Origin of the sequence: Maribacter sp. HS, from assembly GCF_048059195.1 — a bacterium.
GTDB lineage: Bacteria > Bacteroidota > Bacteroidia > Flavobacteriales > Flavobacteriaceae > Maribacter > Maribacter dokdonensis.
Genome location: NZ_JAYLVV010000002.1, coordinates 403,700 through 519,042, shown reverse-complemented (window position 1 = coordinate 519,042; position 115,343 = coordinate 403,700). Strand labels below are relative to the sequence as shown.

Sequence of the window (115,343 nt, the reverse complement as noted above, 5' to 3'; positions counted from 1 at the left end):
GAGGTCAGGGTTCTGGTAAGGGAGGAACTGCTGCTAGAGGGCATAAAGGAGCGAAATCAAGATCTGGTTATTCTAAGAAAATCGGTTTTGAAGGTGGTCAAATGCCTTTGCAACGTCGTGTACCTAAATTTGGTTTTACGAATATTAACCGTAAGAATTACCAAGGTATCAACTTAGAAAAGTTACAAGAACTTGTAAATAATAAAGTTATTACCAATGAGGTGTCTTTAGACATTTTAATTGAGAATGGTTTAGTTGGTAAAAATGATTTAGTGAAAATTTTAGGAAATGGCGAGTTAAAAGCTTCTCTTAAAGTTTCAGTACATAAATTTACAGCATCTGCCAAAGCAGCAATTGAAGCAGCAGGTGGTGAAGCAATAAGTTTGTAAGCATAGACGAGAGCATGAAGAATTTTATTGATACAATATCCAATATTTGGAAAATAGAAGAGCTAAGAAATAGAATTCTTATTACACTAGGTCTTTTGTTGGTTTATCGTTTTGGTTGTCAAATCGTACTTCCAGGTATAGATTCAACGCAATTAGGTGGGTTAACAGATGGTACTGACCAAGGAATATTTGGTCTTTTAAATGCATTTACAGGAGGGGCGTTTGCTAATGCTTCTGTTTTTGCATTAGGTATTATGCCATATATCTCTGCTTCTATTGTAGTTCAGTTAATGGGTATTGCAATTCCTTATCTTCAGAAATTACAAAAAGAAGGAGAAAGTGGTCGTAAGACCATCAATCAAATCACCAGATGGTTAACTATCGGTATTTGTATTGTTCAAGCTCCTGCTTATTTGTATGGATTAGAAGCCTTTGGTGTTAGGGATAGTGCTTTCTTATTGGGAAAGGGACTTGATTTTATGGTGCCAGCTGTTATTATATTGGTAACAGGTACGGTTTTTGCAATGTGGTTAGGTGAAAAAATTACCGATAAAGGTATTGGTAACGGTATTTCGTTATTGATAATGATTGGTATTATAGCTACTATGCCACAGTCTTTTGTTCAAGAATTTATTTCAAGAACAACAAATAATAATGGTGGACTAATGTTCATTTTAATTGAAGTTATTATATGGTTCTTGGTTATTTTGGCTTGTATTCTTTTAGTAATGGCTACAAGACAGATTCCTGTACAATATGCAAGACGAACTGCTTCTGGTGGTTATGAAAAGAACATCATGGGATCTAGACAATATATACCATTGAAGTTAAATGCTTCTGGTGTAATGCCTATAATATTTGCTCAGGCAATTATGTTCGTACCTGGTATGATAGGTGGTGCTTTTGATGATACATCTTTTGGACAGTGGATGCAAGTTCAGTTCAGTGATATATTCGGTTGGGCTTATAATTTACTTTTTGCAATATTGATTATAATCTTCACATATTTTTATACTGCTATTACGGTTCCTACCAATAAGATGGCAGATGACTTAAAAAGAAGTGGTGGTTTTATACCTGGAATTCGTCCTGGGAAAGAAACTGGAGATTATTTAGATAAGATTATGTCTTTAATAACGTTACCTGGATCTATTTTCTTAGCTTTGCTGGCTATTTTACCAGCGGTTGTGGTAAAGTTGATGGATGTTCAAGCTGGATGGGCGTTATTTTATGGTGGTACCTCCCTGTTAATTATGGTTGGTGTTGCTATCGATACGGTACAACAGGTAAATTCATATTTGTTGAACAGACATTATGATGGTTTAATGAAAACCGGTAAAAATAGAAAAGTAGCATAATTTATGGCTAAACAGGCAGCAATAGAACAAGATGGATCTATCATTGAAGCATTGTCAAATGCAATGTTTCGTGTAGAATTGGAGAACGGACATGTGGTAACAGCGCATATATCAGGTAAGATGCGTATGCACTATATTAAACTATTACCTGGAGATAAGGTTAAATTGGAGATGAGTCCGTATGACCTTACAAAAGCAAGAATTACATATAGATACTAAGATACAAGATGAAAGTAAGAGCATCAGTTAAAAAGAGAAGTGCCGACTGCAAGATTGTTCGCAGAAAAGGCAGGTTGTACGTAATCAACAAAAAGAATCCTAGATTTAAACAAAGACAAGGGTAATTATGGCAAGAATCGCAGGTATAGATATACCAAAACAAAAGAGAGGTGTTATCGCCTTAACCTACATTTTTGGAATTGGAAGAAGTAGGTCACAAGAAATATTGAGTAAAGCCCAAGTTAGCGAAGATACTAAGGTTTCTGATTGGAATGATGATGAAATAGGACGTATCAGGGAAGCTGTTTCTGAATTTACAATTGAAGGTGAATTACGTTCTGAAACTCAATTGAACATTAAGCGTTTAATGGATATTGGGTGTTATAGAGGAATTCGTCATAGATCAGGTTTACCTTTAAGAGGTCAGCGAACTAAGAACAACTCTAGAACTAGAAAAGGAAAGCGTAAAACAGTTGCTAACAAGAAGAAAGCAACTAAATAATAATTAGGTATGGCAAAGGCAAGTACTAAAGTTACCAAGAAACGTAAAGTTATAGTTGATTCTGTTGGTGAAGCACACATAAGCGCTTCTTTCAATAATATCATTATCTCTTTGACAAATAAAAAAGGAGATGTTATTTCTTGGTCATCTGCTGGTAAGTTAGGTTTTAGAGGGTCTAAGAAAAATACTCCTTATGCTGCTCAAGTAGCTGCTGAGGATTGTTCAAAAGTTGCTCATGAAGCAGGTTTGAGAAAAGTGAAGGTTTATGTAAAAGGTCCAGGTAATGGTAGAGAATCTGCTATTAGATCTTTACATAATGCAGGTATCGAAGTAACTGAAATCATTGATGTTACTCCAATGCCTCACAACGGGTGTAGACCTCCAAAAAGAAGAAGAGTTTAATTAATTACAAATAATTTCACCGAAAGTGTAATTACGATTATCGAAGGATAAGCCTTAATTCATAATCTCACTTTCAAATTTTTAGAAAATGGCAAGATATACAGGACCAAAATCAAAGATCGCTCGTAAATTCGGCGAAGCAATTTTCGGAGACGACAAATCTTTCGAAAAGAAAAATTACCCTCCAGGACAACACGGTAATAACAGAAGAAGAGGTAAAAAATCTGAGTACTCTGTTCAATTGATGGAGAAACAAAAAGCTAAATATACTTACGGTATTTTAGAAAAACAATTTAGAAACTTATTCCAGACTGCTAAGAGAAAAGAAGGTGTTGCTGGTGAGATTTTACTTCAATTATGTGAGTCACGTTTAGATAACGTAGTTTATAGAATGGGTATATCTCCAACTAGAAGCGGTGCAAGACAATTAGTATCTCATAGACACATTACGGTTAATGGTGAGTTGGTAAACATACCTTCTTATTCATTAAAAGCGGGAGATGTTGTTGGTGTTAGAGAGAAATCTAAATCATTACAAAGTATTCAAGATTCATTAGCTGCTAGTAGTGCAGTATATGAGTGGATTTCTTGGAATAGCGAAAAGAAGGAAGGGACTTACGTTTCTATTCCTGAAAGAATGCAAATTCCAGAAAATATCAAAGAACAATTAATCGTGGAGTTATACTCTAAATAAACAACAACGATCCAATTATGGCATTATTTAATTTTCAGAAACCCGATAAAGTAATAATGATCGATTCCTCTGATTTCGAAGGGAAGTTTGAATTTCGCCCTTTGGAACCTGGTTATGGATTAACTGTTGGGAATGCATTAAGACGAGTATTGCTGTCTTCGTTAGAAGGTCATGCAATTACTTCGGTTAGGATAGATAAGGTAGAGCATGAGTTCTCTATGATTCCTGGCGTTGTTGAAGATGTAACAGAGATTATATTAAATTTGAAACAAGTTCGTTTCAAGAAGCAAATAGAAGATTCTGAAGCTGAAGTTGTTTCGATTTCTGTAAGTGGAAAGAATCAATTGACTGCAGGTGATTTTCAAAAATTTATTTCTGGTTATCAAGTATTAAATCCAGATTTGGTTATCTGTAATATGGATGCAAAAGTTAGCATCAATATGGAGATTACTATTGAAAAGGGTAGAGGATATGTTCCTGCAGAAGAAAATAGAAAGTCTGGTGCTCCATTAGGTACTATTGCTGTTGATTCTATTTTTACACCTATCAAAAATGTAAAATATAGTATTGAAAACTTTCGTGTAGAGCAAAAAACCGATTACGAAAAATTAGTTTTTGAAATTTCTTCGGATGGTTCTATTCATCCTAAGGATGCTTTAACAGAAGCCGCAAAAGTTCTTATTCATCACTTCATGTTATTCTCTGATGAGCGTATTACTTTAGAAGCGGATGAAATTGCTCAAACGGAGACTTATGATGAAGAGTCTTTACACATGAGACAATTGTTGAAAACTAAATTAGTAGACATGGATCTTTCTGTTCGTGCTTTAAACTGTTTAAAAGCAGCTGAAGTTGATACTTTAGGAGATTTAGTTTCTTTTAATAAGAACGATTTAATGAAGTTCAGAAACTTCGGTAAAAAATCTTTAACAGAACTTGAAGAACTTGTGATCAACAAGGGATTAAGTTTTGGTATGGATTTATCAAAATATAAATTAGACAAAGATTAAATAATCATATTTTGCTCCTCGTTCTATCGAGTTTGGTAGCAAGATGATAAAACAAAAACATGAGACACGGTAAAAAAGTTAATCACTTAGGTAGAAAAACAGCGCATAGAAAAGCTATGTTGGCAAACATGGCTTGTTCATTGATTGAACACAAAAGAATCAATACTACTGTAGCGAAAGCGAAAGCTTTAAAACAGTTTGTTGAGCCTTTGATTACTAAATCAAAGGCGGAGAACAATGTAAGTGCTGAAAAGGGTACCCATAACAGACGTATAGTTTTCAAAAACTTACGTGATAAGAATGCTGTTACTGAATTATTCAGTGTGGTTTCTGAGAAGGTAGCCGACAGACCAGGTGGTTATACAAGAATCATTAAACTGGGTAATCGTTTAGGTGATAATGCTGATATGGCAATGATAGAATTGGTTGATTTCAACGAATTATACAATGCTGGTAAGCCTAAGAAAAAATCTACTAGAAGAAGTAGAAGATCTGGCTCTGCTGCTACTGAAGCTCCTGCAGCTGAAAAGGAAGCTAAGGTAGTTGAAGAGACTAAGCCTGAAGCTGAAGCACAAACCGATACAGAAGCTAAGACAGATGATTCAAAGGAATAACATTGTCAATAAATATTAATAATGAAAAAGGATAAGCTATCTAGCTTATCCTTTTTTTTATGTTTTTTTGTTAACGAATAAATTATAAGTACAAGATGAAATATCAAGCAAAAAGAAAAGCATTAATACTACTTGCAGACGGAACTATTTTTTACGGTAAATCTGTTGGTGATAAAGAGGGTACTGCTTTTGGTGAGGTATGTTTTAATACGGGCATGACCGGATATCAAGAAATTTTCACAGATCCTTCATATTTTGGGCAAATAATGGTAACTACTAATGCTCATATTGGTAACTATGGTGTTAATAAAGACGAAATTGAATCTGAATCAATAAAAATCTCTGGATTAGTTTGTAGAAATTTCAGTTATGAATATTCTAGACCTTTAGCAGATGATAGCCTTCAAGGATTTCTAGAACAGAATAATTTATTTGCAATTTCAGATGTCGATACTCGTGCATTGGTAAGTTATATACGTGATAACGGAGCTATGAATGCGGTTATATCTACAGATGTTGATAATATTGAAGATCTTAAGAAACGTTTAAGTGAGGTCCCAAGTATGGAGGGTCTTGAACTTGCATCAAAAGTATCTACAAAAGAAGCATATTTTGTTGGTGATGAAAATGCAACTTTTAAAATTGCAGCTTTAGATATTGGGATAAAGAAGAATATTTTAAGAAATCTGGTTAAAAGAGGGGCATATATAAAAGTCTTTCCATACAACAGTAGTTTTGAGGAAATGTCTTCGTGGAATCCTGATGCTTTCTTTATATCTAATGGACCTGGAGATCCAGAACCATTAGTAGATGCTATAGCAGCTGTAAAAAAGATGATTGAAACGGACAAGCCTCTTTTTGGGATTTGTTTAGGTCATCAAGTTTTGGCATTGGCAAACGGTGTTTCTACATACAAAATGCACAATGGTCATAGAGGAATTAATCATCCAATATTGAACTTGGTTACAGGTAAAGGTGAAATAACCTCTCAAAACCATGGTTTTGCAATTAATAGGGAAGAGACGGAAGCAAATTCTAATTTGGAAATCACCCATACGCATCTAAATGATAAAACAGTAGCTGGTATAAAAATGAAGGATAAGGATGTATTTTCTGTACAATATCATCCAGAAGCAAGTCCAGGACCACATGATGCAGATTACCTTTTTGATGATTTTTTCAAATTAATTGAGAAAAGTTCAAAACATAACGAAATAGTTTAAATAAACATTAAATTATTGGGAAATCAAGGGTGTAAACAAACTCATTGATTTCCCTGTTTTGTATCTTTACTTTTTAAAACAAACAACAAATAAAAAGATTAAAAATGAGTATTATATTAAATGTTCACGCAAGGCAGATATTAGATTCTAGAGGAAATCCAACTGTTGAAGTAGATGTAGTTACAGAAAATGGTGTAATGGGTAGAGCAGCGGTTCCTTCTGGTGCGTCTACAGGTGAGCATGAAGCTGTTGAGTTGCGTGATGGAGGGGAGACTTTCATGGGTAAAGGTGTAATGAAAGCTGTTGATAACGTAAATAGTGTTATTGCTGAAGAAATTTTAGGTATGAACGTGTTTGATCAAAATTTATTAGATCAAACAATGATAGATTTAGATGGTACTCCAAATAAATCTAAATTAGGAGCTAATGCTATTTTGGGTGTTTCTCTTGCTGCTGCTAAAGCTGCTGCCAATGAATTAGGTCTTTCACTTTTTAGATATATTGGTGGTGTTAGCGCTAATACATTACCGGTTCCAATGATGAATATTATTAATGGTGGGTCTCACTCAGATGCACCAATCGCATTTCAGGAATTTATGGTTATGCCTGTTAAAGCAAAAAGCTTTTCACACGCTATGCAGATGGGTACGGAGATATTCCATAATCTTAAAAAGGTGTTACATGACCGTGGACTTAGTACTGCAGTAGGTGATGAAGGTGGTTTTGCGCCAAACCTAGCAGGTGGTACTGAAGATGCTTTGGATACCATTGCAAAAGCGGTTAAAAACGCAGGTTATACCTTAGGTGATGATGTAATGATAGCATTGGATTGTGCTGCAGCGGAATTCTTTGTAGATGGAAAATATGACTACACTAAATTTGAAGGTGAATCTGGTGTCGTTAGAACTTCTGAAGAACAGGCTCAGTATTTAGCTGATCTAAGTGCAAAGTATCCTATTATCTCTATTGAGGACGGTATGGATGAAAACGATTGGGATGGTTGGAAATCTTTAACTGACAAAATTGGAGATAAAGTTCAATTAGTTGGTGATGATTTGTTTGTAACCAATGTTGAGCGTTTGTCTACAGGTATTGAAAAAGGAATCGCAAATTCCATCTTGATCAAAGTAAACCAGATTGGTACATTGACAGAAACTATAGCGGCGGTTAATATGGCTAAAAATGCAGGTTATACTTCAGTAATGTCTCACCGTTCCGGAGAGACTGAAGATAATACTATCGCTGATTTAGCGGTTGCATTGAATACAGGTCAAATTAAAACAGGATCAGCATCAAGGTCTGATCGTATGGCTAAATATAACCAACTACTTCGTATAGAAGAAGAATTGGGGAGCACAGCTTACTACCCTCAAGAAAAAGCCTTTAAATTAGGTTGATTTCTGTGTTAAAATTATAATTAAGCCTTTCTTATTAGAAAGGCTTTTTTTTTTGGCGTACTTCAAAACTTTAACTACCTTTTGAGAATAAACCACATTTAATACCATTTTATTGGCGTATGAATAATTTTCTTTTTGTTTCAGCAGAAAACGATGCTATTCCAGATTGTAAAGCTGGTGGAATGGGTGATGTTGTTAGAGATGTGCCTAGGGAAATTTCGAAACGAGAAGATAAAGTTCACGTTGTCGTACCAGCTTATTCTAGATTACATAAAAACGGAATTTTTAAGACCAAATTAGAATTTAGCTTACGTGGTGTTCCGTATACGGCAGAATTATATGAGGTAATTCCAAAAAGGGTAGATAAAAATATTACACATTATGTAATTCATCATCCAGAAATTTTAGAAGGTGGAATTGCTCATATTTATCATGATGATCCTACCGAGCCATTTTTTAATGATTTTGTAAAATTCATTATTTTTTGCACTGCTACCGCAGAGGCTATTAAAATTGGAGCTTTTGGTGATCTGGATATTGTGCATATGCATGATTGGCATTCAGCGGCACTTTTGTTTATAAAGACCTATCATCCAAGTTATAATGATCTAAAAAAGATGAGATACGTCTACACTATTCATAATTTGGCTATACAGGGTATTCGTCCCTTTTATAATAATTATGCTTCGGTTAACAATTGGTTTCCAGAAATACAATTGGATCATAATGCCTTAAAGGATTTAAGATATCAAGACTGTATAAATTTAATGGCTGTGGGCATACGCTTGGCGGATGCCGTTCATACAGTATCGCCTTCTTATAAAGAAGATGTTCTACTACCTAGTAGAAGACCAGAGTTTATTGGCGGTGAAAGTTTGGAAAATGATTTGTTGAAGGCAGATAATGAAGGTCGTTTATTTGGAATTTTGAATGCGAGTAATTACGGTAATATTAGAGTTGCGGAAAAAGGTCTTTTGTACAGGAATACGGTAAAAGCACTTTTTAGATGGTTGCAAGAAAACTCCAAGAAATACAAAGCTGATTTTTTAGCCCATACTGGTGAAAAAATAATGCAGTATGTAGGCAATAGGCCTAAATTTATTGTGTCTAGTGTTGCAAGGCTTACAGAGCAGAAATTTTATTTTTTAAAACGCTCACCAGAGGCGTTTGAAAAGATGCTGGTTAGGCTAAGTGAAGTGGATGGTATTTTTATGCTTTTGGGGACTGGTGATCCTGATTATGAGGAATTCTTTCGTCATATGAGCTATCATCATAAGAATTTTGTTTTTACGAACGGTCAATCAGAAGATTTAATAGATTCTATGTACTTGGAAACCGATCTTTATTTTATGCCAAGTTTGTTTGAGCCTTGTGGTATAAGTCAAATGTTAGCAATGAGAAATGGAAATCCTTGCCTAGTTCATCATACAGGCGGTCTAAAAGATACGGTAGAACATTTAAAAACTGGTTTTGCTTTTAGCGGAAATACCTATGATGAACAGATTAGTAATATGGTGAAGAGCTTTGATGAAGCATTGACTATTTGGGAGCATGATAAAGACACTTGGAAAAAAATTAAATCCAATGCTAAAAAGGTGAGATTTACTTGGGAGAAATCCTTAAATGAGTATTATGATAAACTATATCTGTTGTAATGAAAGCTATTCATAGTACTTATTGTTAATTTTACCCAAAACAGATTTATGAAATTGGTAGACCAATCCTGTTTTGTTAACTTTACGAGGAGTATTTAAAACGTAAAAATTAAAAATGTCAGACAAAGCTATTTTAGAATATAATGGTGAAAAATATGAGTTTCCGGTAATTAAGGGAACCGAAGATGAACTTGCAATAGATATCAAATCATTGCGTTCAGCAACCAAAGGAATGATAACCATTGATCCGGGTTTTAAAAATACAGGATCATGTGAAAGTGCTATTACTTTTTTAGATGGCGAAAAAGGTATTTTACGTTATAGAGGGTATTCAATTGAAGAATTAGCCGAGAAAGCTGATTTCTTAGAAGTTGCCTATGCTTTAATATTTGGAGACTTACCTAACAAGGAGGAACTGGCAAAGTTTCACAAGGATATTAAAGATGAATCTCACGTAGATGAAGAGATGAAGAAGATATTGGATGGTTTTCCAAAGTCCGCACATCCAATGGGTGTTCTATCATCTTTAACAAGTGCACTAATTGCATTTAATCCTTCTACTGTTGATGTAAGTTCAGATGAGGATATGTACCACGCAATTGTACGTATACTTGCAAAATTCCCAGTTCTTGTAGCTTGGACTTTACGTAAAAAGAAAGGTCTTCCATTAGATTATGGAGATGATAGTTTAGGGTATGTTGAGAACATTCATAAAATGATGTTCAAGCGTCCTAACCAAGATTATAAAAAGAATAAAGTTGTCATTGAAGCCTTAGATAAGTTGTTGATATTACATGCGGATCATGAGCAAAATTGTTCTACAAGTACTGTTCGTATCGTAGGTTCTTCACATGCTGGATTATTTGCATCGTTATCTGCTGGTATTTCAGCTCTTTGGGGACCACTACACGGTGGTGCGAACCAAGCTGTTTTAGAAATGCTTGAAGCAATTGAAGCGGATGGTGGTGACACCAAAAAATATATGGCCAAGGCTAAAGATAAATCTGATCCTTTCAGATTAATGGGCTTTGGACATAGAGTATATAAGAACTTTGACCCTCGTGCAAAAATCATTAAAGTTGCAGCTGACGAGGTATTGGCAGATTTAGGTATTAATGACCCTATTCTTGATATAGCCAAAGGCTTGGAAAAAGAGGCTTTGGAAGATCAGTACTTTGTGGATAGAAAATTATACCCTAATGTTGATTTCTACTCAGGTATTATTTATAGAGCTTTGGGTATACCAACAGAAATGTTTACAGTAATGTTCGCATTAGGTAGATTGCCAGGGTGGATTGCACAATGGAGAGAAATGAGATTAAATGGTGAGCCAATTGGTAGACCAAGACAAGTATATACTGGTGAAAATTTAAGATCTTTTGTCGAACTTGACAAAAGGTAGATTGCTACCGTTAATAAAAAAACAAAAGCTCTTTTATTTTTAAAGGAGCTTTTTTTTGTGCCAAATTTTAATTTTTATTTAAATAAACACATATGTTACAATTAAATATCAATGATGAGATTTCACCTTTAAAGGCAGTGGTATTAGGTATTGCTAAAAGCTCAGGACCTACACCCACTTTAGAGGAAGCTTATGATCCAAAATCCAAGGAGCATATAAAGGCTGGGACTTATCCGTTAGAAGCTGACATGATTAAAGAAATGGAAGCTTTTAGAGAAGTTTTTGAAAAATATGGTGTAAAGGTTTTTAGACCAGAGGTTCTAGAAGATTGTAATCAGATTTTTACTAGAGATATCGCTTTTGTAATAGAAAATAAGTTGATAAAAGCCAACATCTTACCTGATCGTGAACAAGAGGTTGAGGCTATTTTACATGTACTTGATAAAATAGAGGATGACAACATTCTTACACCGCCTGAGGACGTGCATGTTGAAGGTGGTGATGTAATGCCATGGAACGATTATATTTTTGTTGGTACCTATACAGCGGATGATTATCCATCATATATTACTGCAAGAACAAATAAGGCCGCGGTAGAATATTTAGCTAAACAGTTTCCGCATAAAACTATAAAGTCGTTTGAGCTTCGCAAGTCCAATACAGTAGCTAAAGACAACGCTTTGCATTTAGATTGTTGTTTTCAGCCTTTGGGTAAAGGGAAAGCTATTATTCATAAAAACGGATTTTTGGTTGAGGAAGAATACCAATGGTTAGTTGATTTTTTTGGAAAAGAAAATGTTTTTGAAATAGATGCCTTAGAAATGTACCATATGTATAGTAATGTATTTTCTATTTCACCAGATGTTGTAGTATCTGAACGCAACTTCACCCGTTTGAATAATTGGTTAAGAGAACAAGGCTTTACGGTAGAAGAGATTCCGTATGGCGAAATATCAAAACAAGAGGGTTTATTGCGCTGTAGTACTTTACCCTTAATTAGAGTATAATTTAAATAAATGTACCCCTATGCAAATTACTAACACTATACTAATGATTCGCCCTGTGTCATTTAGAATGAATGAGCAAACGGCTGTCAATAACTACTTTATGGAGGATATTGACTTGAAGAATCAAGAAATTAACAAGAAGGCCCAAGAGGAGTTTGATGCTTTTGTGGTAGAACTAAGAAATAAAGGAGTAAACGTAATCGTTATTCAAGATACTAAAGAGCCTGATACTCCAGACAGTATTTTTCCAAATAATTGGATATCATTTCACGCAAATGGTACCGTTGGTGTCTACCCAATGTTCGCAGAGAACAGAAGAAATGAAAGGCGCGATGATATTTTTGATATTCTAGAATCTAACGGTTTTAAGATCAATGATGTTGTTGATTATACTTCTGCTGAAGAGGAAGAGTTGTTTCTTGAAGGCACAGGTAGCATTCTTATAGATCGCGTAAACAAAAAAGCATACTGCGCATTGTCTGAACGTGCAGATGAAGAATTGTTTATTGAGTTCTGTGAAGATTTCGATTTTTTTCCGGTAATATTTACCGCAAACCAGTCTGTAGACGGTAAAAGATTACCAATTTACCATACTAACGTAATGATGGCATTGGCAGAAAATTTTGTAATAATCTGTGCAGATTCTATTGATGATAAGAAGGAAAAAAAGAACGTATTAGATCATCTAAAAAAAGATGGTAAAGAGATTATTACGATTACCGAGCAGCAAATGCATCATTTTGCTGGTAATATGTTGCAGGTTTTGGGTAGCGAAGATAAAAGATATATGGTGATGAGCTCAGCTGCATTTCATAGTTTGACCAAAGAGCAGATTACTAAAATAGAAAACCATTGTTCAATTTTACATAGTTCTTTACATACTATTGAAACCTGTGGTGGTGGTAGTGCCCGCTGCATGATGGCTGAAATTTTTCTTCCAAAAGAATAATGATACTTGTTACCCTATTAAAATAATTAAACTTAATGGGGTAACATTTTTAAACTGTATTCGCTATCTTCATAGAGATTGAAGCTATTTAGAATTCAAAGTCTTTATGAGGTTAAAAGCAATTTATATTTTATTGGCATTCTCTTTTGCAGGATTTATTTTTGTGTGGGCAAGCTCACCTATAATTACTGATTATGAAATTATAGAAGAAAAGGCTCTTTCTAATCAAAATGATGATGACTTCAATACAATGATGAATGTACTTACCCATCAACGTTGTGTAAACTGTCACCCAAATGATCATATTCCCAAACAAGGAGACGATAGTCATCCACATTATTTTGATATGGCAAGAGGTGAAGACGATCATGGTTTTGAGGCTACCAATTGCAATACTTGTCATCAGTCAGAAAATAATGTGAATTCAGGTGTGCCAGGTGCACCACATTGGGCGTTGGCTCCGGCATCAATGGCTTGGGAAGGACTCACTAGAACTGAACTAGCTGAGCGTTTGTTAGATAAAAACATTAATGGCAATAGAAGTCACGCAGCGCTTGTAAAGCATATGACAGAAGATGAGTTGGTACTGTGGGCTTGGGAACCCGGGGTAGATGCGGATGGTGATCCACGTACTTTGCCACCGGTTTCAAAAGAAGATTTTAAAAAAGCGGTAGAAAATTGGTTTGCCAACGGGGCGGTTATTCCTGTAAAATAATATATCTATATGAAAATTTCCTTAACTGTTAACGGAGCTGTAAGATCAATTGATATTGCAGATGATAATACGCCATTGCTTTGGGTCATAAGAGATACGTTAAATTTGAAAGGAACAAAATTTGGCTGTGGAAAAGCGGCTTGCGGTGCATGTACATTACATGTAGATGGAGAGGCAGTGCGTTCTTGTTCGTATCCGGTGAAATTTGCAAATGGTAAAAATGTAACTACCATAGAGGGTTTAGGAAATAGAGATCGTCCACACCCCGTACAGCAAGCTTGGATTGAAGAAATTGTTCCTCAATGTGGCTATTGTCAACCCGGTTTTATGATGGCAACGGCGGCACTTTTAAATAAGGTTCCCAATCCGTCAGATGAAGATATCGATAATAATATTATTAACGTATGCCGTTGCGGTACGTATTATAGAATGCGAAAAGCAATACATAAGGCAGCTAAGTTGCAAGCAAACATGGATATTGAATCAGTTAAAGAGGAGAAGTAAATGTCTGACAAAAAAAATGGTTCAAAAAAAGTATCTAGACGTAAATTTTTAATCAGGGGCGGTCTAGGTGCTATTGGAGTGGTTGCCATTGGTGCCTACATCTTTAGAAACCCGATAAGGCGACAAATTTTAGGTGTGGTAAATTCATTGGAAGCACCTTATACCGACAATACAGACCAGCCTATGGTTTGGTTTGAGGTAAATTCAGATAATACAATAGTATTACACTCTCCTAAAATGGAAATGGGCCAAGGAACTTTTACGGGTATTGCTCAAATGGCAGCGGAAGAACTTATGGTTGGTATTGAGCAAATACATGTGATTCACGCTGCTTCGGCGACAGGTAATGTAGATAGCTTTGCTACTGGCGGAAGTACTTCCATATCTGGATTGTGGCAACCGCTTAGAGAGTTGGCTGCAATGTTACGGGTAATGCTTTTAAATGAAGCTGCTCGCAAAATGAATATAATTGTTGAAGAACTTACCATAGATAAAGGAATCATTTCTGGTGCAGGTGATAAAATGACCTACGCCCAAGTTGCGGAGGGGGTTGTAGATTGGGAGATTCCCGATGTTCCCGTTTTAAAGGATGCTAAGGATTACAAGTATATTGGTAAGCCTATTTCTAGAGTGGATTTAGATGCTAAGGTATACGGAGATCCTATTTTTGGAATGGATGCAGAAATGCAGGGAATGCTCTATGGAGCGGTGGTAAGACCAACTAAAATAGGAGCAACATTTGTAAGTGCGGACATTAAAGAGGCAGAGGGTATGCCCGGTGTTGTTAAGATTATTGTTGAAAATGATTTTGTAGGTGTAATTGCAAATTCTATCATTGAAGCTGAACATGCGAAAGAGGCTATTAAGGTTGTTTGGGAAAGTTATGAGGATTTAAGCACGGCAGATATTATAGGAATGATGACCGTTGGTAATGGTAATTCCATGGTCATACAAAAGAACGGTCAATCACTTGTCGAAGATGATGATTTTGAAACTTTGGAGTTTAGAAGTCCGATCGGTGCTCACGCACAAATTGAACCAAACGGAGTTGTTGCCTATATAGAAGGAGATAAGGCTACCGTTAAAATTTCAACCCAAGTGGTAAGTATTACCAGAAAAGAGGTTGCCAAACGTTTAGATATAGATGTTGAAAACGTCAATATCATACCTACTTATTTAGGAGGTGGTTTTGGTAGAAGATTACATACTCCACATGCGGTGCAAGCTGCTTTAATGTCAAAAGCTGTAGGTAAACCTGTAAAATATTTTTTTAGCAGAAAAGAAGAGTTTCAGCATGATATGTTTCGCCCGCCCACGCACCATGTGATTAAGGGTAAGCTGAATGCGGAGGGTTTTTTAGAAGCTCTTGAACATGATTTCGTAAGTGGTGATGTTGCAACTGATTCTGCTTTAATTCCTAATGCACTAACTAATTTTTTAGGTGCCGATGTAGGTGCTATACGTGGTGGTTTTATACAATATACGGCTGTTCCAAATTTTAAGGCGGTTCATTGGCATGTTACCTTACCATTTGCGACCAGTTGGTGGCGCAGTCTTGGGTTGTTGGCGAATACCTTTGCCATGGAGAGTTTTATGGATGAAATGGCTATTAAGGCAAAGAAAAATGCAGTAGATTTTAGGTTGGTACTAATTGGGGATGATGCCATTGATGTTCGTTTAAAAAACGTTATTCAGGCGGCAGCTGAAAAATCGAATTATACAGAAGATATTATTGGTGGTAGGGCTATGGGTTTTGCAGCTTCTATAGATGCTAATACGCCTTGTGCACAGGTTGCTGAGATTTCAGTGGTTGGCAATGAAATAATTGTGCATAAAGTCACTGTGGCCATGGACCCTGGGTTAGCGGTTAATCCTGATCAGATTCGTGCTCAGTGTGAAGGTTCTGTAATTATGGGTATGAGTGCTGTTTTGTACGAGAAAATGGAAGTGGAAAATGGCGAATTAACACCTACGATCTATGGTCCTTATCAAATGGCTTTAATGAAAAATGCTCCAAAAGAAATAGATGTAGTTTTGTTGCAAGGAAAAGATACGCCGGGGGCAGTGGGCGAACCTCCATTAGGACCAATTGGTGCAGCTATAGCAAATGCGGTTAGAAGATTGACCGGAGAAAGGCTGACCGAATTGCCCCTTAAAATTTCTAAAAATAACCTGAGCTAATAGGTAATACCATCTCTTTTCCACCTTTTGTGGGTCCACAAATATAGTTCTGGATACTTTTGTATGACCTCTTCTAATTTATGGGCATAGGTATCTATAATATTTTGTTCGTCTAAGTTAGATGCGGAATTAACGATTGTTTCAAAGAATAGTTCATACGTGCCACGCTTTATTTTCTTCAAATAAGGGAGGAATATTATGGAATCTGTCTTTTTGGCAATTTTTGCGGCTCCAGTAAAAAAAGAAGTTTGCTGATTAAAAAATTGGGTTTGGGATTTACCGGATTTTCCTAAAGGACTTTGATCTCCAATTACACAATTCATAGAGACTACGTTATTGTTTTTTAAGTGTAATAAGTGTCGGTACCCTTTATCGCTTGGAATACAATGCACATTAAATCGTTCTCGCATTAAAATGAATAAGTCGTTGAAATATGTGTTTGATAAGGGTTTGTATAAAGTATTGCAGTTTACTTCTAGAAATAATGGAACCGTAGTAAGCCATTCCCAATTGCCTTGGTGAGCAGTGTACAGCATTATATTTTCATTATTTTTAAGATGATCGGTCAATTGGGATAAGTTATTGATCTTAAATCTGTTTTCAATCTCACTTGGTTTTATCGTTAATAATTTTATTGACTCGAAGAACATATCACAAAAATGCTTGTAGAATTTTTTTGCAATGCTGTTTATTTCTTTCTCTGATTTGTGAGGAAAAGCAAGATGCAAGTTTTTACACACTACTTTTTTTCTGTAGCCAAGTATATAATACGTTAAAAAGTAAGTAATGTCAGATATCATATATAACATCCAAAAAGGTAGAATGGACAATACATAAAAAGGGAAAAAACGTAAATATTTCATCTTCAAAATATTAAAAGCATTGATCAATACAGCTTAAATAGGTGTACAATACTAGTCGTAAAATGGAAATGAATATTACCTTAAAAAATAAAAAAATAACGCTTTAGCATGTGGAATTTAGTTGTGGTCCGTTTTAGCAATATTACTGATCATGCCGCCAAAAATAAAATAATGAAAGGGCACAATGCTGTACCAGTATAACCTGCCTCGTAATCCTCTAGGTCTAAAGGTTGCGGTTTGGTGCAATATGTTGTTCTCGTCAATTTTAAACTCTAGCCAAGCCTCTCCGGGCAGCTTCATTTCTGCAAACAATAGAAGTCTTTTTGCGTTTTTATCGGCCAATAGAACTCTCCAGAAATCCAATGCGTCTCCAGCGAATATTTTGTCTGGGTGTGTTCTTCCTCTTCGTAATCCTACGCCGCCCCAAAGCTTATCTAAAAAACCCCTGATTTTCCATAGCCAATTTCCGTAATACCAACCGGTTTCGCCACCAATTCTCCAAATACGTTCCAAGACTTCTTCTGAATTTTTTACCTTAATCTGTTTGTAATCTTTGAGTACGCCATATTTTGGAACTTGAATATGTTTTTCAAGGTTTTCTAAAAAACGACCACTGATCATACTGTCTTTCCAACTGCTGATCACTAAATTTTGTTCGATCTTTTTAAAGGCAAGGTCAATGGCCTCTTTGTAGGTATGTGGTTCAATACCAAGTATTTCTTGCAATCTAGTGTCTTTTGCTATGACTTCAATTTTCATGCTATCTACTAGGTTTAACGCTAATTTGTATGAAGTTGAGGTTACAAAATAGAGCCAATATGATGACAATTTTGGAGTCATCACAGGTACTGTCCAAATCCAGTTTTTGAATCCTCGTACTTCGGCATATTTATGCAACATATCTTTATAGGTAAGTACATTTGGACCCGCTATATCAAATGAGTCGTTATAGGTTTTTTCGTGTCCTAGTACGCCGGTTAAAAAGGCTATAACATCTCTTATGGCAATGGGTTGCGTTTTTGTCAACACCCATTTTGGCGTTATCATAACGGGCAGTTTTTCACATAGGTCACGTATAATTTCGAAAGAAGAACTTCCTGATCCTACAATGATACCTGCCCTTAAAACCGTTAAATTATATTTTCCTTGATACAGAATGTCCTCCACATTTTTGCGTGATTGTAAATGTTTTGAGAGTTTTTCATCATTGACAATACCGCTTAAATAAATAACTTGCTTAATATTTGTGTTGTTTACATACTTATTGAAGTTAATTGCGGTTTTTGCTTCCATGTCATCAAAATCTTGGGTAGATGAGCTCATGGAGTGTATAAGGAAGTACGCGGCGTCTATATCCTTTGGTACAATATTTTCTTTAGGTTCTTCTAAAAAATCAATCTCTATGATTTGAATATTACTTCTAATTTCTTTGTCTACAGATAGTCTGCTTTCATCACGAACCGCACAAACAATTTCATATTCCATTTCTAAGAGCTGCGGTAGTAAGCGCATGCCTATATAACCATTGGCACCTGTGAGCAGTATTTTCATTTCTTAGGAGTTTTATACATTTTAAATATGTAAAAAAATGGTATTATAGTTATACTGATTACCGTAACTATGGATAAACTTGAGAATTTAAAACCTAAGTTAATGTCATGTGCTTGTAAAATGATCTCTATGATTATTGGGGTAGCTATAATTGCTATCAATACGTTAATGTAGACCAACATTTTTAAAGATGTTTTATAAATTTCTGGAGCATTTTCATCCGTTACTTTTATAGGGTAGTTCATATTCCATAGATTTATATTTTTAATTACCAGATAAAAAATAAAATAAATTATTGAACTTAAGATTGGAAATGTCCAAATAGTACTTTTGGTACCAAATCCGTCCACCTCTCCTTTATAATTAAAATGAGCGGGAATTATATCAGGTAAATTGGTATAGGATATGCCCACGATAATAAAGTTCATAGCTATAATAAGCCATCCTAAAGTAATTAGCCTTTGTTGGTATTTGGTTAGTTTTATTTTTAGTTTGGGTAAATTTGATGACATATTACAAATCTTCAATTGATGTAGGCGCGTTATCCGCTTTGTAGTCCATGATTTTTTTAAAGAATTTCTGTACCGCCTTGGTGTCAGAGGCCACTTTTATAAAATATTGATCGCGGTAAATGGAGTAAACCGAAGCTTGCCCTTTGTATATAGATAGTTTATAGTAAGGTATGATCAATGCATATGTTTCTAAAAGTGATCTAAACCCTATAATAATTCCATTTGGCCTCATCTCTATATTACAAACATCCCTATTGCTGTCTAATATGAGAAGATTTCTAATTTCAATGCTTGTCTCTGTAATGATCAGTTTTGGTGACCCAATGCCGTTCATGGCCCATCTTTCTTTTAAGGTAAAAGGCTTGCCTACTTCTTCCTCAATTTTTTTAGTGACGGCTTTATTATTGTATGATACGTTTAACAGCATGCAATTTTTTGTACAGTTTTACTAAAGTTAACGAAATACCGCATGAATGCCACATCTGTTTACCCTTAAAGCATAAAAAATCATTAATTTTGCAGGCTTAATTAAACGTTTTGATGAATATTCAAGAGGTACTATCAGTTAAAGTAAAAGAAGCGGTAAAATCTATTTTTGATAAGGATTTGCCAAATGTGGAATTTCAACCTACCCGTAAGGATTTTGAGGGAGATATTACTATTGTGGTTTTTCCAATGTTACGTGTAGTGAAAGGAAACCCAGTGCAAATTGGGGAGCAAATTGGTGCATATTTAGAAGAACACATAGATGAGGTTGCCGGCTTTAATGTGATTAAAGGATTCTTGAATATTGTTATAAACGATTCTTTCTACTTGAATTTTTTCAACTCGATCTCAACCATACCCAATTATGGTTATGTGCAAGATTCGGATGATGCCGTTATGGTAGAGTACTCTTCACCAAACACTAATAAGCCATTACACCTGGGTCATATTAGAAATAACTTATTAGGATATTCCGTTGCGGAAATCTTAAAGGCATCGGGTAAAAAAGTATATAAAACTCAAATTATCAATGACCGTGGTATTCATATCTGTAAAAGTATGGTGGCTTGGCAAAAGTTCGGAAATGGGGAGACACCCGTATCAACCGGATTAAAAGGCGATAAGCTGGTTGGTAATTACTATGTGGCTTTTGATAAAGCTTATAAAGAACAAATAGCGGATTTAGTTGCTAAGGGAATTGATAAAAAGGTTGCTGAAAAAGAAGCTCCTATTTTGTTAGAAGCTCAAGAAATGCTTTTAAAATGGGAAGCTGGTGATCCTGAAACCGTAACCTTATGGAAAACCATGAACGGTTGGGTATATAAAGGTTTTGAAGTTACCTATAAGAATTTAGGAGTAGATTTTGATACGCTATATTATGAAAGTGATACCTACCTTTTAGGTAAAGATGTTGTTGCGGAAGGATTAAAGAAAGGAATATTCTTTAAGAAAGAAGATGGTAGTGTTTGGATCGATTTGACCGAAGATGGATTGGATGAGAAAATTGTTCTTCGTTCAGATGGCACTGCGGTCTATATGACCCAGGATATTGGTACCGCCATACAACGTGTTAAAGATCATCCAGATGTTAATGGTATGGTGTATACTGTTGGTAATGAGCAAGATTATCACTTTAAGGTTTTGTTTTTAATTCTGCAAAAACTTGGTTTTTCTTGGTCAAAAAAACTGCATCACCTAAGTTATGGTATGGTAGATTTGCCTAGTGGGAAAATGAAGAGTAGGGAAGGCACCGTTGTAGATGCCGATGATCTTATGGCAGATATGACCCAGACCGCTGCTAACATTTCTGAGGAACTTGGTAAGTTAGAGGACTATAACGAAGTAGAAAAGCAGACGCTTTACCAAATGATAGGTTTGGGCGCTTTAAAGTACTATATTCTTAAAGTAGATCCTAAAAAGAGAATCTTGTTCGACCCAGAAGAGTCGGTAGATTTTCAAGGTAATACAGGACCTTTTATTCAGTATACCTATGCTCGTATTCAATCTATTTTGAGAAAGGCAGAAAGTATGGGTGTCAATATTTCTGAAGATGCCAAAGTTTCTGAGTTACATTCAAAAGAAAAGGAATTGATCAAACAGCTTCAACTATTTCCAGAGACCATTCAATTGGCTGCAGATAATTTTAGTCCGGCATTGATTGCTAATTTTACCTATGATCTGGTAAAAGAATTTAATTCTTTCTATCAACAGGTTTCCATATTGGGTGAGGTAGATGAAGCTAAGAAAGTATTACGAGTTCAATTATCTAAAAAGGTTGCCCAAGTTATACAAGATGCATTCAAATTATTAGGCGTAGAGGTTCCTGAGCGTATGTAATTTTAAAAATTGAATCGTACGCTGGCATTGGGAGTTATACCTAATGAGATACGCTCAATAGTTTCAATGGTATTATCGTCTAGTAGTCTGTAATAGGTGTTTAATGTATTGCGTCTATTGGTGAAATTTAATACGGATACTCCAAAGATTATATTCATTTTATCATCAAATTTTAGGGTATAATTTGCTGATGCATCTGTCCTAAAGTATTCTGATAGCCTACTGCTATTTGGTTCTTCATAATTTATTTCAGTAGGGAAAACAGTTTCATCTATTGGGTCGTTTTCGTCTGGTCGGGTAAAAGGTTTTCCTGATTTGTAATTAATGCCCATTCCTATTTTTAAATTACCAACGGTGTAGTTTCCTGCAAGTGTAATAGCGTGTCTAACATCTAAATTGTTGGGAAATGTTGCAGGATCTAAAACATTGAACGTGTAGTCGTTTTTGTTGAAAGTGTAACTAAGCCAAGCACTATAATCGTTATTCTTGGTGTTGATCAGAAATTCAGCTCCTTTAACTGTATAAGATCCAATTTCACCATTAAATTGATTCTGATTTTGAAAACCTTGTGTGTATACGTTGATACCATTTACTTCCTTGTAAAAAACATCTATGCCCACATATAATTTATTGATATCATAATTGAAACCAATAGACCCCTGTTTACTTCTTGTAATGGGCAGCGCATCGCCATCAGATAGTATCCACCTTCTTTTTTCAATACCTAAAAAATTTTGTTCTAAATCTATAATCTGATTGGTAACCTGACTTTTGTATTCCCCTAAGACTTCCGTTTTAAAATATGGTAGTAGCTCATAACTGATATTGATGCGAGGTTCAAAAATGAATTCTTGAAACGTATCTAGGTTTTCTATATAGTTCAAACGACCACCAATGAATCCGTTGAGTCTCTCATCTTTTGAACTATAGTTTATTTCAGTGAATATACCATGTTTACGGATAACCCCTTTTATGTTACTTGCAAATGGAGGCTGATTAACATTTGTAGTGTTTTCAATTCCTGTTTCGGTAAATTCATAACCGTTTGTCCATTTGAGACTTTGTCTTAATAGGTAATTGGTTACAAGTTTTATGTTAGATTCTTTTACTAAATTATTTTGGATCAGTCGTTGTGCGTCATTGTTTGATATAGATAGGGCATCCAGATCATATTGAGTGTAATAGGCACTTAATTGTGATGTAAGATTACCTGTCCATTCGCTTTGTAATTCACTACCAATTGAAAAATTATCTTGATTTAGATTACTGCGGTTTGGTGCAGTGCTGTTTTCAATCGATTCAAAATAGTTTAGATTATTACTCATAGTAATCATACTGGTGCTCACCTTGTGGTATGGGTTTATTTCATAGATGAATTTGGTGGTGAAATCATAAAAATAAAATTCACTCTCTTGATTTACTTCTGAATCTTGAAAGGCTTTTTCTGAGAAGGTAGTGTAGGTTGGAGTGTTAAGGAAATCGGTATATGATCTACGGGCAGAAACTTGTAATGCTGATTTTTTACTAATTGGAATTTCACCAAAAACATCACCCGAGATTAAATTTACACCTGCTCCGCCATTGAAATTTAAAGGTAATTTTCCCATAGATTTCATGCTTAAGGTACCACTTACGCCATCACTAAATATGGCTGAGGTTCCATTTTTTATTATAGTTACGTTTTCTGTAACATAAGGGTTGAATGCAGATATTAAGCCAAAGAAATGTCCGGTTTGATACATTTTTATCCCGTCCCACAGAATAAGGTTCTGGTCATTGGTACCTCCTCTTATATTAATATCTGAAACAGTTTCATCAACACTTTTAATACCTGGTAAAGCCTGTACCGTTTGTAAAATATCTGGTTCACTAACACCTGGTAGAATGCCAAATTTTGATGGATTAAGTTCAATACTGGAGTTGTCAAGCTTCTGTAAACCTGTAGTCAAAAATTGTGTCACAATGACTTCATCTAACTCTTGGTAACTCAGCGGCAAGGCAACAATGTTGCATTCTGCAGGGTTAATGAATTCTTTTGCTTTTAAGAAGGTAGGTTTGTAACCTAAATGTTTGATCTGAATTATTGCATTAATAGGAACATTATCAAAACTGAACGAGCCATTTTCTTTTGTGATACCAGATAAGTTGGTCCCATAAATTTCAATAGTGGCACCAGGTATGGTATTCTCTTCGAAATTATCGAAAACAAAACCGCATATAGAAACAGTGGTGGCTTTGGTTAAGGTATAATAGCGATCATTAAGTTTATTAATGGTGATCCCAGTTGTATTGTTAATTTCTTTTATGATGGCTTCAAGTGAATTAGAATCAGGTGGCGGTATTTGTACGGTATCAACATCACTGTCGGCAAAAGAGAATTTTACATCATAGGTCTTTTCTAGTTCAGTAAGCACATTGCGCAATTGCACCAATTTTTTTGGTGAATTCTGTGCATAGCTATTTAAGCCGAATATCAGCACAAAAAATAAATAAGAAAGAGTTTTAAGGTGCTTCTTCTGCATAGAACAGCACTTTGTTCCCATCTAAGTTAAACTTAATTTGTAAAGGAACACTTATACTTTGCAGGGCAAGTTCTAGATTTTTGTTGCTAAAAGTACCCGTAAAAAGTTGAGTGGTATCAATATGTTCTGTGCTAATCTCAATGTTATATTGTCTTTGAAGTTCATCTAAAACATAATGTAACGGTATACTTTGAAAAGAACTTTCCTTTGACAACCATGAAGGTTCGCCATTTACGGTAGCTTTAGATTTTCTGCTATTGCCGGCAATAGTCAAAATTGAATTGCCTGCAGGTAATTTTGTTTCATTACCATTAATGGTAACGCTAACCAAACCCTCAAAACAGGTTACTTCAAAATAATCTTTTCTATTTTCTACATTGAACTGGGTGCCTAAAACGGTAACCAGACCTTGGGAGGTATGAACAGTAAATTTTTCTCCCTTGGCAACTTTAAAATACGCTTCGCCATCAAGGTCTACGTTTCTGTTAGAGTCCCATTTTTTTTCGTTAAAAGATAGTTCAGAGGCTGCATTCAAAATAACCTCAGAATTATCTGGTAGGGTTATGAATTTGTTTTCTGCATATGTTGTCGTAAAAGACTCGTTCAAAGTACTAAGGTAAAAGAAAGACCCGGCCAATAATACCGCAATGACCGCAGCAACACGTAGAAATGTCTTGAACGGAGTTAAAACAAAAACTTTAGATGTTTCTGTAGTTTTACGTTGTTCAATAGTATTCCATGCTTTTTCTTTATCAAATTCAGGTGATTCTAATTTTGATGCGGACTCCTTTATTTTTCTATATGTTTCGTATGCTTCAGATTTCTTGAACTCTGCCAACTCGGCATCGGTCAGTTCATCATTAAGCCATTTTGCTAAGTAATTGTCTTGCATATTTTTAGCTTTGTTTTAGTATAACAACTAAGTTTTTGAAAACCCTACTTTTATGTTACGTATCAAGTAATAAGTAATAAGTAATAAGTAATAAGTACGAAGTACTTTATCTAATATTTTAAATTTTCACTTAATACTTTGTACTCCTTACTTAATACTATTTTTATCCTAACTCCTAACTCCTAACTCCTAACTCCTAACTCCTAACTCCTAACTCCTAACTCCTAACTCCTAACTCCTAACTACTAACTCCTAACTACTAACTCCTAACTACTAACTCCTAACTCCTAACCTATATCCCATCTATCTGCTCTCTTAAACTTTTTAGAGCCAAGTGCATTCTTTTTTCGATTGCCTTTACGCTCACTTTTTCCATTTCGGCAATTTCCGCATATTTTTTACCGTCTATTCTATTCAATAAAAAAGTAGTGCGTTGATTGTCTGGTAAGCTGTTCAACGCGTTGTCCAATTTTTCCTTAAATTGATTCTCCTCCATGATGAACTCCGGAGATTCATTAGTAGTCTTTAAGGTTTGGTCTGCGTACTTTAATCGTACTTTTTCAGCTTTAATAACATTTAAGTATAAGTTATTGGCTACAGTATATAAGTAAGATTTTGCTTTTTCTGGGGCAACTTTAGCACAATTTTCCCAAAGTTTCACAAATGCCTCTTGAACGGCATCATGAGCTTTTTCTTCATTGCCAAATTTGTAATAAATATAATTGAAGATGGTTTTAGACGTTTCATTAAAAACGCTCTTATATACCAACTCTTCGCAAACGTTCAAATGTTTTTCAGTGTTCAATTAATAACTTTTTATCAAAGATATCCGAAAAAAAACAAAAAAGAAGGTAGGGTATTTTTTAAGTCGGTTGTTTTAGAAACATAATAACAAACAATACCAAGTCATTATGAAAAAGATTTTTAATTATGCAATGTATGTTAGCCTACTAACTATTGCGCTTAGTTTTATTGCATGTCAAGATGAATTTGAAGAAATCAATACAGGTGAAGAGCCACAGGCAATAACCGCAAGTTCTTCCACTGCAGATTTAATACAACGTACCAGTTCTAATGATGGTTCTGGTGATAATATTGTAGATGGTACCAGTTGCTTTGAAATCAATTTTCCGTACGCTGTTGAGGTAAACGGAATTCAATTGACTATTGATTCTGAAGAAGATATAGAACAAATAGAAGATATATTCGATAGTATAGACGATGATGAAAATCTATTGGACATTATTTTTCCTATTACGGTAACATCAGGTGATTTTACCGAGATCACAATTAATGGTTTAGAAGATCTACGTGATTTAGCGGCCGACTGTAAAGAAGGTGGCGACGATGATGATATAGAATGTATAGATTTTGTGTATCCAATGACCATGTTCACTTTTAATGTCAACTTAGAACAAACAAGTACCGTAGTAGTATCTAGTGATCGTGAGTTACGTTTGTTCTTTAAAGATTTGGATGATGATAGTTTGGTAAGTTTTGATTTTCCTGTGACACTTAAGTTACATGATGAAACAACTATTGTTGTTGAAAGCAATCAAGAATTGGCTATTGCTATTGAAAATGCAAAAGACGATTGTGATGAAGACGACGATGATGATTACAATGACGATGACTTTGATGAAGATGAGTTTAAAGAAGAACTTGTTGAATGTGTTTGGTTCGTAACAGATTTTATACGAAACGATGTAGATCAGACGCCTCAATATGTAAATTATATATTAAACTTTAAAGAAGATGGTACCGTAGTAACCGGTTTTAGAGGAGCTACAACGGTAGAAGGTACTTGGAGCAGTACGGTGGGCGATGATGGCGCTAAATTAACCATAGATTTTGAGTCTAATACTGACTTTAATTTAGAGTGGACGGTATATGACTTAGGTGATGATCAAATTAAGTTATATAATGATGCCGGTAACAGAATTATAATGAAACAATTCTGTGAGGAAGACTTGCTGGAGATAACGGTTGAAGATCTTAGAGAGACTTTAAGAGATTGTTCTTGGGTTATTAAAAGAGTTAAAAATAACGGAGATCATATCAATAGGTTACTAGGTGGTGAATTTGAATTTCAAGCGGAAGGTGTAATTACGTTGACCAACAATGCAACCGTTACTGAGGGTACTTGGGAAATTACTACAAATGCAGAAGGTCGTTTTGTGGTTGCCATTACTATGAGTGATGAAGGTGCCGTGAGTTTTGAATGGTTGTTAACAGATTTAAAAGACCGAATAATTAAGTTCAACGTAGAAGAAACTTTTTATGAATTGGTCATCGTTAAAAAATGTTTGGTGGATGACGATGTGGAAGAAGATATCACTTTCATTAAGAACATTTTTGATAATGCTGCTTGGGAGGTAGCTTACTTCGCAGAAAATAACGATGAGTCCACAGCACTTTATGCAGATGTAAAGTTATATATGGAGAATGATGGTACCTTAGAAGTAAGAGACTTAAACGGAGACGTTTTAAGTACTGGAAACTGGTTTGTGTATAGAAACGCCTTTACCGGTAAACTAGAAATGATTATTTCTTTTGAAACAGACAGTAATTACTTGTCATTGTCAAATGATTATCAAATTCTTGAGATCGAGGAAACTAGGATTGAGCTGAAGCATGAAAATGAGACAGGTTTTTATGATCAACTGGTCTTAGAAAGAGAGTAAGATTAAAACATCCAGAAATATACCGTCAACAGTAAAGAGTTGGGCCTCGTTGGCGGTATTGATGGAGGTTTTATTACGGGAATTTTTGAAAATGTAATTCCTTTTTTGCCCCACAACTAAGTTAAGAGCATCCATTTTAGTATGGGTGCTCTTTTTGTTTTGTATATTTTGTGGTACTTGCTACCGAATTAGCATTGATATTATTAAATTTGTAGCCCCTTAAAAAAGAAAAGAATGTTCGATAATTTAAGCGATAAGCTAGATAAGGCTTTACATGTACTAAAAGGTCATGGTCAAATTACAGAAATAAATGTTGCGGAGACTACCAAAGAAGTACGCCGTGCCTTATTAGATGCCGATGTAAACTTTAAAATTGCCAAGGAATTTACCAATAGGGTAAAAGAGAAGGCATTGGGGCAAAACGTATTAACGACCTTACAGCCAGGTCAGTTAATGGTGAAAATTGTTAAAGATGAACTTACCCAGTTAATGGGTGGTGAGTCAGAGGGTATAAATTTATCGGGTAAACCGTCGGTAATATTGATGTCCGGTTTGCAGGGTTCCGGTAAAACTACGTTTTCTGGAAAGCTTGCAAATTTTCTTAAGACCAAAAAATCAAAGAACCCATTATTGGTGGCCTGTGATGTGTATCGCCCGGCGGCAATAGATCAATTGCATGTAGTAGGTGAGCAAATAGGGGTTCCGGTATATTCGGACAGGGATAATACCGATCCTGTAGCTATCGCAAAAGCTGGTATTGCAAAGGCAAAAGCAGATGGTAACAATGTTGTTATAATTGATACCGCAGGTCGTTTGGCGGTAGATGATAAAATGATGGCAGAGATATCTGACATACATAAAGCCATTGAACCTCAAGAAACATTGTTCGTTGTAGATTCTATGACAGGGCAAGATGCTGTGAATACGGCAAAAGCTTTCAACGATATCTTGAACTTTGATGGGGTTATATTAACAAAATTAGATGGTGATACCCGTGGTGGTGCGGCTATATCCATTAAGTCCGTAGTTGATAAACCAATAAAATTTATTGGTACTGGTGAGAAAATGGAAGCAATTGATGTTTTTCATCCATCACGTATGGCAGACCGTATTTTGGGTATGGGTGATGTAATATCACTTGTAGAAAGAGCTCAAGAACAGTTCGATGAAGAAGAGGCTCGAAAGATCCAAAAGAAAATTGCAAAGAATAAATTCGGTTTCGATGATTTCCTGAGCCAAATTCAGCAAATCAAGAAAATGGGTAATATGAAAGACCTTATGGGGATGATACCTGGTGCAGGTAAAGCCCTTAAAGGTTTGGATATTGATGATGATGCCTTTAAACATATTGAGGCGATTATATATTCAATGACGCCAGATGAACGTTCTACACCATCTAAATTAAATGCCAGTAGAAAAAAACGTATTGCAAAAGGTTCCGGTAGGGAAGTTCAAGAGATCAATCAATTGTTAAAGCAATTTGATCAAATGAGCAAGATGATGAAAATGATGCAAGGCGGTGGCGGTAAAAAGATGATGCAGATGATGGGCGCCATGAAAGGAATGAAATAATAAGCGAACAACACAACTAAAAAAGAGACGGATATGGAATTATTGGATGGTAAAAAAGTATCCAATCAAATAAAGGAAGAAATCAAGGCTGAGGTTGCCAAGATGAAAGAGCGTGGTGAAAAAGTACCACATTTAGCGGCAATAATTGTTGGTAGTGACGGTGCCAGTTTAACCTATGTGGGTAGTAAAGTGCGTTCTTGTGAGCGTATTGGTTTTGAATCTACGTTAATTCAAATGCCCAGTACCACTTCTGAACAAGAATTATTGAACAAGATCAAGGAATTGAACGTTGATGATGATATCGATGGTTTTATTGTTCAATTGCCTTTGCCGGAACAAATAGATACCCAAAAGGTAATTATGGCCGTTGATCCAGATAAGGATGTTGACGGATTTCACCCTACCAACTTCGGTAAAATGGCTTTGGATATGAGTACGTTCATACCTGCAACACCATTTGGTATTCTAGAATTATTGGAGCGTTATAAAGTTGATACCAAAGGTAAGCATACCGTAGTTATTGGTCGTAGCCATATTGTAGGTAGGCCAATGAGTATTTTAATGGGTAGAAAAGGTTGGCCCGGTAACTCTACAGTGACCTTAACTCATAGTCACACCAAAAATATTACCCAGATTATTTCTCAAGCGGATATTGTAATTTCAGCTCTAGGTGTACCTAATTTTTTAAAGGCGGAGATGGTAAAAGATGATGCCGTAGTTATAGACGTAGGTATTACAAGAGTGCCAGATGATACAAAAGAAAAAGGATACTATATAACCGGTGATGTTGATTTTGAAAACGTTAGTAAAAAAGCATCATATATTACACCTGTACCAGGTGGGGTTGGTCCTATGACGATTGCCATGTTGTTGAAAAACACTTTATTGGCTCGTGAGAGACATAGAAGTAGAAACTAGTATCTAATAAAATGATGAAATCAGCCTTGCGGAACAATCGCAGGGCTTTTTTTATGCAGGTAGTTTTTTAATCACTGCTCCGGTTTCTGTAGTGTCATTTGGGGTTAAAATATCAATATCGTTGCTGTCATCATAATCGCAGCTTGCCATGATGGTTATAGAACAACTTAATATAATCGCGTAAATTACTTTTTTCATAACAACTACGTTTAATGTTAACACCCAATGTTTAACTAAAACGTTCTTATCTTTAATATGGTATGTTTTCAAACCCAAATAATTAATTCATAAGAGACCGTTAGGTTGTTAAATTTTCATAAGTATGTATTAGGCTGACAGATATTTGTCTATGTTTAGCAGAGGTTTAGGTGATTAGCAATCGCTTAGGCTTCTTTTTTACACTTCTAGAATATGAAATTGAACCATTTTTTTGATGCATCCATAGATATGCTTTGTATAGCTAATTATGATGGATACTTTGAAGATGTAAATCCGGCATTTATCAAACTACTAGGGTATGATAAAGAAGAATTAATGTCCAGAAAAATTAATGATTTTGTCTTTGAAGAGGATAAAGAGGTAACGCAACAGACAAGGGCTAGCTTGCACGAAAACAAAAAATTAATCAGTTTTCAAAATAGGTATGTGACCAAGAGTGGCGGTGTGGTCTGGTTATCTTGGAGCGCAGTACCGGTAGATAGTGAAAAACTTGTTTATGCTATAGCCAAGGACATTACCCATGAAATGAATTTAAAGAATGCTAGAATTCTTGAATTTGCAAAAATGAAAACGGTCAATGATGATCTGGTAAGGCTTAATTATACTACTTCACATGATTTAAGGGCGCCATTAAATAACTTAATTTCCCTTTTTGATGTTCTCGATTACAATGTCCTAGATGATGATACGCTACAGATTTTGAGATACATGGAGATTTCCGCCAAGGGGGTGAAAGAGTCTTTGGAGAATTATTTAAAATTAATTGAAAATGCACGTAAAGGGCTAAACACATTAACGGAGATTTATTTTGATCATGTACTTGCCAAAACCCAAAACGTATTAAGTTCGATTATCAAGAATTCTAAAACCTCAATTTCTTATGATTTTACACTTTGCAAAAGTGTTTTGTTCGATAATTCTTATATGGAAAGTATATTCTTGAACTTGATTACCAATGCTATTAAATATACTATTCCTGGTGAAGTACCAAGAATTGAAATTAAAACGGAATTTGTAGATGGTAAGATAGTTCTATATTTCAAAGATTACGGTCAAGGCTTTGATATGATTAAAAATGGCAGCAAGATTTTTGGTTTAAATGAACGTTTTAATACCGAACAAGATGGCAAAGGCGTAGGTCTTTATTTAATACATAATCAAATTAATAGTCTAGGCGGTACGATCACGGTAAATAGTGAGCTAAATAAAGGGGCTTTGTTTACCATTGTTTTTCCTACGCACTAATTTTTACTGTCCGGTATTATTATCTTGGTAAATATGGCATAATAATGTTTATGAATATTCACTTGAGTGGTTTCATTAATTATCTTTAAGCATGTAAATTTATTTGCCATGATAAAACAAGTAATAGCAGTAGCATTGGTAATAGGTCTTTTTATAAGTTGTGAAAAGGTTGTAGAGCCTGTTCATACTATACAAGTATCTTTTAGTAATGATATTGGTCAAGAATCTATAGATGGTCGTTTATTGCTAATGTTATCGTCTGATGATAGTGATGAACCTCGATTTCAAATTAATGACGGACTTAATACTCAACTCATTTTCGGTATGAATGTAGAGAATTGGGTTCAAGATTCTATTTTGACCTTTGATGAATCTGTGTTTGGTTACCCTTATGAAAGTTTAAAAGATGTACCGCCAGGGGAGTATAATGTGCAGGCACTTCTTAATGTATATGAAACGTTTAACCTTTCTACCGGCCATACCGTAAAGTTGCCTATGGATAATGGCGAGGGACAACAATGGAATAAATCACCAGGTAATTTATATAGCAAGCCTTTTAAGATAAGGGTTGCGAGCAACGGGTTTGAGAATGTGTCTGTAGAACTAGATCAGGTGATTCCGCCCATTGAAGAACCAAAAGATACCGAGTGGATCAAGCATATAAAGGTGAAATCTGAAAAATTATCCGAGTTCTGGGGGAGGGATATCTATTTAGGAGCTCATGTATTGTTGCCTAAGGGATTTAACGAGCATCCGGAGGCCAAGTACCCACTGATGGTTTTTCACGGTCATTTTCCTTCGGATTTTGGCGGATTTAGAACTACACCACCAGACCCTAATTTAAAGCCAGAGTATTCTGAGCGTTTTAGTTTAGAAGGGTACAATATTATTCAACAGCAAGAAGCCTACGATTTTTACAAACGATGGAACGAGCCCGATTTTCCTCGCTTTTTAATTATTGAAATTCAACACCCAACTCCATATTATGATGATTCATATGCAGTAAATTCTGCTAGTCAAGGTCCTTATGGAGATGCTATTACCTATGAACTTATTCCTGAAATTGAAAAACAGTTCAGGGGCATGGGAGAGGGGTGGTCTCGTTTTCTTTACGGCGGATCAACCGGCGGTTGGGAAGCTTTGGCGGTACAGGTCAAATATCCGGAGGAATACAATGGTTGTTTTGCGGCATGCCCCGATCCTATAGATTTTAGGGCGTATACCTTGACCAATATTTATGAAGATGAAAATGCATATTACTATCCAAGCGCTCATAAAAAATTAGAAGTGCCCTCACATAGAAATTACTTAGGGCAAATTCAATCTACCTTAAGACAGGGAAATCACTTAGAGTTGGTGTTGGGAGATAAATCTAGATCAGGGCAACAATGGGATATTTGGGAAGCAACTTATTCCCCACAGGGCAAAGATGGCTATCCTGAAAGAATTTGGGATAAAATGACAGGAGATATAGACCATGAGGTTGCCGAGTATTGGAAAGAGAATTTTGATTTAAGACATATTCTTGAACGTGATTGGGATAAACTGGGCGATAACTTAAAAGGTAAAATTCATATCTATTGTGGTGATATGGATAATTACTACTTAAATAATGCTGTCTACCTAATGGAGGATTTTCTTGAAAGTACAACAGATCCTTATTATGAAGGCGAAGTAAAATACGGCGACCGTGATGAACATTGCTGGAACGGTGATCCTGATCAACCCAATGCCATAACACGCCTACGTTACAATAGTATGTATGTTCCAAAGATTATGGAGCGTATTGAGAAAAGTGCTCCAAAAGATGCCGATTTAACAAGTTGGAGGTATAAGTAGACCTAGTTGAAACTTAGTGTCTTTTTAAAGCTAAATCCATCTCGATTTGAAGAATAATTTGGCTGAGTAATTAATTGATTATGATTAAAAGTATAGTCGTAATTCTTGTAAAGGGTGCAGGTTAAGAATTTGCCTTGATCAGATGTTTCATTGACATTCATATTTATCCCTACATTTAATAATGTTTCATGTATTATTTCGGGTATTTCGATTGTTTTATGAAGTATGTCAATATTATCTTTTTCAGAAGTTATAATACTCCAGCTTACGGTATTTGATAAATCAGAGGTTGTAAGTATAAGATTTAGACCTAAATAATCATATTCTCCAGAAGTATTTAAGGTATTACCATCCTGTAATATGTTAGCATTAGGAGACTCAATTATTTTATTGGATATGTCTTGGTTTATGAAAATTTCAGAATTATTTTCTGAATATGATAATCTAGCTTGATTAATTTCAAATTCATCAATAAGTGGTATTTCAATAATGTTATTGTTTGCATTTCGCGATACAAATGCTTCGTAGAATTTATTGTTTTGGAAATCATTATTATCAATAAAACCATATAAATTTAATCTGAAATTTGACGAAACTGGTATTTCAAGTTCTTCAATGTTAGTAAGTGATTTGGAATCACCTAAGACATATTCGGTTTTGTTTATGTCATCTATAAAGAAATATTTAAAATTGTCTAAAGTATCTAGGTTATCAGTAGAGGTAGTTATTAGGAAATTTTTAGTCTGAGCCAAAGAATATAATAAAACGTAATCTGAGTTATCTTGACTTACGATGGTGCTATTGAAATTATTTGCAATTAGTGCCGGGGTTATTTCTGAGGTGAAATTTAGAGATTCGGTTTTTGGAAAAAAATATGGACTATTAAAGTTGTGATCAGCATTGACAACAGTACCTGGTTTTACATCAACAAAGGATAACAATTGATAAAACCCATTAAATAATGTAGGAAGTTCATATCTAGTAACTATTAAATCTTCTTTAATAAAATTATTGTCGGCGTAGAATTTACCATCATTTATACCTTCTATTTGTTTTATATCAATTAGAATTCCAGATTGATCATGAACAGAAATATATCTTAAACCCTGAAGTGGATTTTCTTTTTGGTAGAATGTCTGGTCTTCAAAAAGAAGTTTTTTTATTTCTATGTTAACATTGAATGATGTTTCTTGGTTTTGAGCATCTGTGGATTTGATTTTTAAAATATGATTTCCAATATTATATAGAAAGGGATCAATTGTAAATTCAAAAGATTTTTCAGTACTGGAAATTAATTCTTGATTATCGATAGACAATTCAGTTTGTACATTATAATCAGATTCAATTTTAATCAAGAAATTGGTTTCTATCTCAATATAACTAAGATCTTCCGAAATAGAAATAACTGGTTTACTAATCATTTCTTGTTCAATCATTCCTTCAGTTGAGTCATTATCGCAACTAATCCAAGTGCAAAATAAAAATGAAAATATTATTCTGTAGAAAACTCTTAATTTCAACATACAAGAAAAGTTAGATTTTAATAATAACGAAACCTTTAAATTATTATTTTCAATGGTTAAGTTTATCATATGAAATACAGAAGATTCGGAAGGACAGATTGGCAAGTAAGCGAAGTGGGATACGGAATGTGGGGAATGGCCGGTTGGACGGCAAGTGATGACGCGCAATCTGCAAAATCGTTGGATTTGGCAGTTGAAAAGGGCGTCAATTTCTTTGATACCGCTTGGGGATACGGGGAAGGTCATAGTGAGGAGCTGTTGGGCGAGTTGGTAAAAAGACACCCTTCCAAGAAGTTATACACGGCTAGTAAAATTCCACCTAAAAATTTTCAGTGGCCAGCAAAGCCAGAATATGCTTTTGAGGAATCTTATCCTACGGAGCATATTATGGAATACACCCATAAGACTTTAAAGAATTTAGGGTTGGAGCAAATAGACCTTATGCAATTTCATACCTGGGATGACGGTTGGAGCGACAGAGAAGAATGGCAACGTGCTATTGAAGATTTAAAAACCTCAGGTAAAGTTGCTGCAATGGGCATTAGTATGAATCGTTGGGAACCGGAAAATGGAATAAAAGCCTTAAAAACAGGAATGTTAGATGCCGTTCAGGTCATTTATAACATATTCGATCAAGCGCCAGTAGATAATTTATTTCCACTTTGTAAAGCGTTGGATATCGCAACCATTGCACGCGTACCTTTTGATGAAGGAACTTTGACAGGAACTATGACGAAGGAAACTACGTTCCCTGAAGGGGATTGGCGTGGTACCTACTTCGTGCCTGAGAATTTAATTTCTTCGGTAGAGCATGCCGATGCCTTAAGACCGCTAATTCCTGAAGGTATGACCATGGCCGAAATGGCACTGCGTTTTATTTTGATGAACGATAATGTTGGTACTACCATACCAGGTATGCGTAAACAACGTAATGTCTTGGCGAATACAGCAACAAGTGATGGTAAATTGTTATCTAACGAATTGTACAAAGAATTATTAAAGCATCGTTGGGATAGAGTGCCTACTTCTTGGTCGCAGTAGTTATTTTTTTAAAAGATATTCGCTACATCTAGAAAGCCATCAACATAATATATAGTTGATGGCTTTCTAAATATTGTTATGCTGTTAAATCACTTCGCAAACAACTGTCCCATATCTTTAAAAGCTTTAAATTCCAAAGCATTACCCGCTGGGTCATAAAAAAACATGGTAGCTTGCTCTCCTGTTTTACCTGCAAAACGCACATAAGGCTCAATGACGAATTGTACACCTTTGGATTTTAGCTCTTCTGAAAAGCTTTGAAATGTATCCCAAGGTAAAACAACTCCGTAATGCGGTACGGGTACATCATGACCGTCAACAGGGTTGTGATGTACGGTTTCGGTTTCAGATTTAGGCTTGTAGTGTATCACCAATTGATGTCCGAATAAATTAAAATCTACCCAGTGGTCGCTACTACGGCCTTCTTCGCAATTCAATATTTCTCTGTAAAAAGTTCTACATTCCGCTAAGTTGTGTACAGGAATGGCAATGTGAAAAGGTGTAACGTTTTGCATATTCAGTTGTTTCTTAATGCTGAAATTAACTCTTTTTTATTCATTTTAGAACGTCCTTCAATACCAATTTTCTTCGATTGTTCGTAAAGCTCATCTTTTGTTCTGTCTTCATAAGTAGATGCTTTACCACCTTTTTTTCCCGCATTTTCAGTATTGGCGATTCTAGCTGCTTTTTCTTTGCTATAGCCCTTGTCTACCAATGCTTCATATTGCTCTACGTTTTTAATTTGCGGTATGTTATTTGATTTTGCCATTTTTTATTTTAAAAATAAATAATTAATGGTCTGTGAACGTGCTGTATACAACAAGAAATTACTCCGCTAAAAAGGAAATGATTTTGTTGTTGACCTCATCTTGGTGCATGGAGTGTCCAAATCCCTCAGTGCTTATAAATTCACTCCCTTTCCAATGTTTATGTACATCAACAGATGCATGGTAAGGTGCAATTTTATCGAACCTATCATGAAAGAGCAATCCTTTTTTAGTATTGTTCTCAACAAATTTGGCACTTGAAAATTCATCTGTTGTAAAATTGAATTTTTTATGTACAAATTTTTTGAGAGCGTTAACGACCTTACTGTTTAGACCAAGAAGGTTTTTGTAATGCGTTAGTATTTCATGAAATTCAGAAGGTGAACCTATGGTTACCATTTTTTCTAAAACTAAATTTGGATTTTGATACTCATTGTACAAAATGGTCATACCTCCCATAGAATGCCCTATCGCAACTGTGGGCTTGTATTTTTGTAACATGACCTGTACAAATTCAGCGTATAAAGGGGCATGAAGTATTTTCCCTGTAGAATATCCATGGGCAGGGGCATCAAATGCAATGATATTATAATTTTCCTTTTGTAGTTTTTCAATAAGTTTATGCCATCGCCATGTATTGCTTTCCCAACCATGTACCAATAATACTGTTTCATTATTTCCAGGCCAGTTATAAACTTGTATTTTGTGATCACCCGTGGTAACGACTTCTAATTTGGCATTGTCCAAGTATTGTTTTTGATTTGGCAAGACCCTGCCTTTTCGTACGGTTGCAAATACTGTAAAAGCTTTGTAGGCAGTTTTCTTTGGAGCAAACCAAACAAGAATATTAAAGTATAGGCCGTATAGTTTAGGAATAAGTTTTTGAAGAAATAAGGGCACCTATGAGTTTTTTGAAATTAGTAAGTATTGATGTGGTAATCACTGTTTATTTGTAGGGTTTTCTGTTAGTCCCAGCCAATCATCATATATTTTACTTTTGCGTTATCAGGTATTTGTACTTCCTCAATATTGTTATTGGCATTATACCTAAGGCTTTCGGGCAACTCTTTTTTATCTATGGTAAAATAAAGGTCATTGTCTTTTAACAATACCACTACATTGTTAAGAGAAGTAATAATCTTTTTTATGGAATAGTTTTCACGAATCTCTTTAAATGTGCTCATTTTAGAGATGCCCTTGTCGGTTTCAAATCTTTCATCGTTAACAAGTACGTTTTGTATAGTGGCTATACTATCGTTATTAGGTGTTAAGGTTAATAGCAAAGCCCCACCTTTTTCATAGATTTTGATTTTACTGGCGCCATTGCCAAAATTTAGTTTAACGGTATCTTGAACTACAGAGTCTTTTTCAAAAATTAACTCTATATCTCTTGCCAAGCTTTCTTTTGATAATTTGCCAACTTGGTTGCCGGTAATTTTAAAATCATTGTTCTGTTGATCGGCACAACTAGTTGCTAGTATGCAACAAATAATCAATATAAGGGTATATCTAAACTTCATAGGTTATCTCATCACTTTTTTTAATACTCCAAGTACACCTCTTATAAATGTAGCGCTGGTTAACACCTTTATTACAGGGTTTTGTCTGGTACTGGCTCTTTTGGTGGTCTTGCGCGCAGCAGGTTTGTTTTTTTCTTTTTCCGCTAACTTTTCGGCAGTTTCAATTTTTTCGTTCAAAATTTCATAGGCACTTTCCCTATCGATTATTTCACCATATTTCTTAACCAATGAAGAGCTGTTGACTACTTCGTTCAATTCTTTTTTTGTTAAAACATCCATACGGCTCATTGGTGCACGTAGTAAGGTTGCGGCAAGTGGGGTAGGTCTACCTTTTTCATCTAAAGCTGAAATTAATGCTTCACCTATACCAAGGGAAGTCAACACTTCTTTAGTATCGTAATAGTCAGATTCCGGGTAGTTCTCTGCCGTTAGCTTGATAGCCTTTCTGTCCCTGGCGGTAAACGCTCTTAACGCATGCTGAACTTTTAGCCCTAATTGAGATAAGACATCATTTGGTACATCTGTAGGGTTTTGGGTTACAAAATATAAACCTATTCCTTTTGAACGAATTAGTTTTACAATACTCTCTATTTGATCTAACAGTGCTTTTGAAGCTTCCTTGAAAATAAGGTGGGCTTCATCTATGAACAAAATTAATTCTGGTTTGTCACTATCACCTTGTTCAGGGAAGGTATCGTAGATTTCTGCAAGTAAGCTCAACATAAAAGTAGAGAAAAGCTTAGGTCTATCTTGAATATCGGTCAGTCGTAATATATTGATATAGCCTCGTCCTTCATCATCTATTCGGGTAAGGTCGTTTACATCAAAAGATTTTTCACCAAAGAACAATTCAGCACCTTGCTGTTCCAGCTCAATGATTTTTCTAAGAATTGCACCGGTAGAGCTTGTGGATATTCTACCATATTCCTTGGTGAATTCTGCTTTGCCAGTACCCGTTGCGTATTGTAATACCTTTTTAAAATCTTTTAGGTCCAATAGGGGCATTTTTTGGTCATCGCAATATTTGAATACAACGGACACAATACCAGATTGCGTTTCGGAAAGGTCTAGTATTCTTGATAACAGCACAGGACCAAATTCGGAAACTGTGGCTCTCAATTTTACGCCATCTTGCTCTGACAACGAAAGTATTTCTACGGGAAAACTACTGGCCTCAAAAGGGAAGCCTATTTTTTCATGGCGCTCGTCTATTTTTGCATGACCGGGACTAGGTTGTGCCAATCCACTTAAATCACCTTTAAGGTCCATCAACATTACCGGAATACCCTTGTCAGATAAATTTTCTGCCAAAACCTGTAATGTTTTTGTTTTTCCTGTACCGGTAGCTCCGGCAATAAGCCCGTGCCTATTTAAGGTTTTTAAAGGTATTTTTACGAAGGCATTTTTTACGGCTTCACCATTTAACATGGCAGCGCCCATATTTATATAATCGCCCTTTGTGGCATATCCTTTTTCTATATGGTCAAAAAAATCTTCGGTACCGGCCATTTTCTATATTTTCGATAAAAATAGGGCATTTTTCACCAAACCAAAAAACAACATCACCCTTAAATATCACTACTTTTTAACATTGTACGCGCCTATAGTACTAGTCTAAGGCAGAATTAACCATCATGTTCTTCTTATATAAATTGTGAACTAAAGCGTATCTTTGCCGAATGAAAAATGAGGAGGTACTGGAGAAAGTGAATAAAGGGGTGTATTTACCCTTAATGGAAGAGTTTTATACCATACAGGGTGAAGGATTCCATAAGGGAACTGCAGCTTATTTTATTCGTGTTGGCGGATGCGATGTAGGCTGCCATTGGTGTGATGTGAAAGAAAGCTGGAATGCAGAAACACATCCGCCTACGGCTATTGAGCATATTGTGGATAATGCAGCCAAATATTCAGATACCATTGTCATTACCGGAGGAGAGCCATTAATGTGGGATATGAACCCCATTACCAAGGCCTTAAAGGAAAAGGGGCTAAAGACCCATATTGAAACTTCGGGTGCATATACCTTATCGGGTGAGTGGGATTGGATCTGCCTGTCACCAAAGAAAAACAAATTACCGGAAGGTCGTATCTATGACGAAGCGCATGAGCTTAAAGTAATTGTCTATAACAAACACGATTTAATTTTTGCCGAGGAGCAAGCAGCCAAAACCAATGCAAATTGTATTTTGTACTTACAGCCCGAATGGAGTGTTAGAGACAAGGTGGTTCCAATGATCGTAGATTATGTAATGAACAATCCCAAATGGAAAGTATCTTTACAGACCCATAAATACCTTAATATTCCTTAACTGATTTTTTGCTTATTGGCGACCGCCATTTGCTTGTATATCCAACAAACATTCTGGGTCTAAACCTACTGTGGCAACACCTTTTGCAGTGTTTTGCTGTAAAAGATGTAATACGGTGGCTCCAGATAAAGTACAACCGGATGTTATACCGGCCTCGTACTTGGCCGAAGCATTTGAGGATAAAGATTTTCCTGATGAACCTCCAAATTGTAATTCTGCTCGCATAAGGCATCCCTCTTGATTACAATGGTTATCACCCACTAATTGACCATCTTCGTTTTCAGATTGAGATTGGTGGTCATTGACCATTTCAGTACCTAAATCCACTAACCCGAATAAATGCCCAAATTCATGGTTTAGGGTAGTTGTCTCCACATCGCTCTCGTTGATCGACGAACTTAAACTTGCCAATTCCCTAACGGTTACCTCATGAATGATCATTGAAGTGTTTCTATATACCGAACCTAGAGTTACTAAACCTCCATCAAGATCATCACCTTCCGCAGGGGCATCGGCAAAATAAATATAAATTGCCAAAGTGCTGCCCGTATTGAATACGGTTCTGTTAGAAGTTTCTAAATCTGCAATTTCTTGAAGGGTAAGTTCGTCTTCTGACGGGCTGGATAGTTCATTGTAAATCAATTCAATATCTTCTTTGAACGTATGCTGTTTCAAGTAATCGGTGAATTGGGTCATAGCTGACTCCGTTGGTCTGAAACCACTTACGTAAGCTATCTCTATTAAAAGTTTGTCAAAATTGTCATTTGAAAGTATATCAAAGGCAGAATCTCCTGTTGCCAAAAGATTACCGCTCTTATCCACTTGTGTTGTAGCGTTAACATCTTCAGAATCAGAAGAGCTTTTAGAGCAAGAAAAGGTAAATAGTAGAATACCTAATAGCAATAAACCTTTGTATTTGGTCATAATAATATATGTATGCATAGGATAACGAAAAAAAAGTTGACCTATTACTTCATATGGGTCAATCTTGCTAAATAGTCGTAATGTTCGCCTTCCATTACAAGATTACATGTTAAATTGCTATAATTTGCAGCCCTTTGTAGCGTGTTGTAATCAACATAGAGCCAAGGGAAAGTAGTGCTTTTTTCGTTTTTATATTCCATACTAAAGTTCACTTCACCGTAGTAATTAACATTATCGGGTATCCAATAACCACCATCTTCGTCATTTTCGAACATGTAGATAATATCGCTGGAGTCTAAAAGAATTTGTCCGTTCTCATTAAGTAGTGACTTTAGCTTATTGAAAAAGGGTTCTAAGCCGTTTAGAGTACCTGCCAAACCAACGCCATTCATCAAAATGAGAATAGTATCGTACTTATCTCCTTCGTATTTTAAAAGTTCTGAATGTGCGGTGCTTTTAAGTCCACGTTGCTTGCTTACGGATATTGCACCTTCCGATGCATCTAAACCAGTGACCAATAGACCTTTTTTCTGTAAATATAGACTGTGGCTACCTGCGCCACAACCAACGTCCAAAACCTTACCCTTACATAATTTCAGAGCTTTTTGTTCAATCTTGGGCATTTCCCCAAAATTTCTGAACATATAGGGTAATGGTAATACATCTTCTTCTTCAAGCGAAGAATAGGTGATGATATCTTCTGAATAATTACCTTGTTGATAATCTAAGAGTGCTGTTCCTAAAATGTCCTTGTCCAAAATTCTAGTATTTCTATCTGCAAAAGTCTCGCTTTTTGGTACTACTTTCCTAGTTTTGAAGAATTAATTTGATACATGGAAGAGGTTTTACGTCTATTGCCCAAAAAGGCAAGGGAAAAACATAATGAAAATAAAAAGTTCTTTGCCAAACTAAGGAAAAAACCGCCAAAGGATTTGGACTATACCATGCAAGAACTACATGAGACGGAATTTGAACGTACCGATTGCCTAACCTGTGCCAATTGTTGCAAAACTACAGGACCGTTATTTACCAACGCAGATGTGGAGCGCATTTCAAAATCGTTCCGATTGAAGCCACAAAAATTCATTGAAACCTATTTAAGGGTAGATGAGGAGAACGATTATGTGTTACAGCAAGTACCATGTACTTTTTTAGGTGCTGATAATTACTGCTCCATTTATGATGTTCGCCCAAAAGCATGTCGAGAATTTCCGCATACCAACAGAAAGAAGTTTCAGCAAATTAGTAATCTTACCCTAAAAAATGTGTCTATTTGTCCTGCTGCTTATAATATTGTAGAGGAGATGAAGAAGTTGATTAGGTAAGTAGAATATTGAAAATAAATTAAGATTGCTAGTTGATATTAATAATCCAAGAGTAAAATGTTACCAGTGCATGAGACCTTCAAGTACCTGTATTTGTGAACATATTAGTGCCGTAAAAACTAAAACACGTTTCATTATTTTAATGCACCCTAAGGAGTATAAAAAGGAAAGGAACGGTACAGGCTACATGACGAATCTTCAACTGGAAAATTCTGAAATAATAGTGGGCGTAGATTTTAGTGATAATACTCGTGTAAATGAATTATTGGACAGTAATGAAAATTCATTTTTACTTTACCCGGGTAAAAACAGTTTTAACCTATCTCAAAGAAGTAGTGCTGAAATGCATAATTTTATAGGTAATGGTGCAAATATCTTCATTCTCGATGGTACCTGGCCCTGTGCCAGAAAGATGCTTAAATTGAGTAAGAACCTGCAAAAGTTAAATAGGGTTAGTTTTGATAATAGCATAGCATCAAAATTCATCATCAAACAACAACCAGAAGCACTTTGTCTTAGCACCATAGAATCGGTCTATACCGTTTTAAACTTGTTGAATAAAGGAACGATTGAACAATGTGATACGGCGGACTTCCTAGTCCCGTTTGAAAAAATGATTGAACATCAACTTGATTATATGCTAAACCCAAGTAGTAAAAATTATCGCTATGGTTCTAGTTTAGAGATTGCTCCCAAAATCAGGTATAAGACAAATACCGAAAGAAATGTTGTTTTTGAATTAGATTAGTTAATAGTTTTTTATTTACCTCAGATATACTATTCAACCAAAATTTTATTGATGAAACGTACCCTTTATTTTTCTTTATTGATGATTTCCTTATTGGTAACCTATACTTCCGTTGCGCAAGAAGATTTTAGAAATACTGAGGTTGTAAATTCTGTTTTTAATGCCCTGAAAACTCAGAGTGAAAAAGAATTTTTAAAAATCTTACCTACTAAAAACGAAGTGGAATATTTGATTCCAATGGTCAAAAATGCTCAGCCCAATGAAAATATTCCTTCAGTAGATACCATAATTTCAAATTTTGAGATTAAAGCTATCGAGAATTTTAAAGACATTAGTAAAAGAGGAAACTCTTTCGGGGTATTGTGGAAAGATATTATTTTAGAAAAAGTAAGTTATAAAAGTAACCCTGACCATAACGTACCTATTGAAAGAGGAAGTATTACCATGGAATGTTCAAGTAACGATAAGAAGTTTCTGATCGTTTTAAAAAAGTCATATAACATACAAGATACTTGGCGGGTAATGGACCCAATAAAGTTTACCCTGTTGTGAAATTCTATTTTTTTAGTGTCATTAATTCAAGGATGACATGGTTTACGTATCCTGTATCTGTAGCGGGTTAAATCAATAAAACTTTATTATATTACGTAATTAATTACAAAATCATTAGAATTTGAATATTTTACTGATGATACTATAATTGAGTTGCAGTTTGAATTCTGCAGTTTATAATTTAACTATTTACTTATTTAATGGAACAATTAATAACCTATTTTGAATCGATACCTGCTGCACACCGCTCTTTAATTTTGGTGGGTGGTATTACCTTTTTCTGGATACTGGAAGGTATTGTCCCCTTATTCAATGGTGCTTATAATAAGTGGAAGCATTCCGTACCCAATTTCTTTTTTACCTTGACCACCATAATCGTAAACTTTCCGTTGGCATTTTTTCTTTTGAAAACGTCTGACTGGACAGTTGCCAATGATTTCGGAATTATTAATTGGTTACCAGAAATGCCACTATGGGCTTATGTGTTTTTAGGTGTTGCCTTGCTTGACCTTATAGGGGCATATTTGGCCCACTTGGTAGAGCACCGTGTAAAACCCTTGTGGATGGTTCATTTGGTGCATCATACAGACCATAATGTGGATACTACTACAGCAAATAGACATCACCCTTTAGAAAGTTTGATCAGGTATATGTTTACCCTTGTTGGGGTTTTTATCGTTGGTGCGCCTATAGGCATAATAATGTTGTACCAAAGTTTATCTGTAGTATTGTCACAATTTAACCATGCGAACATAAAATTGCCAAAAAGTGTGGACAAAGCAATTAGCTGGGTGTTGATTTCGCCAGATATGCATAAAGTACATCACCACTACGTGTTACCATATACAGATTCTAATTACGGTAATATTTTTTCTTGGTGGGATCGTTTGTTCGGTACGTACATGCATTTAGATCGAGAGAAAATTATCTACGGCGTTGACACTTTTCCTGATGAGGTTGCCAATGGTAAAATTGGACCATTGCTAAAGTATCCTTTTGTTGGGTATAGAAAACCTACCACAGATGGTAGTAACCTAGCAGAAGTTGTAAATGAACAGCCTTTAGTAAAGTAGATACTTTGCCCTTATTTTTTTAAACTTTTCAATGTCTTCTTGCCAAGTCCCTTTAATTTCGGCATTGGTAGCACCGGCTTCAATTTGTTTTTGAAGTCTATTATTGCCTGCGTGTTTGGTAAATCCGCTCGTTAAAAAGAATTTACTTTTGTCCAAGGTATTGGTATAGGCGTCAATAATAAAATCCATCGTTACTTGGTTCATTCGTTCGGTTCTCGATAAATCTTTGCCATAACAAAGTTTTCCCTCTTCCTTTGGGTATTTAGAACCAAAATTTGGTTTGGGAGTATAGGTGAAATCATACACTTTTGAATCTAAAAATGACGCTCCATAACGTTGAAATTGAAACTCCGTTCCACGACCGGCATTGATATTGGTACCTTCAAACATTCCTAAACTCGGGTATAGGGTAATTGAAGTGTCGTTAGGCAAGTTTGGCGAAGGTCTAATAGGTAAACTGTAGAACATGTCATGCGCCCAGTTTTCTAGAGGAATTACTGTTAAATTTACTTTTTTATTTCCTTCAAGCCACATTTCTTCATTGATCATATTTGCATATTCACCAATGGTCATACCATACACTAAAGGTATTAGGGTCATGCCAAGAAAAGAAGTGTGTTCTGCTTCCATCGTTGGGCCATCTACATAATGTGCGTTCGGGTTTGGTCTATCCAATACCAAAACGGGAATACCTTTTTCTGCACAAGCCTCCATCACTAATTGCATGGTAGAAATATAAGTGTAAAAACGAACGCCCACATCTTGTATATCGAACAGCACTAAGTCTAAACCCTCTAATTGATCTTGGTTTGGTTTTCTATTTTTTCCATGTAAGGATATCAGTTCTAGCCCTGTCTTTATGTCTTTACTATTATTCACGTGCTCACCGGCATCAAAATTCCCCCTAAATCCATGTTCTGGGGCAAAAACGTGTTTGATGTCCACACCTAAAGATAGTAGGCTATCAACCAAATGGGTGTGACCTTTTGGTTTAAAAATGACACTGGTCTGGTTGGCGACAACGGCTATTTTTTTTCCTTTTAAAATTGGTAGATAGGCTTCCGTGCGGTTAGCGGCTACAACTATTTCTTTTTTCTCTTGTACTATTTGTGGCTCGGTTTGGCTTTGCGTGTGCTCGGCTACATTTTCGGAATCGTTTCCGCAAGTAGCCAATACCAAAAACCATAATAAAACTGTACTTTTGAAATTGGATAAAAATAACATCATTTGAATCTAGAATATTTTATCGCCAAACGGCTTATAAAGGGTAAGGAGCATAAAATTAGTATATCCGCACCAATAATAAAAATAGCTATTGCCGCAATTGCTATTGGGGTGGTTATGATGTTGATCGCTATTGCTACGGGGTTGGGTTTAAAAGAAAAAATCCGTGAAAAAGTGACCGCTTTTAACGGTCACGTACAAATCTATAATTACGACAATAATAATTCTGAGGTATCTGTGGTACCTGTGAGTACGGAACAAGAGTTCTATCCGGATTTTAAAATGGTAGATGGGGTGCAACATATTCAGGCGGTGGCCACCAAGGCGGGTATTATAAGAACGGAAGATACTTTTGAAGGTATTATTGCTAAAGGTGTTGGTAAGGATTATAATTGGAAACCGTTTGAAGAGTTTCTTATTGACGGGGTGTTGCCAGATTATTCTGGGGAGTTTAATTCAGATGTGCTGATTTCCAGGATAATGGCAAACCGACTCAATTTTAAAGTGGGCGACTCGTTTTTTACTTTTTTTTTACGGGATGATGCAGCGGATAAAATTCCCAATCAACGTAAGTTCACCATTACCGGTATTTTTGATAGCGGATTTGAAGAGATTGACGGACTCTATATATTTACCGACATTAGGCATATACAACGCATGAATAAGTGGGAAGATACCGAAGTTGGTAATTTTGAGATATTCTTGAACAGTTTTGATGATATTGATCAAAAAGCAAATGAGATTTACGGAGAAACGGTTGCTAGTTTAGATACCAAGACCATAAAAGATAAGTACTATAAAATCTTTGAATGGATCGGACTTTTTGATTTCAATATTGCCCTGATCATAGGCATTATGATCATAGTTGGCGGTATTAATATGATTACCGCATTATTGGTACTTATTTTAGAACGAACGCCCATGATCGGTATATTAAAGGCATTAGGTACCACAAATTGGAGTATTAGAAAGGTCTTTTTATATAATGCGGCTTATTTGATTGCGGTAGGTTTGTTTTGGGGCAACCTTATTGGTTTGGGTATTATCTTTATTCAGCATCAGTTTAGGGTGTTTAAATTTCCAAATCCAAAGGAGTATTATATTGAGTACATACCTGTAAGTATAGACCTGTGGACTATTCTTCTTTTAAATGCGGGTGTCTTGTTATTATGTTTATTGATGTTACTGATTCCATCATATATAATTACCAGAATTACACCGGTAAAAGCTATCCGATTTGAGTAGTAGAAGTTTGAATTATAGATGTTCTACAAAATTCATTCGTTTTCCTAGAACTCTTACCAAATAGATTTCATTCTTGCTTTCAAATTCGTAAAATATAACATGAGCTTTGAAATTATAGAACTTTAATCCATTTGCAATTGGTGATGCATTTTTGGCCAAGCTAGGTCTATCAGATAATTCCAATAGAAAATTTTCTAATTTCTGTAGGTAACTTGTTGCTGGCGATTGTCCAAAAAATTTAATACCATATTTATAAATAGCAATTAAATCTTGTTGTGCTTTTGTAGATAAATTATAGTTTGCCATTATCTACTTGCTCAATAATATCAATGATTTTTAGTGAGCTTCTTCCGCTCTGTAAACCTTCATCAATGGCATTTTTTAATTCTGCCATTTTCATATTTTCTTGTTGGTCTTTTCTAACCAAATCACGTATATATTCACTGTCATTAGTGTAATGGCCACTCTCTACTTTTAACTTTATCCAATTATCTTGCTGATCAGTAAAGGTTATAGATTTTCGTATTGTTGCCATAAAAAAGAGATTATGGTGCAATATAGTAATTATATGCACCACATTATACATTGGTCTAAACTTAACACAGTTAGTGGTTTATTCTAGCATTAACTTGAGCGTTTTTGGTAAATTTGGTGTAAAACAGACCACATGCATCAAAAGTTACTTTTTACACTATTTACATTGTTGTTATTGACCACTAGCAATGCGCAAAAGCTTTCTAAGAACGAAAAGAAGGTTGTAAAATCCATCGAAAAAAATAATGCGCAGGCAATTTCATTCTTGGAGAAAGTCGTCAATATCAATAGCGGAACTTTAAACCTTAAAGGCGTAGAAATGGTAGGAAAAGAGTTTGCTACTGCTTTTACTGAAATTGGTTTTGAAAGTACGTGGATTCCTATGCCCGAAGAAATGAATAGAGCGGGACACTTATTTGCGGAGGTCAAAGGGACCAAAGGAAAGAAATTATTATTAATAGGTCATTTAGATACGGTTTTTGAAGAAGATAGTCCGTTTCAAACATTTAAATTGGTGAACGATTCTATTGCCCATGCGCCAGGAGGTAATGATATGAAAGGTGGCAATGTCATTGTGCTCTATGCATTAAAAGCATTACGGGAAAACGGATTGCTGGATGATGCCCAGATTATAGTCGCATTTACCGGAGATGAAGAAAGTACTGGTAGCCCATTGGAAAAAAGTAGGCATGATTTAATTGAGGCAGCAAAAAGAAGTGATATTGGTCTGGGTTTTGAAACTTCTACGGGTTTCAATTATGCCACAGTTGCCCGTAGAGGTTCATCTGGTTGGAAAGTTGAGGTGGAAGGTAAAAGAGCTCATTCATCGGGTATTTTCAGTGAAGACACGGGTGCAGGTGCCATTTTTGAAATGTCAAGAATATTGAACGGTTTTTATACCGATGTTAAGGGAGAAGATTTATTGACCTTTAATCCTGGAACTTTAGTGGGAGGAACGTTTGTTGAATTTGATGAAATGACCAGTAAGGGTAGTGTGTTCGGTAAGACCAATGTAGTAGCGCAAAAAGCAGAGGTGCGTGGCGGATTGCGTTTTATATCCGAAGAACAAAAAGAACGTGCCCGTGAAAATATGAGAGCGGTTGTTGCCAACAATTTACCGCATACATCGGCAAAGGTGACTTTCAAAGATAGTTATCCGGCAATGCAGCCTACAGAAGGAAATAAGGCTTTGTTGGCAAAGCTAAATCAAGTAAGCCTTGATTTGAAGCAAGGTGAGGTAATTGCATATGATCCTGGTAAAAGAGGAGCGGCAGATACTTCTTTTGTAGCGGAATATGTAGATTGTTTGGACGGATTGGGTACTATGGGAAATGCTGCCCATACTCCTGAGGAAACCGTGAACTTGAATACGATAGAAGCATTAACAAAAAGAACGGCATTATTAATTTATAGATTGATAAATGAGTAATATAACAACAATAAAAGTAGGAGACCATCAGGTTAAAATTGAAGCTGGAGAATTGGTAGGCTACCAAGTTTCTGGTCATGAGTTTATGCATCAAAAAGGTAACCCTGGTTGGCGAAATGTAGATACTGAAATGTTTCCGTTGATCGGCCCTACCAATGAAGCGGACTTTAAGGTAAATACTCCAAAAGGATTTGCTACCCAAGATCAACATGGTCTATTACGTGAAATGGAATATGTACTTACGGATAGTACCGATAGTAAAGCCGTATTTTCTAAAAAATATAGCGCGAATACGGAAATTTTAAACTCTAAATATCCAGCAAAATCAACTGCAGAAAAGTTGAGTTGGCCTTATGATTTTGAGTTCGTAAAAACACTTGAATTGGTGAACAATACTTTAGAAGTTACATTTTCTATTTCTGGAGAAGAAGGTATGCCTTTTATGTTGGGTTATCATCCGGCATTTATGCTGCATTCAGAAAATGCCGTAATCTCAACGGGCAATCAAGACATTACTATTCCAGAAGTAATGGCGGTGGGTAGTAGGGCACTACAAGTGCCTAAAACGGATACCATTACCTTAAAAGATGAGAAATCCATTCAAATAACATCTGAAGGATTTAGCCATTTTATGCTTTGGACAGAGGTGCCAAATATGGTTTGTATAGAGCCGATTACCTTTTATCCGTATGCCGTGGCACAACAGAATTTAGCGGAAGGATTTATGGTGGTAAAAGATGAGCCTGCTATTTTTAAGGTAAGCTTAAAACCATTATAGTCAAAAATTACCGTTAAGAACAGACGTATGTGTTATGATGTGAAAACCAGTTTGGAAGCGCAGCTAAAAAGAGCGAAACGTAATCAAGATTTAAAGGCAATTGAAGAAATTGTTGAAAAATTAGGACCGTTGACCGATCTACCGCTTCATCATGCATCGGGGTTTTCGCATCCAGAAGTGTTGATCTACACTAATCAGGATCGTTTTTATCCCATAGTAGCTACTTGGGGTTTAATTCCGCATTGGGTAAATAATGTGGATCAACAAAAGAAAATTTGGAACAGTACATTAAATGCTCGGGTAGAAACCATTTTTGAAAAACCCGCCTTTAGGGATGCAGCCAATGAGAAACGTTGTATACTTTATGTGGACGGATTTTATGAGCATCATCATTTTAAAAATAACACCTATCCATTTTTCATCCACCGAAAAAATAATGAACCATTAGCTTTGGCTGCATTATGGTCTGAATGGATACACCCTGAACATGGTGGTGCTATCCATTCCTTTTCAATTGTAACCACTGTTGGTCATGGCATGATGGCTACAATCCACAATAATCCTAAATTGAAAGAACCCCGCATGCCATTAATACTATCCGATGATATGGAAGAGCAATGGCTTTCCTCACATTCGGATTTTGAAAAGGAGTTAAAAGAACTATTGAACAGAAATGACAAGGTGGAATTAGAGGCACATACCGTGGGTAAGCTTCGAGGTAAAAATTATGCAGGCAATACCGCTTCAATTGCCGATGAGGTAAAATACATGGAACTTGAAACTAACGGATTGGACTTTTAGAAAATGGCATACAGTGAATATTTGGCAGATAGGGTAAGAACAAGATTAAAGGGCAAGGGGTTTGTAGAGGAGAAGAAAATGATGGGCGGATTCATTTTTATGATCAATGGAAAAATGTGCATCGGTATTATGTTCGATAAAAAAACCGAAGAAGACAAGCTAATGGTAAGAGTAGGGAAACTCAATTATGAAGAACTGCTAAATAAACCGGGTAGTAGCCCAATGGATTTTACGGGTAAGCCTTCACGTGGTTTTTTGTTTGTTGGACCTGATGGGTTCGATAATGAAAATGACCTGGATTTTTGGGTGGCGAAAGCTTTGGAGTTTAATGCGCTTTTAAATACATGATCTTGGCTGTCAAATAGGCTTTCATGCCCTATGAAATGATTAAATTTACGGCGTGAAAAACATTTTTCCTTTTCTGGATTGGATTTCATCCTATAAAAAAACCGACTTTGTAAAAGATTTGTTGGCGGGTATTACCGTAGGTATTGTATTGGTGCCACAAGGTATGGCATATGCAATGATAGCAGGTTTGCCACCCGTACATGGTCTTTATGCCTCTTTATTTCCTGTCCTTGTTTACGCACTTTTAGGCACCTCAAGAAAAATAGCGGTTGGTCCTGTGGCCATGGATTCGCTTTTGGTGGCTGTAGGTTTGGGTACCTTGGCTATAACCGGGGTAGAAAACTATATAAAAATGGTGGTGGTACTTGCCTTAATGGTAGGTGTTATTCAGTTTTTATTGGGGGTTTTGCGAATGGGCTTCTTGGTCAATTTTCTTTCAAAACCGGTAATAAGTGGGTTTACATCTGCCGCGGCTATTATAATTGTTTTTAGCCAAATGAAACATTTGTTGGGTATTTCCGTAGTAGGCAGTAACAGAATCTACAAGACCGTAATTAATATTTTTTATAAGCTAGGAGAAATAAATTATGTGGATTTCTCAATCGGTCTTGTTGGTATAGCTTTGTTGCTAGGGTATAAAAAGTGGGCCAAGAATATTCCCGGTATATTAATTATCGTAGTGTTGGGGATTGTGGCGGTTTACTTTTTTCAGCTAGAAACTTACGGAATTAAATTGGTAGGAAACGTACCTAGTGGATTGCCATCTTTAATAATGCCTACATTGAATATTGAAGATGTAAAGCAACTTGCGCCAATTGCTATAGCATTGGCATTGGTGGGCTATTTAGAAGCTATTTCTATAGGTAAGGCCATTGAAGATAAAACAGGGGAAGATACCATAAAGGCAAATCAAGAATTAATTGCTTTAGGGTCATCAAATATTGTGGGTTCTTTTTTTCAAGGGTATCCAGTGACAGCAAGTTTTTCTAGATCTGCAATTAGTTTTGATGCTGGTACTAAAACCAATTTAAGTGCTGTTTTCAGTGTTATTTTGGTGGTGTTGACCTTACTTTTTTTAACACCTTTGTTTAAGTTTTTACCCAATGCTATTCTGGCTAGTATCATTATGGTATCCGTAGTAAAACTTATAGATATTAAGTACTTTAAATATTTATGGTCAAACAGAAAAGATGAATTTTTTGTGATGCTGGTGACTTTTTTAATCACTTTGTTCATCGGTATTACACAAGGTATATTAATAGGTGTTCTATGCTCTTTATTGCTAATGGTCTATAGGACTTCTAAACCTCATTTTGTAGAGATTGGTAATATTGGCAATTCCGACTATTATAAGAATGTAATTCGTTTTGCAGATGAGGTGGTGGTGCGTAACGATCTTTTGATCGTTAGGTTCGATTCTCAGTTGTATTTTGGTAATTCAGCTTATTTTAAAAAACAATTGCTTAAGCATATAAAGGCAAAAGGTCCGGCACTCAAAGGAATTATTTTGAATGCAGAATCCATAAATTACATTGATGCCACCGCTGCGGATATGTTGACTAAATTAATACACGATATTAGGGAACGTGAACTGCAATTTTACATTGCAGGCGCCATTGGACCAACAAGGGATATTATTTTTAGTACAGGTATTATCAAGGAATTACAGCGAGAATTTTTGTTCGTAAAAACAAAAGAAGCTGTCGATTTCTTCGATGACCCCAATGAGATATCCTTGTTGGCCGCGAAGGTAGCCTATGAAAATAGTAGAATGGCCAAGGCTAAAAGGAATATAAATTAAAAAAATCTTGTACCTTAAAGGTGAAGTGATTGTTATAATATAAAGTAGTTTAGTATGAATATAGAACAGATATATACAGGTTGTTTGGCTCAAGGAGCATATTACATTGAGAGTGATGGGGAAGTTGCTATTATTGATCCGTTACGTGAGGTAACACCTTATATTCAAAGGGCTGAAAATGACAATGCCAAGATCAAGTACATATTTGAAACCCATTTTCATGCAGATTTTGTCAGCGGGCACGTAACGCTTTCAAAAGAAACAGGAGCTCCTATTATTTACGGTCCCACCGCTAACCCTACTTTTGACGCTATCATTGCCGAAGACGGTCAAGAATTTAAGTTGGGCAAACTCACTTTTAAAGTGCTTCATACACCGGGGCATACTATGGAAAGTACTACTTATTTGTTGCGTGATGAAAATGGTAAAGATCATGCAATTTTCTCTGGTGACACCTTGTTCTTAGGTGATGTAGGTAGACCTGATCTAGCACAGAAATCTGCTGATATGACCCAAGAGCAATTGGCAGGTACGCTGTTTGATAGTTTGCGTACTAAAATAATGCCTTTGGCTGATGATGTTACCGTATATCCTGCACATGGTGCCGGCTCTGCATGTGGTAAGAACATGATGAAAGAAACGGTAGATACCTTGGGTAATCAGAAAAAAATGAATTACGCTCTTAGAGCGGATATGACCAAGGAAGAATTCATTAAAGAAGTAACCGATGGTCTTTTGCCTCCACCTAAATATTTTCCTTTAAACGTAAAAATGAATAAGGAGGGATATGAAGATATAGACGATGTGCTTAATCGTGGTAATGTTGAATTATCGCCGGATGCATTTGAAAAAGCAGCTAATGATACCGAGGCTTTGGTGTTAGATGTTAGACATCAAGATGAATTTGTAAAAGGTCATATACCAAGGTCCATATTTATAGGATTGAACGGTGATTTTGCTCCTTGGGTGGGCGATTTAATTGCGGATACCAAACAGCCATTACTATTGGTGATTCCTGAGGGTAAAGAAGAAGAGGCTATTACTAGATTGTCCCGTGTAGGATTTGATGCTGCCATTGGATATTTAAAAGGCGGAATAGAAGCTTGGAAAGCGGCAGGGAAGGAAGTAGATCAAATAACTTCTATTACGGCACCTGAAGCCAAAACTTTAATAGATAAAGGTAATGCCGTTTTTGATGTGCGTAAAGATGGTGAGTATTTAAGCGAGCATTTGGCAGGTGCAGTTCATACTCCATTAAGTGAATTGAACAAACATTTGTCCAAATTTCCTGAAAAGGGAGAATTTTTGGTGCATTGTGCAGGTGGTTACCGTTCTGTTATAGCATCTTCTATTTTAAAAAGTCGTGGTATTCATAATCTGATCGATGTTAAAGGTGGCTATGGAGCATTGAAGAAAGAAGATTTGGAGAAGACGGACTATGTGTGCCCTACTACGCTATAATTGAAAAATAGTGTTGGGGTGTTTTCTTAAATAGCTTTCTACGATACGCTGGGTTTCTAGCGTATTTTTTTGCGGTGTAATGAACATTTCTAGGTCTTCCATTTGTGAAATAGCCACTTCAGTAGGTGCAAAGCCGTAACCGGCGTAGTTATTTTCTTTAATGATTACAAAACCGTTTTCGTCCATAGTTCTGCCTTTGGTCTTAATAACCAAGGTGGAGGAAACATCTTTAATGTTTTGTATAGCATTATGAACGCGTTCGTTATACTCATCCACCATTTCTAGATCCGAGCAAATGCCAATGCACTGCTTAATTTTGTAATGGGAACAAACAGTCACGTTTTCTTGCAGATGGCAATATTTTGGGCAAAGCTCAAAAGTGCTACACAGGGTTTCTAAATATTGTCTGGCCTCCGTTGGGCTATAACAAACAGCAATAGGGTTGGGAGTCATTTTTATCTTATTGAACGCCAAGTGGTAAATACCATTGCGGTCAACGTAAGTGAAAATACCATATTGTTGTATAGACCTTTTCTGAGCACTATTGTACTTGGGGTAATAGTGTTTAATTTCGGCAGATTCCTTTAAAAGTGCAATAAGTTCATTACCTGTTTCCTCATAATCTAAAGAAGCGGTTTCAGCGCAAAGAACCAATTCTTTCGTCTTTTTATCATAAAAATGCCCAAGCACTCTTTTTTTGATGTTTTTTGCCTTACCAACATAAATAATCTTTCCCTTTTGATCTTTAAAATAATAAACACCAGGGGTCGTAGGTAATTTTAAAAATTCTTCTTTTGGTAAGCCGGGGGGTAGTGTAGCTTCTTGAGATTTGGCATTGAGAAATTGCTTGAAGACAATTTCAGCTTTTTCAGTTCTCAATAATTTATGAAATAAAAGTACGGTAGCATGAGCATCACCCCTGGCACGGTGCCTGTCAGTTAATGGTATGCCTAAGGCACTGGTTAATTTTCCTAAACTATAAGAATTGTAGCCGGGCAATAATTTTCTTGATAAGCGTACAGTGCACAATTTTTTTCTAGAAAAGTCATACCCAAGCAGTTTAAATTCATTTTTTATGACATTATAATCAAAATTGACGCTGTGCGCTACAAAAATGGTGTCTTTGGTAATGTCAATAATCTGTGGAATAATATCCTCTAACAGCGGAGCATTACGTACCATATCATTATCAATACCTGTAAGTCCGGTAATAAAAGCGGGAATCTCACATTCCGGATTTACTAGTGAAGTGAATTCGTCAACTACCTCATGACCATCATATTTGAAAATAGAAATTTCGGTAATTCTATTACCCTTAATACCGTTACCGGTAGTTTCTATGTCAATTATCGTGTACAAAAAAGTGAGGAATATCTAATCATTACAAAGTTAGTTGAAAATGAGTTAGAATGGTAATTTGTTTTATGGTAAAGGAAACGTAGTAGGTAGAAAACTAAATATTATTTAGTGGTATAAAAGTTAAAAAGCATTTAAGTACAGTGGCGCTTCTGACTAATATATACACTTAGATATAGATGTGAAGCCATCTAGTGAAAAATCGGAGTCTAGTAGGATGCAGAAACCTATTATTTACCCTTATTGTTTTGGGCATCTATTGAGGTTACACTAGAATTTTGGGAATTCATGTTATCCTCTAAAATATTGGTTTCAACATTCTCACGTACTACGTAATCTGAAACTAGGTCGTAGTCTTTACCGCAAGAAGATAAACTTAATAAGAAAACAATGGCTGCAACAGGGACGAAAAAGGCTTTGGTAAGGTGGAATTTCATGTAAATGTTGGTAAAATTTATCTCGCTAAAAAATTAACGCAATCCGAAAATATTTAAACTTTATCCATTAACGACGAAAAGTTGAATTTATTCGATGAAATGCACACTAAATGTTATTAACACTAATTGTTAATAATTTGTCAGGGTATGATATAAGGTGATTTGTTAATATAATGGGTGTAGGTTGCAGCTGTTTTATCCATTAAAAATATAAAAACCAAGCCCTTCATTTTCGTTGCTTCTCTAGTTCCCCCGATTTCGATAGGCAATTTCCATGAAGGGCTTGGTCTAAAATATATTCAAGGTTTTAGCAAAATCCAATTCCTTTCTATTTCTGTATTTATAATGTAGTTTAATAATCGTTAAAAGCTCAGTTTCGGTTAATTCATAGCTATTCTTTAACGATTTTATCTTTCGTTCTCCTATTCTGGCTAAAATTTGAAGTTCTTCTTTTTGTCTTTGCATTTCACTTAGGTTAAATCCGTCCTCTTGTGGGGAGAACGGATTTTTACAACTAACAACTACGCTCTATTGAATATGATTGATTACCTGGTAAAACTATTGGAAGTTAGGTATCTAAACAATACCCAGTTACGGGTATTTTTTCATGTATATAGTTTTGAGTTTTTAGAATTCAATAATATAAGAGGTACAAATTGGTTAGCGAAATATGAACTAGTGTAGCGGTGCAGTCGCTTTGAGTTAATAGGAAAGAGATTTGTTGTTCAATTTATTTCCATCGTAGAATACGTCAATGTAAAACGAATTTAAAGTTTCCTTGATGTTTAGTTAAACTTGATCATAATAAATGAATGCATCTTTGCAGCGAGTTTAGAATAAGTTTGAGTTAGTTGAAAAAACCGGCATATCCTCATAATGTGTCGGTTTTTTGTGTCTTGACTTTACCACAGAAACTAAAAAATTGGTAGTCTTAAATTATCGGTTTTTAATTATGGACCTATTATTTTTATTGATTTCATACTTCTATGTCAATTCTTATTTATTATATCGGTGTTGGGCTTAAGCTATCATAATTAATCTTAGCTTTAAGGTGAACGTTGATATCCACCACCTTACTCATACTTTAATGAAGATTACTGAAAAACCTGCTGTTTCTAAGAAAATTGGAGTTTTTGCCATTTGGGCAATTGGTGTTGGGATGGTGATTTCAGGTGAATCTTTCGGTTGGAATTTAGGTTGGGCCATTACCGGACCATTATGGTTTTTTGTTCCTGTGGCAGTTGCGGCTTTAATGTATTTTGGGCTAGTGCAAAATTTAATTGAATTGGCATGTGTACATCCTAATGCGAATGGTCCACATTCTTATGTAGAGAAAGCTTTTGGTCAGAAATGGGGTTATTTTGTAGGGTTGGCAATTTTGTTTGAATTTTTATTTGCTACTCCTGCTATTGCCAGTTCTCTCGGTGAATATTTAGGGTTTTTAATAGATGATTTAACGATGTCTCCCTGGATAGCTACACTTTTTATATTATTTTTCTCTATCATAAACCTCTTTGAAATGCATGTTGGGGTGCGTCTGTTAGTGATTTTAACCTTATTGGCCATTGCGGAATTGTTTTTGTACCAAGGTTCTGTCGTTAGTTCTTTTCAAGTGGAAAATCTCATGAATTCAGGAGTGGGGTCATTAGATGTTGAGCGTTTTGTTCAAGCCATACCATATGCTATTTGGTTGTTTTTAGCCATTGAAGGGATATCGCTTATGACCAAAACAATCGATAGAAAGGGGTTTAGAAAAACAATTACCAGGGGGTATAATCTCGCTTTTTTTACCTTATTGACTTTGGCGCTTTTGGTGTTATTCCTTGCCGCTGGAGGTATAAATTGGGAATTGCCAGAAAGTATGGATATACTGACTGAAAATCATCCCATGCCTGCATCTATGGCATTGATATTGGGGAAAGAGAATTTTTTAGTGCAACTATTTACATTTATTGGGCTATTTGGACTCATAGCTTCCTTACAAGGAATTGCTTTTGCGGCAACTACGCAGCTAGAGCCCTTGCTTCCAGATTTAAAAATCAAAGGGGTTTCTAAAAGAGCCGTTGCTTCTGCGTTGGTTTTTATTATTAGCCTCGTCGCTATTTGGAGTAGCCAAACCGGATTTTTAATTGAACTGTCGGTTTTTGGGGCGGTATGTATGTATTTGGCGGTAAGTGCATCTTTGTTGGTTTTAAGAAAAAGGGAAGACTTGATATCTTCGGTATCTGAGTTCGATTGGTATCGACATTCAGATTTTAACCCTATTTTCTCAACCGTTAGCGCTATGACTGCTGTAATTATTTCGCTAATTTGTGTATTGGCTTTTGCATACCTTCAATTTACGGCGTTTGTTATTTTTATTGCTTGTAGCTTGGTGTATGTATTTTTAATCCGGAAAAAGTAGCATGGCTTATCAATTTACATTGGGAAAACAGAATTATCTTTTTGATGATTTGAAAACTGTTTTGGCAAAAGCGAGTCCGTTACGATCGGGCGATGCTTTGGCTGGTTTTGCAGCCGCTAGTAATACGGAAAGAATTGCAGCTCAGTATGTGTTGAGTGAATTGCCCCTAAAAGTTTTTTTAAATGAAGCAGTAGTTCCTTATGAATTAGATGAGGTTACTCGGTTAATAATCGATACCCATGATGTCCAAGCTTTTGATAACATTTCTCATTTTACGGTAGGTGACCTTAGGGATTGGTTGCTGGAAAATACTACATCTGGGCAAAATATTTTAGAAGTTAGCAAAGCATTGACTCCAGAAATGGTAGCTGCCGTATGTAAGCTAATGCGTAATCAAGATTTGATTGCCGTCACTTCCAAAATTCAAGTAATTACCCGTTTTAGAAACACGGTCGGCTTAAAAGGTCATGTTTCGGTGCGCTTACAGCCCAATCATCCCACGGATGATATGAAAGGGATTTTAGCAAGTACGATAGACGGATTATTGTATGGTTGTGGAGATGCGGTTATTGGTATTAATCCCGCAACCGATAGTCCTAGTGTGACTATTAATCTATTGAAAATGCTTGATGATGTTCGTTTAAAATATGAAATACCTACCCAGAGTTGTGTGTTGTGCCATGTAACTACAGCTTTACAGATTATAGATAAAGCTCCGGTCGATTTAGTATTTCAATCCATTACCGGTTCGCAAAAGGCCAACAGTTCTTTTGGTATCGATCTACAAGTTTTAAAGGAAGCTCATGATGCTACTTTGGCTTTGGCGAGAGGTACGATTGGTAATCAGTGTATGTATTTTGAAACTGGTCAAGGGTCCGCTTTATCTGCAAATGCCCATCATGGTGTTGACCAGCAAACAATGGAGGCAAGGGCTTATGCGGTCGCTAGACACTTTGATCCTTTTTTAGTGAACTCTGTGGTTGGTTTTATTGGTCCGGAATATTTGTTCGATGGAAAACAGATTATCCGTGCGGGATTGGAAGATCACTTTTGTGCCAAAGTTATGGGCTTGCCTATGGGTATGGATGTATGTTATACCAACCATGCAGATGCCGATCAAGATGATATGGATAATTTATTGACTTTATTAGGAGTAGCCGGATGTAATTTTTTTATGGGTGTACCCGGTACAGATGATATAATGCTAAACTACCAATCTACCTCTTTTCATGATGCAATGTATTTACGTAAGGTTCTTGGTAAAAAGCCAGCACCGGAGTTTGAAGCTTGGTTGTTGAAAATGGGTATCATAGATGAAGCGGGTAATAAATGTAGCATAGATGACGCGAATAAATTGCTGTTGAAATTATGAGTAAGGATTTAACCATAGCCAATAAATGGCAGCAATTAAAAGAACACACTAAGGCGAGAGTAGCACTAGGCCATGTGGGTACTAGTTTGCCTTTGAGCGAAGTACTGGCATTAAAACATGCACATGCAATGGCAAAAGATGCTATTGTAACCAAGTTAGATGTAGAGGGGCTATCCCAAAAATGTAAAGCGCAGGAAATACCATATCAAACATTTAAAAGTAGAGCAAGCGACAGGCTTGAGTATTTAAAGAGACCTGATCTTGGTAGACAATTACTGTTTAATACTAATTTAATAAAGACTGAAAAAGTCGATATTGTTTTTGTCATTACTGACGGACTTTCGGCAAAAGCTGTAAATACTTATGCCTTTAAAGTTTTAAATCATCTTTTACCAAATCTGAACGACAGCTATACTTTCGCAATTACACTCGTGGAACATGGGAGAGTTGCAATTGGTGATGCTGTAGCGGAATTTTACCATGCAGATTTTGTAGTAGTATGTATTGGTGAAAGACCAGGTTTGTCATCACCTGAAAGTATGGGTATTTACACCACGTATCATCCAAAAATAGGCTTTACCGATGAGCGTAGAAATTGTATTTCAAATATTCATGCCAACGGATTAAGTGGTAAACAAGGTGCTCAACTTTTGCAGTATTTAATTGAAAAATCATTCGCTTTAAAAATAAGCGGAGTAGCATTAAAGCTTGAAGTTGGTGAAATATTAAAGAGCTAGTTTTTAGAGCTTCACTTTTATTTCCTTTATTCTAAAAGCTTGTGTTCTAAGTAGATTTTGAAAAATACGAACAATTCTTTCTTGGTTTTCCTCAGGTATACGCCCTCCTATAATCCAATTCTTCTTAGCGTATTTGGTACTTTCCAAGTTGAACTCGGCCATTAAGCATTCTAAAGCTTCTTCGCGAGTTTCGTCGTTCATTTTACTGAACATTTGTTTAATATTTTCGGTCATTGGTGGTTTTGGTAGTTTTCAAAAATAAATAAAAAAGTCTTTCAGCTGGCTAAAAAAAATAAATAGATATGAGCATTTTGATAACAACTTAATGTTTACTTGATATTAATTTAAAATAATTAAGAAATTTAGACCTCACTTTTGCAAACCATAGAAAATAGCTTAGGTATAATAATATCTAATGTTTGTTGACCAAATTTCTTCTTTATATAATTATTTATGAGACTTTTAAAATTACCAATAGTTTGCTTATTGTTCATTAGTGTATATGCGGGTTATACACAAGAATTTAAAGTGCATTCCCATAACGATTACAAGCAAAATATTCCTTTTTGGAAAGCTTTGGGAGCAGAGGTGCAATCTGTTGAAGTTGATGTGTTTTATAAGGACGGAAAACTGTTGGTAGCACATGAACAAAATGAAATTCAAGAAAACTCAACCTTAGCTCGACTTTATTTAAATCCCCTTCAAGAGGCTATAGCCTTAGGGTTGCTTAACAATAAATCTTTACAATTATTGATAGATGTAAAGTCAAACGCACATAAAACGTTAAATGCTATAGTTGCTGAATTGAAAGAATACCCAGCAATCATTAACGCCGATAATGTAAAAATTGTTATCTCGGGTAACCGCCCAGATTTGAAAGAATATATTGATTATCCTGATTTTATTTTCTTTGATTATCAGAGTTTGCAGCCTGTAAACAATACTGAAGTGCTTAAAAAAATTGCGTTGATAAGTTTAAGTTTTAAAAACTATTCTGAATGGAACGGTAAAGGTAGACTTACTTCTCAAGACTTTATAAGTGTTACTGAAGCTATTAACAAGGCACATGCTTTAAATAAGCCTTTTCGTTTTTGGGCAACACCAGATTCAAAATCTGCTTGGAAGACTTTTGTTGATATGGGTGTAGATTATATAAATACGGATATGCCCAATGAATGTGTTACATATGTTACTTCCTTAAAAGATAGAGTAGTGCAAAATTCTGTTTTTTCTAAAGTGTATTATCCAAATTTTAAAGTAGATCAAGCAAAAAGGGTTCCAAAGAATATTATTCTAATGATAGGTGACGGTAATGGGTTAACGCAGATATCGTCTACTGTTTTAGCAAATAATGGAGAATTGTCCTTAACGCAATTAAAAAGTATAGGTTTTATTAAAACACAATCTGCAGATGATTTTACCACAGATTCTGCGGGTGCGGGTACAGCGATAGCTACAGGGCAAAAAACAAATAATAGGGCAATAGGTACTAGTAAGAAAGGTGTGCCTATTCTCAATCTTACAGAAATATTATCTGAAAAAGGTTTTTATACAGGGGTCATTACTACTGATGAAATTACTGGGGCAACACCTTCTTCTTTTTATGCGCATAGAACGGATAGGGGTATGGCGGCAGAAATAGCCTCTGACTTAAAAATCTCTAAATTAAAACTGTTTATCTCTCAGCCAACAAAAACGGTAAAACATATTGATGATGCTGGTTTTGTAATGAAAACCGATATAAATACTATAGGTGCAAGTGTAGATGAAAAAATAGGAGCTTGGTTTGATCATTCCAATGAAAACGTGACCGAATCAAATGTCCAAAAATTGGCTTTGGCCACCAAGAATGGAATTTCATATTTGAATAAAGAGAAGCCTTTTTTCTTAATGGTAGAAGGTGCAAAGATTGATAGTTATGGTCATGCCAATGATATAAAGGGTGTTGTTACGGAAAGTATCTCTTTTGATAGGGCGGTATCAGAGGCTATAAAGTTTGCAGATGAAGATGGTAATACCCTAGTAGTGATTACAGCAGATCACGAAACTGGCGGGTTGACCATACCGCAAGGTAATGTTGTTAGGCATGAGATTGAGGCGGATTTTACCACTCATGACCATACCGGCACTATGGTTCCTGTTTTTGCTTACGGTCCCATGTCACAGGAATTTCAAGGCGTGTACGAGAACAATGAAATTTTTGATAAATTATTAAAGGTGTTGAAAATTGCTGTTAAAAAGTAATTTGCAGAGCACTATCCGCTCATTAGGTTAAAGAGATCATTTTACCTAATGTTTACAATGTTATAATATCACTTCAATTAATTTATAGGAGATTTGTGAACTATGAAAGTGGAGGGAATAGATAACGGTAGTATTGAAAATTTGGTTTTGCGTGTAAAAAAGTCGGACAAAAAAGCATTCAATATATTGTTTACAGAGTTATGGGATCCAATGTATTCCTACGCTTGTTCTATACTCATGAATGACAGTCTAGCCCAAGATGTGGTGCAGGATATTTGGGTAGATTTTTGGCAACGAAGACAAGATTTGGATGTCAAGTTTTTAAAATCTTACCTATATAAATCTATTCGTAATAAATGTTACAATCATTTACGCAATCAAAAATTCAATAAGATTCAGTTAGAGGTTGCACATACATTGTCTGTAGCATCAGATGTGGATCAAAATGATGATGTCATTGAATTATCTACCAGAATAAATAGTGTCATCTCTCACCTTCCAAAAAGATGTCAGGTAATTTTTAGACTTAGTCGTATAAATAATATCGACAATAAGGAGATTGCCCATAAATTGGATATTTCCCAACGTTCCGTAGAGAACCAGATTTCCTTTGCCTTACGCCAATTGCGAAAAGAACTTGCCGTGGCAAAAACCTTGTTTTTCTTTCTTTAGTTTCCTTTTCATTATCTAAAGGTTAAGCACACTGTTGTTTTGTTAAGTAACCTTTAAGCCTGCTTTTTGGAGTGTGCGTACCCCTTAGGTTATGGTACTTGTGATTGTAACAATAGTATAATGACCGAAAAAGAAGTAAAAATACTCATGAACAAGTACCTAAATGGTACGATTACAACTACAGAAGAAAAACTTTTAGAAAAGTTTGATGCTTCTCTAATGCTTGATAAAGAAGGTCATGTATTTAAAAATGATGATCAAAGAAAACAGGTAGGGAAAAAACTGCTGAAGAGAATACATGACAAGCAAAATAGAAAGTCGGATAAATCTTGGGTGAAAGTTGCTGCAGCTATTGCGATAATAATCAACCTAGGGGTTTTAACATATTTAGGGTTAAATACAGAAAATAAAAAGACGGTTACTGTATCACAAATAGTTGAAACTACAGAATGGGGTCAACGAAAAGATTTTGTGTTAGCTGATGGTACAGAGATAAAGTTGAATTCGGGAAGTACAATTTCATTTCCAGAGAAATTTTTGGGCAACACCAGGGAGGTCACCTTAGTGGGCGAGGCCTTTTTTAATGTGGCAAAAGATAAGACCAAACCTTTTATCATAAAATCCGGAGATTTAAGCACTACGGTTTTGGGCACATCATTCAATATTAATGCCTACCCTAAAAGCAATGATATTTTGGTAACCGTTGCTACGGGTAAAGTGCAAATTGGAGCTAAGGATAATACGGTGTTCTTACTGCCCAATGAACAGGGCGTATTTCATAAAAATTCTGATAGTATTTCAAAAAACGATGTTGATACCAATAGTTTGATCAATTGGCAAAAAGGACTTTTAACGCTCAATGATATAACCATGAAAGAGGCACTTGATGTTTTAGAGAAGTGGTACGGAGTCACTTTTGTAATTCATGATGATACGCCGTTAGATTGCCATATTACCGCTTCGTTCAATAATGAAAGTTTGTCCAATGTTTTAGAAAGTATCACTTATGTGAAAAAGGGTTTGTCTTTTCAACCCTTGAAGAACAGTACTATTCTGATCAAAGGAAAATGTAGAGATAATGACTAACAAACCAAAAACCAATTATGATGTAGACCTAAACCTAAAAAAGTAGACAGCCTGTAACACTTTGGCGAGCTAAACAGGCTGTCAATTATTCAAAGATTATTTATAAAAAACAACCATTAAACATTATGTGAAATTATGAATTTGCTAACTAATAAACAATTTATCAAGTTGACATTCAATACGTTTTGTCTCCTTATGATCATGGCGATGCTGAATCCCATACTTGCAGCTGACCTTAGGGGCCAAAAATTAGAAAATTACAAAGTGGATATCGCCGTTGAAGGCGCTACGGTATTGGATATTTTAACCAATATCGAAGATCAGACAAATTTTAATTTTGTGTACGATCGCAAAGTAGGTAAGCTTAAGAATACCTATAGTGTAGCTTATGAAAGCGTGTCTTTACGATCCGTTTTAGAGCTAATGGCCAAAGATGCCAATTTAACCTTTAGAAGGATTAATAACACTATTTCTATTACCGTAAAACCAAAGGTTTTCAAAAGAGTGGTAGAGGTTGAGTTTTTGACCGTTAATGGTACGGTTACCGATCAGGGTGGTGTTCCATTGGTTGGAGCTACGGTACTTGAAAAGGGAACTTTAAACGGGGTCACTACAGATTTTGATGGAAACTTCACCATTGATGTTAAGAGCGATGCTGTATTGGAGGTATCTTATTTGGGCTTTACAACGCAAGAAGTTGCCTTGCAGGGCCAAACCACAATAGCTGTTCAATTGGTGGAAGATGCTACGCAATTGGATGATGTTGTTGTTGTGGGCTATGGTACTCAAAAAAGATCGGATGTTACGGGATCCATTGCATCGGTTAAAAGTGAAAACTTCAATAAAGGGGTAGTTGCCAATCCTGGTCAATTATTACAGGGTAAAGTTGCCGGTGTAAACATTACTTCGGTAAGTGGTGAGCCTGGCGCTTCACAAAATATTGTTATTCGTGGTATTGGTAGTTTTAGATCGGGTACTTCGCCTTTGTTCGTAATAGATGGTTTTGTCATAGATAATACTTCTACGGGTGTGGCATCTAATCCTTTAAATTTCATCAATCCTCAAGATATTGAATCCATGGATGTGTTGAAAGATGCATCTGCTGCCGCTATTTATGGGGCACGTGCTGCAAATGGGGTTATTGTGATCACTACTAAAAAAGGAAAAACCGGTAAAACGGAAATGAATGTTTCGGTTTCTACGGCTTTTGCAACATTGGCCAATAAAATAGATGTGTTTTCTGCAGATGAGTTTAGAAGACAGGTGCCAGCTGTTGGTGGTACTTTGGTAGATGGAGGCGCAAATACCAATTGGCAAGATGAGCTTACACAAACAGGTATTTCTAAAAACGTAAACTTTTCAATGAGTGGTGGGGCATCTGATAAATTCAATTATTATGCTTCTGTAGGGGTTGACGATCAAGAGGGTACGTTTGCCAATAGTTCTTTAAAAAGATATTCTGGCCGTTTGAACTTGAATCAAAAGGCTTTGGACGGTATGTTGAATGTAGATTTCAATTTATCCGCTTCTAGAACTTTGAACAACAGACCAGATGCTGGTGCTACGGTTGCAGATATGTTAGAGCTGAACCCTACAATACCTTTATATACAAATGGTGAACCCACTTTGTTAGATGATAATAGATTAAACCCATTGATACGTAATGAAATCTATGCAGATGAGTCTAATAGTAACCGTATTTTGGCGAATATTTCTCCATCTGTAGAGATTGTAAAAGGATTAACGTACAAACTTAATTTGGGTGTAGATTATTCCTCTACAAATAGAGATCAACAACGTGCACCGTATGCCTTGTTAGAAGATTTAAATCAAGGGTATTTAAATAGTTGGATCACTACTAACCAGAATACACAGGTAGATAACACGTTGACCTATACATTTGAAAAAGGAGATCATGGAGCAACAGTTTTGGTTGGTCACTCTTACCAAGAAGTGTTCTTCCAACAAAAGAAATTTGAGTTACAAAGTTTTGCGGATAATGGTATTGATCCAAGATATCAAGATCAGATCAGTAGCCAAGAATTTCCTACTAGTTTGTTCTCTACGGCAGAGAAAAATGAATTACAATCTTTCTTTGGTAGGGTAAATTATGATTATCAAGATAAATATTTATTGACTGCCACTATGCGCGCAGATGGTTCTTCAAAATTTGGGGAGAACAATAAGTACGGTTATTTTCCTTCTGTAGCCTTAGGTTGGAATATAAGTAAAGAGAATTTCCTGTCAGAAAGTACCATTGTGAACAACCTAAAGCTACGTGCTAGTTGGGGTCAAACGGGTAGTCAAGAAGGTATAGATAATAAAGTGTCATTGGCAAGTTATATTGATAGTAAAAGTGATAATGACACCTATCCTTTAGATGATAGTGCTACTACATTAGATGGTTATCCATTTGGTACGGTACCTGCTCGTACTGCAAATCCTAATTTAAAATGGGAAGTTGCTACTCAGACCAATATTGGATTGGATTATAGTTTCTTGAATAATAAAATTACGGGTACGGTAGATTATTTTAATAAGGTAACTACAGATGTAGTATTGTTTGCCAATAGAGTGGATCCTATTCAACCAACCGAGAAAATATGGACCAATCTTGAAGATTTGGAAATACATAACTCCGGTGTAGAATTTGCGTTGGATTTTAGAACAATGATCGGTGAAGATTTCTCTCTTAATGTAGGTGGTAATGCTACTTTTATTAAAAATGAGGTTACAGACTCTCCTTTTGCCATTATTACTACCGGTGCCGCACAAGGTGGTGGGCAAACTGGCGCAACGATCAACGGTTATTTGAACAATGAGGCAATAGGTACCTTTTACATGAAAGAGTTTATTGGTATTGGTGATGACGGTTTAAATCAATTTAGAGATGTAAACGGTGACGGTGAAATTTTAGATGATGACCGTATTGCTGCAGGTAGTGCCCTGCCAGATTTTACTTATGCCTTCTATTTGAATTTTGATTATAAGAATTTTGATTTAGGATTTAATTTTAATGGGGTGTCCGGTAATAAAATTTACAACCACACCGCAATGTCCTCATTCTCAAAAGGACAATTGAGCAGAAATTTGAATACTACTTATTTCGCTATTCAGTTTCCAAACGAAGATGTTAATAATTCCAATGAGGTGTCAACCAGATATTTGGAAGACGGTGCTTACCTAAAACTGAACAATGCTACATTGGGATACAACCTTTTGGCCAGTAAAATTGGGTTAGATGATTATGTGAACGATATACGCTTTACACTAACGGGTCAAAATTTATTCATCATTACGGATTATACGGGCTACAGTCCAGAAGTAAACACAGGTAGTGAAATAGATGGTATACAAACTTTTGGTATAGACCGGTATACTTACCCTAATTCAAGAACCATCTTGTTTGGTTTAAATGTATCCTTTTAACACAAAAAAAATCTATCAAAATGAAAAATAAACTAATTATATCATCACTGGTTCTGGTCTCTTTGTTGACATGGAGCTGTACTGATCTAGAAGAAGAATTATTAGATGAATCATTAACAGGTGCCCAGGCAGAAGTGATTAGTGGGGCTATTGCACCCGCTTACGGTTATATTTCTTGGACATGGAGGCATACCAATTATTATGGTCTACAGCTTATACCTTCAGATGAGGCAATACTACCTTATAGAGGAGGAACGGATTGGTTTGACGGTGGTAAGTTCTTGGCGGCTCATAGCCATAATTTCACCCCTACTAATGATTTGGTCGCTAGTGGTTGGAATGAGCTTACCACGAATATTTCAAGAACCTTGGCCGCCATTGAAGTACTTACTCCGTTAGCGGATGAGGGAGATGCGGAAGCGGCAGGGGCATTGTATGAAATGAAAGCCTTAAGAGCGTATTTGAACATGTTGTTGCTAGACAGTTGGGGTATTGTTCTTAAAAAAGAATCATCTGAAGAGCTTTCAGAAGTTTTAAGAACACAAGATGCCATAGACTATATTGAGAGCGAGTTGTTGTCTGTTGTTGATGTGATCAATGATGATAAAGGACCTGGTAGAATGTCGCGTTCTGCTGTATACGGTTTTTTGGCTAGATTGAACTTGAACGCTGCCGTGTACCGTGATCCTTACGGTACGCCTAATTTCACGCAGGCAGATATGGACCAGGTTATCACATATACCAGTAATATTATAGATTCTGGAAACTTTTCTTTATCTCCAGAGTATTTTGAACTGTTTAATGATGAGAACCATTCTAATCCAGAATTGATATTTGCTTTAGATCAACGTGGTGTATTGACCCAGGAACATAGTCGTTGGGCATATTGGTCTATTGCGGGGTCAATGTTTCCAAGACCTGAGTGGCCTAGTGCCGATGGTACTGACGGACCTGCCGTTACTTCAGATTTTTATCAAACGTGGGTAGATGCCTATGGAGATGTTGATCCTGCGGATGCAGATGCCCGTTTCTATCAAAAAAACACCTTGGTGCCAGATGCTCAACTGGCAGATTTGGAAGGGCGTGAAAAATTATTGGAAACTGAGACCGAAGATAGTTTTTACTGCGTACAAGATGTTGCTTTTGAAATGGATAGAGGTATTCTTCGTGGTATACAATGGGGACCTAGAAAAGGTGATGACGGCCAGTTTCTTACCTGTGAAGACGGTACTATTAAAATTTTACCGGTAAGACAGATAAAAGGAAATGGTCCTTCTCGGGATATAGGGTACGTAGATCACACTTTGGAAATAGATTTTACCAATGAAGGATCTTTGCATAATACGGGCTACAGGGCATCTAAGTATCAATTCAGCCGTACCTCACCAAATGGTAATGGTAACAGTAGTGTTGACTTGGTGTTGATGAGACTTGCCGAGATATATTTAATGCGAGCGGAAGCCAAACTAAGAAATGGCGATGCTGCAGGTGCATTGGCAGATGTAAATGTGGTAAGAACTTCTAGAACGGCACGCCCGGAACAAACGCCAGATCCTTTAACTGCAGTAGATACGGATATCATATTTCGCGAGCGTGGTTTTGAACTGTATTGGGAAGGGTTTAGAAGAGGAGATCAAATTCGTTTTGGAAAGTATGAAGATACTTGGACGGAAAAAACGGATACCGATGTAAACCATAGATTGTTCCCAATTCCACAAAGTGCCGTTGATGGTGCTTCTGGTATAGATGGTTTCTTAGAGCAGAACCCTGGGTATTAATCAAAAATTAGCTTTAATAGGAAACGGTAAGAATGTGAATTCTTGCCGTTTTCTTTTAATATATAATTGTTCATGAAAATTAATTTTAAAAGTATGAAAGGTTATATGTCAACTTTCTTTGTTCTATTATTTCATTTGGCGTGTACTTCTTAAACTATAAGGAACGAAGTTCAAATTGCCTTCATGGCCGATGTTCATTTCGCAGATGTGTATCCTGAATTTGAAGATTTAAATCCTGATGTGTATACAGACACCGTGAATGGTAAAAATGTTTTAATACGGTCAATGGAATCACAATTACATTCTACCCGATTGTTCAATGAAAATTATTTCGCTTTTCAGGCGGCTTTAGATGATGCCGTCAGAAGAGGAATTAAAATTATTGCCATGCCTGGCGATTTTAGTGATGATGGTCAGCCTGTTCATATTAAGGGTTTAAAGAAAATAATGAATTGTTATGCTGAGGAATACAATGTGTCTTTTTTTATGGTAAATGGTAATCATGATCCCACGAGACCTTTTGGAAAACAAAGTGGTGAACGTGATTTTCTTTCAAAACATGGTCGATTGCAACCTATTATGAGTACTAAAGGCTTATATACATCGAGCACTATAGCTGAGGAGCCAACAGTGATTGCTAAAGAAATTGCGGAGTGGGGGTATAAAGAGATTTTAGAAGAGTTGAAAGCGTATGGCTTTTTTCCGCAACAAAAGTTCAGATATTGGGAAACTCCTTTTTCTACTTATGATTATGAAGACTATACTTTTAAAAAAGCGGAATTGGCATCTAAACTGGATAATAGAATTTCGTCTAACACTACGTTAAAAACAATTCCAGACGTAAGTTATCTGGTAGAGCCGGTAGAAGGTGTTTGGCTTTTGGCTATAGATGCTAATGTGTACACGCAAAAATCAGATGGTATAGGGTTTAATGGTTCTGGTATAGGTTATAATGAAGTATTGACATATAAACGATATCTGCTAGAGTGGACAGAAAAGGTGGTAGAAAACGCCAATCGGTTAGGTAAGACGTTAATTGCGTTTAGTCATTACCCTATGGTCGATTTCAATGATGGGGCAACTGATGAAATGAAACAGTTATTCGGTGTCAATAGTTTTCAGGCGCATCGTGTGCCCGATGAGGTTGTAGGTGAAATTTTTGCCGATATGGGATTGAAAGTACATGTGGGTGGGCATATGCATTTAAACGATACGGGTATCATAACTACCAAGAATGGTAATACATTAACGAATATACAAACTCCTTCATTGGCTGCTTTTCCGCCAGCTTATAAGTTAATGACCATAAAGAATACATCTAAGTTAGAAGTAGAAACTGTAATTTTGGATTCGGTAGCTTCCTTCAATTCTTTTTTTGAAAATTATAAAAAAGAGCATGGTTTCCTAAGAGATAATTTTCCTGATAGAATGTGGAACGACACTATTTTGGCATCATCCAATTACCTCGATTTTACAAATATACATTTACAGGAATTGGTGCGTTGGCGTTTATTGCCTAACAATTGGCCTGAACATTTAAAAGAGTCATTGTTAAATAAAAGTGGATGGCAATTGGTTCAAAAAGTTCTAGGTGAGGATTTTTCTGAAAAGGAATTATTGTTGAAAATGAACAATGCTGGTGTTTCAGAATCTGATTTTAATAATTGGAGTGGTGGAGATTTAATTTTAGATTTTTATCGACTTAGAAATGCTGATGATATTGCATTGATTGATATTGAACCTAATAGATTAAAAACATATAGTTTTTTGTTTGATGTATTGCAACGGCAAACTGAAAATGAAGAAATACTTTCATTACAATTATTTGCGCTAATTTTTCAAAAACAGATGAATGGGGAAGAGTCAATGAAATTTAAGGTCCATTTAGAATAATGTTTGTAACAATCTCCTCAATAATTCAGAGGTTTAACTTAATCTATCACTTTTTATAACCATCTAATAACATTTAAAAAGTTACTAATAGTAAATAAATATAGATTTTTGAGATAATTATTTACTATTAGTAAACAAATGTTACGTGTTTAAGATTTCTAAAATAAATATGGCCGTACTGTTAAATGGAGCTTTAGCTTCGTTCGGACTTTACTTTTGTATGTATGCTTTTAGAAAGCCTTTTTCAGTAGCCACATTTGATGGTCAAATGTTGTTTGGTATCGACTACAAAATTTTGCTCATTTTGGCTCAGGTCCTAGGGTATATGCTTTCTAAATTTATTGGTATTCGGGTGGTTTCTGCATTGCAGGTACAACATAGGGTAGCCTATTTAACGGGCATGATCTTATTTGCAGAATTAACGCTGGTACTATTTGGTCTGCTGCCAGGTCCATATAATTTCATACTATTTTTCCTTAACGGACTTTCCTTGGGTATGATCTGGGGCATTACGTTTTCTTTTTTGGAGGGTAGAAAAATGACCGAGATATTAAGTATTGTTCTATGTTCTAGTTTTATAGTGTCTAGCGGTGCCGTAAAATCTGTTGGGTTGTGGTTAATGACCACCTATGCAATTTCCGAATTTTGGATGCCTGCGGTTACGGGAGCCCTGTTTCTTCTGCCGTTTTTCATTTGCCTTTATTTTTTGAACAAATTGCCTCCACCAACAGCAGAGGATATTAAACTCAGAAAGAAAAGAAAACCAATGTGTGCAGCGGATCGTAAAAAGGTCTTCAGCAAATTTTCTTTTCCGATTATAATTTTAGTGGTCTTTTATACCGCACTTACCGCGTTACGGGATTTTAGGGATAATTTTTCTAGAGAATTATGGGACAGTGTGGGGTATGCCGGTGATGCTTCTATTTATACACTATCTGAACTTCCAATAGCATTTTTGGTGTTACTTGTATTGGGGTTGTTCGGGTTGATAAAAAATAACTTTAAGGCTTTTATGGGGTTTCATTTCTTGTTGATACTGGCAAGTGTGCTGGTAGGGGTTTCTACCTTTTTATTTCAACAAGGCGCCCTTCAGCCTGTGTATTGGATGGTGTTTATTGGTTTTGGACTTTATGCCTGTTATGTGCCGTTCAATTGTATCTTTTTTGATCGGATGATCGCCACTTTTTCTATTAAAGGTAATGCTGGTTACCTTATTTATATTGCAGATTCCTTCGGTTACTTGGGTAGTATGGCAGTACTACTTTATAAAAATTTTGGAAGCCCAAATAGTTCTTGGCTACAGTTTTTCATGGGTGCTACCTACTGTATTGCCTTTTTGGGTGTAGGTGTTTCTATAGTATCTATGTTCTATTTTCAAAAGAAATACAAGCAAAATAATTCTAGTATCCATTTTAAAATCCCCATGGTTAATGGCAGATATTGAGTATGATTTAGTTGTAGTTGGTGGTGGTGTGTTAGGTACTTTTCATGCTTATCATGCCATGAAAAAAGGGTTAAAAGTAGCTTTGCTTGAAAAAGATGCTATGCCCAAAGGGGCTACAGTTCGCAATTTTGGACAGGTGGTACCCTCTGGTATGAATACCAAATGGCAACAATACGGTCGTAAAAGCTTAAAGATATATAAGAAGATCCATGCTAAATTTGATATTTCGATACGGCAAGAAGGATCTATTTATTTGGCTTCTAATGATGATGAGATTCAGCTAATTGAAGAGTTGAAAGAAATTAATCGAGCCAATGATTACACTTCTATTCTTTTTACAAAGACGGAATGTCTTAGAAAATACCCAGGATTAAATGAACGGTATGTAAAAGCTGGCTTATTCTTTCCTGAGGAAATTACTGTAGAACCTCGCACTATGATCGGTCGTGTACATAAGTATTTAAAGAAAAAAGGGGTAAGCATTTTTTATAAGGCTAAGGTAATTGAATGCAATGCGCTTAATAATGAAGTAAGCACTCAATTGGCAAACGGTAGAATGTTGATGTCTGCAAAGGTAATTATCTGTAATGGTAGTGATTTTAAAACGTTGTATCCAGAACTATTTTCCACTAGTGATTTAGAGGTTTCTAAGTTACAGATGATGAAAACCAAATCACAAGGCGATTTTAAAATTAGCGGATCTATTTTAACGGGACTTTCCATTAGAAGATATGAGGCTTTTGCTGAGTGTCCGTCTTATTTAAAGATCAAATCCAAAGAACCAATGAATAGTCTTGAGAAAAAATGGGGAGTACATATTTTATTTAAACAAGCTATGGATGGTGGGGTTATTCTTGGGGATTCTCATGAATATGCAGATGCGGACAATATTGATGATCTCGGGTTCGACTTAAATATGGATATTGATGATCTAATGCTAACAAGGGCCAAAGAAATTTTTAGCCTGCCCACCTATGAAATTGAACAGCGTTGGTTTGGCATGTATTCTCAATGTAAGAATTCTGATATTTATGAGCGCACCATCGATAGGAATATTCATATTGTTACCGGTATTGGGGGTAAGGGAATGACCGGTAGTGCAGGTTTTTCAAAACAGAACATTCAACAAATTTTTAATATTTAGCATGCATACAATTAAATTGGCCGTATTTGATATGGCAGGTACTGTTGTCAATGAAGACAATGTGGTATATAAGACTTTACAAAAGGCGATCAATGAGAGAGGTTTTCAATTGACCTTGGATTTTGTGCTGGAACATGGTGCGGGTAAAGAAAAACATCAAGCAATAAAAGATATTATTAAAGCGGACATCGGTAGTGTTGATGCAGAAATGGCAGCTTCCATTTTTGAAGATTTTAAGGTGTTGCTTAATGAAGCATACCATAAGCTAGAGGTAGGTAGTTATGAAGGTGTAGAACAGATGTTACTGTCATTAAAAGAAAATGGCATTAAAGTAGCTTTGAATACAGGGTATGATAGTAAAACCGCCCAGTTATTATTAAATAAAATGTATTGGACCAAAGGCAAGCAGTATGATGTTTTGGTAACGGCAGATGATGTGGTTCTTGGTAGGCCTAATCCAGATATGATCGTTGAGGCAATGATGAAACTTAACGTTCATGATGAAGAACTGGTGCTAAAAGCCGGTGATTCCATAATCGATATTGAAGAGGGAAAAAATGCCAATTGTGGGGTTACAATCGGGGTGACCACTGGTGCACATACCAGACATCAATTATTAAGTGCAAACCCAACCCATGTTCTTGATAGCTTAACCGAATTAAGGCAGTTGTTATTACCATCTTAAAGGATGAAAATAAAATAAAAAAAAGCCACTGATCGTGGTTTTTTTTATTTGTATGTTCTGGTTGGTTATATAAAAAAGTAAAGTACTAACATAATTGCCGTATTGTTGCTCCTGTTTTCTGGGACATGGGCAATTCTACCATCAAAAAATATAGAATCTCCTTCTTTGATCAGTACCTCCTCTTCGTCTATAATATAATAGCATTCACCTGAAAGCATGTATTTGAACTCATAGGCATCGGTCTTTACCTTGTCTCTTTTTGAGTTGGGGTGTACGTGTAATAATACAACTTCAAAACCTAGGCTATTAAGCTGTTTGCCAAAAATAAGCGAATAAGAAAATCCAATAGCATCGTCTTCTTTTTCAATAAAGGTATTATCCTCTTTTCTAGAAACAATAAAATTGGCTCCGTTAGATTGTGGTAGTCCGCTAAAAAAATCGGTCACTTCAATATCCAAGGAACTTATAATTTTTAATAGTACGGGTAAAGAGGGAATTGTTCTACCATTTTCTATTCTAGAAATAAGTCCTGCTGTTACTCCGGCGCGCATGGCAATTTCACTAATAGTCAAACTCCCGTTTTTACGAATTTCTTTGATCCGTTTGCCAATTCCAATAAGGTAATCATCCATTGATAAGTGTTCTCCTACAAACATAATGAAAAATAAAATGTATTGTTTTTTGATAGGTGCTACAGCTGTAATCAGCCATAGTGCAGGGACTTAACATAAAACTTACATTTTGCATATTTGTAAATAATGTTTAACTAACCATAAGCTAACTTTAGCCTTGTAATGGTTGCAATTGCTTAATGTGTAATAGGCTTGTCATTGAATTTTCATTTAGATATTTGCTAAACTAACAAACCAAAGTTTACAAATACGAACAAAATGAAAAAAACATTATTAATTACAATGCTTGTGTTTTTAGCAAGTTTTGTAGCACATGCCCAAACGGTATTTACGGGTAAGGTGTTAGACGAAAACCAAGTTCCTTTACCTGGTGCTACTGTAGTAGTGAAAGGAACAACGAACGGGGTGGCCACAGATTTTGATGGCAACTTCAGTATTGAACTGAACGGTTCAAATGACATTTTAGTGGTGTCCTATATTGGGTATATTGCTCAGGAGTATAATACAGCGAATAAAATTACGGGCACCATAAATTTACAGCCCGATTCTCAACAACTAGATGAGGTTGTAGTTACCGCTTTGGGAATAGAAAGAGAGAAAAAATCTTTGGGTTACGCCTCTCAAGAATTGGATAATGACGAGCTTGTTCAGGCACGGGAGCCAAACTTATTGAACAGTATGTCCGGTAAGGTGGCCGGTTTACAAATTACCAACAGCCCAACCGGATTGGGTGGCTCGGCAAGGGTTTCTATACGTGGTGATGCTTCTCTGAACATTAATGGTAACTCGCCATTGTTCATAGTAGATGGTACTCCTATCAGTAATGAAATTGTTGGTTCTAGTGGATCAGGTACGCAGAGTGTAGATTATGGTAATGGTGCAGCTGAAATCAATCCGCAAGATATAGAATCGATCAACGTACTAAAAGGTCCCGCTGCAGCAGCGCTTTATGGATCAAGAGCGGCAAATGGTGCTATCATCATAACAACTAAAAAAGGGAAATCCCAAAGTAGTAAGCTTGGTGTTTCTTTTAATACGGGTATTACCGTAGAAAATGTATTAATGCTGCCAGATTGGCAAAATGAGTACGGACAAGGGAACAACCAACAGTTTTCTTTTGTAGATGGCAGTGGTTCTGGTATTGCCGATGGTGTTGATGAAAGTTGGGGTCCAAGATTGGATACCGGACTTATGATCGCACAATTTGACTCGCCAAGAACAGATGGAACCAGAGGTGGTGACACCTCGGTCAGTAATGCCGATATTATTCCTACACCATGGGTGTCTCAACCTGATAATACAAAAGATTTCTTTGAAACTGGTATTACAAAGACCAATAGTATTGCCATTTCTAAAAGTGGTGAAATGGGAAACATGAGATTATCATTTCAGAACTTAGATCAAGAAGGTACATTGCCCAATACTGATCTCAATAGAAATACCTTAAGTTTTTCCGGAACCATGAATGTATCGGATAAAGTAAAGGTAAATGCCAATCTTAATTACGTAAAGACAGATAGTGACAATAGACCTGCAGTAGGTTACGGTACGGAAAGTATCATGTACCTGTTCATTTGGTACGGGCGCCAATTGAATACCAATAACCTTAGAGATTATTGGCAACCTGGTCTAGAGGGTATACAGCAGTTTAACTACAACTACAATTATCATGATAACCCTTATTTTACTATGTATGAAAATACCAATGCGCAAGATAAGGATCGTATGTTCGGTAATGTAAGCCTTACTTATGACATTAGTGAAAACTGGAAGTTGTTGCTTCGTAGCGGTCGTGATTTCTATAGAGATTTTAGGGTTCGTAAAAGAGCGTTCAGTACGCAGCGTTTTCCTTTTGGAACATACCAAGAAGATAATATTTTCTTTGAAGAAAGTAACTCTGATTTCTTGTTGAGCTATGATAAAACCTTTGGAGAAAAGTTTAATTTAAATATTTCCGCAGGTGGAAACCAATTACGTCAAAAGCAAGACTTTACAAAAAGTGTAGCTCCACAGTTGATCAATCCTGGGGTGTATTCATTTAACAATAGTAGACAGGCGGTGCAAGTGAGCTCTAACAACAGTGAAAAGCGCATCAATAGTTTATACGGTTATGCCAGATTTGGCTATGACAATGTATTATTTATGGACATTACAGGAAGAAATGACTGGTCTAGTACATTGCCAGAAGGTAATAATTCATATTTCTATCCGTCGGTTACATTAAGTGCCATTGCCAGTGATATGTTCAATATGCCAGACTGGGTAACGTTTGCCAAGGTAAGGGCCGCTTATGCTGAGGTAGGTAATGATACCGATGCGTATAGATTACGTAGTTTTTACCAAAATGAGACTCAATTTGATAGTTCTACACCCATATTGACAGAATCTTCGCTGATACCAAATGCAAATTTAAAACCAGAGATAACCGGCTCTTATGAATTTGGTCTGGACCTGCGTTTTCTACAAAGTAGAATTAATTTGGATATGACCTATTATGATAGCGCTACCAAAAACCAGATCATAAATATTAGTACGGATATTGCCAGTGGTTATAGCAGTCAGTTGATCAATGCGGGCGAAGTTCGTAACTACGGTTTTGAGGCTATTGCCAACTTTGTTCCAGTGTTAACGGATAATTTTAAATGGAGCTCAACCTTCAATTTTGCCACTAATAAAAGTGAGGTGAAAGATTTGGGTGATGATATCCAATTTACGTTGACCGAGGCTAACGGAGCATATATACAAGCTCGTGAAGGAGGTTCTATCAGTGCTATTTATGGTAGAGGTTTTCAAAGAGTAGAAGATGAAACTAGTGAGTACTTTGGGCAAATGATCATTAATAATCAAGGTATTCCAGAACGTACAGATGATTTGGTATACCAAGGTGATTATGCACCAGACTTTACTTTGGGTATACAAAATACCTTCAAATACAAGAATGTTGATCTAGGGTTTTTGATAGATACTAGACAGGGCGGAATAGTCGTATCTAGAACTAAGACTATTGGTAGTACTTCTGGGCAACTGCAAGAAACTTTAGAAGGAAGGGAAACCGGAATTGTTGCAGAAGGTGTTATAAATACGGGATCGGCAGAGAACCCTGTATATACTCCGAACACAATAAATGTAGATGCTAGAACATTCAATAACAGATATTATGAAAGGGATAATGTAGAAGCGGCAAAGTATGATGCTTCTTATACCAAACTTAGAGAGGTTTCATTAGGATATTCATTTCCGCAAAAAATGATCGATCAATTACCGATCACCAATGCTAGAATTTCTGTAACTGGTAGAAACCTGATTCTATGGACGGACAACCCTCATTTTGATCCAGAAACGGTTGGTGTTTCCGGGGGTACGTTGCAACCGGGTATAGAAAACATGAGTTACCCAAGTTCGCGTTCGTTCACCTTTAACCTACAGGTTAATTTCTAATTGACGAAAACTAAATAATATAAAGAAATCATGAAAAAAATACTATTACTTCTAATATCCTTGGTACTTGCGGTTAGCTGTACCGAAGATTTTGAAACAATCAATATAAATCCTAACTATCCGGCTTCTGCACAACCAGAACTTTTATTGCCGGGCGTACAACGAGAAATGGCCTATAATTGGGGAAACCAAGGTTGGGAAGAAGGTTTTACCGTGGTACAATATGGCGCTAGGTTGCAGTTTACCAGTGGCGATACCTATAACTGGTCTCCGTCTGGTGACCCTTATGACAATGCATATGCGTCTTTACGCGATGTGGAAAATATCATTAGGGATACGGAGACCAATGAAGAGGCGCAAAATTACTATGGTGTTGCCTTGGTAATGAAATCTTGGATTTATTCTTACGTAACCGATGCCTATGGTGATGTGCCTTATTCTGAAGCTACCAGTGGTATTGAAGATGGTAACGTAACTCCTGCTTTTGACGCTCAAAGCTCTATTTATGCTGGTATTTTGGCAGATTTGGAAACTGCGAACACCGTTTTAACGGGAGCTGGCAATATATCTGGTGACATCATCTATAATGGTGATATTGAAAAATGGAGAAAGTTTGCCAATTCATTGAGGTTGCGTTTGCTAATGCGTATCAGTGATGTTGATAATGCTACCGCAGTTGCGGGTATGGCTCAAATAACGGGTAACCCATCTGCCTATCCAATTTTTGAAAGTAATGAAGATATGGCTTTTGTAGAGTGGAATTCTGATAACCCACAACCAAAATATGACGCCCGTAGCGGTAGTTTTGACGAGGTGAGATTAAGCCAAACTCTTGAAGCCCGTTTAAAGGATCTGAACGATAATAGACTATATGTTTTTGCACAGCCAACCACAGATTCTGATAAAGGTATTTTCTCTGAAGATTTTAATGATTATGTAGGTATGCCCAATGGATTGGATGATGAAGCGGCATTAGGATATAGTCCCTCTGGAAACCCAGATGAGTCCGGCTCAAATTTCATCTCTAGACTAGGTATTCTTTTAGCATGTAGAGCCTGTAACCCAGAGCAGGCTTCGGCTACGGCTTCACATACTATTATAATGAGCTACTCTGAACTTCAGTTTATTTTGGCAGAAGCTGCTGAAAGAGGATTTATTTCTTCTGGCGATGCAGCTATGTATTATGAAAACGGAATTAGAGCTTCATTTGCATATTATACAGAAAGAGTTGCCGCTGGCGGATGGTCAGATATTGCCAATGCTATGCAAGCAACGGATCTTGAGGCTTATGTTGGTCAAGATGCTGTAGCATTAACTGAAGCTACAGATGATAATTTGGCGAAAATTGCGCTTCAAAAATGGATATCGTTATTCTATACCGGTTTTGAAGGATGGTCAGATTGGAGAAGAACGGGAATGCCAGAAGTAATTCCAGGACCAGATGCTGTTAACGATGGTATGGTTCCGGTACGTTTTCAATATCCAAATTCGGTGAAATCCACGAACAGCGAAAACTACAATGCCGCTGTACAAAGTATGGGTGCCGATGATATTAATACCAAACTTTGGTGGGATGTTGATTAAGCAAAGGGTTAAAAAGTACACTTCAATTATAACACTGACCATAGGGATGACCTCCCTATGGTCTTGTGATTATGACAAGTTGGATAAAATGGGTTCTGAAACTACCCATGTTGTGGTGATCGGTTTTGATGGGTTGAGTCCAGACGGACTCCAAAATGCTGATACACCTACTTTTGATACTATGATAGAAGAGGGTGCTTCAACCATGCACGCAAGGGCAGTTTTACCCACAAGTTCAAGTACCAATTGGGCTTCTATGATTATGGGTGCCGGACCGGAACAACACGGTATTACATCTAATGCTTGGGAAAAAGATAATCTTACCTTACCTGCGGTTACACAAAGCGAACCTTTTTTGTTTCCCAGTATTTTTCATTTGATTCGTGAGCAAAGAACATCGGAAAAAATTGGAGCTATTTATCATTGGGGAGGTTTTGGACGGTTATTTGAGAAAAATGCGGTAGATTTTGATGAAAATCCCGCTACCGAGGAAGAAACTGCTGTGAACGCCAGTAGTTATATCAAAGTAGAAAAACCCTTATTTACGTTTGTCCACTTTGATCATATTGACCACGCTGGTCATGAGTTTGGGCACGGTACAAAAGAGTATTACCATGCGGTTGAAAAGGCAGATTTATTATTGGCGGAAATTATGAAGGCCATTACAGAATCTGGTATGGCAGATAATACTATGGTAATCATTAGTTCTGATCATGGGGGTAAGGGCAAAGGCCATGGTGGCGAATCTATGGAAGAAATTAAAATACCTTTTATTCTTTGGGGCAAGGGTATAAAAAAAGATTATAGGATAAAATATCCGGTATACCAATATGACAATGCTGCAACTGTTGCACACGCCCTACAAATTAAAACACCACGTGCATGGATCGGTAGACCTGTACTTGAGGCTTTTGAGGGTGAAAATGTGGAAGATGATTACCCTACTTTGGTACAGTTGAAAAAACCAAGATTAAATAGACCGGCAAAGGGCTATGCAGCAGATGGGGGCTTGTTCAATGAGGAGGCCCAGTTAGTATTAGAAAACCCAAATGCCTACGGTGAAATTAGGTATACGCTAAATGGTGCAATGCCAACGAAAGAATCCAACACCTTTACACAGTCCATAGTTCTAAAAGAAAATACGGTGGTAAAGAGTGCCATATTTGTTGCTGATAAGTTGAGCAGTGGGGTTTCCGAAGCATTTTTTAGGATAAAACCAGCATCGCTTAAAGCTCCTGTTTCTTATGAGGTTTTTCATTTGAACGACCTTTCCTTTATTCCATCAATAGGGAATAGAAAACCGGATGCTAGGGGAACCGTTTTTGAATTTTCATCGGAAGAAGTTCGTCAGCATATACAAGCAAACACATTGTTCAGGTTTAAGAGTATGCTCAAAATAGAACATGAAGACAGTTACAATTTTGCAGTAAGATCAGATGATGGTAGTAAGCTGTACATAGATGGTGAATTGATTGTAGATAATGACGGGGACCATGGCGTAAGAACAAAAACAGGAAGTATTGAAATGGACAAAGGTAGTCACACCGTTGAGGTACTTTGGTTCAATGGCGGTGGTGACGGTTGGTTAGATGTTTATATTGAAGGTGATAAAACGCCTAATCAAATTTTATCTACGGATTTTTTAAAAGCACGATAATGTTGAATGACCGTAATATGAAACATGATCCATTGCAGAATAAACGTACCGAAGGAGATATAAATAACACCCATGCCAGAAATGAATGGATTGATGGTATTACCGATGTAAAGACTTTAAGGTTATTGGAAAAAGATGCCCGTTACTTTTTTCATCAAGCTTTGTCTACGCCTTGTTTAGATGTGCTTGGTAATTGTAGCGGTCCACATATAGAGAATATATCCGGTAAGCGATATTTAGATTTTCATGGTAACAATGTGCATCAACTGGGGTTCTCACATCCAAAATTGGTAAAGCGCTTAACGGAGCAGTTACAGGGGCTGTCTTTTTCTACCAGGAGATATACGAATGAACCTGCTATAAAATTTGCGGAAAAGCTGGCTTCATTGCTTCCATCGGATTTAAATAGGGTTTTAATGACTCCAAACGGGAGTTCGGCTGTAGGTATTGCTTTAAAATTGGCACGCGCCGTTACCGGTAAATTTAAAGTGGTATCGTTTTGGGACTCTTTTCATGGCGCATCTTTAGATGCTATCAGTGTTGGTGGAGAAGCTGTTTTTAGGGAATATATGGGACCAATGATGCCAGGTGTAGAAAGAATACCTCCACCTGTGACCTATAGGGGTATTTTTGAAGGTGATGAGGCTAAATGCTTGGAATATTTGGAATATGTATTTGCTAAAGAGGGTGATATAGGTGCTTTTATCGCAGAGACGGTTCGCAATACGGACGTTCAATTGCCTTCGGTTACATTTTGGAAAGCGGCTCGTGCATTATGCAATAAGTATGGGGTTGTTCTTATTTTAGATGAAATACCCATTGCTTTGGGCAGAACCGGAAAAATGTTCGCTTTTGAACATTACGGTATAGAACCGGATATTCTTTGCTTGGGCAAGGGTTTGGGCGGTGGTATTTTTCCACAGGCCTGTATGGTTACCCGAGATAGGTATAATACCTTCCCGGACATTTCATTGGGGCATTATACCCATGAAAAAAGTCCCTTAGGTGCCATGGCGGCATTGACGACCTTAGAAATTATAGAAGAGGAAAAAATACTGCATAAGGTTGCGGGAGATTCTTTGACAATGTGTACTTCAATGACCATTTTAAAGGAAAAGTACGAACTTATAGGCGATATACGTGGTCGTGGATTACTATGGGGCGTTGAGTTGGTAACCAATAGGGAGACGAAGGAGAAAGCAGTGGAAAAAGCTGAACAGGTTATGTACAATTGCCTTAAAAATGGTCTGAGTTTTAAGGTATCCGCAGGTAATGTGCTTCAATTGGCTCCAGCGTTGACCATTACTAGAACTGAATTAAAGAATGCAATACAAATTTTAGAACATGCGCTAGATGGCGTTAATAATTAATGACATATGAAACTATTGAATTTTACTTTTTTGGCAACCTATTTTTGTGGTGTTGCCTTATATGCCCAAGAGACATCGGTATTTGTGGTTAAGCCTTATTTGCAAGATGCGAACCCTACTGAAATTACGGTAATGTGGGAGACTTCTTTGGGAGAAGAAAGCGTGGTTGAGTTTGGTACGTCACCTAAGTTGGGTAAAAAAGCGGTAGGTGGTGCTGAGGATATCAACTTTGGTCCATCTCGTATTCATGAGGTAAAACTAACGGGACTAAAAAGATTTACTACCTATTATTATCGTGTGAAAACAGATAAGTTGGTGTCAGATATTTATCAGTTTAAGACACCTCCATTTGCAAGTGATAATGAGTCGTTCAATTTTTTGGCTATGAGCGATATGCAGATTGATCACCAAAATCCGGATAAGTTCAATGAAATTGTAAACAAAGGTATACTGCCCTTTTTGAAGTCGGAATATGGCAATACTACGCCAGATGATTTAGCAATGGTTTTAATACCTGGAGATTTGGTGGAGAACGGTGCAAAGTACGAGCAGTGGCAAAACGACTTTTTTAAGCCTGCGCAAAAACTTTTTTCAGAAGTGCCTGTGTATCCTGTACTGGGTAATCATGAAAGAAATGCAAACTATTATTTTAAATATTTTAGTTTGCCTAAAAATGGTACACCCGCATATGCAGAGCATTGGTGGTACAAAGATTATGGCAATACCAGAATTATCGGCCTTAATTCAAATGAAGGATACCGTGATAGTCGTGAGCAATTTGCTTGGCTGAAATCATTGCTTGAAGAGACGGCTAAGAATGAGGAAATAGATTTTGTGTTCGCACAATTGCACCATCCGCACAAATCTGAATTATGGATTCCCGGTGAAGAAGAATCTTCAGGTAAGGTGGTAAAAATGTTAGAGGAATTTACCACCAAAACAGGTAAGCCTAGTTTGCATTTTTTTGGACATACCCATGGCTATTCTAGAGGGCAGTCAAAGGATCATAAACATCTTTGGATCAATGTGGCATCCGCAGGTGGTGCTATTGATAATTGGGGTGAGTTTGAGGGTAGGGACTATGATGAATTCAGTGTTACCCAAGATGAATACGGATTTGTTATGGTAGAGGTTGATGGTAATCATGAGAATCCAAAATTCACCATCAAAAGAATCAGTAGAGGAAATGAAGAGTTGTATAGGGACAATGAAAAAACGGATGAAATTGTCATTTATGCCAAATCACATCAACCGGAAACTCCAATAGCTATTGCATTTAATGGTGCGGTGGAGTATACTGGCGGAATGTTAAAGGCGCAACCTTTTAAAAGTTCCTTTAAAGATGCCTATCATGCGGCATCACATTGGCAAATATCCACAACAGAGGATTTTGATACATTGGCTCTGGATAGTTGGAAACAATCTGAAAATTGGTACTACGGCGAAAACAGGCAAAAAAACGATAACTTAACCGATGAACCCACTAAAAGATTAAAACCGAATACCAAATATTATTGGCGAGTACGCTATAGGGACCAACATTTAAATTGGAGTGATTGGTCAAAAACTGAATCATTTAAAACGAATAATTAATTTGATGATGAAAATACGAACGAGAATATTATTGGTTGCCGTGCTATTTATGTGGCTAGGGGCAACGGCTCAAATTGATAAGACCGCTAATGTATTTTTAATTACGTTAGATGGTGTACGTTGGCAAGATGTATATCATGGTTTAGATACGGAATTGGTGCAGAGTAACTATACAGAGGACAAAGAGCTATTAAATGAAATGTTTTCAGGTAGTTCACCTGAAGAAAGTAGGGAGAAAATCATGCCTTTTTTTTGGAATACCATTGCCAAAGATGGTCAATTGTACGGCAATAGGACCAAAGGCAGTAAAGTTGATCTCACTAATAAAATGTTATTTTCCTATCCTGGGTATAATGAAATTTTAACAGGTAAGGCAGATGATGCCCATATTGATAGTAACGACAAAAACTACAATAAGAATGTAACGGTTTTAGAATTGGCAAATAAACAAGTGCGGTATACTGGTAAGGTTGCTGCCTTTGCCAGTTGGGACGTTTTTCCTTTTATCATCAATGATAAAAGGAGCGGAATCCCCGTAAATGCCGGGTATATGAATGCCCAAGGAGATTTGAGTGGTAGGGAGATATTCTTAAATGAAATGCAACATCAAGCGCCAATTATTTGGGAAAGTGTACGGTTAGATGTGTTTACCCACCATTACGCAAAAGAATATGTAAAAAAGAACCATCCTAAAGTTGTATACATATCTTATGGAGAAACGGATGATTTTGCACATGGCGGCAAGTTTGATTTTTACATGAAATCATTACATAATACTGACGCTTTAATAGCGGATTTATGGCAATACGTACAGCAAGACGATTTTTATAAGGATAATACCTATTTTATAATCACTACGGACCATGGTAGGGGATCTGGTATTCTTGAAGATTCTAAATGGACAAGTCATGGTAGCAATGTAAAAGGAGCCCAACATACATGGTTGGCTATTTTAGGTCCAAATGTAAAACCTGTTGGGGAAGCAGTTAATGGACAACTTTATACCGATCAACTTGCACCAACCATAGCTAAAATTTTAGATGTTGACGTAGATATACAAACTATGCCGGCAAAACCGATTAACTTAAAATAACATTGATGATTACTTTAAATTAAAACTAAAGTTAATTGCGATTTTTACAGCGAGTTTAGAATAAATTAGAGTTGAAATAAGCCAATGCCAATGAATTTTGGTGTTGGTTTTTTTTGTTGATAATCTAATAAAAAGAAGGCTGTTACACCCAGTATAACAGCCCATTGGTACATTAAGCACAAAAGTATTAATTCATACCATACACTACGTTGACCGTTAATTGCTCTTGGTAGTCTGCATAATAACTGGTCCAATCGTCATTATAATTAGAATTACTGCTAATAGCGTGTATGTTGCCTAAATCAGTGTTTATTGTTTTACATAATTCCATAGCATATGCCTTGGCATTTTCCAATGCGGCATTGAGTGCAATTTTATTGTTTTCAGGTGAAACATTTTGTTTTATTTGAAATTGTAATTGAACCCCTAACAAATTTGTCTTCAGTAATTTCATGGCTAGCTCTTTAGAATCTGTTTCATAGTATAAAATGGTACCGTCGCGTTGATATCCTAAAGAAAAATACTCCATCTCTTTTTCTTGAAATTTAGAGGTATCTATGTTCAATGCTTTCAATTCTTGATAATATTGTTTTCTTAATTGGTCTAGGTTTTCCACTCGTGTATCGGCATAGTAGACTTGATCCATACTTAAGGTAGCCTTAACCCTGTATTTAATAATTGTTTTTTCTAAAGGGGCGCTACCGGTTACGGTCACTGTCTTTTGTTCTAAATTAATTTGTGCCTGTAAAGCGTTGATCGCAAAAAGGCTGAATAAAAGGATGATGCTAATTTTTCTCATTTCAGTAGTAGTTTAAAAGATTAATATTAATTTTTTGCAGGATGTATTTTCGGTTATTATTGCATTGTTTTTAGTTACATAGTTGTATTTCATAGTGATACAAGTATTTTTATCATATTTTAAATTTTTGCTTATGTTATTTATCGTTTCAAAAAATATGTGTTAGTTTTTAATTTTTTTAACAAAATTTTAGCGTTTAATATTGAATAATTAATAATGGTAAAGTTTTGAAATGCTGTGGTTTATGTAATTTATTGTAGAAATTATTAGCAACTATCAAAATTTTATTGTAAGTTAAATCCTGTTAATTTTAAGAACTAAATTTCCCCAGGGATTAACGAATATTATTAGCTATGAAAATTGATACAGTTTGTATTATAGATGACGATCCAATTTGTGTTTATGGTACTAAAATTCTTTTGAACCATAATAATTTTGTGAGCGCTGACATTCTTGTATATGAGGATGGTGATGAAGCTTTAACCAATTTAACTTCCCAATTAAACAAAGGTCAACGAATGCCCGATATCATTTTATTGGACCTTAATATGCCTATTATGGATGGGTGGGGATTCTTGGATAAATTCTCAAAATTACCGCTGGTAAACAAACCTCAGATTTTTATAGTAAGCTCACATTATGGAGACCATGAAATTAAGCGGGCAAAACAATATGATTTAGTTCGCGATTTTATTTCAAAACCGTTGATTTCAAAAAATTTGAACGATATTTTAATGATGAGTAATATTGCAGTGTAAGCTGTTATTACTTTAGCTTAAATCTAGCTCGTTCAAAATAAAATCAATGTTGACCACATTTGCTTTATGATAGCTTAATAGTCTATTAAAAGACATCATATACCCCAAGCCGTTCAATGCTTTATTGTCGGTTTTTTTTAGGCTTATCTCATGTAAATTCTCGGTAATTTCATTTACTATGGAATCTACGGTATTGCCTGGGTTTACCTCTAATAAGCGTAACATTTTGGTGACCAATTCCTCATTCTTAAGATTGGCATTTATGTAATTATTTACGGTTTGCTGTCTATGTTCGTCTAAAAAGCTCAGGTCGCTATTTTTAAAATAATGGCTTACCTGTTTGTTAATTGCATACAGGTTACTAAATTCTTTGCCTAATAATTCTTGTTTGTCCATCGTAATCTAATTTATTATTTCTTCATAAGATAGTTTTTAAGGTTAATGTTCATTAATGTTATTACGTGATTTTATATCTCAAAAATGAGATTGTTCATTGTTCTTTAGATGTTCATTTTATCCAAGTTTAAATGGTTTTATTTTGTCATCATCATCAAAATATCTTAGGGTTATACCTTTGCCAACAAGAGGCTCGTATAGTTCAAACTTCATATTACTACCTGAAAATTTAGAGGTCCAATAAATCAGTTTTTTTAAATGTAGCTGTCTAAATTCCTCTGATATACGCTCTTGAAAATCGCAACCGGTGATACTCAATACTTCCAATTGGGTAAGCTTTGCCAATTCTTTAGGTAGTGTGTTTTGTGTAAAATTTTCTATCCCTAAAACACGTAGCGATTTCATAGCGCCGATCCAATGTGGTATTTTCCTTTTGCTGTATTTGCCGTTAATTAAAAGAGTGTCTAAAGAGAGATTGGCAATTGCAGTTGGGTAGGTTTTCATTTCTTTTGATATATGTTCTAACCAAAGGAATTTTAGGGTTTTCCACTGCGTAATCGTTTCTATGGCTTCTGAACCAAAATCATCGCAAAAGTTAATTTTAAACGCTCTTATTTGGGGCACATTTAAGCCTGACATCGATTGTACATCACAACTGTATAGTTCAAGTATTTTTAACTTGTTCAGACTTACCTTTGGAAAATCACGAATTCCCGTGCAATCCCTTAGCTCTAGATGTTCAAGATTAGGAGTTTGCTCCAATACCAATTGTAAAGAAGCACTATCTCCCTTATAATTATTGAGTTGTAGAGATTTTAATTTTGAGTTTTCATATCCAGAAAGTCCCTCGTAGAATTCTGGTTTATCTTCTGGGAACTCAACAAACAGATATTCTAAATTAGGACAAGTTTTTAGCAGCTCTGCAATATTTTTGGCAGGACCGGTATACTCGTATTTTTTAATGCTCTGCGGATTTTTAAGAAACGCGAATTTCGATTCGCCTGCTATATATGAGTTGTTTTTACCTAAGTCCATCTGTTGAGCATCCATCACATCATAAAATGCTTTTAAATCTGATACGGGCGTATGTTCAACATTTACCTGAGTTGCCGAGCGTTTCGTTTTTCCAGGAATAATCCCTTTTAAGCCTTTTATGGTCAGCTGCTCTGTATGTTTGGGCAGTGCATCTGTGTTTAATTCCAAATAGTTCTCGAACTGAACGGTGAATTGCTTTAGTTTTTCAATTTTAGAAAGTGCTTTGGGTACTATTGCCGTATTAGGTGCTTCGCCTACAGGTGTGGCATAAGAAGTGTTTTTATACAGGCAGACACTTTCTATTGTTTCCAATTCATTTATCCCATCAAAAATCCAATCTAAGTTGGGTACTAGTTTATAAGTAATGCTGGTTAGGTTTTTAAACGCTGCCAAGGTATTCTTGTGCTTTTTTTCCGGAGCTTCGCAATTAATTGAGATGGTTGTCAATTCTGGAAAAAACTCCGCATTGTCCAATACATAATTTAGCAGTTTGGGTGTATCTAAATTCAGTTCTTTTCGGCTAGATTTCTCGGTCATTGAGGCAATGTCTATATTACGGTTGCCAATTTTTGTGATCAAATTTGGTCTGGACTCAAAACCAAAAAAGAAATCTGCAGAAATGGTTGTTATTTTGGGAGCTATAAGTTCAAACAGCTGCAACTCTGGCATTGCTTCAAATCCTGTAGGTAAGGTTTCTAAACGGTTAGAAACTACCTTGAATTTCTTTAATTTTGGTAGGTTTTTCATTTCCTGTGGCAACGCCGTTAGCTCGTCTAAACCATACAAATCTATCTTGTTCAATGTGGGTGGAAATACAACTACAGACAAATCTTCCACTCCTACATTTTGTAACTTTAATTCTTTTAAAAATTTAAGGTCAGCAAGCCAATTGAAATCTTTTAAATAAGTATTGTAATCATCGCCTCCAAAAGAGTAATTGCCTTTAAAGGTGAATTCTTCCAGTGATTTTAATTTACCTATTGAAGCAGGTACTTCCTTTAAAAATGGCATGGTAAGCTTCATTTTCTTTAGGTTGGTAAGGTTGCCTAGTTCATCAGGCAATTGCTCAAAATCTGCCTGTATTTCTAGTGCCTCTAAAGAGGTGAGATGAGTTAGTGCTTCTAAAATTGTAGTATATGCATTGCCCTCATTCTTTAATGATATTTCTAGCTTTTGTATTCCGTTGAATCTGCCTAGTATACTTGGGTGTTCTACCAAACGGTCTAAAAAGTTTTTTGTGAAATTGAAGAGCCCTAATTCGGGTTCTTTGAATAATAACGAGTGTAGTTTAAAAAGATTTAATTCATCAGAAAGTAATCCGTATTCCAACATCGCAACCAATCTAGAATCAACCGATTTCACACCTCCTTTTTGACTTATCTTTTTACGGCTCTTAAATGCCGTTTGAAAGTACTCAGGTGCCTGTTTTTTGATAATATTGGTGCATTCCGTTCTAATTTCTTTGTTCGCTGTTGTTTTTGCTATCACAAAAATTTCATAGAAAAAACCTTCAGGGTAGTTTGTACAGCTTTTTATAGCTTCAAAAGAAGCATCGATCTCAAAAAAATCGAATAGGGGTGTTTTGTTAGTATTCGGCATAACAACACGTAATTTTTTAGATGTACAAAGCTTTTCAAAAGCACTGGTGTTTTTGTCACTGCATTCAGTGATATTGACGATTAAAAAAATCCTGTAGGTTGAAAAATCCCCAAATTCCGGTAGAAAGAAAAGTTACTTTCCGGCTAACTTGCCATAATTAATTGGAGACTGTAAAATAACATTGTACAGCATAAGTTAATATGTAGATACAATCCGTAATGTCATCATTTCAGAATATAAAGCATAAAGAATAGCATCATATGATTCCAGCAGAAAAAGCGCAAAAATATATAGCCCAACACCAAAAACCAGCCGTAGATCGTTTTGAGTTTCGTTCATTTTCTCAGCCTTACAGAAGGCTTGGACAAATTCTAGGACGTATAAAGAAGGAGAAATATGAATATTATAATAGTAACGATTTCATTAATGAGTTTGATGATCCCTTGACCATAAACCCTTGGTTGACCGAAGAAGGTATGCGTTTGGGTATACAATTATTTGGCGTGGTACAAGCACCGTATTTATCTGCCATGTGGGATTTTATCAATACCATGCCTTACCAAAGAAGCTATGATCGCAAAGCCTTTAGATCACAACCAAGTGAAGATATTTTACAGAATAAGCTAACTATTTTTAGTCAATTTTTATACAATAGCCGTGTTGGTTTTTGTGGATTAAGCTTGCAAGAACATTTTCAATACAGCACATATTACCCACATGGCAACAGTGTTTTTTTCGCTATTGTTTTGCAAAATAGTGGTGATATGTTCAATGAGCTGTTGAACGATATTTTACAAGGTGAAGATGAAATTGGTGGTGTAAGTCAAGATATTATCAAAGCTTTATTACTGTCGGAAGATGAAAAACACTGGGACATGGTGGGTAAACTATTATTGGCTGCTCAACGTCAAGAAGGATTGCGACAGTCCATTCTGGAATCTATGGATGAAGCAGGTCTCCAGTCTTTAAAATACATGATCAATGTAGTGTTAGAGAATGATATTACCCGTTTCAGCAGCGTTGTAAGGGCGGTAAATACCTGGTTTGGGTTAAACTGGGAGGCGCCTAAGAAATCGGTCATCAATCGTATTTTGGAACTGGCGCACTCTTTAATTCTGAACTTAAAGGAAGTAGACACACTTCTGAAAAGTAAAGATAATATTGAGGTGTATGTGGCATTATGGGCTATAGGTATTTTGGATGTTGATAAAGCCAATGCAAAAGCCTTGGACATCGTGTATTCTTCAGCCGATAGGAACAAGAAAATTCTAGCGCTTTACTTTATGAGTAAAACGGATCGTACCAATGATTCTTTGGTTGCATATTTTATACAAGAATTAGGTAAAGATTATGCCCTAGATCATTGGATGGCGGTTAACTTACCGGAAATGCAGTTGGATAATGATACGTTTACCAAATTATTAGAGGTCGCAAAAACAGTTGAGGATAGGGGAAAAACTTATGAAAGCAAGATTTTCTCTTGGTGGAGTTTTACCCCTAATTCTCAATATTTCTATCAGTTTTTATTGCATGAGGCAACGGAACAGCAGCTGGAGCTTATGGCAAACGATTTGGATGAATTGCCGTCAGAATTTAGGGAGACTTACATTCGTAAAGTTTTTCCAATACATTATAGTTATGCGTTTCACCATTATAAGACAGATGAGAAAAAAGTAAAGCTAAACTATGATCAATACTCATGGCGTAGGGCGTTGGCAAGAAAGGCTGTGTACAATAGAAATGAGTGTGTTATGGCAACGGGACTCAACATTTTCCGCAAAATGCATTTGTACGATACCGATTTGGAGATTGCCGAAGATCTGTTGAAACGGAAGAACAAAAGTATGCGTACCGCCGTAATACAACTGCTGGTGTCTTTACCTAATGATACCATAAAACAGAGTGCCGGCAACTTGGTTACGGCAAAAAGTATTGACCAACGATTGGCAGGTTTAGAGATACTTACCATTTTAGATGCTGAGAACAGATATCCAGATTTTGTAGAAGCTCAGGTGGCTACATTTAAGGAGCGACCCAAAATCTCCAAAAATGAACAAGTACTTTTAAATAAGTTCGTTAAAAATAAGGATGAATACAATTTCAGTAACGGTTTTGGTACCGTAGATTACAATAACTTAAGTGCCCTTTACCAGCCACAGCCTCGTTTTGAGGTTAAATCTAATTTCTTGGATAAGCTGGGTATTAAAACCTCTCAGTCTTCAGACTTTAAATTTAAGGATATCATTGACATTGATAAGATAATTACCACTGTCAATGCATTAATTGCTCTGGTTGCTGAAAATGGTACGTATGAATATCAGATGGAGGGCTATCAAGGTGAGAACGACACCACCTTTATTAACCGAGGGCTTCATGATATGAAAAAACTAGATGAGCATGCCACGGCACAAGATCGTTTACATAATTTACCATTGTCCAATGTTTGGGTAGCCTGGTACGAACAAAGTAAGTTGAACGATTTTGAAATGAGTGCCGTATTGCGTTTTCTAAACCATAAGAGTTATCCTTTTGGACAGTATGAAGAACTGGTACCTTATATAAAACAATTTTATCCAGATTTAACGGGTTTAAATATCAATAGCGAAGAAAACTATTATACCAAAATAAGAACGTACATTACTATAATCAGGCGCTTGTTCATAGTATATGCGGATAGGGAAACCATTGTTTCCTATAAACTGGATGTTTTTGAAGACATGGTGGCTTCATTTCCCAAAAGGTTGCAAAATTATAAATTTCAATTAAGTGGGTACCATCATTCCATAACCGCTAACTGGGCAAATATTATTACATCGTATGCAGGTGATCTAAGTGTTGGCGAGATTAATTTATTAAGTAATGAAGATTTAAAAAGATTCTGGGACATTCAAATGTACTTGGTGGCACAGGATCTTGGACATCCTGATACGGTTACGGATATACAGGAAATTACCAGGGAAAAACGAAATTCTGGCAACCTTAATTTTCCAGATGTAGAAGTAACCTTAAGGCTCTATAAAGCAGGATTGATAAATGATGACGACCTACTTTTCCAAGCACTGTATTCCAATGATCTAATGACCATTATAGATGGTGGCTATAATTATAGAATTCGCAGAGGTACGCTAACTGAAAATTTAGTGCCTAAACATGTGTTTTTACCCTTAAAAACGAACCTGTTGGAAACTGAGCTGGAACGGGGAGATTTGGTGACACCGGCAACGGATTATATTTTTTCCATTAATACCGTTGAAGGGGTAGACTATGTTTTTAAAGTGTTGCAGCGTTTGGGTAAAGATACCTTTGAGCGTGGTTATAGCTATTATGGTAATAGTAAAAAATCACTTTTCAGCGCTATTTTAAAGAAGACGACATTTAAGGAAACCGAAAGTTATGCTGATTTTGTAGCACTTGCAGACGAGCATAAAATATCTAAAAAACGACTAATAGAAGTGGCGTGCTACGCTACCCAGTGGGCAGGTGTTATTGGTGAATATCTAGGATTGGAAAAACTGGAAGATGCCGTTTGGTGGTTTCAAGCGCACGCATCTGATTATATGAGTAGCGAGAAAGAAACCATTATTTCAAGGTATTCCAATATTCCAAAATCGGACTTTTCGTTGGGTGCCATTGATATAGATTGGTTCAATAAAGTATATGGCAGTTTGGGTAAAGCCAACTGGAAAATTTTGCATGATGCCGCTAAATATATTACAGATGGTAATGCACACAGACTGGTAAAATTATACTCCAGTGTAATGTTGGGCGAGGTTAAAATTACCGAGACCTTAAAGAAGATAAAAGATAAGCGAGATAAAGATTATGTACGTGCCTTAGGGTTGATTCCGTTGAGCAAAACCGTACCTGAAAAAGATTTGTTGAAGCGTTATAACCTGTTGCAAGATTTTTTAAAGGAAAGCAAGCAGTTTGGGGCTCAGCGCCAGGAAAGTGAAAAGGCAGCGGTAGAAATTGCACTAGATAATTTGTCAAGGAATGCGGGTTATCTAGATCGCGTACGTTTTGGTTGGGCAATGGAGGCAAAGGCAACCCAAACTATAATGGAAAATGCGGTGTTGACTATTGAAGATACCCAAATTACTCTGGTCATCAATGATCTTGGAAAAGCCGAAATTATAGTTGCAAAAGGTGATAAATCTTTAAAATCCATACCGGCCAAGTTGCGAAAAGACAAGCAGGTAATCGCATTAAAAGAGAATAAAACCTACCTCTCAAGGCAATATAGTAGAACACGTTTGTCGCTAGAGAATGCTATGGTAAATGAAGATAAGTTTACCGCTTTGGAGATTCATAAAATGATGCAGCATCCTATCGTGAAGGTGATGTTGAGCAAATTGGTACTGTTCGCTCCCAATAAGGAAATCTCCGGTTTCTATACCGATGGTAGCCTTACAGACGTTTCTGGAAAAACCCATCAATTGCAAGAAGAAGATGAGTTGGTCATTGCCCACGCATCGCATTTATATACAGCGGTAGAATGGGATGTATATCAGAAACACCTTTTTGCAGAGCGTTTGGTGCAGCCTTTTAAGCAGGTATTTAGAGAATTGTATCTACTTACTGAAGATGAGCGCGAGCACAGCAATAGGTCTGAGCGTTACCAAGGGCATCAAATTCAGCCCAAGCAGACCGTAGCACTTTTAAGGGGTCGCGGCTGGACGGTGAGTAGGGAAGAAGGCTTACAGAAAGTATATCATAAACGCGGTTTCATTGCCACCATGTATGCTATGGCAGACTGGTATTCCCCGTCAGATGTAGAAGCACCAACGCTAGAAGAAGTCTGTTTTCACTCCATTGAAACGCATGAGCGTATTCCGCTAACAGAAATTCCGGCTGTGGTTTTTAGTGAGATTATGAGAGATATGGATCTTGTGGTAAGTGTAGCCCATGTTGGTGGTGTAGATCCAGAAGCAAGCCACAGTACCATGCAAATGCGTGCTGCCTTGGCAGAAGAGTCGGCAAAATTGTTTAAGCTGAGCAATATAACGGTTAAAGAGCGTCACATATTTATACAGGGCACGTTGGGCGAGTACAGTATACATTTAGGTAGCGGTCAAGTAAGCAAACAAGGCTTGTCGTTATCAATAATTCCAGTGCATAGTCAGCACAGGGGGCGTATGTTTTTACCCTTTGTGGATGACGACCCAAAATCTGCCGAGATCATTTCAAAAATGAAGTTACTATCAGAGGATAATAAAATACAAGATCCAACAATTTTGGCGCAGATAAATAGCTAAATAACAAGAATAATGGCGTTACCCCACTTAGGTGGGGTCGGGCTTTTGTTGCAAGTCCGCGTGCTATCGCACTGTGGGCTTTCCACGACAATCCCTAACGCAAAACAAAACAGAGATCAATGGAAATTACATTACAGCTAAAAAGACTCGGTAAGAAAAAGGTAAAGCAAGTGCCTTTCACCTTAGTGGAAACTCCAAAGAATCTTGAGGAACTTTTAATAGGTTGCGTAAAAAACCAAGTGGCGGCTTTCAACAAAAAGCGAATGGAAGTCAATGTGGTCGGTTTTTTAAGTCCCGCAGAAATTCAGGATCAGGCACAAAGCGGTAAAGTAGATTTTGGCGATTTGGCAAATAAGGACCTCGCCGATGAGCAAAAAGCAATTGATAATGTTTTGCTTGCTTTTAAAGACGGACTCTTTGTTGTATTCATAGATGATGATGAGGTAACCGATTTAAAAGCACCAATAGCACTCAGCAACGAAAGTGTCATTGCCTTTATTCGAATGACATTTTTGGTGGGTACCTATTGGTAGTTACTTTAAATATCAGCGTAAAAAAACCATTATAGAACACAAACAAACAACTAAAACACATACGATTTTGACATATTTAGACGAGAGTATCAATGATGAGGTACAGAATTTAATGATAGACGTTTTTGAAGCTATCAAAACATCACAAGAAGCAACACTTGGCGTAACCGAACTTCTAGCTACGCAAAGCATCCTTGAGAACATTTTTGAAATGGTGAAGACTACCGGTTTTTACAATGATGATGAGAATTTTAAACTGGTAAAAGCCATGAATATGGATACCGATGGTGAAAATGCCGAAGAAGCTTTATTCAACAGTTGGGGCAGTATGGTGAAAACCATAAACACGGCTGCATCGCAAGAAGAATTCAATGCTAAATTTGCTTTGTTCGTGCCTATTCTTCTAAAAAGAATGACGGCAATCAATCAAGTTTTGGATTAGCGTTTTAGGTGAATAAATAAAGCGCTTCACCTAAAATGAAATACCAATATGCATTAACTGTTATTGAAGATGCAATATCACTGAAAACGGGTATTAATTTTAGCGCTATACGTTCCATCTTTACTGTCTTAAATTAAAACAGAACTATGGATTTTAAGACAATGCTGCAGCTACCTGTACTAGAAATTTCCCAGGTACTCAAAACCCTTCAAGGAATAGCGGACGAAGAACGAAATAAAGAAAAACCTCAAATGCCTAACGTGTCTATTGGTACCAGTAGAGGTAATGTCTCTGGGTACTTCATTAATTATGATACGGAAAAAAGTATTGTTTTATTGGGGAATTGGTATGACCATAAACCAGATTTACAATATGTAGAGTTGCATTCCATTGCTTCGATCTCGCTAGGTAATATTGAAAATTACCTATATCAATTTTCAGATGGTAACATTCCTTTTACGCCAAATGCAGACGATGTACCAACCGTACTTCAACTTAAAAAGGAAATCAGGGATGTAGAGCAATCGGTCGAGAAAATGTTGGGTAAGGCAATTGTCATTAATTATGACTATGCAGAAAAACCAGAAGATCTTGAAAAGTACTATGCAAAGAAAACAATAGTGCTATTGCAAGAAACATTAGCAGCCATAGCTGCGGACGCATTAGCCAAAGAAGCGTTTGTAAACGCTGTAAAAGAGCTGTCGTTTCACTTGGGAGAGGAAAATACAGTAAACCTACAAAACAATGTGCTTACTGTATGCTTAAACTTTTCTAAGGGGTTAAAGAGTGTGGCGTCAAAAATGGTACTGCAGGATCGTATAGAGAAGTGTTTATAAGCTTAAAATAAGATTGATGAAAACAAAAAAGGAAAGCCAACTTGGCTTTCCTTTTTTTGTAACAATATAGTCTTTATAGACCAATACTCTTAAAGATTGTTCTCTAAGAATTCTCTTATAACCAGATCAGAGAAATACCCGCTGTGGTGACCTCCCCAACATGCAGTTAGTGAGAATACACCATCTGCTATTTTCAATTCTTTTTTGTCTTCTGCACCGTCATTGGCAATACAGAATACCTCAATGCTATTAATACTTTCTGCAATAGCTTCTTTACCTAAATCATCTGAACAAACTTCTTTAAAGGCATCTGTAACACGTTGTAAACATACACTTGGTACAAATTTTATATAATCCATTTCAAAGGTGTCCCAATTAATGTTAATAGGTAATTCTTTACCTACTATTTCATTGATTTCTTTTTGGTAATCCCCTACATATTGTTCTTCAATTGCTTTTGCGGCTCTTTTTTCCTGTAATCCCATTATGATTGTTTTTTAGATGTAATTTTGAATACTTCAAAGATATTTTAGCACGTTAGTTTCTAAGCACCCCATTTAAGTGAAATGTAAAACTCACGGAATTCCGTGAGGTGCTTACAAGGCAATCACGGTAACTTCACTTTATAAAATTTCAGGTATGAAAACATTGATTGTTATAGGCGTTTTGTTAGTGCTGTTTTTCATTTTTGTAAGCAATTTTTCCCGTTTTATGGGTGGAATTTCAACCAATAAAGCTACTCAGAATTTAGAACATTACTTAGAAAAAGAACACAAGGGCGAGTTAGGTTTTAGGGAACTGAATAGGTTCTTTAATGCCGCTACCATGAACCCGAACATGTTTACCGTAGTTATTTTTCATAAAGAAATACCCGAAATTGAATTCTACTGCCATGTGAATCCAAAAGAGCTATTGGAGAATGACACCTTATCTTACTATGGAAAAGAAAACTTGAAAATTGCGGACCTTTACGAAAGAGAACGCAAGCGCTATGAAACACGACAAAACGTAAAAGCCGATTTTGTAAATGATATACCTGAAATAAAATTTGAGAACGATAGGTTTGAGATTTTTGTTCCGGGGGAAATAGAAACGGCTGCTTTACATGATGTAATTAAAAGGTTTGTTGCTAGGCTGAACAGTGTTTATGAGGAGTTGGATATTCCGTATACCATGTCTTTGTTCATTAAGACGGAAGCCCATCCTGAGGGGTTTATTGACATTCCGCTAGAGAATATTGAAAATCAATGGCACCCGCAAATGTTTATGCTTTCGGCTACTCTGAACAATTTTGATACCATAGAAAAGGTCATAAAACAACGTATTCAGACCAATTTGGATGCCTCGTTTCCTAATTATGAAATAGACGATAATTACCGGAAAATCATTTTAGATAAATCCAGTTTGTCAAAAATTGCTTGGGTGCAATACCTGAAGGATAAAACCATAGACAATGATAACAATGAGAAATGGCAAAACCCCTTAACGGGGCTGTATATTACGTACTACGATATACAAACGGGGCATTTGTATTTTGGTGAAATGGTAAGTCAAGAAAATGATAATATCTCCTATGATGAGACCTTAGCCCTTATCAAATTAAAAGTGGAAGCCGAGGGTATTCAGATGTAATAATGCTCTAGTTTTAATCAAACAAGCCAGATTCTATAGCATATTTTACAGCTCCTGTTGTGGTTTTTGAGCCAGTTTTTAACAGGATATTCTTTCTGTGGGTTTCCACGGTATTAACCGAAATAAATAATTTTTCCGATATTTCTTTCGATGTCAGCTCGTCTGCCAACAGGGACAATACTTCTTTCTCTCTGGGAGAAAGTTCAATATTCTTGTACTTTTTTCGCTCAAAAATACTTTCCATATAGCGTTGCTTAATAATTTCAGAAAAGTATTGTTCGCCATCTAAAACGGTACGTACCGCTTTCTGCAGTTCTTCTTTGCTGGTAAATTTGGGCACAAAACCATCTGCACCTTTTTGAATGACCTTATGTACCGTTCTATGATTGTCTAACATGCTCAGCATGATAATTTTTACGGTACCGTGCTTCTTTTTTATCTCGGTCAACAACTCAATACCGTCCATTTTTGGCATATTGATGTCACTGATGATCAAGCCGATGTCAAACTGGTTCAACAGCCGTACCACCTGTTTTCCTTCTGTGGCAAGATGAACTTCTCCAATTTCTGGCATGTCACCTAAAATGGTGTTGATCCCTTCAAGAAACATTAAGTGATCGTCTGCTATTATGATGTTGATTTTCTTCACATGGTCTGTTTTAATGGAATATCTATGGTGATAGATGTTCCGCTACTGGCGCTACTGTCTATGTCTAAAGTACCTTTCATTTTAGAAAGGCGCTCCTTAATATTTCGTAGACCTATTCCTTGTTTTTTATGTTCTTGAAAGCCTTTGCCATTATCATTGACCACAATGTTCAAGTGGTCATAATGCTTGGTAAGTTGTACTTCCGCATTGGTGGCTTCGGCATGTTTTAGAATATTGTTGACCAATTCTTGTACAACACGGTACACATCTGCAAGCAGGGCATCTGGCAGTTTGTTGATGTCTTCTTCCGGGTAAAAGAAGGTTTGAAAATCTATAGTATCACTTGCGGAGATTTGGTCAATAAAATCACCCAAGAAATTGGTAAACCCCAGTGCGGCAAAAGCCGGTGGATGTAATTGATGGGACAGTCCGCGAACATCTGTACACGCATTATTTATTGCCGTTAATATTCGCTTGGTCTGTGGCTTCTCTTGTTGGTCTTCCACATAATGCTCAAAAGCAATTTTAATCCCTGCCAAATCACTACCAATACCGTCATGGATTTCACGAGCCAAACGTGCACGCTCTTCATCTTGACCTTGTTGATACCTTTCAACGGCAGATAATCTATAATCTTTGATCATTTGGTTGATTTTCTGATCGGCATTTTCTTCGCGCTGTAAGCTTAATTCTTGCTGTACCTTTAAGCGTTTAACGTATTGATGACGCAGAATAAGCAATGACAATAAGACAAGGATAAAACCGGCAATAAATACATTTCTAATGAGGCGTTGTCTTTTTGCGGTAAGTTCTGCTTTTTGCAGTTCTGCTTCGCCCAGTTTTTGTTCTTTTTCAAGAAGGTTGATCCTGGTTTCTTTTAGTTGCGTTTCATACCGCTCTTGTAGTTCAGCAACATATTTTTCTTTATCAAGAGAATTCTGCTGTGATAATGTACTCACACCTTTTTCATAAAATGCCAGGGCTTTTTTATAATCGCCTTCATCTTGGTAAAGTTGGGAAAGGTTTTTATAGATGTCAGATTTATATTGTTTTATAGCTTGTTCTTCACCCATTTGCAGCGCTTGCTCAAAATAGGAAATGGCTTTTTTGGTATGTCCTAGTTTGCTTTCGCACAAGCCAAGGTCGTTTAAAATAATCACCATGTCAGACGTAAACTCAACTTCCTTTAAAAGGGACAAGGTTTTCTTTAAAGAAATTACGGCTTCATCATATTTTTCTTCTTTCACCAACATTTGGGAAAGATTCATGTTGATGTATGCTATTACTGCTTTGTTTCCTTCTTTTTCACGATACTCTAACACTGTTTTAAAGTGTTCGCGAGCCTCATCATATTTACCTTGTTCTTTTAAAATACTTGCGAAATTGAATAAAGTAACCAGAACACCATCATCATCACCTAAAGCACGATATAGGTCCGCGGCACGGTCTAAATTTTCGGTTGCCTTTTTATACTCTTCTTGTAAAACATATAAGGTAGCTATGTTTTGGTAGGCATTGGCTTCTTGCTGGGTGTCATCCATTTTTTCTGCATACCGTAAACACTCCAAAAAGCTTTCCATTGCCTTTGGGTAGTTGCCAAGGTTTTTATAGCCCAATGCCAAAATATTATAGCTGGCCGCCAAACCATTTTCCATATTGAGCTCTTTAAGAAGGGCAATGGTTTTTTGGGTTTCGTTCACTGCACTTTTATAATCGCCCGAAATATTTCCAAGATTCGCAAGTGCATAATGCGCTCTAATGGTATGGATTTTTAAGCCTTGTTTTTCACTTTCTTCCAACCATTTTTGCGCAGCTTCCTTGGCTAAAACAGGTTGTGAATACACGTTTTTTTGATAAACGTATGAAAGCGAGTCCATTAGCGGGTTTGCTTCTGATTTTTGCGACCAAATATTCGTGTAAACCCCTAAAAATAGGAAGACGATAAAGATTTTATGTAGTGTACGTAGCTTCATTTAAGAATGGGCAAAATTACCACCTTTAAGCGAAATGGGCAGCCTTAATGCGCATTTTCATTTCCTTTAATTCTTCTTGTTCTTCTGGGTACAGTTCAAAATTATAACGTACTAAATTTTCCATAAGGTTATGCTGTAAGAAAAGGTCTTCTTCGCTTTGCAATTTCGACAATTCTTGCTGCTCCCTAAGTTGATTTTCTATAGGAGTATCCCTACTTAAAAGCATGGAAATATATTTATTATAGGCACTCATGTTTGCCATGGCTTTGACGTCGTTTTTTAGAATATGCAAAAGGAAATTGTAATCTTTTGGGAATTCAAAAAACGAACGTTCCGGATAACTTTTTAAAACATCTAATAGGGTTTTGTAAGCTTCTTCATGGCGGTGTTCATCATTTAAAATCTGGGCGTACGTATAATCTGTTTTAAATTCACGAGCTTCTGGAACTTCTTTTCTTATGGTTTCACAAATGGTGAGGCTAAGCGAATTTTTAAAGCCTTCTTTGGCACATGTTAATGCTAGTTTTAGATAGATAGCTTTATTAACCGATTTTGATGCCGCTACCATTAACGATTCCGCAGCAGCCGTATGGTCGTCCAGCATCCAGTAAATCAAACCATTGTTTCTGAAATCTTCAAATGTTTCTGGTTGTTTGTTGATGTTTGCTTCCGTTGGGTCTTGCAAATCATCTGGTTTCTCAAGTAGAAAATCGTAAAAACAAATCCATTGAAAAATGGGATATAATTCTTCTGTTAGTTTCCCCTGTTCGTGATTGTAAATGGCATATTTATAACATTCTTCGTATTCACCCTGTTCAAAAATGGTTTCAACGGCAAGGTTGGTAGTATCAAAATAGTCGTCATCTCCATCAACGTAGTAATTAATTTCAGCTTGTTGGTCTAAAAAATATTGGGTATAGTTCCGTTTTCTTTTATTGATGATCATACGATAGTGGTACATCCACGGTGCGTAGGATCGGGAGTGTAACGGAAAATCTTGAAGCGCTTCGTTCAGTACTGCCAATGCTTCATCATCTCGGTGGAATTTAAACAAAGCCCTTGCCTTAAAGAACATGGATTTTAATGTAGGCGTATGTCTTATGTGAAATTGCTTTACCGTGTCTAAAACACCTTGGTAACTTTCAATTCTGTTGTTCAGTTCAATTAAATATTGTAAATAATTATCCATGGTGAGTCCGTTTCTAAACGCCTCATGGTAGGTAGCCCCAGCTTCTTGATAGCTGCCTTCGCTTTTAAGGAACATTGCCTTTAGATTTAACAACAACGGATTTTTATCGTTGAGGGCCAATCCGTTTTTTAGACAAATTTTTACCGCATTCCCATTTTTAGAATGAAAATAGGCGGCATTACCAAGCAATAAATAATGATGTTGTACCAGTTGCCATCCTGCATTTGTAAATGCCTGTATAAAGGCTTTGTATTCCGTAAAATTGGTAAAATCAGCATCTGGAAAATCTGGATTTTGCGGTGCCTTTAATATTTGTGGAACAAGATCGTACATCATAAAAGCCTTGGCGTAATCTGCCAGTACATAACGACTTAGATCGGTTAGATCTAGCGTTTTCCACTCTTTCTTCCATAGTTCAATGACTTCTACCGATCGTAGCTCCCAAATTGCAACTTGAATAAAGGTGAGTAATTTGGTTTTCTTGTCTAAACGCGTATCTAATTGAAGACCTTTTAAAACATCAAGATTGTGAGTCGCAGAGGCTAATTCTACCAGCTGGTAACAGTCGGCTTCCTCAGTAGATTTTACTTGGTCCTCTAACTGTGCCGATTGAATTTCCCAAAGTAAGAATCGTGCTTCGGTTGTGGCAGGGTAACATTCCAAAACGTATTTTAATATGGCAATTGCTTCCGTGTACCTTTTTTCTACCTGTAACTTCAAAGCGTAGTGTATGTGCAGTGTTTCGTTATACGGATACGCTTGTAGAGCTTTTTCATAAACCAACTCGGGACAAGCTTTGTAATAACTACAAATGTATTCATAGTCTGATGCCAAAACTTGCCCCACTTCTTCAAGTGCTTCTACATATGAATGCATGACTTCCATATTTACCTGTTCAAAAGCACCTATATACAACATAAAAAAGCGGTAGTAACGAGCATTATCCGACGGATAGGTGTAGCCCAAAACATTTAAATTATCTTGTATAATGGTAATAAGCGGATTTAGCTCAGCGAACTTTTTTGCGTTCAACAGGGCGTAAGCTTGTTCAATATGTGCTAAGACTTCTTTTCTTGTTAAGCTCATTTGTTCCATTCTTTAAAGCTGTTCGCTTGGTGAATATGTAATCTTTGATAGCATTCCCAAAGGGTTTCCGTCCCAGGGTATTTACTGATGTCCGGCTCTGCGGCTCCTCTTATAAATTCATCGCCAATACACACATTGCGGTGAAATTCGCCCCAACTGGAGAACGTGTTTTTTAATCTTGTATTTACGTCTTCTAAACGCATGGCTATTTCCTCGGGTTTTATAAAACCTAAGGCACCGCCTATACGCATGAGAAAAATGTAATACGCAAAATCATAGCCCTGCAGTTTTTTATTTTTAAGGCTAAAACGGTAGCGCCAAACTAGTTTGTAAACATTCTTGGTCATGGGGTTTTTCTGTGCATTATACTTTGTTTCATAAGAGTTGGTGGTATAATTGCGAAATTCAGATGCCAATTTTTCAAAAGGGTTTGATGCCATAGTGCCGGTTTCGTAACGGTGCAAACTGTTGCGTAAATGAACGCCAGATTGTATGCCGTGTAGCTTGGCAATACGCTCTACATTTTTCAATTGCAAGTGGTCTTCAATATCAAATCCGTACCAAGTGTTTAAATCCGCTTTTTTATAATTGTTCATTAAAACCAAAGCAGATAGGTTGAGCTGATCTTGAATTTTGGGTGTAATTTCTGCTGTCATTTTTTAAGCTTTTAAGAGGTTAACCACCTGCAACAATGCAGTTGTTAAGTTTTCTGGATAAGCTCCGGAATTTGCCATTGCCGCGAGTCCCATTTGGTAGGAGCTTGCCATTTTACTGTTTTTTGCCAATTTCACGAACAGGTTTCTGCACAGGTTTCCGTACGTTTCTAAAGGGGTTTCAGGAGCTAGGTTTTTATCAAGCAAGGTCATGTAAAGAGCTTGAATAAATTTGGCTTCAGTAGCAGATGTTTCCGATAACCAAGTTTTAAATTCTATTATGTTCTTATCCAATACTTCAAGGAGTTTGCTGTCACAGGTTCCTTCGGTTTTATAATTTTCTAAGTTATGTAAGACCGCACTGGCATATTTTGGGTCAAAGGTCATTTCTGAGCTATTAATCTGTGACTTTTGTAACTGCTCAACAAGAATTGCTTTCTCAGATTTTGATTCTTCTACTTTATGGTAGTCATGGTGTTTTTGAATGGACTCCTGTAATTTTTTGCGATGTGCAAAGTGTGCTTTACTGTAGATATACATATTTTCTGCCGTTTCTTTTGCCAGGTTGTGTTCCATTAATTCTTTAAGAAAGTCCTCTAGGTAGTTTTCAATATCCGTTTGGATGGATTGAAATAATTGGTTGGATTCAGCTTTCTGTTTGCTTTTTTTATGGAAATCAAAAAGATGCACTAAAGCCCGGTTTAAAAAGTGGCTGACATTTTCATCAAGTTCGTTGAGGTAGGCGGCACTGCGTCTACCTTGTGTATTTAGCATATGCGGAATCCAAACCGATTCGGTACCCAAACTATAATAATAGTCGCTTAAGAAATTATACCAGCTTTGCAGAAGCCCCAAAAACAAAGGGCGACTTTCATTTACATACTGTAATTGTGCATAATCATTACAAAGGTCTAGTACACTGGGATCAATATTTTTTAATGCCCAAATTTTATTGACAAGTGTAAAATCATTGGTTTCTGCAAATAGTGCCGTTAACGTTTTAACGACTAGGGGTAGGCATTCTTTTTTAACTTTATCATCCGCTTGTTTAGTGGAATATGCCATTTTTTCAAGATAAGCGAATAGCACTTTTTGGTTGTCTAAATCGAAAAGGGTAGCCAGCTTTTCGCGAGCATCATAAAAGGTTAGGATCAAAAACTGATTTAGAGGATCAGATAGGTTTGATGAGTCCAGGTCTGAAATCCATTTAGTCCGGTTGTTTTTAATTTGAAATATTTCTTCTATAAGATATTCTCCTTTTAGCTCAACATCTTCAATACCTAACCTAACTACCGGTAGTTTACCGGTTGAACCAGTACTTAGAAATCTTGAAAATAGGCTGTTGTATGGCTCAATTTGATCTGAAATACCTGATTTTGGATTACATTTTTCAAACCAAAACAAGATATATGCTACGGGAAGAACTGTGGAGCTTTCTACCGTTAAAATATGTTTGCCAAATGCTTGAAAAGCTTCGGTGTAAAAATTACTTCCGCTTTCTGCTTTTAGCCAATCTAAAAATCTGAGGTAGCATTGGTCTAGTTGATTTTGTGGAATATTTTTATCTCGGTTATTGAAAAGGAGCACATCGCCAGCATCCCATTCCTTTGTACCTAATGCAGAAATTAGCGGAAAAATACCGTCTTTGGTTTGCAGGTTCAACAAGGCTATACCTTCTTCTTCCATAAATAAGAAACGCTCATTTAGCGCTGTATGGGCTGCAAATACCAGATCCGTATGTTCTTGATAAAACTCGGCTAAGTCGCTACTTAACCAAGCGGTTATGATATTAAATGCATTTGGTTGGTAAACTTTACCTACGGGTAAAATTAGGTGAAGAGCGTTTACGAACTTATGCCAATCGCCTTTAAAAAAATGATGAACAAATTCATTGTCTATGCTGAATGAATTTTTTGTAAAACCATTGTCGGAATTAAGAACGTAATAGTTTCCCAAAAGAATTTGATGCGTTATGCAGTTTTGTATGATAAAATCTGAATTTACACAATCTCGAATATCAAATACCCTCCGAATCAAAAAATGGGCAACGGTTAGTGAAGCGTTAGATTCGCTTTGTACCAGTGCTTTTAAAACGCTGAAAATTTGTATACGTTCTTTTTCTGAAATCGCCTCGCTTTGAAGATAGCCTAGACTGAAATAAAGAAACTCAATTAGTTTTTCACTGCTTTTTTTGTCAGGATAAAATCCGTTTTCCAAGAGTGGCAGCCATGAGATCATGAATGCTATGCCTTCTTCTTCATTGGCATATACTTCTGGATGGTAGTAAATTTGTTGTGCCAGTTCCTCGGTAAACACGGCTTCATTATTTAAGTTGCCTATGCTGTTTTTTACTTGCTCTAATACCTTGGTGTCTTGGCAATCCTGTAGTTCTAAAACCTGTAACAAAGCTTTTGCAGCGGGTGCCGATAGCTGTGTTGTTTCTAACTTTGGGAGTATTTTATTCTTGAAAATTTCTAACATGTACCTAGATGTCTAATACGTTTTAAATGGATTTAGTTGGTAGTTTAACCATGAATTATTCACTGCTGAACCATTCATGATCTTGAATGTCACCGTCAACATCCATCAAGCTTTCTAAAAATAAATCCAAGCGATCAGCTTGTATGTAGCCAATTTCTTGGTCGGCACCAAAACGTATAATTTGACCCGCTGAACCCTTGGTATCCGGTGCAAAATCAAATGCCAGAAAATTTCCGTTTTGCAAATCGAAAAACGGAATCCAATACGGTGTAGTGTACATTAGCAGGGTTTTACCTTCGTTGGTACTATAGGTGTCTAGCAGTTCCTCTTGTGTCCAATCATTATAAATTCTGTACCAATCTTTCCATTCCTGTAAGATTTTCTCGGCACCCATAATCGCTGAGTTCTGTACGCCGTTATGTAGGGTTAAAAATTCTTTGATGATATTCGGAAATGGATATCCCGCTTCAGCCTCAAACTCCTCATAAATTGCATCATTGTTCTTTGGTGGAATAATTACGAGACCTTTGGCATGTACCAATTGCACAAAATGCTGCACCACTTTTTGAAAATTGCTTTTAGCTTCCAACTGAATATACGGCGCTATAAAATCCGCTTTTTCTTTTGCCAGTTTTTCAGCGATAAATGCATTGGGGATATGGTCCGAAATAAATAAACCGGACTTTTCAAATACCTGATTGTCCTTAAAATTGGAAATAGGCTGACTGCTAAAAGAATTGGCGCCAAAAAAATACACCTTTGCAGCGTTGGTTTCTTTTTTACGTGTTCTTTCATCTATAATAGTAAACCATTCTTTAAACAACGGTGTGCTTTCTATTTCGGCAGTAAAAACTTCTTTACTTTCTAAATATGCGATACCGTAGAATTTGTAATTGGATATATCATCTGGACTAATAAAAAGTAGCTTAATTACTTCTTTGTTCGTTGCTACTTTGAATGCATCTAATAGGGCATCGCAAAATGTAAAACTGTTATCAATATCTTCAGGGTCTTCTATCTGTGGCAGGGTGTTTACGGTCATTATATCAAAATGAAAATCCTCCCATTTCATTTGTTCTACATGGTCTGAAAACGCAATCTTATTTCTCATTTCAACCTATTTATTGGTGCTGCTAAGGTACCTGAGATTAATGGGGAGGCTATCCCCGAAAAGGGTGATTTTAATTTTTAAAAAAGAACGTTTAAGCCGAAATTCGGCATATTTGGGCAGCAATATCACTGAAAACGGTTAGCAAATTTTAAAGTTGAAGCATCATTTTTGTAGTTCATTTTAAACATCTCAAAACAATTCACCAGCACTTATGAAATTGGAATGGAGCGAAAGTTTTAAGCAAGATTTACCGGTAGACTATATTCATCTTCTACGGGATAATCCTAGGGGTGTTTTATTGAAAAATAGCAGCAGGTGGGATAAACGTACATGGAACCTAATGGGTAAAGTAGCCCTTTTGAAAAGATGGGAAATGAGTGGCGTTGGTAAAGCTGCCAACTATGAATGTTTAAAATTATACACCACGGTTCAAGAAGAAGCGGGGATGGAGTTCACCGCGCCTTCAGCACATTTTCATTCCGTAAAATTGGCACGTGTAGCTAAAGGTTTTGTTATAGGTGAGGAGAATGGAGATTACCTATATTTAGATCCAGAATGTAAATTTACGGTTTGGGCATATTACCATGATGGTGGCGAGGTAGCTTTACTTTCTAAATCCTTTAAAGAGCTTGTAAGAACCCAAAAACCTTTATAATCTAATATATAAATAGCTTATGGTTCATATAGAATTTTCTTCGGATAGTTTTACAATCAATTCCGTTGCAGTACAATTTCCTGTTTCAATAGGAGCATTAAAGGAGATTATTACCCCAGAATGTAGAGAACATAAAGGAAAGAATAATACACTTTTTGTTTGGGATGATTTAGGGATTATTGCGTATTCCTCTGATGGGGAATTAGTGAATTCCTTAGGGTTTGAATTTGAAATTTCAACCTATGATTTTAGTCATAAAACAATTTTTACTGGAACATTTAATTATAACGGTGAAGATATCCGTGAGTATTACAAAACCCATGAAAGCGAACGTGTAAAGACATTTAAGGGCGATGATTCTGGTGCTTTGGTGCAAAACGGATTAAGTGCGTGGTTCAGTGTAAAAAATGAACTTGTAAGAGCTATTGAAGTTAGTGCGCACAAACCTTATGTTCGTGGAGAAGGAATACCGGCAGACAAATACACCATTAAGCCAATTGATGAGGAGGAAATAGAGTTTGCCGATTTCGGATTCAAGCTTTCCATCATAGAAGAGTTGATGTATATAAAGGGATTATTGAAACCAAAATTCGATTTGTACGAGTTTGCAGATTGGTATAAGGATCGTGAAATAGATATTGATGAAGAAGGTTATGACCCCATAGATGAAGTAACCCAATACTTTAAAAAATTACCCATACCAAAACGTTTGGCACCCGAGATTACCGAAATTTATCAAGATGGGGGTAATGATATTTATATGAACCTTTCCCCTTTCTCCGGTGGTGCGGTTGAATTTTGGGATATTGAACGTAGCGATGATATTAAACACTTTCCCAATTTAAAGAAAGCTACGTTATGCTATGCAAAAGAGCATATATGTGACGAACTGATTATTCTTGGCGTTGATGCCGAGTGGATTTGATTGGTCGTGTAAATAACAATAATCAAAAAAGTACGCATAATTAGCGTGTTTTTTTCATTTAAAGGGAATTGTACACAGTAACAATAGAAATCTAGGAAATAAAGAATTCATTGGTTTCAGGGATATATGAAAACCATGCTAAGTATACATTTGATACCTATTATAACAGAAAAAATTATGGGTTTAGAAATTACAAGCGGAATGTTGGCAGAGTTTAAAGGTAGTGAGCCTGAAGCCTACAATGCTTATAAAAAAATCTTTCAAAATATCAATGTTGTTCTTGCTACAAATAATTTAGAACCGCATAATGAACCTGAGGAGATGGAAAATGAAGCGTTACAATTTGGCGGTTTTCCTTATAGTTTTTTGCACCATTTAAGACGATTTCTAGCACATGCTTGGGAAAATGAAGACGATGAGAATTGGAAGCCTAAGCCTTTTTCCCCAAATGAAGATCCTGGTGTAGATTCAGTTTTAGAAGATCACTATTCGTATATGGAAAGTCACTTGCTGACCCATTCAGATGCCGAGGGTTTTTATCTTCCCGTAAAAATGCCAGAAGTGCTTTTTGATATCGAAGAAGCTCGTGTACCCGGTGCCATGATCGGTTCATCTTACAGCTTGCTCGAAGAACTAAAAGGTCTCACTAAGTATTTGGGTATTGAGTTAGATGACAACAATGATATTATGAATGTTCAACAGTTAAATGAAATAATACAGAAAAATGGCGATTTCTGGATTGAAATTTTAGTATGCGCATCACTAATTGATGCTGCTAAATTTAGTATCAATAACAACACAGCTATTCTTTTTAATTAGAAGATAAACATAATCCGATCCATACTTAATAAATTAAAAAAATCAGGAATGAATATTGACGATATCAAAAAAGAATGGAATTCTAAAGGAAGTAAATATGCTTCTGATGTAAATAAAATGGTTGAATTTGGCGAAACCAATGGATGGGATAATTGGAAAGGGGAAGAGCCCGAAGATAAAAGAGATCATTTGGCAGAAGCTGTTTTTCAATTATTAAAAGAAGCAAATAATAACAATACTGTTAATGCCTTTAGAAATGATTTTCCACCTGCTCATTCTCCAATGGTGCAGTTCATGAAAGAGAAATCACAAAGCATACAGCAACTATTTCTTATAGATGATCAAAAAATTGTGTTCATGGTGGGTACCGCTTATCAGAAAAGACAAGCATATCTTCTAAAAGGTGACCAGGTCATTGCATTAGAAAGTACTATAGGCGCCATTGGTAAATCTAAACGTAATAATGTATTTGCCATTGTAACGAATAATACCATTGTAACCACCCAAGGTTGGGAAGGCAATATTATTGAAACATTTGAGCTAGAAACCGCAAAGAATCTGGGAATAACGGAATTGATTCCGTTCAATGACGGTAAAAAAGTACTTATGGTAACTTCTGAAGGTATTTTTATCATCACTCAAAATACCGAGAAAATGATTCACCCTTTACCTGACCCAGAGGATGAAGAATGGGAGCCATATATTGATATGGAGAATGCAACGCTTTCCAATGATAACACTTACATTGTTGTAGGTGACCAATGTAGCGATCATAGAATATTGGACCAAAACGGTACCGAGGTAGGTGCTGTTGGTCCGCAATCATCCTATCCGGATTTTTGCCTTTTTTCTAAAGATGATGATCAGTTGATAACCAATTCTTGCCACTTTTATAACGGTATTACTATTGGTGTAGCCACTACTGATTTTGAGAATTTATGTATCCCTGCCTATGAAGAAAGTGATCAGTATACCGTGGTAGATGAAGAAATGCGAGTGTATTGTGGTGTGGCAACAGCTACCTACTATATTTTGGGTGATGCCTTTGGGTATATTAGAGCAGTTGATACTAAAGGAAATTGTATGTGGAGATATTTTCTGGGGTCTACCATAAGTGGTATGACCATTTCTGATGATGAAAAAATACTATGGGTAGGATCGTCATCTGGTATGCTTCATAAATTACAATTAGATAAAGGACTTAGGGATGACCATACCATTGCAACGGGAAAACACTATGAAGAATTTAGGTTGGTCATTTGGAAAGAGGAACCAGTTTTAAAGTGGTAAAAGCGGACGATGGATATTAAAGATCTTAACGAGATTGTAATAGCAGGAAAATATGATTTGGACCAGAAGGATGATTATTTACGGTCGATTATGCTTCCTGCAATAAAAATTGAGCAAGCAACGGTTTTTGATGAAAAGGGGCTCAGTAAATATGGAGGAAATCCGCTAGTACCAGAGAATTTTGAATGGCCTAGGCATAAGTTTGGTGACTATAGATTTATAGCACAATTTAATCTAAGTGAACTACCACCAGGTGAAAACCAACTGCCAAAGAAAGGTTTGTTAAGCATATTTGTAGCGTACAATGAGGAAAATACAATGGCTTGGACAGATGATAACTATGCGAAGGTCTTCTATTTTGAAAATATTGAAGATTTAAAGCCATATGACAATCCTAATTTTCCAGATAAGTATTCATTAGATGTAATTTTTAAACAAGAAGTGGATATTCCTTTTAAGCCAGAACTGTACAAAACTAAAGGATTGAATAAAAGACAAGTAAACTATATCTGTACCAAGGTATTGGAGAAAACAGATAAAAAATACGATAGTTATTTATTAGGCTACCCTTATTATAATTCACTAAAAGCTGATCCAAGGGAAAATGAAAATTGGACATCATTATTAACCTTGCGTTATCAATCTGGTTTTGGTTTGTATTGGAACGGTCGTGGATATTTAATGCTATTTATAGAAAAAGAGAAATTGGTGAAAGGGGATTTTTCCAATGTTAAGTCTAATGCGGGGTAGGGTATAAGCTATATTTAAACGAATAAAACCACCCAAAAGGTGGTTTTATTTTTGTTTAGTGGAGCCGGAGGGATTCGAACCCTCGTCCAAACAAGCAATTAAAATGCTTTCTACATGTTTAGGATCTGATTAATTTTCGATGTGTACCTGACCAGAAACCGCCTAATACACACTTATCTTCTTAAGATTTTGGTGGTGTCGCCAAAGCGAGCGAACACCCTTATGTTGACTTTTCTGGTGCTCCTATAAGAATCGCCATCAACAAGGGCTATTCAGGAACATCTCGCTTCCCTACCTTGTAGGGACGAGGCTAATCTTACTATAATTCAGATTAAGCGGCAAGAGCGTAATTATTTTCGCCAATTAAAAGTGTGAAAAATGAGATTAACGAGCTGTTTCCCAGCGCTCGACATGCTTACATTCCAACTGGTCTCGCTGTCAAAACCGGTCGGCCCCAATATGTAAAAGAACTTTTTACTCTAATTAATGTTTTATGTCTTTTTAAAAACATAGGGCTAATAAATAGCGGGCAGCAAAGCTAACAAATCTTTAGCAACCGCTATAATTTTATTTAGACACAAGCTAAAGTGTTTCTATTTGTATAATTTAGTGCAATATTTATACCAAACCCATATGAAGTTCGGAATCATTAGAGAACGTAAGAATCCGCCAGATAAGCGTGTGGTTCTATCGCCAAAAGCATGTCAAAAAGTCTTAAAAACCTATAATAAGGCAGAAATAGTTGTAGAACCTTCCCTTATAAGAGCTTATGAAGATAATGCCTATAGTGATTTAGGTATTACTGTGGCTAATGAAATGGATCAGTGTGATGTTCTTTTAGGTGTTAAAGAAGTGCCTATTGATGCCCTTATTCCCAATAAAAAATACTTTTTCTTTTCCCATACCATTAAAAAGCAACCTTATAATAGAGATTTGCTCCGAGCCATTTTAGAGAAGAATATAGAATTGTACGACCATGAAGTGATTACCAATAAACAAGAGCAACGTGTTGTTGCGTTTGGCAGATATGCCGGTATTGTTGGAGCTTATAATGGTTTTAGGACATACGGACTTAAATATGATATTTTTCAATTACCAAAAGCTAATGATTTACCTGATCAACAAGCATTAATTGAAGCGCTTAAAAAATTGGAATTACCAAATATCAAAGTATTGCTTACCGGTAGAGGTAGAGTTGGTAATGGAGCTAGGGAAATGTTGGATGGTATGGGCATGAAACGTGTAAATGTTACCGAGTATTTAGAAGAAACCTTCAGCGAGCCTGTTTATTGTCAAATAGATGCCGGTGAATATAATAAGCGAAAAGATGGGGTACGCGGTAATAAAGCCAATTTTTTTGCGCACCCAGAAGAATACAAGTCTAACTTTTTTAGGTTTGCAAAGGTTACAGATTTCTACATTGCCGGTCATTTTTATGGTCAGGGCGCTCCATATCTATTTACTAGGGAAGATGCAAAACAAAAAGATTTTAAGATACGGGTTGTTGCAGATGTAAGCTGTGATATAGATGGTCCCGTGGCATCGACCATTAGACCTTCTACGATAGCAGATCCAATTTATGGCTATGATCCAGAGACGGAGTCTGAAGCAGATTTCAAAAATGAGCATGTTATTGCTGTTATGGCCGTAGACAATTTGCCAT

Annotated in this window: 101 protein-coding genes and 1 other RNA gene (2 of these 102 running past the window's edge); 67 read left to right on the top strand and 35 right to left on the bottom strand. The window is 36.3% G+C overall.

Annotation, left to right across the window (positions count from 1 at the left end; all coding sequences use genetic code 11):
* The 18 genes from rplO to VBZ51_RS02305 all read left to right on the top strand — a co-directional run.
* Positions 1 to 389 carry the 3' portion of a 50S ribosomal protein L15 gene (gene rplO, locus VBZ51_RS02390; RefSeq protein WP_416575952.1) on the top strand. 64 nt of this gene lie to the left of the window's left edge, so the window shows 389 of its 453 coding nt (coding positions 65–453); the start codon falls outside the window, past its left edge; its stop codon occupies positions 387 to 389.
* Between the two features lie 14 nt (positions 390 to 403).
* Positions 404 to 1,747 carry a preprotein translocase subunit SecY gene (gene secY / locus VBZ51_RS02385; protein ID WP_058103815.1) on the top strand — a complete coding sequence of 448 codons (1,344 nt, stop codon included), beginning with the start codon at positions 404 to 406 and terminating at the stop codon, positions 1,745 to 1,747.
* 3 nt (positions 1,748 to 1,750) lie between these two features.
* Complete coding sequence (gene infA / locus VBZ51_RS02380; RefSeq protein WP_013305172.1) at positions 1,751 to 1,966, top strand: translation initiation factor IF-1; 216 nt, start codon at positions 1,751 to 1,753, stop codon at positions 1,964 to 1,966.
* An 8-nt stretch (positions 1,967 to 1,974) separates the two neighbouring features.
* Entirely contained in the window at positions 1,975 to 2,091 is a 117-nt protein-coding gene (gene ykgO / locus VBZ51_RS02375) for a type B 50S ribosomal protein L36 (protein WP_013305171.1), read from the top strand.
* Between the two features lie 2 nt (positions 2,092 to 2,093).
* Entirely contained in the window at positions 2,094 to 2,468 is a 375-nt protein-coding gene (gene rpsM / locus VBZ51_RS02370) for a 30S ribosomal protein S13 (RefSeq protein ID WP_036152167.1), read from the top strand.
* A gap of 9 nt (positions 2,469 to 2,477) precedes the next feature.
* On the top strand, positions 2,478 to 2,870 hold the full coding sequence (gene rpsK / locus VBZ51_RS02365; RefSeq protein ID WP_027064807.1) for a 30S ribosomal protein S11: 393 nt from the start codon (positions 2,478 to 2,480) through the stop codon (positions 2,868 to 2,870).
* 88 nt (positions 2,871 to 2,958) lie between these two features.
* Complete coding sequence (rpsD, locus tag VBZ51_RS02360) at positions 2,959 to 3,564, top strand: 30S ribosomal protein S4 (RefSeq protein ID WP_058103814.1); 606 nt, start codon at positions 2,959 to 2,961, stop codon at positions 3,562 to 3,564.
* Between the two features lie 17 nt (positions 3,565 to 3,581).
* Positions 3,582 to 4,574 carry a DNA-directed RNA polymerase subunit alpha gene (locus tag VBZ51_RS02355; RefSeq protein WP_058103813.1) on the top strand — a complete coding sequence of 331 codons (993 nt, stop codon included), beginning with the start codon at positions 3,582 to 3,584 and terminating at the stop codon, positions 4,572 to 4,574.
* 59 nt (positions 4,575 to 4,633) lie between these two features.
* A complete protein-coding gene (rplQ, locus tag VBZ51_RS02350) occupies positions 4,634 to 5,188 on the top strand; it encodes a 50S ribosomal protein L17 (protein ID WP_058103812.1) in 555 nt (184 codons plus the stop codon).
* Between the two features lie 95 nt (positions 5,189 to 5,283).
* A complete protein-coding gene (carA, locus tag VBZ51_RS02345; protein ID WP_416575951.1) occupies positions 5,284 to 6,411 on the top strand; it encodes a glutamine-hydrolyzing carbamoyl-phosphate synthase small subunit in 1,128 nt (375 codons plus the stop codon).
* Between the two features lie 104 nt (positions 6,412 to 6,515).
* Positions 6,516 to 7,808 carry a phosphopyruvate hydratase gene (gene eno / locus VBZ51_RS02340; RefSeq protein WP_074672198.1) on the top strand — a complete coding sequence of 431 codons (1,293 nt, stop codon included), beginning with the start codon at positions 6,516 to 6,518 and terminating at the stop codon, positions 7,806 to 7,808.
* A 119-nt stretch (positions 7,809 to 7,927) separates the two neighbouring features.
* Positions 7,928 to 9,463, top strand: coding sequence for a glycogen synthase (locus tag VBZ51_RS02335; protein ID WP_058103809.1), 1,536 nt, complete (start codon positions 7,928 to 7,930; stop codon positions 9,461 to 9,463).
* 115 nt (positions 9,464 to 9,578) lie between these two features.
* The gene (locus VBZ51_RS02330; protein WP_058103808.1) at positions 9,579 to 10,865 is read left to right on the top strand and encodes a citrate synthase; all 1,287 of its coding nucleotides are present in this window, start codon (positions 9,579 to 9,581) and stop codon (positions 10,863 to 10,865) included.
* Positions 10,866 to 10,957: 92 nt separating this feature from the next.
* The gene (locus tag VBZ51_RS02325) at positions 10,958 to 11,872 is read left to right on the top strand and encodes a dimethylarginine dimethylaminohydrolase family protein (RefSeq protein ID WP_074672204.1); all 915 of its coding nucleotides are present in this window, start codon (positions 10,958 to 10,960) and stop codon (positions 11,870 to 11,872) included.
* Positions 11,873 to 11,891: 19 nt separating this feature from the next.
* Positions 11,892 to 12,821, top strand: a complete 930-nt coding sequence (ctlX, locus tag VBZ51_RS02320; RefSeq protein ID WP_416575950.1) for a citrulline utilization hydrolase CtlX — start codon at positions 11,892 to 11,894, stop codon at positions 12,819 to 12,821.
* Between the two features lie 106 nt (positions 12,822 to 12,927).
* Positions 12,928 to 13,536 carry a hypothetical protein gene (locus VBZ51_RS02315; RefSeq protein WP_416575949.1) on the top strand — a complete coding sequence of 203 codons (609 nt, stop codon included), beginning with the start codon at positions 12,928 to 12,930 and terminating at the stop codon, positions 13,534 to 13,536.
* A gap of 9 nt (positions 13,537 to 13,545) precedes the next feature.
* Positions 13,546 to 14,040 (top strand): (2Fe-2S)-binding protein, encoded by a 495-nt coding sequence (locus tag VBZ51_RS02310; RefSeq protein WP_058103804.1) that lies wholly within the window; start codon positions 13,546 to 13,548, stop codon positions 14,038 to 14,040.
* The gene (locus VBZ51_RS02305) at positions 14,041 to 16,221 is read left to right on the top strand and encodes a molybdopterin cofactor-binding domain-containing protein (protein WP_416575948.1); all 2,181 of its coding nucleotides are present in this window, start codon (positions 14,041 to 14,043) and stop codon (positions 16,219 to 16,221) included.
* Here the strand turns inward: VBZ51_RS02305 and VBZ51_RS02300 are convergent.
* The 4 genes from VBZ51_RS02300 to VBZ51_RS02285 form a co-directional block, all read right to left on the bottom strand.
* The gene (locus VBZ51_RS02300) at positions 16,218 to 17,084 is read right to left on the bottom strand and encodes a lysophospholipid acyltransferase family protein (protein ID WP_416575947.1); all 867 of its coding nucleotides are present in this window, start codon (positions 17,082 to 17,084) and stop codon (positions 16,218 to 16,220) included. The genes VBZ51_RS02305 and VBZ51_RS02300 overlap by 4 nt on opposite strands.
* Positions 17,085 to 17,201: 117 nt before the next feature.
* Positions 17,202 to 18,635, bottom strand: a complete 1,434-nt coding sequence (locus tag VBZ51_RS02295; protein ID WP_416575946.1) for an SDR family oxidoreductase — start codon at positions 18,633 to 18,635, stop codon at positions 17,202 to 17,204.
* Positions 18,632 to 19,147, bottom strand: coding sequence for a DUF1648 domain-containing protein (locus tag VBZ51_RS02290; RefSeq protein WP_305521620.1), 516 nt, complete (start codon positions 19,145 to 19,147; stop codon positions 18,632 to 18,634). Before VBZ51_RS02290 ends, VBZ51_RS02295 begins: the two co-directional genes overlap by 4 nt.
* A gap of 1 nt (position 19,148) precedes the next feature.
* Positions 19,149 to 19,574, bottom strand: coding sequence for a hypothetical protein (locus tag VBZ51_RS02285; protein ID WP_091606583.1), 426 nt, complete (start codon positions 19,572 to 19,574; stop codon positions 19,149 to 19,151).
* A gap of 113 nt (positions 19,575 to 19,687) precedes the next feature.
* On the opposite strand from VBZ51_RS02285, the gene argS reads away from it, so the two are divergent.
* Positions 19,688 to 21,469 carry an arginine--tRNA ligase gene (gene argS, locus VBZ51_RS02280; RefSeq protein WP_416575945.1) on the top strand — a complete coding sequence of 594 codons (1,782 nt, stop codon included), beginning with the start codon at positions 19,688 to 19,690 and terminating at the stop codon, positions 21,467 to 21,469.
* A gap of 2 nt (positions 21,470 to 21,471) precedes the next feature.
* On the opposite strand, the gene VBZ51_RS02275 is transcribed toward argS, so the two are convergent.
* The 3 genes from VBZ51_RS02275 to VBZ51_RS02265 all read right to left on the bottom strand — a co-directional run bounded on the left by VBZ51_RS02275 (position 21,472) and on the right by VBZ51_RS02265 (position 25,688).
* Entirely contained in the window at positions 21,472 to 23,991 is a 2,520-nt protein-coding gene (locus VBZ51_RS02275) for a TonB-dependent receptor (RefSeq protein WP_416575944.1), read from the bottom strand.
* Entirely contained in the window at positions 23,972 to 24,883 is a 912-nt protein-coding gene (locus tag VBZ51_RS02270) for a FecR family protein (RefSeq protein WP_416575943.1), read from the bottom strand. Before VBZ51_RS02270 ends, VBZ51_RS02275 begins: the two co-directional genes overlap by 20 nt.
* Positions 24,884 to 25,175: 292 nt before the next feature.
* The gene (locus tag VBZ51_RS02265) at positions 25,176 to 25,688 is read right to left on the bottom strand and encodes an RNA polymerase sigma factor (protein WP_058104315.1); all 513 of its coding nucleotides are present in this window, start codon (positions 25,686 to 25,688) and stop codon (positions 25,176 to 25,178) included.
* A 106-nt stretch (positions 25,689 to 25,794) separates the two neighbouring features.
* Between VBZ51_RS02265 and VBZ51_RS02260 the strand changes: the two genes are divergently transcribed.
* From VBZ51_RS02260 to VBZ51_RS02250, 3 genes are all read left to right on the top strand, one after another.
* Positions 25,795 to 27,567: a hypothetical protein gene (locus tag VBZ51_RS02260; protein ID WP_416575942.1), complete on the top strand. Its 1,773-nt coding sequence runs from the start codon at positions 25,795 to 25,797 to the stop codon at positions 27,565 to 27,567.
* 234 nt (positions 27,568 to 27,801) lie between these two features.
* Positions 27,802 to 29,139: a signal recognition particle protein gene (gene ffh, locus VBZ51_RS02255; RefSeq protein ID WP_058103796.1), complete on the top strand. Its 1,338-nt coding sequence runs from the start codon at positions 27,802 to 27,804 to the stop codon at positions 29,137 to 29,139.
* A 33-nt stretch (positions 29,140 to 29,172) separates the two neighbouring features.
* A complete protein-coding gene (locus VBZ51_RS02250; protein WP_058103795.1) occupies positions 29,173 to 30,057 on the top strand; it encodes a bifunctional 5,10-methylenetetrahydrofolate dehydrogenase/5,10-methenyltetrahydrofolate cyclohydrolase in 885 nt (294 codons plus the stop codon).
* A 51-nt stretch (positions 30,058 to 30,108) separates the two neighbouring features.
* On the opposite strand, the gene VBZ51_RS02245 is transcribed toward VBZ51_RS02250, so the two are convergent.
* Positions 30,109 to 30,255 carry a hypothetical protein gene (locus VBZ51_RS02245; RefSeq protein WP_156894565.1) on the bottom strand — a complete coding sequence of 49 codons (147 nt, stop codon included), beginning with the start codon at positions 30,253 to 30,255 and terminating at the stop codon, positions 30,109 to 30,111.
* 213 nt (positions 30,256 to 30,468) lie between these two features.
* Between VBZ51_RS02245 and VBZ51_RS02240 the strand changes: the two genes are divergently transcribed.
* Positions 30,469 to 31,521, top strand: coding sequence for a sensor histidine kinase (locus VBZ51_RS02240; RefSeq protein WP_416575941.1), 1,053 nt, complete (start codon positions 30,469 to 30,471; stop codon positions 31,519 to 31,521).
* Between the two features lie 108 nt (positions 31,522 to 31,629).
* On the top strand, positions 31,630 to 33,360 hold the full coding sequence (locus VBZ51_RS02235; RefSeq protein ID WP_416575940.1) for an alpha/beta hydrolase-fold protein: 1,731 nt from the start codon (positions 31,630 to 31,632) through the stop codon (positions 33,358 to 33,360).
* A gap of 2 nt (positions 33,361 to 33,362) precedes the next feature.
* On the opposite strand, the gene VBZ51_RS02230 is transcribed toward VBZ51_RS02235, so the two are convergent.
* Positions 33,363 to 34,883 (bottom strand): hypothetical protein, encoded by a 1,521-nt coding sequence (locus VBZ51_RS02230; protein WP_416575939.1) that lies wholly within the window; start codon positions 34,881 to 34,883, stop codon positions 33,363 to 33,365.
* Between the two features lie 69 nt (positions 34,884 to 34,952).
* Between VBZ51_RS02230 and VBZ51_RS02225 the strand changes: the two genes are divergently transcribed.
* The gene (locus VBZ51_RS02225; RefSeq protein WP_416575938.1) at positions 34,953 to 35,924 is read left to right on the top strand and encodes an aldo/keto reductase; all 972 of its coding nucleotides are present in this window, start codon (positions 34,953 to 34,955) and stop codon (positions 35,922 to 35,924) included.
* A gap of 89 nt (positions 35,925 to 36,013) precedes the next feature.
* On the opposite strand, the gene VBZ51_RS02220 is transcribed toward VBZ51_RS02225, so the two are convergent.
* From VBZ51_RS02220 to VBZ51_RS02200, 5 genes are all read right to left on the bottom strand, one after another.
* Positions 36,014 to 36,439: a VOC family protein gene (locus VBZ51_RS02220; RefSeq protein WP_058103790.1), complete on the bottom strand. Its 426-nt coding sequence runs from the start codon at positions 36,437 to 36,439 to the stop codon at positions 36,014 to 36,016.
* Positions 36,440 to 36,441: 2 nt separating this feature from the next.
* On the bottom strand, positions 36,442 to 36,693 hold the full coding sequence (locus tag VBZ51_RS02215) for a Rho termination factor N-terminal domain-containing protein (protein WP_416575937.1): 252 nt from the start codon (positions 36,691 to 36,693) through the stop codon (positions 36,442 to 36,444).
* 58 nt (positions 36,694 to 36,751) lie between these two features.
* Positions 36,752 to 37,591 carry an alpha/beta fold hydrolase gene (locus VBZ51_RS02210; protein ID WP_416575936.1) on the bottom strand — a complete coding sequence of 280 codons (840 nt, stop codon included), beginning with the start codon at positions 37,589 to 37,591 and terminating at the stop codon, positions 36,752 to 36,754.
* A 65-nt stretch (positions 37,592 to 37,656) separates the two neighbouring features.
* Complete coding sequence (locus VBZ51_RS02205) at positions 37,657 to 38,211, bottom strand: hypothetical protein (RefSeq protein WP_058103787.1); 555 nt, start codon at positions 38,209 to 38,211, stop codon at positions 37,657 to 37,659.
* A gap of 3 nt (positions 38,212 to 38,214) precedes the next feature.
* On the bottom strand, positions 38,215 to 39,720 hold the full coding sequence (locus VBZ51_RS02200; protein WP_416575935.1) for a helicase HerA-like domain-containing protein: 1,506 nt from the start codon (positions 39,718 to 39,720) through the stop codon (positions 38,215 to 38,217).
* 170 nt (positions 39,721 to 39,890) lie between these two features.
* Between VBZ51_RS02200 and VBZ51_RS02195 the strand changes: the two genes are divergently transcribed.
* Positions 39,891 to 40,523 carry a 7-carboxy-7-deazaguanine synthase QueE gene (locus VBZ51_RS02195; RefSeq protein WP_091606554.1) on the top strand — a complete coding sequence of 211 codons (633 nt, stop codon included), beginning with the start codon at positions 39,891 to 39,893 and terminating at the stop codon, positions 40,521 to 40,523.
* A 12-nt stretch (positions 40,524 to 40,535) separates the two neighbouring features.
* On the opposite strand, the gene VBZ51_RS02190 is transcribed toward VBZ51_RS02195, so the two are convergent.
* Together VBZ51_RS02190 and VBZ51_RS02185 are read right to left on the bottom strand one after the other, a co-directional pair.
* On the bottom strand, positions 40,536 to 41,447 hold the full coding sequence (locus VBZ51_RS02190; protein ID WP_416575934.1) for a hypothetical protein: 912 nt from the start codon (positions 41,445 to 41,447) through the stop codon (positions 40,536 to 40,538).
* Between the two features lie 44 nt (positions 41,448 to 41,491).
* A complete protein-coding gene (locus VBZ51_RS02185) occupies positions 41,492 to 42,205 on the bottom strand; it encodes a class I SAM-dependent methyltransferase (RefSeq protein WP_416575933.1) in 714 nt (237 codons plus the stop codon).
* A 75-nt stretch (positions 42,206 to 42,280) separates the two neighbouring features.
* On the opposite strand from VBZ51_RS02185, the gene VBZ51_RS02180 reads away from it, so the two are divergent.
* The 4 genes from VBZ51_RS02180 (at position 42,281) to VBZ51_RS02165 (ending at position 45,145) form a co-directional block, all read left to right on the top strand.
* Positions 42,281 to 42,772 carry a YkgJ family cysteine cluster protein gene (locus tag VBZ51_RS02180; protein WP_416575932.1) on the top strand — a complete coding sequence of 164 codons (492 nt, stop codon included), beginning with the start codon at positions 42,281 to 42,283 and terminating at the stop codon, positions 42,770 to 42,772.
* A gap of 25 nt (positions 42,773 to 42,797) precedes the next feature.
* Complete coding sequence (locus tag VBZ51_RS02175) at positions 42,798 to 43,520, top strand: tRNA-uridine aminocarboxypropyltransferase (protein WP_416575931.1); 723 nt, start codon at positions 42,798 to 42,800, stop codon at positions 43,518 to 43,520.
* A gap of 51 nt (positions 43,521 to 43,571) precedes the next feature.
* Positions 43,572 to 44,072 carry a hypothetical protein gene (locus VBZ51_RS02170; RefSeq protein ID WP_416575930.1) on the top strand — a complete coding sequence of 167 codons (501 nt, stop codon included), beginning with the start codon at positions 43,572 to 43,574 and terminating at the stop codon, positions 44,070 to 44,072.
* A 200-nt stretch (positions 44,073 to 44,272) separates the two neighbouring features.
* Entirely contained in the window at positions 44,273 to 45,145 is an 873-nt protein-coding gene (locus tag VBZ51_RS02165) for a sterol desaturase family protein (RefSeq protein ID WP_416575929.1), read from the top strand.
* On the opposite strand, the gene VBZ51_RS02160 is transcribed toward VBZ51_RS02165, so the two are convergent.
* Positions 45,134 to 46,369, bottom strand: coding sequence for an exo-beta-N-acetylmuramidase NamZ domain-containing protein (locus VBZ51_RS02160; protein ID WP_416576258.1), 1,236 nt, complete (start codon positions 46,367 to 46,369; stop codon positions 45,134 to 45,136). The two genes, VBZ51_RS02165 and VBZ51_RS02160, sit on opposite strands and share 12 nt — an antisense overlap.
* Positions 46,370 to 46,372: 3 nt before the next feature.
* Here VBZ51_RS02160 and VBZ51_RS02155 point away from each other — a divergent pair, with 3 nt between their 5' ends.
* Positions 46,373 to 47,614, top strand: a complete 1,242-nt coding sequence (locus VBZ51_RS02155; RefSeq protein ID WP_416575928.1) for an ABC transporter permease — start codon at positions 46,373 to 46,375, stop codon at positions 47,612 to 47,614.
* 12 nt (positions 47,615 to 47,626) lie between these two features.
* Here the strand turns inward: VBZ51_RS02155 and VBZ51_RS02150 are convergent, their stop codons facing one another.
* Both VBZ51_RS02150 and VBZ51_RS02145 read right to left on the bottom strand, forming a co-directional pair.
* On the bottom strand, positions 47,627 to 47,920 hold the full coding sequence (locus tag VBZ51_RS02150; RefSeq protein WP_416575927.1) for a type II toxin-antitoxin system RelE/ParE family toxin: 294 nt from the start codon (positions 47,918 to 47,920) through the stop codon (positions 47,627 to 47,629).
* A complete protein-coding gene (locus VBZ51_RS02145; RefSeq protein ID WP_416575926.1) occupies positions 47,907 to 48,149 on the bottom strand; it encodes a type II toxin-antitoxin system ParD family antitoxin in 243 nt (80 codons plus the stop codon). The genes VBZ51_RS02150 and VBZ51_RS02145 overlap by 14 nt, the downstream gene beginning before the upstream one ends.
* 132 nt (positions 48,150 to 48,281) lie before the next feature.
* Here VBZ51_RS02145 and VBZ51_RS02140 point away from each other — a divergent pair, with 132 nt between their 5' ends.
* The 6 genes from VBZ51_RS02140 to VBZ51_RS02115 are packed head-to-tail and all read left to right on the top strand — an operon-like array spanning position 48,282 to position 54,766.
* Entirely contained in the window at positions 48,282 to 49,577 is a 1,296-nt protein-coding gene (locus VBZ51_RS02140) for a M20/M25/M40 family metallo-hydrolase (protein ID WP_416575925.1), read from the top strand.
* The gene (locus tag VBZ51_RS02135; RefSeq protein ID WP_416575924.1) at positions 49,570 to 50,355 is read left to right on the top strand and encodes an aldose 1-epimerase; all 786 of its coding nucleotides are present in this window, start codon (positions 49,570 to 49,572) and stop codon (positions 50,353 to 50,355) included. The genes VBZ51_RS02140 and VBZ51_RS02135 overlap by 8 nt, the downstream gene beginning before the upstream one ends.
* Positions 50,356 to 50,382: 27 nt before the next feature.
* On the top strand, positions 50,383 to 51,156 hold the full coding sequence (locus VBZ51_RS02130; protein WP_416575923.1) for an SOS response-associated peptidase: 774 nt from the start codon (positions 50,383 to 50,385) through the stop codon (positions 51,154 to 51,156).
* Between the two features lie 3 nt (positions 51,157 to 51,159).
* Positions 51,160 to 51,504, top strand: a complete 345-nt coding sequence (locus tag VBZ51_RS02125; RefSeq protein ID WP_416575922.1) for a TfoX/Sxy family protein — start codon at positions 51,160 to 51,162, stop codon at positions 51,502 to 51,504.
* 52 nt (positions 51,505 to 51,556) lie between these two features.
* The gene (locus tag VBZ51_RS02120) at positions 51,557 to 53,305 is read left to right on the top strand and encodes a SulP family inorganic anion transporter (RefSeq protein WP_416575921.1); all 1,749 of its coding nucleotides are present in this window, start codon (positions 51,557 to 51,559) and stop codon (positions 53,303 to 53,305) included.
* A gap of 54 nt (positions 53,306 to 53,359) precedes the next feature.
* The gene (locus VBZ51_RS02115; RefSeq protein ID WP_099189574.1) at positions 53,360 to 54,766 is read left to right on the top strand and encodes an MBL fold metallo-hydrolase; all 1,407 of its coding nucleotides are present in this window, start codon (positions 53,360 to 53,362) and stop codon (positions 54,764 to 54,766) included.
* Here the strand turns inward: VBZ51_RS02115 and VBZ51_RS02110 are convergent.
* The 3 genes from VBZ51_RS02110 to VBZ51_RS02100 form a co-directional block, all read right to left on the bottom strand.
* Entirely contained in the window at positions 54,761 to 56,125 is a 1,365-nt protein-coding gene (locus VBZ51_RS02110) for an exonuclease domain-containing protein (RefSeq protein WP_416575920.1), read from the bottom strand. The two genes, VBZ51_RS02115 and VBZ51_RS02110, sit on opposite strands and share 6 nt — an antisense overlap.
* Before the next feature lie 227 nt (positions 56,126 to 56,352).
* Positions 56,353 to 56,559, bottom strand: a complete 207-nt coding sequence (locus VBZ51_RS02105) for a hypothetical protein (RefSeq protein WP_058103771.1) — start codon at positions 56,557 to 56,559, stop codon at positions 56,353 to 56,355.
* A 288-nt stretch (positions 56,560 to 56,847) separates the two neighbouring features.
* Positions 56,848 to 57,024, bottom strand: a complete 177-nt coding sequence (locus VBZ51_RS02100; RefSeq protein WP_157490851.1) for a hypothetical protein — start codon at positions 57,022 to 57,024, stop codon at positions 56,848 to 56,850.
* 622 nt (positions 57,025 to 57,646) lie between these two features.
* Between VBZ51_RS02100 and VBZ51_RS02095 the strand changes: the two genes are divergently transcribed.
* From VBZ51_RS02095 to eutC, 3 genes are read left to right on the top strand one after another with little or no spacing between them, the layout of a single operon-like run.
* Positions 57,647 to 58,963, top strand: coding sequence for an amino acid permease (locus tag VBZ51_RS02095; protein ID WP_416575919.1), 1,317 nt, complete (start codon positions 57,647 to 57,649; stop codon positions 58,961 to 58,963).
* Position 58,964: 1 nt separating this feature from the next.
* A complete protein-coding gene (locus VBZ51_RS02090) occupies positions 58,965 to 60,335 on the top strand; it encodes an ethanolamine ammonia-lyase subunit EutB (protein WP_416575918.1) in 1,371 nt (456 codons plus the stop codon).
* Positions 60,332 to 61,072, top strand: a complete 741-nt coding sequence (eutC, locus tag VBZ51_RS02085; RefSeq protein ID WP_416575917.1) for an ethanolamine ammonia-lyase subunit EutC — start codon at positions 60,332 to 60,334, stop codon at positions 61,070 to 61,072. The genes VBZ51_RS02090 and eutC overlap by 4 nt, the downstream gene beginning before the upstream one ends.
* Before the next feature lie 3 nt (positions 61,073 to 61,075).
* On the opposite strand, the gene VBZ51_RS02080 is transcribed toward eutC, so the two are convergent.
* Positions 61,076 to 61,306 carry a hypothetical protein gene (locus VBZ51_RS02080; RefSeq protein WP_058103767.1) on the bottom strand — a complete coding sequence of 77 codons (231 nt, stop codon included), beginning with the start codon at positions 61,304 to 61,306 and terminating at the stop codon, positions 61,076 to 61,078.
* 219 nt (positions 61,307 to 61,525) lie between these two features.
* On the opposite strand from VBZ51_RS02080, the gene VBZ51_RS02075 reads away from it, so the two are divergent.
* The 9 genes from VBZ51_RS02075 (at position 61,526) to VBZ51_RS02035 (ending at position 75,447) form a co-directional block, all read left to right on the top strand.
* On the top strand, positions 61,526 to 63,316 hold the full coding sequence (locus tag VBZ51_RS02075) for an alkaline phosphatase (protein WP_416575916.1): 1,791 nt from the start codon (positions 61,526 to 61,528) through the stop codon (positions 63,314 to 63,316).
* A 102-nt stretch (positions 63,317 to 63,418) separates the two neighbouring features.
* On the top strand, positions 63,419 to 63,988 hold the full coding sequence (locus tag VBZ51_RS02070; RefSeq protein ID WP_416575915.1) for an RNA polymerase sigma-70 factor: 570 nt from the start codon (positions 63,419 to 63,421) through the stop codon (positions 63,986 to 63,988).
* A gap of 120 nt (positions 63,989 to 64,108) precedes the next feature.
* Positions 64,109 to 65,074, top strand: a complete 966-nt coding sequence (locus VBZ51_RS02065; RefSeq protein WP_416575914.1) for a FecR family protein — start codon at positions 64,109 to 64,111, stop codon at positions 65,072 to 65,074.
* Positions 65,075 to 65,269: 195 nt separating this feature from the next.
* A complete protein-coding gene (locus VBZ51_RS02060) occupies positions 65,270 to 68,503 on the top strand; it encodes a SusC/RagA family TonB-linked outer membrane protein (protein ID WP_416575913.1) in 3,234 nt (1,077 codons plus the stop codon).
* A 20-nt stretch (positions 68,504 to 68,523) separates the two neighbouring features.
* Positions 68,524 to 70,281, top strand: coding sequence for a RagB/SusD family nutrient uptake outer membrane protein (locus tag VBZ51_RS02055; protein WP_416575912.1), 1,758 nt, complete (start codon positions 68,524 to 68,526; stop codon positions 70,279 to 70,281).
* Between the two features lie 183 nt (positions 70,282 to 70,464).
* Complete coding sequence (locus VBZ51_RS02050; protein ID WP_416575911.1) at positions 70,465 to 72,174, top strand: metallophosphoesterase; 1,710 nt, start codon at positions 70,465 to 70,467, stop codon at positions 72,172 to 72,174.
* A 169-nt stretch (positions 72,175 to 72,343) separates the two neighbouring features.
* Positions 72,344 to 73,618 (top strand): DUF5690 family protein, encoded by a 1,275-nt coding sequence (locus VBZ51_RS02045; RefSeq protein ID WP_416575910.1) that lies wholly within the window; start codon positions 72,344 to 72,346, stop codon positions 73,616 to 73,618.
* The gene (locus VBZ51_RS02040; RefSeq protein ID WP_416575909.1) at positions 73,605 to 74,762 is read left to right on the top strand and encodes a TIGR03364 family FAD-dependent oxidoreductase; all 1,158 of its coding nucleotides are present in this window, start codon (positions 73,605 to 73,607) and stop codon (positions 74,760 to 74,762) included. Before VBZ51_RS02045 ends, VBZ51_RS02040 begins: the two co-directional genes overlap by 14 nt.
* Before the next feature lies 1 nt (position 74,763).
* Positions 74,764 to 75,447: a phosphonatase-like hydrolase gene (locus VBZ51_RS02035; protein ID WP_416575908.1), complete on the top strand. Its 684-nt coding sequence runs from the start codon at positions 74,764 to 74,766 to the stop codon at positions 75,445 to 75,447.
* A 65-nt stretch (positions 75,448 to 75,512) separates the two neighbouring features.
* Here the strand turns inward: VBZ51_RS02035 and VBZ51_RS02030 are convergent, their stop codons facing one another.
* Positions 75,513 to 76,079 (bottom strand): helix-turn-helix domain-containing protein, encoded by a 567-nt coding sequence (locus VBZ51_RS02030; protein WP_416575907.1) that lies wholly within the window; start codon positions 76,077 to 76,079, stop codon positions 75,513 to 75,515.
* 258 nt (positions 76,080 to 76,337) lie between these two features.
* Here VBZ51_RS02030 and VBZ51_RS02025 point away from each other — a divergent pair, with 258 nt between their 5' ends.
* From VBZ51_RS02025 to VBZ51_RS02000, 6 genes are read left to right on the top strand one after another with little or no spacing between them, the layout of a single operon-like run.
* Positions 76,338 to 79,517 (top strand): SusC/RagA family TonB-linked outer membrane protein, encoded by a 3,180-nt coding sequence (locus tag VBZ51_RS02025; RefSeq protein ID WP_416575906.1) that lies wholly within the window; start codon positions 76,338 to 76,340, stop codon positions 79,515 to 79,517.
* Between the two features lie 30 nt (positions 79,518 to 79,547).
* Positions 79,548 to 81,101, top strand: a complete 1,554-nt coding sequence (locus VBZ51_RS02020) for a SusD/RagB family nutrient-binding outer membrane lipoprotein (protein WP_416575905.1) — start codon at positions 79,548 to 79,550, stop codon at positions 81,099 to 81,101.
* Positions 81,091 to 82,758, top strand: coding sequence for an alkaline phosphatase family protein (locus tag VBZ51_RS02015; RefSeq protein WP_416575904.1), 1,668 nt, complete (start codon positions 81,091 to 81,093; stop codon positions 82,756 to 82,758). Before VBZ51_RS02020 ends, VBZ51_RS02015 begins: the two co-directional genes overlap by 11 nt.
* 17 nt (positions 82,759 to 82,775) lie before the next feature.
* Positions 82,776 to 84,128 (top strand): aspartate aminotransferase family protein, encoded by a 1,353-nt coding sequence (locus VBZ51_RS02010; protein WP_416575903.1) that lies wholly within the window; start codon positions 82,776 to 82,778, stop codon positions 84,126 to 84,128.
* A gap of 6 nt (positions 84,129 to 84,134) precedes the next feature.
* On the top strand, positions 84,135 to 85,721 hold the full coding sequence (locus tag VBZ51_RS02005; RefSeq protein WP_416575902.1) for a fibronectin type III domain-containing protein: 1,587 nt from the start codon (positions 84,135 to 84,137) through the stop codon (positions 85,719 to 85,721).
* Positions 85,722 to 85,725: 4 nt separating this feature from the next.
* Complete coding sequence (locus VBZ51_RS02000) at positions 85,726 to 86,814, top strand: phosphoglyceromutase (protein WP_416575901.1); 1,089 nt, start codon at positions 85,726 to 85,728, stop codon at positions 86,812 to 86,814.
* Positions 86,815 to 87,001: 187 nt separating this feature from the next.
* On the opposite strand, the gene VBZ51_RS01995 is transcribed toward VBZ51_RS02000, so the two are convergent.
* The gene (locus VBZ51_RS01995) at positions 87,002 to 87,613 is read right to left on the bottom strand and encodes a hypothetical protein (protein WP_416575900.1); all 612 of its coding nucleotides are present in this window, start codon (positions 87,611 to 87,613) and stop codon (positions 87,002 to 87,004) included.
* Between the two features lie 353 nt (positions 87,614 to 87,966).
* On the opposite strand from VBZ51_RS01995, the gene VBZ51_RS01990 reads away from it, so the two are divergent.
* Entirely contained in the window at positions 87,967 to 88,371 is a 405-nt protein-coding gene (locus tag VBZ51_RS01990; protein WP_074672327.1) for a response regulator, read from the top strand.
* Between the two features lie 12 nt (positions 88,372 to 88,383).
* On the opposite strand, the gene VBZ51_RS01985 is transcribed toward VBZ51_RS01990, so the two are convergent.
* Together VBZ51_RS01985 and VBZ51_RS01980 are read right to left on the bottom strand one after the other, a co-directional pair.
* Positions 88,384 to 88,767, bottom strand: a complete 384-nt coding sequence (locus tag VBZ51_RS01985) for a hypothetical protein (protein WP_416575899.1) — start codon at positions 88,765 to 88,767, stop codon at positions 88,384 to 88,386.
* A 117-nt stretch (positions 88,768 to 88,884) separates the two neighbouring features.
* A complete protein-coding gene (locus tag VBZ51_RS01980) occupies positions 88,885 to 91,401 on the bottom strand; it encodes a hypothetical protein (RefSeq protein ID WP_416575898.1) in 2,517 nt (838 codons plus the stop codon).
* Positions 91,402 to 91,661: 260 nt separating this feature from the next.
* Between VBZ51_RS01980 and VBZ51_RS01975 the strand changes: the two genes are divergently transcribed.
* From VBZ51_RS01975 to VBZ51_RS01960, 4 genes are all read left to right on the top strand, one after another.
* Positions 91,662 to 96,656 carry a DUF5724 domain-containing protein gene (locus VBZ51_RS01975; RefSeq protein ID WP_416575897.1) on the top strand — a complete coding sequence of 1,665 codons (4,995 nt, stop codon included), beginning with the start codon at positions 91,662 to 91,664 and terminating at the stop codon, positions 96,654 to 96,656.
* A 119-nt stretch (positions 96,657 to 96,775) separates the two neighbouring features.
* Entirely contained in the window at positions 96,776 to 97,189 is a 414-nt protein-coding gene (locus tag VBZ51_RS01970; protein WP_091606457.1) for a hypothetical protein, read from the top strand.
* Positions 97,190 to 97,256: 67 nt separating this feature from the next.
* Entirely contained in the window at positions 97,257 to 97,631 is a 375-nt protein-coding gene (locus VBZ51_RS01965) for a hypothetical protein (protein ID WP_416575896.1), read from the top strand.
* 146 nt (positions 97,632 to 97,777) lie between these two features.
* A complete protein-coding gene (locus VBZ51_RS01960; protein ID WP_416575895.1) occupies positions 97,778 to 98,467 on the top strand; it encodes a hypothetical protein in 690 nt (229 codons plus the stop codon).
* Between the two features lie 89 nt (positions 98,468 to 98,556).
* On the opposite strand, the gene VBZ51_RS01955 is transcribed toward VBZ51_RS01960, so the two are convergent.
* The gene (locus tag VBZ51_RS01955) at positions 98,557 to 98,952 is read right to left on the bottom strand and encodes a hypothetical protein (protein ID WP_071341433.1); all 396 of its coding nucleotides are present in this window, start codon (positions 98,950 to 98,952) and stop codon (positions 98,557 to 98,559) included.
* 154 nt (positions 98,953 to 99,106) lie between these two features.
* Between VBZ51_RS01955 and VBZ51_RS01950 the strand changes: the two genes are divergently transcribed.
* Positions 99,107 to 100,099, top strand: a complete 993-nt coding sequence (locus VBZ51_RS01950; protein ID WP_416575894.1) for a hypothetical protein — start codon at positions 99,107 to 99,109, stop codon at positions 100,097 to 100,099.
* Positions 100,100 to 100,112: 13 nt separating this feature from the next.
* Here VBZ51_RS01950 and VBZ51_RS01945 read toward each other — a convergent pair whose 3' ends face one another.
* From VBZ51_RS01945 to VBZ51_RS01920, 6 genes are read right to left on the bottom strand one after another with little or no spacing between them, the layout of a single operon-like run.
* Positions 100,113 to 100,748, bottom strand: a complete 636-nt coding sequence (locus VBZ51_RS01945) for a response regulator transcription factor (protein ID WP_074672347.1) — start codon at positions 100,746 to 100,748, stop codon at positions 100,113 to 100,115.
* Positions 100,745 to 102,721, bottom strand: a complete 1,977-nt coding sequence (locus VBZ51_RS01940; protein ID WP_091606447.1) for a tetratricopeptide repeat-containing sensor histidine kinase — start codon at positions 102,719 to 102,721, stop codon at positions 100,745 to 100,747. The genes VBZ51_RS01945 and VBZ51_RS01940 overlap by 4 nt, the downstream gene beginning before the upstream one ends.
* 25 nt (positions 102,722 to 102,746) lie before the next feature.
* The gene (locus VBZ51_RS01935; protein WP_416575893.1) at positions 102,747 to 104,996 is read right to left on the bottom strand and encodes a hypothetical protein; all 2,250 of its coding nucleotides are present in this window, start codon (positions 104,994 to 104,996) and stop codon (positions 102,747 to 102,749) included.
* Positions 104,993 to 105,652, bottom strand: a complete 660-nt coding sequence (locus VBZ51_RS01930) for a DUF1266 domain-containing protein (protein ID WP_416575892.1) — start codon at positions 105,650 to 105,652, stop codon at positions 104,993 to 104,995. The genes VBZ51_RS01935 and VBZ51_RS01930 overlap by 4 nt, the downstream gene beginning before the upstream one ends.
* Before the next feature lie 3 nt (positions 105,653 to 105,655).
* The gene (locus tag VBZ51_RS01925) at positions 105,656 to 108,130 is read right to left on the bottom strand and encodes a hypothetical protein (protein WP_416575891.1); all 2,475 of its coding nucleotides are present in this window, start codon (positions 108,128 to 108,130) and stop codon (positions 105,656 to 105,658) included.
* A 55-nt stretch (positions 108,131 to 108,185) separates the two neighbouring features.
* Positions 108,186 to 109,241, bottom strand: coding sequence for an SMI1/KNR4 family protein (locus VBZ51_RS01920; protein ID WP_416575890.1), 1,056 nt, complete (start codon positions 109,239 to 109,241; stop codon positions 108,186 to 108,188).
* 211 nt (positions 109,242 to 109,452) lie between these two features.
* On the opposite strand from VBZ51_RS01920, the gene VBZ51_RS01915 reads away from it, so the two are divergent.
* The 5 genes from VBZ51_RS01915 to VBZ51_RS01895 all read left to right on the top strand — a co-directional run bounded on the left by VBZ51_RS01915 (position 109,453) and on the right by VBZ51_RS01895 (position 113,680).
* A complete protein-coding gene (locus VBZ51_RS01915) occupies positions 109,453 to 109,896 on the top strand; it encodes a hypothetical protein (protein ID WP_416575889.1) in 444 nt (147 codons plus the stop codon).
* A 19-nt stretch (positions 109,897 to 109,915) separates the two neighbouring features.
* Positions 109,916 to 110,821, top strand: a complete 906-nt coding sequence (locus VBZ51_RS01910) for a DUF6892 domain-containing protein (RefSeq protein ID WP_416575888.1) — start codon at positions 109,916 to 109,918, stop codon at positions 110,819 to 110,821.
* A 177-nt stretch (positions 110,822 to 110,998) separates the two neighbouring features.
* Entirely contained in the window at positions 110,999 to 111,640 is a 642-nt protein-coding gene (locus VBZ51_RS01905; protein WP_340157071.1) for a hypothetical protein, read from the top strand.
* 48 nt (positions 111,641 to 111,688) lie between these two features.
* Positions 111,689 to 112,930, top strand: a complete 1,242-nt coding sequence (locus VBZ51_RS01900; RefSeq protein WP_416575887.1) for a hypothetical protein — start codon at positions 111,689 to 111,691, stop codon at positions 112,928 to 112,930.
* A 9-nt stretch (positions 112,931 to 112,939) separates the two neighbouring features.
* A complete protein-coding gene (locus tag VBZ51_RS01895; protein ID WP_416575886.1) occupies positions 112,940 to 113,680 on the top strand; it encodes a DUF1963 domain-containing protein in 741 nt (246 codons plus the stop codon).
* A gap of 56 nt (positions 113,681 to 113,736) precedes the next feature.
* Here VBZ51_RS01895 and ssrA read toward each other — a convergent pair.
* Positions 113,737 to 114,136, bottom strand: a transfer-messenger RNA (tmRNA) gene (ssrA, locus tag VBZ51_RS01890).
* A gap of 177 nt (positions 114,137 to 114,313) precedes the next feature.
* Between ssrA and VBZ51_RS01885 the strand changes: the two genes are divergently transcribed.
* Positions 114,314 to 115,343 carry the 5' portion of an NAD(P)-dependent oxidoreductase gene (locus VBZ51_RS01885; protein WP_416575885.1) on the top strand. Its footprint extends 167 nt past the window's final position, so 1,030 of the gene's 1,197 nt are visible here — the first part of the coding sequence; its start codon is at positions 114,314 to 114,316; its stop codon lies off the right edge, out of view.

Excerpts from the sequence above, each read along its gene's own strand:
- VBZ51_RS01930 (WP_416575892.1), bottom strand. The coding sequence starts at position 105,652 with ATGACAGCAGAAATTACACCCAAAATTCAAGATCAGCTCAACCTATCT.
- VBZ51_RS02310 (WP_058103804.1), top strand. The coding sequence starts at position 13,546 with ATGAAAATTTCCTTAACTGTTAACGGAGCTGTAAGATCAATTGATATT.
- VBZ51_RS02080 (WP_058103767.1), bottom strand. The coding sequence starts at position 61,306 with ATGACCGAAAATATTAAACAAATGTTCAGTAAAATGAACGACGAAACT.
- carA (WP_416575951.1), top strand. The coding sequence starts at position 5,284 with ATGAAATATCAAGCAAAAAGAAAAGCATTAATACTACTTGCAGACGGA.
- VBZ51_RS02015 (WP_416575904.1), top strand. The coding sequence starts at position 81,091 with ATGTTGATTAAGCAAAGGGTTAAAAAGTACACTTCAATTATAACACTG.
- VBZ51_RS02000 (WP_416575901.1), top strand. The coding sequence starts at position 85,726 with ATGATGAAAATACGAACGAGAATATTATTGGTTGCCGTGCTATTTATG.
- eno (WP_074672198.1), top strand. The coding sequence starts at position 6,516 with ATGAGTATTATATTAAATGTTCACGCAAGGCAGATATTAGATTCTAGA.
- VBZ51_RS01895 (WP_416575886.1), top strand. The coding sequence starts at position 112,940 with ATGGATATTAAAGATCTTAACGAGATTGTAATAGCAGGAAAATATGAT.
- VBZ51_RS02125 (WP_416575922.1), top strand. The coding sequence starts at position 51,160 with ATGGCATACAGTGAATATTTGGCAGATAGGGTAAGAACAAGATTAAAG.
- VBZ51_RS01995 (WP_416575900.1), bottom strand. The coding sequence starts at position 87,613 with ATGAGAAAAATTAGCATCATCCTTTTATTCAGCCTTTTTGCGATCAAC.
- VBZ51_RS02275 (WP_416575944.1), bottom strand. The coding sequence starts at position 23,991 with ATGCAGAAGAAGCACCTTAAAACTCTTTCTTATTTATTTTTTGTGCTG.
- VBZ51_RS01955 (WP_071341433.1), bottom strand. The coding sequence starts at position 98,952 with ATGGGATTACAGGAAAAAAGAGCCGCAAAAGCAATTGAAGAACAATAT.
- VBZ51_RS02105 (WP_058103771.1), bottom strand. The coding sequence starts at position 56,559 with ATGAAATTCCACCTTACCAAAGCCTTTTTCGTCCCTGTTGCAGCCATT.
- rplQ (WP_058103812.1), top strand. The coding sequence starts at position 4,634 with ATGAGACACGGTAAAAAAGTTAATCACTTAGGTAGAAAAACAGCGCAT.
- VBZ51_RS02065 (WP_416575914.1), top strand. The coding sequence starts at position 64,109 with ATGACCGAAAAAGAAGTAAAAATACTCATGAACAAGTACCTAAATGGT.
- VBZ51_RS01960 (WP_416575895.1), top strand. The coding sequence starts at position 97,778 with ATGGATTTTAAGACAATGCTGCAGCTACCTGTACTAGAAATTTCCCAG.
- ykgO (WP_013305171.1), top strand. The coding sequence starts at position 1,975 with ATGAAAGTAAGAGCATCAGTTAAAAAGAGAAGTGCCGACTGCAAGATT.
- VBZ51_RS01935 (WP_416575893.1), bottom strand. The coding sequence starts at position 104,996 with ATGAGCTTAACAAGAAAAGAAGTCTTAGCACATATTGAACAAGCTTAC.
- VBZ51_RS02200 (WP_416575935.1), bottom strand. The coding sequence starts at position 39,720 with ATGGCCGGTACCGAAGATTTTTTTGACCATATAGAAAAAGGATATGCC.
- VBZ51_RS02050 (WP_416575911.1), top strand. The coding sequence starts at position 70,465 with ATGGCCGATGTTCATTTCGCAGATGTGTATCCTGAATTTGAAGATTTA.
- VBZ51_RS02005 (WP_416575902.1), top strand. The coding sequence starts at position 84,135 with ATGAAACTATTGAATTTTACTTTTTTGGCAACCTATTTTTGTGGTGTT.
- VBZ51_RS02070 (WP_416575915.1), top strand. The coding sequence starts at position 63,419 with ATGAAAGTGGAGGGAATAGATAACGGTAGTATTGAAAATTTGGTTTTG.
- VBZ51_RS02130 (WP_416575923.1), top strand. The coding sequence starts at position 50,383 with ATGTGTTATGATGTGAAAACCAGTTTGGAAGCGCAGCTAAAAAGAGCG.
- VBZ51_RS02205 (WP_058103787.1), bottom strand. The coding sequence starts at position 38,211 with ATGAAGTTTAGATATACCCTTATATTGATTATTTGTTGCATACTAGCA.
- VBZ51_RS02215 (WP_416575937.1), bottom strand. The coding sequence starts at position 36,693 with ATGGCAAAATCAAATAACATACCGCAAATTAAAAACGTAGAGCAATAT.
- VBZ51_RS02035 (WP_416575908.1), top strand. The coding sequence starts at position 74,764 with ATGCATACAATTAAATTGGCCGTATTTGATATGGCAGGTACTGTTGTC.
- VBZ51_RS02240 (WP_416575941.1), top strand. The coding sequence starts at position 30,469 with ATGAAATTGAACCATTTTTTTGATGCATCCATAGATATGCTTTGTATA.
- VBZ51_RS02170 (WP_416575930.1), top strand. The coding sequence starts at position 43,572 with ATGAAACGTACCCTTTATTTTTCTTTATTGATGATTTCCTTATTGGTA.
- VBZ51_RS02285 (WP_091606583.1), bottom strand. The coding sequence starts at position 19,574 with ATGCTGTTAAACGTATCATACAATAATAAAGCCGTCACTAAAAAAATT.
- VBZ51_RS02135 (WP_416575924.1), top strand. The coding sequence starts at position 49,570 with ATGAGTAATATAACAACAATAAAAGTAGGAGACCATCAGGTTAAAATT.
- VBZ51_RS02165 (WP_416575929.1), top strand. The coding sequence starts at position 44,273 with ATGGAACAATTAATAACCTATTTTGAATCGATACCTGCTGCACACCGC.
- VBZ51_RS02235 (WP_416575940.1), top strand. The coding sequence starts at position 31,630 with ATGATAAAACAAGTAATAGCAGTAGCATTGGTAATAGGTCTTTTTATA.
- VBZ51_RS02260 (WP_416575942.1), top strand. The coding sequence starts at position 25,795 with ATGAAAAAGATTTTTAATTATGCAATGTATGTTAGCCTACTAACTATT.
- VBZ51_RS02055 (WP_416575912.1), top strand. The coding sequence starts at position 68,524 with ATGAAAAATAAACTAATTATATCATCACTGGTTCTGGTCTCTTTGTTG.
- VBZ51_RS02230 (WP_416575939.1), bottom strand. The coding sequence starts at position 34,883 with ATGTTGAAATTAAGAGTTTTCTACAGAATAATATTTTCATTTTTATTT.
- VBZ51_RS02355 (WP_058103813.1), top strand. The coding sequence starts at position 3,582 with ATGGCATTATTTAATTTTCAGAAACCCGATAAAGTAATAATGATCGAT.
- VBZ51_RS02045 (WP_416575910.1), top strand. The coding sequence starts at position 72,344 with ATGGCCGTACTGTTAAATGGAGCTTTAGCTTCGTTCGGACTTTACTTT.
- VBZ51_RS01950 (WP_416575894.1), top strand. The coding sequence starts at position 99,107 with ATGAAAACATTGATTGTTATAGGCGTTTTGTTAGTGCTGTTTTTCATT.
- VBZ51_RS02290 (WP_305521620.1), bottom strand. The coding sequence starts at position 19,147 with ATGTCATCAAATTTACCCAAACTAAAAATAAAACTAACCAAATACCAA.
- VBZ51_RS01940 (WP_091606447.1), bottom strand. The coding sequence starts at position 102,721 with ATGAAGCTACGTACACTACATAAAATCTTTATCGTCTTCCTATTTTTA.
- VBZ51_RS01975 (WP_416575897.1), top strand. The coding sequence starts at position 91,662 with ATGATTCCAGCAGAAAAAGCGCAAAAATATATAGCCCAACACCAAAAA.
- VBZ51_RS02335 (WP_058103809.1), top strand. The coding sequence starts at position 7,928 with ATGAATAATTTTCTTTTTGTTTCAGCAGAAAACGATGCTATTCCAGAT.
- VBZ51_RS02190 (WP_416575934.1), bottom strand. The coding sequence starts at position 41,447 with ATGACCAAATACAAAGGTTTATTGCTATTAGGTATTCTACTATTTACC.
- VBZ51_RS02150 (WP_416575927.1), bottom strand. The coding sequence starts at position 47,920 with ATGGCAAACTATAATTTATCTACAAAAGCACAACAAGATTTAATTGCT.
- VBZ51_RS02075 (WP_416575916.1), top strand. The coding sequence starts at position 61,526 with ATGAGACTTTTAAAATTACCAATAGTTTGCTTATTGTTCATTAGTGTA.
- VBZ51_RS02040 (WP_416575909.1), top strand. The coding sequence starts at position 73,605 with ATGGCAGATATTGAGTATGATTTAGTTGTAGTTGGTGGTGGTGTGTTA.
- VBZ51_RS02195 (WP_091606554.1), top strand. The coding sequence starts at position 39,891 with ATGAAAAATGAGGAGGTACTGGAGAAAGTGAATAAAGGGGTGTATTTA.
- VBZ51_RS02325 (WP_074672204.1), top strand. The coding sequence starts at position 10,958 with ATGTTACAATTAAATATCAATGATGAGATTTCACCTTTAAAGGCAGTG.
- VBZ51_RS02315 (WP_416575949.1), top strand. The coding sequence starts at position 12,928 with ATGAGGTTAAAAGCAATTTATATTTTATTGGCATTCTCTTTTGCAGGA.
- VBZ51_RS01925 (WP_416575891.1), bottom strand. The coding sequence starts at position 108,130 with ATGTTAGAAATTTTCAAGAATAAAATACTCCCAAAGTTAGAAACAACA.
- VBZ51_RS02330 (WP_058103808.1), top strand. The coding sequence starts at position 9,579 with ATGTCAGACAAAGCTATTTTAGAATATAATGGTGAAAAATATGAGTTT.
- infA (WP_013305172.1), top strand. The coding sequence starts at position 1,751 with ATGGCTAAACAGGCAGCAATAGAACAAGATGGATCTATCATTGAAGCA.
- argS (WP_416575945.1), top strand. The coding sequence starts at position 19,688 with ATGAATATTCAAGAGGTACTATCAGTTAAAGTAAAAGAAGCGGTAAAA.
- VBZ51_RS01920 (WP_416575890.1), bottom strand. The coding sequence starts at position 109,241 with ATGAGAAATAAGATTGCGTTTTCAGACCATGTAGAACAAATGAAATGG.
- VBZ51_RS01970 (WP_091606457.1), top strand. The coding sequence starts at position 96,776 with ATGGAAATTACATTACAGCTAAAAAGACTCGGTAAGAAAAAGGTAAAG.
- VBZ51_RS02025 (WP_416575906.1), top strand. The coding sequence starts at position 76,338 with ATGAAAAAAACATTATTAATTACAATGCTTGTGTTTTTAGCAAGTTTT.
- VBZ51_RS02010 (WP_416575903.1), top strand. The coding sequence starts at position 82,776 with ATGAAACATGATCCATTGCAGAATAAACGTACCGAAGGAGATATAAAT.
- rpsM (WP_036152167.1), top strand. The coding sequence starts at position 2,094 with ATGGCAAGAATCGCAGGTATAGATATACCAAAACAAAAGAGAGGTGTT.
- VBZ51_RS02140 (WP_416575925.1), top strand. The coding sequence starts at position 48,282 with ATGCATCAAAAGTTACTTTTTACACTATTTACATTGTTGTTATTGACC.
- rpsK (WP_027064807.1), top strand. The coding sequence starts at position 2,478 with ATGGCAAAGGCAAGTACTAAAGTTACCAAGAAACGTAAAGTTATAGTT.
- VBZ51_RS01980 (WP_416575898.1), bottom strand. The coding sequence starts at position 91,401 with ATGCCGAATACTAACAAAACACCCCTATTCGATTTTTTTGAGATCGAT.
- VBZ51_RS02160 (WP_416576258.1), bottom strand. The coding sequence starts at position 46,369 with ATGTTATTTTTATCCAATTTCAAAAGTACAGTTTTATTATGGTTTTTG.
- VBZ51_RS02220 (WP_058103790.1), bottom strand. The coding sequence starts at position 36,439 with ATGCAAAACGTTACACCTTTTCACATTGCCATTCCTGTACACAACTTA.
- ctlX (WP_416575950.1), top strand. The coding sequence starts at position 11,892 with ATGCAAATTACTAACACTATACTAATGATTCGCCCTGTGTCATTTAGA.
- VBZ51_RS02305 (WP_416575948.1), top strand. The coding sequence starts at position 14,041 with ATGTCTGACAAAAAAAATGGTTCAAAAAAAGTATCTAGACGTAAATTT.
- VBZ51_RS02145 (WP_416575926.1), bottom strand. The coding sequence starts at position 48,149 with ATGGCAACAATACGAAAATCTATAACCTTTACTGATCAGCAAGATAAT.
- VBZ51_RS02090 (WP_416575918.1), top strand. The coding sequence starts at position 58,965 with ATGGCTTATCAATTTACATTGGGAAAACAGAATTATCTTTTTGATGAT.
- secY (WP_058103815.1), top strand. The coding sequence starts at position 404 with ATGAAGAATTTTATTGATACAATATCCAATATTTGGAAAATAGAAGAG.
- VBZ51_RS02295 (WP_416575946.1), bottom strand. The coding sequence starts at position 18,635 with ATGAAAATACTGCTCACAGGTGCCAATGGTTATATAGGCATGCGCTTA.
- VBZ51_RS02270 (WP_416575943.1), bottom strand. The coding sequence starts at position 24,883 with ATGCAAGACAATTACTTAGCAAAATGGCTTAATGATGAACTGACCGAT.
- VBZ51_RS02115 (WP_099189574.1), top strand. The coding sequence starts at position 53,360 with ATGAATATAGAACAGATATATACAGGTTGTTTGGCTCAAGGAGCATAT.
- rpsD (WP_058103814.1), top strand. The coding sequence starts at position 2,959 with ATGGCAAGATATACAGGACCAAAATCAAAGATCGCTCGTAAATTCGGC.
- VBZ51_RS02225 (WP_416575938.1), top strand. The coding sequence starts at position 34,953 with ATGAAATACAGAAGATTCGGAAGGACAGATTGGCAAGTAAGCGAAGTG.
- ffh (WP_058103796.1), top strand. The coding sequence starts at position 27,802 with ATGTTCGATAATTTAAGCGATAAGCTAGATAAGGCTTTACATGTACTA.
- VBZ51_RS02180 (WP_416575932.1), top strand. The coding sequence starts at position 42,281 with ATGGAAGAGGTTTTACGTCTATTGCCCAAAAAGGCAAGGGAAAAACAT.
- VBZ51_RS01985 (WP_416575899.1), bottom strand. The coding sequence starts at position 88,767 with ATGGACAAACAAGAATTATTAGGCAAAGAATTTAGTAACCTGTATGCA.
- VBZ51_RS02300 (WP_416575947.1), bottom strand. The coding sequence starts at position 17,084 with ATGAAATATTTACGTTTTTTCCCTTTTTATGTATTGTCCATTCTACCT.
- VBZ51_RS01915 (WP_416575889.1), top strand. The coding sequence starts at position 109,453 with ATGAAATTGGAATGGAGCGAAAGTTTTAAGCAAGATTTACCGGTAGAC.
- VBZ51_RS02245 (WP_156894565.1), bottom strand. The coding sequence starts at position 30,255 with ATGAAAAAAGTAATTTACGCGATTATATTAAGTTGTTCTATAACCATC.
- VBZ51_RS02060 (WP_416575913.1), top strand. The coding sequence starts at position 65,270 with ATGATCATGGCGATGCTGAATCCCATACTTGCAGCTGACCTTAGGGGC.
- VBZ51_RS01910 (WP_416575888.1), top strand. The coding sequence starts at position 109,916 with ATGGTTCATATAGAATTTTCTTCGGATAGTTTTACAATCAATTCCGTT.
- VBZ51_RS01990 (WP_074672327.1), top strand. The coding sequence starts at position 87,967 with ATGAAAATTGATACAGTTTGTATTATAGATGACGATCCAATTTGTGTT.
- VBZ51_RS02250 (WP_058103795.1), top strand. The coding sequence starts at position 29,173 with ATGGAATTATTGGATGGTAAAAAAGTATCCAATCAAATAAAGGAAGAA.
- eutC (WP_416575917.1), top strand. The coding sequence starts at position 60,332 with ATGAGTAAGGATTTAACCATAGCCAATAAATGGCAGCAATTAAAAGAA.
- VBZ51_RS01900 (WP_416575887.1), top strand. The coding sequence starts at position 111,689 with ATGAATATTGACGATATCAAAAAAGAATGGAATTCTAAAGGAAGTAAA.
- VBZ51_RS01905 (WP_340157071.1), top strand. The coding sequence starts at position 110,999 with ATGGGTTTAGAAATTACAAGCGGAATGTTGGCAGAGTTTAAAGGTAGT.
- VBZ51_RS02100 (WP_157490851.1), bottom strand. The coding sequence starts at position 57,024 with ATGCAAAGACAAAAAGAAGAACTTCAAATTTTAGCCAGAATAGGAGAA.
- VBZ51_RS02020 (WP_416575905.1), top strand. The coding sequence starts at position 79,548 with ATGAAAAAAATACTATTACTTCTAATATCCTTGGTACTTGCGGTTAGC.
- VBZ51_RS02095 (WP_416575919.1), top strand. The coding sequence starts at position 57,647 with ATGAAGATTACTGAAAAACCTGCTGTTTCTAAGAAAATTGGAGTTTTT.
- VBZ51_RS02030 (WP_416575907.1), bottom strand. The coding sequence starts at position 76,079 with ATGGATGATTACCTTATTGGAATTGGCAAACGGATCAAAGAAATTCGT.